The sequence below is a fragment of the Streptomyces sp. NPDC046870 genome, assembly GCF_040704595.1.
Taxonomy (GTDB): domain Bacteria; phylum Actinomycetota; class Actinomycetes; order Streptomycetales; family Streptomycetaceae; genus Streptomyces; species Streptomyces argyrophylli.
Genome location: NZ_JBEYXM010000001.1, coordinates 397,995 through 512,436 on the forward strand (window position 1 = coordinate 397,995; position 114,442 = coordinate 512,436).

A 114,442-nucleotide genomic window follows, 5' to 3' on the forward strand; every position below is an offset into this window, starting at 1 on the left:
GGACGGAGACCTGGATGTCACGGGCCTGTTCGAGCCAGGTGTACCAGGTGACGCCGACCGCGGAGAGGTGGGCGACCTCCTCGCGGCGCAGCCCGGGGGTGCGCCGGCGGACCCCGCGCGGCAGGCCCACCTGCTCCGGCGTGATGCGCTCGCGTCTGCTGCGCAGGAACGCGGCCAGCTCGTGCCGACGGATCTCCGCTCCCCGGGCGGGCGCCCGGGTTTCCTGGACCGAGGTCGTCATGCGTCCAGGGTGCCGGTCCGGCCAGCCTGTTTCCAGGTGCTTCCAGTACCAGGACAAGGGCCGCCGACCACCAGCATGACCCGGAGCCGGCGCGGAGACCGGCGCGGAGACCGGCCCGGCCCCCGGGTGGTTCCGGGTAGTCCCGGTACCAGGATGAGGAGACTCTGGTACCAGCCTGGGCGGTTGTCCAGGCTCGGGAGCATGAGTGAAACCGTCACCGCCCCCGCCGTCCGGCCGACGGCGGCGCCGCCCGCGCTGACCGGGCCCGGGCTGTTCACCGTCCTGCTGGCCGCGGCGCTGCCGCTGGTCGACTTCTTCATCGTCAACGTCGCGCTGCCGACCATCGGCGCCGATCTCGCCGCGGGCGAGGCCGTGCTGGAGCTGGTCGTCGCCGGGTACGGGGTCGCGTACGCCGTGCTGCTCGTGCTCGGCGGGCGGCTCGGGGACCTGTTCGGCCGGCGCCGGCTGTTCCTCGCCGGGATGGCCGCCTTCGGGCTCACCTCACTGGCCTGCGGGCTCGCGCCCGGCGCCTGGAGCCTGGTCGGGGCCCGGGTCGCGCAGGGCGCCTCGGCCGCCGCGATGCTGCCGCAGGTGCTCGCCACCATCCAGTCCGCCACGAGCGGCACGCGCCGGGCCAAGGCCATGAGCCTGTACGGCGCCACGGCCGGGCTGTCCATGGTCGCCGGGCAGATCCTCGGCGGGGTGCTGGTCGCCGCCGACATCGCCGGGACCGGGTGGCGGGCCATCTTCCTCGTCAACGTGCCGGTGGTCGTGCTGGGGCTCGTGCTCGCCGCCCGGTTCGTGCCGGAGACCCGGTCGCAGCACCCCGAGCCCGTGGACGGGCCGGGCACCGTGCTGCTCGCGGTCTCCCTGCTGACGCTGCTCGCGCCGCTCACCGAGGGGCGGGCGGCCGGCTGGCCGCTGTGGACCTGGCTGTCGCTGGCCGCGTTCCCCTTCGCGGCGGGCGCGTTCTGGGTGGTGGAGCGGCGGGCGGACCGGTCGGGGCGGACCCCGCTGGTGCCGCCGAGCCTGTTCCGGGTGCCGTCGATGCGGCGCGGTCTGGAGCTGATGGTGCCGTTCTCCATCGGCTTCAGCGGGTTCATGTTCATGATCGCGCTGGCGTTGCAGCAGGGTGCCGGGCTCGGTCCGGTACCGGCCGGGCTGGCGCTGGCGCCCATGGCCGTGGCGTTCCTGCTCGTCTCGCTCGCCGGGCCCCGGCTGATCGCCCGCTTCGGCACCCGCGTGGTCACGGCCGGGTCCGTGCTGCAGGGGGTGGGCGTGCTGCTGATCGTGCTGGCCGCGTGGCGGGACTGGCCGCGGCTGGACATCGTCTCCCTGCTGCCGGGCGCGGCGGTGGCCGGCGCGGGGCAGGCGCTGCAACTGCCCAACATCATGCGGCTGGTGATGTCCGAGGTGCCGCCCGCGCGGGCCGGGGTCGGCAGCGGGGTGATGGTGACCACGCAGCAGTCGGCGCTGGCGCTGGGGGTGGCGACGCTGGGCACGCTGTTCCTGACCCTGGTGCCGCATCTGGGCATGCGGGACGCGCTGGTCAGCACGTTGCTGGTGCAGCTGGCCGGGATCGTGCTGACCGGGCTGCTCAGCCTGCGGCTGCCGCGGACGGTGGGCTGAGCGGGGGCCGGCCCGGCCGGTCGGCTCAGCCCCGGCCGCCGGCATGGAAGACGGCACGGGCCGCGACGGCCGGGTCGGACAGGCGGAAGACCCCCGCCTCCACACCCGCGGCGATGATCCGGGTCAGCCGGCCGGGATCGTGCTGACCGGGCTGCTCAGTCTGCGGCTGCCGCGGACGGTGGGCTGAGCGGGGGCCGGCCCGGCCGGTCGGCTCAGCCCCGGCCGCCGGCCGTACGCAAGCCCCGCACCAGCAGGTCCACCACCGCCTCGAACTCCTCGTCGACGCCGGGGGCGGTCCACTCCCGCGCGTAACCGGGATCGTGGAACCGGCCGGTGGCATGGAAGACGGCACGGGCCGCGACGGCCGGGTCGGACAGGCGGAAGACGCCCGCCTCCACACCCGCGGCGATGATCCGGGTCAGCTGGCCGGTGAGGTCGGCTATGTGCTCCCGGACCACGCCGCCGAGTTCCCCGGCCAGCACGGTGTAGGTGGCGAACAGCTCGGGATCGTCGCCCGCCTTGTGCCGCTTGGCGGCGAAGAGGGCGGCGAGCCAGTCCCGCAGCCGCTGCTCCGGTGCCCGGTCGTCGGCGCCGGCGATGCCGGCGAGCCGCTGCGAGGTCCGGTCCAGCCAGCGCTTGGTGACCGCTTCGCGCAGCGCCGCCTTGGTGCGGAAGTGCCGGTAGACGCTGCCGTGGCTGACGCCGAGCGCGCGGGCCACGTCGACCACGGTGGCCTTGGCGGGCCCGTGGCGGCGCAGCACCTCCTCGGTGGCTTCGAGGATGCGCTCGGCGGTCAGGATCTCGCTGGTCGGTGGCATGCCTAGACGGTACCCGGCGTGCTGGTCACCGCTCGCTGTCGAGCAGGGCCATCTGTTCCGAGGCGTACCGCTCGCCGGCCGCCGCGTCCGCCGGTACGGCGCGCTCGATGGCGGCGAGGTCGTCCGCGTCCAGCGTCACGTCCAGCGCGCCCAGCGCTTCGCCGAGCCGCTCGCGGGTGCGGGCTCCGACCAGCGGCACGACGTCCTCGCCGCGCGACAGCACCCAGGCGATGGCGATCTGGGCGACCGTGACGCCCTTCTGCTCCGCGACCTTGCGCAGGGACTCGACGAGGGTGAGGTTGTGCTGGAGGTTGTCGCCCTGGAAGCGGGGCGAGTGGGCGCGGAAGTCGTTCGCGGCGAACTGCCGGCCGGCCGTGACGTGACCGGAGATCAGCCCCCGCGAGAGCACGCCGTACGCGGTGACGGCGATGCCCAGTTCCCGGAGGGTGGGCAGGATCTCCCGCTCGGGGCCGCGGGAGATGAGCGCGTACTCGATCTGGAGGTCGGAGATCGGGGCGGTGGCGGCGGCCCGGCGGATGGTGTCCGCGCCGACCTCGCTGAGGCCGATGTGCCGGACCCAGCCCTTCTCGACCAGTTCGGCGATCGCGCCGACGGTCTCCTCGATCGGCACGTCCGGGTCGAGCCGGGCCGGGCGGTAGACGTCGATGTGGTCGACGCCGAGGCGCTGGAGGGAGTACGCGGCGAAGTTCTTCACGGCGGCCGGGCGCCCGTCGAAGCCGGACCAGCCGCCGTCCGGGTCACGCAGGGCGCCGAACTTCACGCTCAGCAGCGCGTTGTCGCGCAGGCCGGCCGGGGCGGAGCGGAGCGCCTCGGCGATCAGCAGCTCGTTGTGTCCCATGCCGTAGAAGTCGCCGGTGTCGAGCAGGGTCACTCCGGCGTCGAGGGCGGCGTGGAGGGTGGCGACCGACTCGGCGCGGTCCGCCTCGCCGTACATGCCGGACATGCCCATGCAGCCGAGGCCGAGGGCGGAGACCTGGGGGCCGGTGGTGCCGAGGGTTCGGGTTCGCATCGTCATGACCCACTCTGACATGACAGCTGACAGATTTCAATATCTGTCACTCCAATGTTGTCAGTGACTCCAGCGGCGCCGCTCGGCACCACTCGCGATCGATTGGTCCAGACCTATTGACGAGAGGTCTGGACCACCCGCACTGTCATGGCTACGACACCTCACCGCACCCCCACCGGGAGGCACCGCATGATCAGACGACTGCTCGCCACCGCGCTCACCGCGGCGTTCCTCGTCCCCCTCGGCATCGCCACCGCGCCCGCCGCCTCCGCCGCCGACACCTGCGCGGTGAAGCCGAAGCCGGCGGGCAAGGTGCTCCAGGGGTACTGGGAGAACTGGGACGGCGCCGCCAACGGGGTCCACCCGCCCTTCGGCTGGACCCCGATCACCGACTCCCGCATCGCCGCGCACGGCTACAACGTGATCAACGCGGCCTTCCCCGTGATCCGCTCCGACGGCACGGCCCTGTGGGAGGACGGCATGGACGCCGGCGTGAAGGTGGCCACGCCGGCCGAGATGTGCGCGGCCAAGGCGTCCGGCCAGACGATCCTGCTGTCCATCGGCGGGGCGGCGGCCGGGATCGACCTCAGCTCCTCCGCCGTGGCCGACCGCTTCGTGGCGACGATCGTGCCCATCCTGAAGAAGTACAACTTCGACGGCATCGACATCGACATCGAGACCGGCCTGGTCGGCAGCGGCAGCATCGGCCGGCTCTCCACGTCCCAGGCCAACCTGATCCGCATCATCGACGGCATCCTCGCGCAGATGCCGTCCGGCTTCGGCCTGACGATGGCCCCGGAGACGGCGTACGTCACCGGCGGCAGCGTCACCTACGGCTCCATCTGGGGCGCGTACCTGCCGATCGTCAAGAAGTACGCGGACAACGGCCGCCTGTGGTGGCTGAACATGCAGTACTACAACGGCAGCATGTACGGCTGCTCCGGCGACTCCTACGCGGCCGGCACGGTGCAGGGCTTCACCGCCCAGACCGACTGTCTGAACAAGGGCCTGGTGGTGCAGGGCACCACGATCAGGGTGCCGTACGACAAGCAGGTGCCGGGCCTGCCCGCCCAGTCCGGCGCGGGCGGCGGCTACATGTCCCCGTCGCTGGTCTCCCAGGCGTGGAAGCACTACGGCACGTCGCTCAAGGGCCTGATGACGTGGTCGGTCAACTGGGACGGCGCGAGGAACTGGACCTTCGGCGACAACGTCAAGGCGCTCCAGGGCCGCTGAACCGGGGGCGGACACACGGATGCCGGGCGGCCCGCACTGGCGGGCCGCCCGGCATCCGGTGGTGTGACTAGGCGCCGACGAGACGCTGGGCCAGGTAGCCCTCGATCTGGTCGAGCGACACGCGCTCCTGCTTCATGGAGTCACGCTCGCGGACGGTGACCGCGTTGTCCTCGAGGGTGTCGAAGTCGACGGTCACGCAGTACGGCGTGCCGATCTCGTCCTGGCGGCGGTAGCGGCGGCCGATGGCACCGGCGTCGTCGAACTCGATGTTCCAGTTCTGCCGCAGCGCCTGGGCGAGGCCCTTGGCCTTCGGGGACAGCTCGGGGTTGCGGGACAGCGGCAGGACCGCGACCTTCACCGGGGCCAGGCGGTGGTCCAGGCGCAGCACCGTGCGCTTCTCCATCTTGCCCTTGGCGTTGGGCGCCTCGTCCTCGACGTAGGCGTCGAGCAGGAAGGCCAGCATGGTGCGGCCGACACCCGCCGCCGGCTCGATGACGTACGGCGTCCAGCGCTCGCCGGCCTCCTGGTCGAAGTAGGAGAGGTCCTGGCCGGAGGCCTTGGAGTGCGCCGAGAGGTCGTAGTCGGTGCGGTTGGCGACACCCTCCAGCTCACCCCACTCCGAGCCGCCGAACTGGAAGCGGTACTCGATGTCGGCGGTGCGCTTGGAGTAGTGGGAGAGCTTCTCCTTCGGGTGCTCGTACCAGCGCATGTTCTCCTCGCGCAGCCCCAGGCCGGTGTACCAGTTCCAGCGCTGCTCCATCCAGTACTCCTGCCACTGCTCGTCCTCGCCCGGCTTGACGAAGAACTCCATCTCCATCTGCTCGAACTCGCGGGTGCGGAAGATGAAGTTGCCCGGCGTGATCTCGTTGCGGAAGGACTTGCCCATCTGGGCGATGCCGAACGGCGGCTTGCGGCGCGAGGTGGTCTGCACCTGGGCGAAGTTGGTGAAGATGCCCTGGGCGGTCTCGGGGCGCAGGTACGCGACCGAGCCGGAGTCCTGGGTCGGGCCGAGGTGCGTGGAGAGCAGACCGGAGAACTGCTTGGGCTCGGTGAACTGGCCCTTGTTGCCGCAGTTCGGGCAGTTGATGTCCGCGAGGCCGTTCGCCGGGGCGTGGCCCTTCTTCTCCTCGTACGCCTCCTCCAGGTGGTCGGCGCGGAACCGCTTGTGGCACGCGGTGCACTCGGTCAGCGGGTCCGTGAAGGTGGCGACGTGGCCGGAGGCCACCCAGACCTCGGGGGCCAGGATGACGGACGAGTCGATACCGACGACGTCCTCGCGCGAGGTCACCATGTAGCGCCACCACTGGCGCTTGATGTTCTCCTTGAGCTCGACACCGAGCGGTCCGTAGTCCCAGGCGGCACGCTGTCCGCCGTAGATCTCACTGCAGGGGAAAACGAAGCCACGGCGCTTGCTCAGGCTGACGATGGTGTCGATCTTGTCGGCGGCCACGGTGCTCTCTTCATTACGACGACGGGCGTTGAAGCGAGATGCTTCCAGCGAATGATTCAGGTTACCGGCGCATGCTCCCCCACGGCCAAATCGGCCCCTGCCCAGACCGCCTGACGAGCGTTGTTGACAACGGTTTCCATCTTTGTTGAAAATGACTGTCATGAACGTACGACGACGCACCCGGTCCCGCGCGCAGCGCCTCATACCCGCCGCCGCGGTCGCCGCGGTCACCGCCCTCGGGATCGGCACGCTGTCCGCCTGCTCCGGCGACAAGGCGGTCGCGGCCAACACGAGCAAGTTCGACGTCGTCGCGTCCTTCTACCCGATGGCCTTCCTCGCCGAGCGGATCGGCGGGGACCACGTCCACGTCACCACCCTCACCTCGCCCGGCCAGGAGCCCCACGACCTGGAGATCAGCCCCCAGCAGATCGCCTCGCTGGAGGAGTCCGACGCGGTGCTGTACCTGAAGAACCTCCAGCCGTCCGTCGACGACGCGGTGGCCCAGTCCCCGGTCGGCACGAAGATCGACGCGGCCTCCCTGACCACGCTGGAGAACCACGGCAGCGAGGTCGGCGGCCACGCGGCCGGGCACGAGGGCCACGAGGACGGGGAATCCACCGGCAAGGACCCCCACATCTGGCTCGACCCGGTGCGCTACGCCCAGGTCGCCGAGGGCGTCGGCAAGGCCTTCGAGAAGGCCGACCCGGAGCACGCCGCCGACTACGAGAAGAACACCGCGGCCCTGGTCAGGCAGCTGAACGAGCTGAACACCCGGTTCAAGGACGGCCTGACGGACACCCGGACCAAGGTCTTCATCACCACGCACGCCGCCTTCGGCTACCTCGCCGAGCGCTACGGCCTCACCGAGGAGGCCGTGAGCGGCCTCGACCCCGAGTCCGAGCCGAGCGCCGCCCGCGTCCGGGACCTGGAGAGGATGGCCAGGGCGGACGGCGTCTCCACGGTCTTCTACGAGACGCTCGTCAGCGACAAGACCGCCCGGACCATCGCCCGGGACACGGGCCTGAAGACCGACGTCCTCGACCCGATCGAGGGCATCACCGGCAAGTCCCGCGGCAAGGACTACTTCGCGGTCCAGCGGGCCAACCTCAAGGCGCTCCAGCAGGCGCTGGGCGCCAAGTGACAGGAGACGAGATGACCAGCGAGCCTGTCATAGCCCTGCGCGGCGTGACCGCCGAACTCGGCGCGCGCCCCGTGCTGCGCGGCATCGACCTCACCGTCGGCCGCGGCGAGGTCGTCGCGCTGCTCGGCGCGAACGGTTCCGGCAAGTCCACGGCGATCCGCGCGATCATCGGCCAGGTGCCGGTGAGCGGCGGCACGATCGAGCTGTTCGGCACCCCGCGCCGGTCCTTCCGGGACTGGGCGCGCGTGGGCTACGTACCGCAGCGGACGACGGCCGCGGGCGGGGTCCCGGCGACGGTCACCGAGATCGTCTCCTCGGGCCGCCTGTCCCGCACCCGCTTCGGCGTCTTCCGCAGGAGCGACCGGGAGGCCGTGCGCCGGGCCCTGGAGCTGGTCGGCATGGCGGACCGCGCCAAGGACTCCGCGGGCGCCCTCTCCGGCGGCCAGCACCAGCGGGTGCTGATCGCCCGGGCGCTGGTCGCCGAGCCCGAGCTGCTGATCATGGACGAGCCGATGGCGGGCGTCGACCTGGCCAGCCAGGAGATCCTGGCGCGCACCCTGGAGCAGCAGGTCGAGGCCGGTACGACGGTCCTGCTCGTGCTGCACGAACTGGGCCCGCTGGAGCCCCTGATCGACCGGGCCGTCGTCCTGCGCGACGGCTGTGTGCTGCACGACGGCCCGCCCCCGCGCGCGGTCGGCCAGCACGCGCTGCCCGGCCACGACCACGTACACCCGCACGCACCGGCGGGCACCGAACCGATCCGCACGGGACTGCTGAGCTGATGGACTTCCTGAACTACGCCTTCATGCAGCGGGCGCTGCTGGCCGCCGTGCTGGTCGGCATCACCGCGCCCGCGATCGGCATCTACCTGGTCCAGCGGCGCCAGGCCCTGATGGGCGACGGCATCGGGCACGTGGCCATGACCGGCGTCGGCCTCGGCTTCCTGCTGTCCACGTCCCCCGTGTGGATGGCGACGGCCGTCTCCGTCCTGGGCGCGGTCCTGATGGAACTGATCCGCTGGTACGGCCGGACCCGCGGCGACATCGCCCTGGCCATGCTCTTCTACGGCGGTATGGCCGGCGGCGTCATGCTGATCAACCTGGCGCCGGGCGGTTCCACCGCCAACCTGACGTCGTACCTGTTCGGCTCCCTGTCGACGGTGTCCGAGTCCGACGTCACCGCGATCTGCGTGCTCGCCGGGTTCGTCCTGCTGGTCACGCTGGGCGTGCGCCGGCAGTTGTTCGCGGTCAGCCAGGACGAGGAGTTCGCGCGGGTCACGGGCCTGCCGGTGCGCGCGCTGAACCTGCTGACGGCGGTCACCGCGGCCGTCACCGTGACGGTCGCCATGCGGGTCGTCGGCCTGCTGCTGGTGTCCGCGCTGATGGTCGTCCCCGTGGCGGCGGCGCAGCAGCTCACCCGCAGCTTCACCGTCACCTTCGTGATCGCGGTGGCGATCGGGGTGGTGGTGGCCGTCAGCGGCACGGTCACGTCGTACTACCAGGACGTCCCGCCCGGCGCCACGATCGTCCTGCTGACCATCGCCGCGTTCCTCGCGCTGACCGCGCTGGCCGGACCGCTGGCCCGGCGACGCGCCCGCGCGGCCGCCGCGGCCCAGCCCGCCGGGGACCCGGCGGAGTGCGTGATTCCGGCCGCGCGGGGCGTCGGAGACGAGGTCGGCGCCTGACCGCCGACGGCCCGGACTGGCACAATGGCCCGGGCAGCAGCAGACGTGAGGAGGCAACGGTGACGACCGCTGGACCGCCCGTGAAGGGCCGCGCGACCCGCCAGCGTGCGGCCGTGGCGGCGGCCCTGGACGAGGTCGACGAGTTCCGCAGCGCGCAGGAACTGCACGACATGCTCAAGCACAAGGGCGACTCCGTCGGCCTGACCACGGTCTACCGCACCCTCCAGTCCCTGGCCGAGGCCGGCGAGGTCGACGTCCTGCGCACGTCCGACGGCGAGTCCGTCTACCGCCGCTGCTCCAGCGGCGAGCACCACCACCACCTGGTCTGCCGCGCCTGCGGCAAGGCGGTGGAGGTGGAGGGCCCGGCGGTGGAGAAGTGGGCCGAGGCGATCGCCGCCGAGCACGGTTACGTCAACGTGGCCCATACGGTGGAGATCTTCGGCACGTGTGCCGACTGCGCCGGCTGCGCCCAGGGCTGACCGCCGGGGCGCCCGCTCCGGCTCACCTCCGCCCGAAGCAGCGCTCCAGCTCGTCCAGGTCGTAGAAGGCGCTGCCCTTCGCGACCGGACGGCAACCCGCCTTGAACGCCGTCTCCTTCTCGTCGTAGAGCATCCGCACCAGCCAGCGGCTGCCCCCGCGGTAGACGTCCCACTGGATGTTGGCGCCCAGCGGGGAGACGGCGGCGCCCCGCCACGGGTTGTCCGCGTAGGTGTACGGCTCCCCCGGCGTCGCCGGCTTCGTGCTGCCCGGCAGACCCATCAGCGCGGCCAGCGGGATGATCTCCTCGGCGTGGGTGAAGCGCAGCTCGGCGCCGAGCCGGCCGGTGCCGGCGCGCTTGGCCTCGACCTGCCGGAACAGGTCGTCCAGCAGGACGTCCGCCATCCTGTAGGTGATGTCGCTGTCGGCGAAGCCGGGACCCTTCTCGTAGAAGTCCTCCGCGTCCCCGAGGTACCCGAACCAGGCCGCGTCCTCGCGGGAGACGAACCGCTCCATGCCCCAGCCCGCGCCGCCCGGGCTCTCCTCGGTCATCGCGGGGGCGATGGCGTACAGGTTGTAGACGGCCTCCGCGGCACCCACCCGGTCGGCGATCCGCTCCACGAAGGCGTCCTTGAAGATCTTCCGCAGCACGCCGCGCGCGGCCTGCCGCGTCCGGGGCTGACCGGTGATCCGGCTCAGGGTGTCCTTGAGGCGCTGGTCGCCCGCGATGTAGTCGCGGTAGGCGGCACCGCCCGCCGCCTTGTGGAAGTACAGCAGGTCCTTGTCGGTGCGGGCCGGCCCGATGAGCGGCTCCAGCGCCGGGTCGGCCCCGGCGAGGGCGTCCGTGAACGCGGTGCCGCTGTCCACGGCCCGCCCCTGCCCCGAGCTGACGACGTCGATCCGCTCCCCGGCGTCCGCGATCTCCTTGAACAGGGCGGGCAGCCGCCGGTGCATGCGGACGGCCGTGTCCGCCAGTTCCCGCTTGCCGCGCCCGCTGAGGTTGCCGTAGCCGACCTCGGCCATGGCGGCCTCCAGGGCGCGGACCGTCGGGCCGAACTCCTCGCCTCTGCGGGTGAGTTGTCCCTCCGCCTCGGCCTGGTCCCACAGCGCGAGGACCAGCTCCCCGTCCTCGCCGTCCGTGGCCGCGCGAGAGCCGTGCCGGGAGACGTTCTCGGTGAAGACCGGCTCGAACCCGGCCGGGGGCCGCTGGTAGCCGTGCGGGTCCCGCTGCGGCGCGTAGGGCGCCTTGGTGCCGTAGCTCTCGCGGTGCGCGGGCCCTTCCACCGCGTGCGCGGGCAGGGCGGCGAGCAGCAGGGCGCCGAGGGCGAGGACAGGGGTCAGACGTCTCATGAGTCCCGTATCCTCGGCGGCCCGCGTGAACCCCCGGTGGCTACGAGGTGGAGTCACCCTTCATGGCGGCTTCCATGGCGAGCAGTTCCTCGTTCGGCACGGCGCCGCCGAAGCGGCGGTCGCGGGAGGCGAACTCGACGCAGGCCCGCCACAGGTCACGGCGGTCGAAGTCGGGCCACAGCACGTCCTGGAAGACCATCTCGGCGTACGCGCTCTGCCAGAGCAGGTAGTTGGACGTGCGCTGCTCACCGCTCGGCCGCAGGAACAGGTCGACGTCCGGCATGTCCGGGTAGTACAGGTACTTCTGGAGGGTCTTCTCGTTGACCTTGGACGGGTCGAGCCGGCCCGCCTTCACGTCCTCGGCGAGCCGCTGCGCCGCGTCGGCGATCTCCGCGCGGCCGCCGTAGTTCATGCAGAAGTACAGGGTGAGCAGGTCGTTGCCCTTGGTCTGCTCCTGGGCGACCTGGAGCTCCTTCGCCACCGACTTCCACAGCTTCGGCATCCGGCCCACCCAGCGCACCCGCACGCCCAGTTCGTCGAGCTGGTCGCGGGTCTTGCGGATGAAGTCGCGGTTGAAGTTCATCAGGAAGCGGACCTCATCGGGCGACCGCTTCCAGTTCTCGGTGGAGAAGGCGTACAGGGAGATGTTGCGGACGCCGACCTCGATGGAGCCCTGGAGCACGTCCAGCACGCGCTCGGCGCCGACCTTGTGCCCCTCGGTGCGCGGCAGCCCCCGCTCCTTGGCCCACCGCCCGTTGCCGTCCATGACGATCGCCACGTGGTTCGGGACCAGCTCACCCGGGAGCTTGGGCGCGCGGGCACCGGAGGGGTGCGGCTCCGGCGCCTTGTACTCGCGCCGCTGGCGCCCCAGGATCCCGCGTACGACCATGTGCTTCTCGTCTCCTCGAACGTGCCGTGGTTACTTCTCTACGTACCGCAGGGAGCGCAGTCCCCGCTCCAGGTGCCAGTGCAGGTAGGCGGACACCAGCCCGCTGCCCTCGCGGACGTACCGTGCCTCGCACGCGTCCGCCGTCTCCCAGTCTCCCGTAAGGAGCGCCCCCAGCAGCACCAGGGTCTGCGGGGACGGTACGACACTGCCGGGCACCCGGCAGTCGGCGCAGACGGAGCCGCCGGAGGCCACGGAGAAGAACCGGTTGGGGCCGGGCATCCCGCACTTCGCGCAGTCGCCGAAGCTGGGCGCGTAGCCGTTGACGGCGAGGGAGCGCAGCAGGAAGGCGTCGAGGACGAGGTGCGGCGCGTGCTCGCCCCGGGCGAGCGTCCGCAGGGCCCCGACCAGCAGCAGGTACTGCTGGACGGCCGGCTCGCCCTCGTGGTCCGTGAACCGCTCGGCCGTCTCCAGCATGGCGGTCCCGGCGGTGTAGCGCGCGTAGTCGGTGACGATGCCGCCGCCGTAGGGCGCGATGGTCTCGCTCTGCGTGCACAGCGGCAGTCCGCGTCCGACCAGCTCGCTGCCCCGCGCGAAGAACTGCACGTCGACGTGGGAGAAGGGTTCGAGCCGGGCGCCGAACTTGGATTTCGTACGCCGCACGCCGCGGGCGACGGCCCGCACCCGGCCGTGGCCGCGGGTGAGCAGCGTGATGATCCGGTCCGCCTCACCCAGCTTCTGGGTGCGCAGCACGATGCCGTCGTCGCGGAACAGACTCATGGACCCATTCTCGCCCATGCCGGGGGCGGCGCCGTCGCGCGCGGGGGCGGGCAGGCCGGAACCGGTGCGGGGGCGGCCGGGCCGACGGGGCGCAGGATCGGCACGGCCGGGGTGAAGAGGAGCGCGTGGAGCCCGCCGGACAGCTGGGCCGGAGCCCGCCGGCCGCGCCGGAGCCGGCGACCGGCACGGGCAGGCCGGCAGCGGCGCCGGCCCGCTGCCCGCCGGCGGCCGGGCCGGACGCGAGCCGCATGCGTCGGTGCGCGGTCGCGCGGCCGGTGGCGCGGGCCGGCAGGTCGCGCAGGACCGTCCGCTCCTCGGCGGGTGCCACGGTGGGCGGGAACACGGGCGAAGATCCGGCGGGAAGGCCGCCGACACCCAGCCGCCTGCGCCGGCGGGGGCCCTCGCCCCTGGCCACCCGGGACGCGACGCCGGCGAGGCCCCCCGGACGCCCGGCGAGACGCCCTCCGGCGCCCAGCCGCCGCACGGCCCTCGCCCGGGCGGGGTCCGGTGTCGATCCCGCCTCGCCGGCCGACCATGGGTGCGGCCTCTGGCGGGTGCGCCATTCGTGTGTGCCGTCTTGACCGGTTCCGGGGGCGCTCCTATGGTCGCGCTACCGGTCGGACGTAGGACGTAGGACGTCGTATCCCCCCGCCCTCACCCTCCCCACCCACCCGCTGGAGGACCCGTGCGCGACGACGACGTGAACCCCGGCGTACCGGCACCGCTTCGCCGGCAGTTCCTGAAGTACTCGGGCGCGCTCGGCGCGACCGCCGCCCTGGCCGCCTGTTCCGCCGGTCCGGAGTCGACGAACGACACCGGAGGCGGTGGCAGCGGCAAGGACCGCACGCTGACCGCCGTGATCGGGTACGGCAACGACGGCAGCTGGGACCCCACACAGACCGCGTCGGCGTTCGCGATGGCCGCCAACAACCACATCTACGAGGGGCTGCTGGACACGGACCCGATCACCCGGGAGCCGTATCCGGCGCTGGCCACCGCGATCCCCCGCGACCCGTCCGCCACCACCTGGCGCTTCTCGCTGCGCCCCGGTGCCACCTTCCACGACGGCAAGCCCGTCACCGCCGACGACGTCGTGTTCGTCTTCGACCGGATCCTCGACCCGGACACCCAGACGCTCGCCAAGGGCTTCTTCGCCCCCTGGCTGGACACCGTGCGCAAGATCGATGCCCGGACGGTCGAGCTCGTCCTCAAGTTCCCCTTCCCGGACGGTCTGTCCCGGCTCACCCTCGCCAAGGTCATGCCCCGGCACGTCTTCTCCCGGCCCGGGGCCTGGGACGACGCGGTCAAGGGGCTGGCGGTGGGCTCGGGGCCGTACCGGCAGACCGCGCACCACCCGAAGTCGAACACCACCTTCGAGGCGTTCGCCGCCTACAACGGACCCCGCAGGCCCGCCTTCCGGAGGATGAACTGGCTGACGATCGTGGACGCGGCACCCCGCGTCGCGAAGATCTCCGGGACCGGCGCCGGCGCGCAGATCGCCGACAACATCCCCTACGCCAACATCCCCCGGCTGGAGCAGGGCGGTCTGAAGGTGGCCGGCGGCGCCGGGATGAACAACCTCTTCCTGATGTTCAACACCCGGCGCGAGCCCTTCGACGACGTCCGCGTCCGCCAGGCGCTGCACTACGCCATCGACACCGAGAAGATGGTGCGGGTCGCGCTGAAGGGCCACGGCAGGCCCGCGTCCTCGTTCCTCAACGAGGGCAATCCCGGCTACCGCCGGGCCAGGACCGTCTACGACCACGACCCCGACAAGGCCAAGGCCCTGCTGAGGGCCGCCGGGGTCACCGACCTCAGCATCGAGATCCTCGCCGTCAACGTCAGCTGGATCGTGGACTGTCTGCCGACCATCAAGTCCTCCTGGGACGCGATCGGCGTGCGGACCACCCTGGCGCCGCAGGAGACCACGGCCGTCTTCACCAAGATGGACCAGAAGCAGGACTACCAGGTGGTCGCGGCGGCCTCCAACCCCAACCAGTTCGGGCGCGACGCCGACCTGATCATGCACTACAACTACGGGCCCGGGAACCTGTGGATGCGGTACACGCGGTGGGAAGGCCACCCCGTCGCCCGGCGGCTCTTCAAGGACATGGACCGGGCGACCCGGGAGCCGGACCCCGCGAGGAAGAGGGCGATGATCCAGGACTACGTCGACGTCGTCGCCGAGCAGGCGGTGCTCTACCCGGTCGTCCACAACGAGCTGATGACCGCCTGGGACCCGCGCGAACTCAGCGGGATACGGGCCCAGCCGTACCCGGGCCTCAACCTGCTCCAGGCCAAGTGGGCCTGACGGCATGACCGCCGTCGTACGCATCCTGCTCCGCCGCATCGCCCTGCTCGTGCCCCTGCTCCTCGGCATCGTGCTCTTCGTGTTCCTGGTGATGCGGTTCTCGGACGCCGACCCGGCGTCCGCGTTCTTCCAGGGCGCCAACCCGACCCCCGGACAGCTCCACGAGTTCCGGGAGCGCAACGGGCTGCTGGACCCGCTGCCCCTGCGGTACGTCCACTTCGTCGGCGACCTGCTCCACGGCGACCTCGGCACCAGCGCCCTCACCCGGGCGCCCGTGGCCGACCAGGTCGGCACCGCGCTGCCGCTCACCCTCCAGCTGACCTTCCTCGGTCTCGCGCTCGCGGTCGTACTGGCGCTGGCGGGCGGGGTGACGGCGGCGGTGTACCGGGACCGGCTGCCGGACCAGGTCATCCGGGTCGTCTCACTGGTCGGGGTGGCCGCGCCCGGCTTCTGGCTGGCGCTGCTGATGATCCAGTACCTGGCCGTGGACCGGGGCTGGTTCCCGACCGGCGGCTATGTCAACCCCGCCGACTCCCTCACCGGCTGGCTGAGGACCATGGCCCTGCCCGCGTTCGCGCTGTCCCTGCCGGTCGCCGCCCAGCTCACCCGGATCGTCCGGACCTCCGTGGTGGAGGAGCTGGACAAGGACTACGTCCGGACGGCGATCGGGAACGGGCTGCCGCCCCGGGTCGTCGTCGGCCGCAACGTGCTGCGCAACGCGCTCGTCAATCCCCTCACCGTGCTCGGGCTGCGGGTCGGCTACCTCCTCGGCGGTGCCGTCGTCATCGAGACGATCTTCTCGCTGCCCGGCATGGGGAAGCTGATGATCGACGCCGTGCAGAACGGCGACCCGGCCGTCGTGCAGGGGGTCGTACTGACCACCGCGACCGGGTTCGTCGTCGTCAACCTCGTCATCGACATCCTGTACCTGCTGGTCAACCCACGTTTGAGGGCGGCCTGATGATCACGCCCGCGCATCTCGCCAAGCGGCTCTCCCGGCCCGGCGGCGTCCGGCTGCGCGGCCTGCGCCGGCTGCCGCCGCTGTCCAGGGCCGCCGTCTGCTTCCTGGCCGTCGTCATCGTCGTCGCGGTCCTCGCCCCCGTCCTCGCCCCGCACGACCCGCTCGACCAGCAGGACCCGGCCGGCGGGACCGGGGCGCCGTCGGCCGCGCACTGGCTGGGGCAGGACAGCCTCGGCCGGGACGTCCTGAGCCGGCTGATGTACGGCGCCCGCTGGTCCCTCGCCATCGGGCTGGGCGCCACCGCGCTCGCGCTCGCCGCCGGCGCCGTCCTCGGCGCCCTGGCCGCCACCTCCCGCAAGGCGGTGGACGAGACGCTGATGCGCTGCCTGGACGTGGTGATGGCGTTCCCGGGCATCGCGCTCGCGGCCGTGCTGGTGGCCGTGTTCGGCGGCGGCATCGGCGTGCTGATCTGTGCCATCGCGTTCCTCTTCACCCCGCCCGTGGCACGGGTCGTACGCGCCAACGTGCTGGACCAGTACGGCGAGGACTACGTCACCGCCGAGCGGGTCATCGGTGCCCGCACCCCGCACATCGTGCTGCGGCACGTGGCCGTCAACTGTGCCGCGCCGGTGCTGGTGTTCTGCACGGTCCAGGTCGCCGAGGCCATCGTGTTCGAGGCGTCGCTGTCCTTCGTCGGCGCGGGCGTGCGGCCCCCGGACCCGTCCTGGGGCAGTGTCATCGCCGACGGCAGGAACATGGTGCTGACCGGCGGCTGGTGGGCGACCGTCTTCCCCGGGCTGCTGATCCTGCTCACCGTGCTGGCGCTGAACATCCTCTCCGAGGGCGTCTCGGACGCGTGGGCGGCGCCCGCGCCCCGCGAGGTGGACGCACCCCCGGCGGACCGCCTGGAGAGCCCGGAACCCGGCACCGGCGAGGTGCTGCCGCTGCCCGGTCTCACCGAGGCCGCCCGGCGGCTGCGCTCCCGGGCCCGGCCGCTGCCGGACCGCGGCGGGCCGGCGGTGCTCGCCGTGGAGGACCTCTCCATCGGCTTCCCGGACCGGCACCGGGGCGTGGACATCGTGGCCGGGGTCGGGTTCGAGGTGTACCCCGGTGAAGTGCTGGGGCTGGTGGGCGAGTCGGGCTGCGGCAAGTCGCTGACCGCGCTGACCGTGATGGGGCTCCAGCCGAAGGGCGCCCGGGTCGGTGGCCGGGTCCTGTTCCGGCAGCGGGACCTGCTGGCCGAGCCGGCGCGGGTGCGGCGGCGGCTCCTCGGCCACGAGATGGCCATGGTGTACCAGGACGCCCTGTCCTCCCTGAACCCGGCCATGACCGTCCGGGCCCAGCTGAAGCAGCTCGTCCGGCGCGGCGGCAGGCGCGGTCCGCGCGAGCTCGTGGAGCTGGTGGGCCTGGACCCCGACCGCACCCTGCGCAGCTACCCGCACGAGCTGTCCGGCGGGCAGCGCCAGCGCGTGCTGATCGCGATGGCCCTCTCCCGCGACCCCCGGCTGATCGTCGCCGACGAGCCGACCACCGCGCTGGACGTCACCGTGCAGGCCCAGGTCATGGAGCTGCTGTTGCGGCTGCGGGCCGAGCTGGGCTTCGCGCTGATCCTGGTCTCGCACGACCTGGCGCTGGTCGCCGACGTCACCGACCGGGTGGTGGTGATGTACGGCGGGCAGATCGTGGAGACCGGGGTGACCGCCGGCCTGGTGGCGGCACCGGCCCACCACTACACGCGCGGGCTGCTCGGCAGCGTGCTCTCGCTGGAGTCGGCCGAGGAGCGGATGACCCAGATCCGGGGGGTCGTTCCGGCCCCGGCCGACTTCCCGGCGGGCTGCCGGTTCGCCGACCGCTGCCCGCTGGCCACCGAGGTCTGCCACACCACCGCCCCGGTCCTCACGGGCACCCCCGCCCACACGGCCGCCTGCCACCACCCGGCGGTCGACCTGGCATCGGCGCGGAGCGGGGAGGCGCTGCGGTGAGCGCCGTCGTGGAGGTGCGGGAGGCGCACGTCGTCCACCGGGCGCGCAGCGGCGGCCTGTTCCGCCGGGACCGGGTGTACGCCCTGACCGGCGCCGGTCTGTGCGTCGCGCCCGGTGAGACGGTCGGAGTGGTCGGCGAGTCGGGGTGCGGGAAGTCGACGCTGGCGAAGGTGCTGGTGGGCATCGAGCGGCCGGTGTCCGGGACGGTGGCGTTCCGGGGCCGGGACCTGTGGACGATGCCGGCCGCCGAGCGCAGGGCCACGGTCGGCGCGGGCACCGGCATGGTCTTCCAGGACCCGTCGGCCGCGCTGAACCGCCGGCTGACGGTCCGCCGGATCCTGCGGGACCCGCTGGACGTCCACCGGCGCGGCACGCGGGCGGAACGCGAGGAACGGGTGCGGGAGTTGATGGCCCTCGTGGGCCTGCCCCGGGCGCTCGCCGACGCCCTGCCCGGGCAGCTCTCCGGCGGACAGCGGCAGCGGGTCGCCATCGCCCGCGCGCTCGCCCTCGAACCGGACCTGGTCGTCGCCGACGAGCCGACCAGCGCCCTGGACGTCTCGGTCCGCGCGCAGATCCTCAACCTGCTGCTCGATCTGAAGGAGCGCCTCGGTCTCGCCCTGGTGTTCGTCTCGCACGACATCCAGACCGTACGGCGGATGAGCGACCGCGTGATCACCATGTACCTCGGCCGGATCGTGGAGGAGACCCCGGCGGACCGGGTCGGCGACGCGGCCCGGCATCCCTACACCCGTGCCCTGTTCTCGGCCACGCCGGGTCTGCTGGACCCCGTCGACCCGATCCCGCTGACCGGGCCCGTCCCCTCGGCGACCCGGCCGCCGAGCGGCTGCCCGTTCCGCACCCGCTGCTGGAGGGCGGACGAGGTCTGCGCCGCGTCGATGCCGGACTTCTCGGCCGCGTCACGGCCCGGACACCGCTACCGGTGCCACCATCCTGTCCAGGAGGACCAGCCGATCCGAGACCCAGCGCCCCAGGAGCCGTGAATGAGCCTTCCGACCCCGCTCACCGGTGTCGTCCCGCCCGTCTGCACGCCCCTGACGCCGGAACGCGAGGTGGACGTGCCCTCGCTGCTGCGCCTGGTGGACTTCCTGGTGGAGGCCGGGGTGCACGGGCTGTTCCTGCTGGGCTCGACGTCGGAGGCGGCCTTCCTGACGGACGCGCAGCGCGAACGGGTGGTGGCGGCCGTGACCGCGCACGTGGGCGGTCAGCTGCCCGTGCTCGCCGGGGCCATCGACATGACCACCCCGCGGGTCCTGGAGCACGTCGCGGCGGTCGCCTCGGCGGGCGCGGAGGCCGTCGTCGTCACCGCGCCGTTCTACGCCCGCACCCACCCGGCGGAGATCGTCCACCACTACCGCCGGATCGCCGCCGCCAGTCCGGTCCCGGTGATCGCCTACGACATCCCCGTGGCCGTGCACACCAAGCTCCCCGCGGACCTGCTGCTGGGGCTCGCCGGGGACGGCGTACTGGCCGGGGTCAAGGACTCCAGCGGGGACCTGGCGGCCTTCCGGGAGGTGGTCACCGGCGCCCGCGCCCACCCCGGGTTCAGCGTGCTGACCGGCTCGGAGCTGATCACCGACGCGGCGCTGGCGCTGGGCGCCGACGGGGCCGTGCCGGGTCTGGCCAACGTCGACCCGCACGGCTATGTGCGCCTGTACCGCCAGTGCCGGGCGGGCGACGCGGAGGGGGCGCGGGCCGAGCAGGAGCGGTTGTGCGCGCTGTTCGGGATCACCGGTGTCGGTGACCCCGCGCGGATGGGCGGCAGTTCGGCGGCGCTGGGCGCGTTCAAGGCGGCGCTGCATCTGCGCGGGATCATCGACTGCCCGGTGACCGCCGAGCCGCAGGTCCCGCTGACCGGCGCGGAGGCCGAACAGATCGGCAAGCTGCTGGCGGCGGCGGGCCTGCTCGGCCTCGACGGCTAGGGTCTTCCGTCTGGATCACGCCGGGCTCTCGGGCCCTGGTGCCGCGCCGCGCCGCCGGGGCCTGGAGCAGCGAGGCGGAGTCTGCGGAACCGAAGGGACTCGTACGGGCCCCGGACGCCGGTCTCGTAGAGGACGCCGATCGTGCCGGGGGCGAGCTGGACCAGGTCGGAGTAGGCGGCCGGGTGGTCGGAGAGGGTGAGCAGCCTGCGGAAGGTGCGGCCGGCGTCCGTGCTCGCCCAGAGCGCCAGGGCGCGCCGTGCGGCCGGCACGGAGGGCGCGGAGAACAGCAGGGGCGCCCCCGCTTCGCGCGGCTGGAGGACGCTGCCCTGGACCACCGGGACGGCGTCCAGGGCGGGCTGGACGGCGTAGGGGCGGTCCAGGGTCAGGCCGCCGTCGCCGGAGTAGGTGTCGAGGCGGTTGCCTGGGGCGGTGCCGTTCTGGTCGCGGGAGCTGAAGTAGACACGCCCGTCGGGGAGTTGCGCGGCACTGGTCTCGTTGGCGTTGGTCACGCCGTCGTACCCGGCGTCCACGGCCCCCAGGTGCCAGGTGCGGCCGGAGTCGTCGCTGTAGAGGGCGTGTGCGCCGTAGTACCTGGCCTCCTGGCCGGTGTCCCGGGAGCCGGCGGGCGGGGCCGCGGAGTGGTCGGCGGGGACCAGCAGGCGGCTGGGGGCGCGCCCTTCGGGGGAGTGCGGGCCGCGGGTGAGGGCGACGGCGTGGCCGGGACCGGTGGCGTACCAGCGCCAGCCGGGCCGGGTCACTTGGGCCGTGATGTCCCGGGGGGCGGTGAAACGGCGGCCGTCGTCCGAGCTGCGTTGCACGAAGACCCGGCGGCCCTGTTCCGGGGTGACCTCGCCGCGCATGATCCGCGCCTCCGTCACGGTCCCGCCGTTGGCGCAGGTGACCAGGACGACCGCGCCGGTGCGCGGGTCGACCACGGGCGCCGGGTTGCCCCGGGTGCGGCCCCGCCCGGCGGCCACCACGGTCAGCGGGCCCCAGGTGCAGCCGCCGTCGGTGGAACGGCGCAGGACGACGTCGATGTCACCGGTGTCTCCCGCGCCGTCGCGCCGGCCCTCGGCGAAGGCGAGGACGGTGCCGCGCCGGGTCTTCACCACGGCCGGGATGCGGTAGACGGCGTATCCGCCCCGCCCGGACACGTACGGCACCGAGGAGGCGCAGCCGGCGGGTGCCGCGTGGGCGGGCAGGCCGGTGGTGAGCGGGGCGAGGAGCGCCAGGCTGGCGAGGAGGGAGCGGCTGCGCGGGGTCACGCCCTGATGCTCCCCAGGATCACCGGGGCGGTCTTACTCCGTCCGGGTGATCGGGGCGGTCCGGCCGGGGCGGGTGGTCAGGACGGGGTCCGGGCCGCGGCCAGGAGGCGGGTCACGTCGTCGGAGCAGATGGTGAGGGCGGCGCCGACGGTGGCGAGGGCGTCGCGTTCGGCGGGGGTGTAGGGGCCGTCGGCGAGGGCGATGCGGGCGGCCTGGAGCAGCAGGGACTCGCGTCCGGCCGGCGCCAGGTGCGGGGCGAGCGGGTCCAGGGACTCGTGCAGCTCTATGGTCAGCCCGGCCCCGCACGGCTGCTCGAAGTACCGGCCGGTGTCGGCGGCGAGGGCGTCGACCAGGGCGGCCAGCTGGTCCTCGGTGCACTCGGCGAAGCCGGCCGCGCGGACCGTGGCGGCGGCCGTCTCCAGGGCCGTACGGGAACAGGTGCCGCCCGCGGCGAGCACGGCGAGGGCGACGGTGTGCACGGCGTCCCGGAGCATCGCGGAGAAGCGGCGGGTGGTGGGGTGGTCCAGCACCTCGGTGCCGAAGTGGTGCTCGCAGGCCGCGCACTCCACGACCGGTCCGGCCGTCCCGCGCGGCAGCACGGGCACGCCGAGCAGGGTGAGCCGGCGTCGTCCGGTGAGCCGCTGGTAGTTGCGGTCGCCGCCGCAGCCGGGACAGAAGAACTCGCCGTCCCCCACGGCCGTCCACGCGGTGCGGGTGCCCAGGATGCGCGCAGCCCTGGCGGCACGGCCGTCTCGTCCCCGTACTGGCAGCACGTCGCACCTCCGTAACCGCACGGCAACATCGCCGCGCTGGCGTGATGTTAGCCACATCACCGAGGCGGAGTCAGTACCCCGTAAGAGACCTTTCTGTGACCTGGGGGGCGCGTTGGCCGGAAACAGGCGGTCCCCGCCCACCGGTGCACGGTGGGCGGGGACCTGTGGACGCCGGGCGGGGCAGTGTCCCGAAGGGGCGCGGGGAAGGGCGTGACCAGCCACGACGGCGCCGCCCCCGTCCGCCGGCCGACGCTCCTGGTCCGCTGCCGGCGAAGCGCTAGCGTGTCGCGCGGTTCACCGCGGAGACGACCGCCTTCAGCGACGCACGCGTCGTGTTCGCGTCGATGCCGATGCCCCACAGGACCTTGTCGTCGATCGCGCACTCGATGTAGGAGGCGGCCTGCGCGGAGGCTCCCTCGCTCATCGTGTGCTCCTGGTAGTCCAGCAGGCGTACGTCGATGCCGATGGACTGCAGGGCGTCGAAGAAGGCCGAGATCGGACCGTTGCCGGAACCGGTCAGGACCCGGTCCTCGCCGTCGACGGTGGCCTCGACGGTGAGGGTGTCCACACCGTCGGTGTCGGTGGTCGACTGGCCGGTCCTGACCTGGACGCGGCCCCACGGGTTCGCCGGGTTCGGCAGGTACTCGTCCTGGAAGACCTCCCAGATCTCCTTCGGCGTGATCTCGCCGCCCTCGGCGTCGGTCTTCGCCTGGATGATCTTCGAGAACTCGATCTGCATCCGGCGCGGCAGGTCGAGCTTGTGGTCGTTCTTCAGGACGTAGGAGATACCGCCCTTGCCCGACTGGGAGTTGACGCGGATGACGGCCTCGTAGGAGCGGCCGACGTCCTTCGGGTCGATCGGCAGGTACGGCACCGCCCACTCCAGGTCGTCCACGGTGACCCCGCGGGCCGCCGCGTCGGCCTCCATGGCGTCGAAGCCCTTCTTGATGGCGTCCTGGTGGGAGCCGGAGAAGGACGTGTAGACCAGGTCGCCCACGTACGGGTGGCGCGGGTGGACCTCCATCTGGTTGCAGTACTCCCACGTACGACGGATCTCGTCGATGTCGGAGAAGTCGATCTGCGGGTCGACGCCCTGGGAGAACAGGTTCATGCCCAGGGTGACCAGGTCGACGTTGCCGGTGCGCTCGCCCTGTCCGAACAGGCAGCCCTCGACGCGGTCGGCGCCGGCCATCAGCGCCAGCTCGGCGGCGGCCACGGCCGTGCCGCGGTCGTTGTGCGGGTGGACGGACAGACAGACGTACTCGCGGCGGGTCAGGTTGCGGTGCATCCACTCGAAGCGGTCCGCGTGCGTGGACGGCGTCGAACGCTCCACGGTGGCGGGCAGGTTGAGGATGATCTCGCGGCCCGGGCCCGGCTGGTAGACGTCCATCACCGCCTCGCAGACCTCCAGCGCGAAGTCCAGCTCGGTGTCGGTGAAGATCTCCGGGGAGTACTGGTAGCCGAACTCGGTCTCCGGGCCCAGCAGCTTCTCGGCGTACTCCATCACCAGGCGGGTGCCGTCGACGGCGATCTGCTTGATGTCGTCCTTGGAGCCGCGGAAGACGACCCGGCGGAAGACCGGGGCGGTGGCGTTGTACAGGTGGACGGTGGCACGGCGCGCGCCCTTCAGGGACTCCACCGTCCGCTCGATCAGGTCCTCGCGGGCCTGGGTGAGGACGGAGATGGTCACGTCCTCGGGGATCGCGCCCTCTTCCTCGATGATCGAGCGCACGAAGTCGAAGTCGGTCTGGCCGGAGGCGGGGAAGCCGACCTCGATCTCCTTGTAGCCCATCTTGACCAGCTGGTCGAACATGCGCCGCTTGCGCTCGGGCGACATGGGGTCGATCAGGGCCTGGTTGCCGTCGCGCAGGTCGGTGGAGAGCCAGCGGGGCGCAGTGGTGATCCGCTTGTTCGGCCAGGTGCGGTCCGGGATGTCGACCTGCTCGTAGCGGCCGTACTTGTGGATCGGCATGGGGCTGGGCTGCTGGCGGTTGGCCATGATGGCGTGGGCTCCTCAGGATGTCTTGGATATCCGAGTGGACGGCCGACGACGCAACGCCAAGCTCCGCGGGGAGGGAGTCGGCCTCGACTACAGGCCCTCGCCGCGGCAGCTAAGAAGAAGCAGCCAGGAACGCATGATGCTCCGCAGCCTAGCCGAGCCGTTCCGGGTGCGCGGGCCTGTCCCAGTATGCGGGACCGCACGGCAAAAAGGGACAAAACGTGCGACGTACCACATCGCTCTACCACACGGTCACGATGCGTCGCGGTGGGTGTCCTGGTATTTCACCAATCATGGTGGCAGGTAGTGACAGTGGAGTCACTCAGTGCAATGGTGCGGAACATGACGACCACCGGGGGCTTCCAGCCCGTCTTCTGCACGATCGTGCCGCCGCACGTCCTCGACAGGCTCGCCCGCAACGAGGACCCCGCGCTGTCCGGTCCGGCCCGCCGGTCCCTGGAGCACGACGCCTACCAGCGCACCAAGCGCCGCCTGACCACGGTGATCGGTGCCGCCTCCGCCGCCCCGCCCGCGGGCGCCGCCGCCGACCAGCCGCACCGCACCGTCTACGACGCCGAGCACACCCAGGACCTGCCCGGCACCAAGGTCCGCGAGGAGGGCTCCGAGCCCGGCTCCGACGCCACGGTGAACCGCGCCTACGCGGGCCTCGGCGCCACCTTCGAGCTGTACCTCAAGGTCTACGGCCGGCACTCCATCGACGACAGCGGGATGCCGCTCGACGCCACCGTGCACTTCGGCGAGAACTACGACAACGCCTTCTGGAACGGCGAGCAGATGGTGTTCGGCGACGGCGACAACGAGATCTTCCTGGACTTCACCATCCCGGTCGACGTCATCGGGCACGAACTGACCCACGGCGTCACCCAGCACACCGCGAACCTGGAGTACTACGGCCAGTCGGGCGCCCTGAACGAGTCGGTGTCGGACGTCTTCGGATCGCTGATCAAGCAGTACACCCTCGGCCAGACCGCCGCCGAGGCCGACTGGCTGATCGGCGCCGGGCTCCTCGCACCGCGCGTCACCGGCACCGCCCTGCGCTCGATGAAGGCCCCGGGCACGGCGTACGACGACGACGTCCTCGGCAAGGACCCGCAGCCGGCGAAGATGGAGGACTACGTCCGCACGGGCCGCGACAACGGCGGCGTGCACATCAACTCCGGCATCCCCAACCACGCCTTCTACCTGGCCGCCACCGCCCTCGGCGGCTACGCCTGGGAGAAGGCCGGGCAGATCTGGTACGACGTGCTGACCGGCGGCGAACTGAAGGAGGACGCCCTCTTCGCCGACTTCGCCACGCTGACGGTGAAGGCGGCCAGGGAGCGGTACGGCGCCGGGGACGAACTCCAGGCCGTACAGAAGGCGTGGGAACAGGTCGGGGTGCGGACGCTGTAGTTCCGTACTACACAGAGACCCATGCGTATTCGAGTGCGGCGCACGGGCGGTTTCGCGGGCATCGAGCGCCGGGCCGAGGTGGACACCTCGGGCCGGCCCGACGCCATGGAGTGGCGGTCCCTGGCCGAACGCGCCCTCGCGTCCGGCCGGGACACCCCTCCGGCGGGCGTCCCGGACGGCTTCAGCTACGAGATCACGGTGGACGGCCGCACGGTGTACGCGGCGGACCCCCTGCTGACCGAGGCCCAGCGGGAACTGGTCTCGCGGGTGCTGAAGGAGGGCGCGTAACGGCCGTCCCGCGCACGGGCGTTGACTTCCGTTACCGCCGGTACGGATGATCCGGCCATGGCGACTGACACAGGCACGGCGATCCCCCGGTTCCCGCCCGGCTTCCTGTGGGGCGTGTCGACCTCCGCCCACCAGATCGAGGGCGCGGCCGAGGAGCGGGAGCCGTCCGTGTGGGACGTGTTCACGGCCGGGCCCGGGCGGGTGAAGGACGGCTCGACGGCCGCGGTGGCCTGCGACCACTACCACCGCTACCGGGAGGACGTGTCCCTCCTCGCCGGTCTCGGCGTGGACGCCTACCGCTTCTCGGTCTCCTGGCCCCGGGTGAACTCCCCCGGCGGCGCGGACTTCTACGACCGCCTGGTGGACGAGTTGTGCGCGGCCGGCGTCCGGCCGGTGCCGACCCTCTTCCACTGGGACCTGCCGGCGCACCTGGACTGGCTCGACCGGGACACGGCGGCCCGGTTCGCCGACCACGTGGCGTTCGTGGCGGACCGGCTCGGCGACCGGGTGCACCAGTGGATCACCCTCAACGAGCCCGCCGAACACACCCTCCTGGGACACGCCATCGGCGCCCACGCCCCCGGCCGGCGACTGCTCTTCGACGCCCTTCCGGTCGCCCACCACCAGCTCCTCGCCCACGGCCTCGCGGTCCGGGCGCTGCGCGCGGCCGGCGCCACGGACATCGGCATCGCCAACTCCCACGGCCCGGTCTGGCCCGCCTCACCGGAGCCGGCGGACGTGGAGGCGGCCGGCTTCTACGACCTGCTGCTCAACCGCCTGTTCGCCGAGCCGGTCGTCCTCGGGGCGTACCCGGAGGGCATGGCCGAGTTGATGCCGGGGGACGTCGAGGCCGACCTGGAGGTGATCGCCGAGCCGGTCGACTGGTACGGCGTCAACTACTACGCCCCGACGCGGGTGGGCGCCCCGCAGGGCACCGACACCACGTTCGGCGGACTGACGGTCCCGGCCGGACTGCCCTTCTCCGTGCGGGAGATCGAGGGCCGGCCGGTGACCGACTTCGGCTGGCCGGTCGTACCGGAGGGACTGACGGAACTGCTCACCGGGTTCCGTGAGCGCTACGGCGACCGGCTCCCGCCCGTCATGATCACCGAGAACGGCTGCTCCTACGAGGGCGTCGACGACCAGGACCGCATCGCCTACCTGGACGCCCACGTCCGGGCCCTGCACCGGGCGATCGAGGCCGGGGCCGACGTGCGCGGCTACTTCGTGTGGTCCCTCATGGACAACTTCGAGTGGGCCGAGGGCTACGCCCGCCGGTTCGGCCTGGTGCACGTGGACTTCGAGTCGCTGGAGCGCACGCCCAAGGCCTCCTACCACTGGTTCCGGGAGCTGCTGCGGGCCCAGCGCCCGCCCTCATAGGGCGCCGGCGTCCCGCGCGGCCCACAGGGTCGGGAAGTGGGGCCGGTACCCCAGTTCGCGGCGGGCGCGGTCGGTGGAGGCGATGCCGTACCAGGGATCGGGGTCGGGTCCGTCCGCCGGCGGTTCCGCACCGAGGAGCTGGTGGATCTCCAGCACGGTGACCGGGGCGTCGTCGGCGATGTTGTAGACGCGGCCGCCGGCGCCGGGGGCGTGCAGCAGGCGCAGCAGGCCCTGGGCGGTGTCGGCGACGTGCACCAGGTGGTGCCGCTTGGTGGCCGGCTGGGTCGCGGTCCAGCGGGTGATGCCCGGCAGGTGCGGGTCGCCCTCGCCGTAGACGAAGGCGAGGCGGCCGATCCTGACGTCCAGCCCCTCCAGCGCGAGCAGCCCGTGCTCGGCCTCCAGCTTGGACTCCGGGTACGTCATCCACATGGGGCCGCCCGGCACGGACGGGTCGTCCTCGACGTGCGGCCGGCCGCGTCCCGTGCCGTACACCAGGATGGTGCTGGCCTGCACGAACCGCCGTACCCCGGAGGCGACGGCCGCCCGGCCCAGCTCCACCGCGGCGTCCCGGTTGACGGCCCGCATCTCCTCGTCCGGCACGCCCCGGAAGGAGGCGGCGATGTTCACGACGGCGTCCGCTCCGGTGAGCGCCTTGCCGAGGACGTCGGTGTCGCGCAGGTCGCCGACGACGACCTCGGCGCCGCGCTCGGCGAAGGCGGCGGCGCGGGTCTCGTCGCGGACGATCACCCGCACCCGCTCGCCGGGCCGGGCCTGGGCGAGCAGGCGGGGGACGAACCCGCGGCCCACCTGTCCGGTGGCGCCGGTGACCAGGGTCAGCATGGTGGTGCTCCTTCTCGATCGGGTCTCGTTCGGTGCGCCCAGCCTCCGCGGTGGGCGGCGCCTTTGGGAGAGACCTCCTGATCGGGGGATCGGCAGTCCCTGGATAAGCCGGCCGGTCTGCCGCAGCCTGGAGGGGTGAACCGAGCCGAACTCGCCGACTTCCTGCGCCGTGGCCGCGCCCGTCTGGAACCGTCCGACGTGGGCCTGGCGCCCGGCGCCCGCCGCCGCACGCCCGGACTGCGCCGGGAGGAGGTGGCGGCGCTGGCCGGGATGTCGGTCGACTACTACACGCGCCTGGAACAGTCCCGGGGCCCGCGTCCGTCCCGTCAGATGCTCACGGCGCTGGCGCGGGCGCTGCGGCTGACGGACGACGAACGGGACCACCTGTTCCACCTGGTGGGCGAGGAGCCGCCGCGCCGTGACGCGGCCTCCGCCCATGTCCGGCCGGGGCTGCTGCTGGTCCTGGACCGGCTGTACGACTCACCGGCGCAGGTGGTCACGGACTTGGGGGCGGTGCTGGCACAGAACGCGCTGGCCAAGGCGCTGGTCGGCGACGCGCTCAGCCTCCCGCCGCGCGAGCGGAACCTCACCCGCCGGTTCTTCCTGGATCCCACGGCTCGCGCGCTCTTCCCGCCGGAGGACCTTCCGGCCCACGCCCGGGACCACGTGGCCAACCTCCGCGCGGTGGCCGCGGCCCGTCCCGACGACCCCGAACCGGCGGCCCTGGTGGCCGAACTCCGGGCGGGGAGCGAGGAGTTCGCCCGGCTCTGGGAGCAACACGAGGTGTCCCTGCGCCGCCCGGGCACCAAGCGCTTCCTGCACCCGGTGGTGGGCCTGCTGGAACTGGACTGCGAGGTCCTGCTGAGCCACCACAGCCGCCATCACCTGATCATCCACACGGCCCGCCCCGGCACGGAGTCGCACGAGAGGCTGGAACTGCTGCGGGTGGTGGGAACGCAGGACATGGCCCCGACGGGAGCCGTCGGCTAGAACCGGTCCGCCACAGGCGGCGCGGCGGGTCAGAAACCGAGCCTGCGCAGCTGCTTGGGGTCGCGCTGCCAGTCCTTGGCCACCTTGACGTGCAGGTCGAGGAAGACCGGCGTTCCGAGCAGTGCCTCGATGTGCTTGCGGGACTTGATGCCGACCTCCTTCAGGCGCTTGCCCTTGGGGCCGATGATGATGCCCTTCTGGCTGGGGCGCTCGATGTAGAGGTTGGCGTGGATGTCCAGCAGCGGCCGGTCGGCGGGCCGGTCCTCGCGGGGCAGCATCTCCTCGACGACGACCGCGATGGAGTGCGGCAGCTCGTCCCGGACGCCCTCCAGCGCGGCCTCCCGGATCAGCTCGGCCACCATCACCTGCTCGGGCTCGTCCGTCAGGTCGCCCTCGGGGTAGAGCGCGGGTCCCTCCGGCAGCAGCGGTACCAGGAGGTCGGCCAGGAGGTCCACCTGCTTGGAGCCGACCGCCGACACCGGCACGATCTCCGCCCACTCGATGCCCAGCTCCTTGCCCAGCTGGTCGACGGCGATGAGCTGCTCGGCGAGGGCCTTGGAGTCGACGAGGTCGGTCTTCGTCACGATGGCGACCTTCGGAGTCTTCTTGATCCCCGCCAGTTCCTTCGCGATGAACCGGTCGCCCGGGCCGATCTTCTGGTCTGCCGGCAGGCAGAAGCCGATCACGTCGACCTCGGCCCAGGTGGTGCGGACCACGTCGTTGAGGCGTTCGCCGAGCAGCGTGCGCGGCTTGTGCAGCCCCGGGGTGTCGACCAGGATCAGCTGGGCGTCGGGCCGGTGCACGATGCCCCGTACCGTGTGCCGGGTGGTCTGGGGGCGGTTGGAGGTGATCGCCACCTTCTGCCCGACCAGAGCGTTCGTGAGGGTGGACTTGCCCGCGTTGGGGCGGCCCACGAAGCAGGCGAAGCCGGCGCGGTGGGCGGTCTCGGCCGGCTGCTCGGAAGTCTGGGTGCGAACGCTCATGCCGCCCATTCTCCCTGATCCACAGAGCGGCGCCGCACCACGTCCGCCGCGCGGCCCGGGCCGTGAGCTTCCGGAAACCCGCGCGCAACGAAACGTCACGGAAACACACCCGTACGCGACCGGAAACGCACACCGGTGACCCTCTGACGCAGCCCCCACCCGTTGGAGACGCCCGTGACCCACGCCGCAGCCCACGTGAACACCGGCGACACCGCCTGGCTGCTCGCCGCGACCGCCCTCGTCCTGCTGATGACCCCCGGCCTCGCCCTGTTCTACGGCGGCATGGTCCGCACGAAGAGCGTCCTCAACATGCTGATGATGAGCTTCGTGTCGATCGCCCTGGTCACGGTGGTGTGGCTGGCGGCCGGCTACTCCCTCGCCTTCGGCGACGACGTCGGCGGCGGGCTGATCGGCGGTCTCCACGAGGCCGGGATGCGCGGGCTGGGCCCGGACAGCGTGCACGGCACGGTCCCGGCCGTCCTGTTCGCCACCTTCCAGCTGACCTTCGCGATCGTCACGGCCGCCCTGATCAGCGGCGCCGTCGCCGACCGCACGAAGTTCTCGGCGTGGCTGGTCTTCGTACCGCTGTGGACGCTCCTCGTGTACGTCCCGGTCACCCACTGGGTGTGGGGCCCGGGTGGCTGGATCCTCGGCAGGCTGGGCGCCCTGGACTTCGCGGGCGGTCTGCCCGTCGAGATCACCTCCGGCGCCTCCGGGCTGGCGCTGTGCCTCGTCCTCGGCCCCCGCCTGGGCTTCAAGAAGGACGCCATGCGCCCGCACAACCTGCCCATGGTCGTCCTCGGCGCCGGTCTGCTCTGGTTCGGCTGGTTCGGCTTCAACGCCGGCTCCGCGCTCGGCGCGAACGGCCTGGCCGCGGCCGCGTTCCTCAACACCCTCGCCGCCGGATGCACCGGCCTGCTCGGCTGGCTCTTCGTCGAGCAGCGGCGCGACGGCCACCCGACCACCCTGGGCGCCGCCTCCGGCGCGGTAGCCGGCCTGGTCGCCATCACCCCCTCGTGCGGCACGGTCTCCCTGCTCGGCGCCCTGGTCGTGGGCCTCGCCGCCGGTGTCGTCTGCTCCTACGCGGTGAGCTGGAAGTTCCGGCTGAACTACGACGACTCCCTGGACGTCGTCGGCGTCCACCTGGTCGGCGGCGTCATCGGCACCCTGCTGATCGGCCTGTTCGCCGAGAAGGCGATGACCGGCGGGACGCAGGGATTGCTCTACGGCGGCGGGCTCGCCCCGCTCGGCAAGCAGCTGCTCGCCGTGGTCGTCGTCGCGGGGTACGCCTTCTCGGTGACGTACGGGCTGGGCAAGCTGCTCGACAAGGCGCTGGGCCTGCGGGCGAGCGAGGAACAGGAGCACACCGGCCTCGACCTTACGGTGCACGCCGAGACCGCATACGATCACGGCGTCCTGGGCCACGGCGCCCCGGTCGGCTCGTCCCTCCTCTCCCCCTCCGCCCAGAAGGTCAAGTAGCAGGCATGAAGCTCATCACCGCGATCGTCAAGCCGTACCGGCTGGACGAGGTCAAGACCGCCCTGCAGGAGCTGGGGGTGCACGGGCTGACCGTGACCGAGGCGAGCGGCTACGGCCGGCAGCGCGGCCACACCGAGGTGTACCGGGGGGCCGAGTACCGCGTCGACCTGGTGCCGAAGGTGCGCATCGAGGTGGTGGTGGAGGACGCCGCGGCCGACGACGTGATCGACGCGGTCGTCAGGGCCGCGCGGACGGGGAAGATCGGGGACGGCAAGGTGTGGGCCGTCCCCGTGGAGACGGTCGTCCGGGTGCGGACCGGCGAGCGCGGACCCGACGCGCTCTGACCGGCAGCGCGCAGGCGGCGACGGCCAGGGCACCGCGGGGAGCCGGCGCTCGCCGGCTCCCGGGCCGGGTGGGCGGGCGGACCGCTCAGCCGGCGGAGACGGTGACCCGCACGCTGCCGTCGGGTGAGGCCAGCAGCACCGGCGTCCCGGGCCCGCCCAGGTCGGCGACAGCGGCCAGGTCCTCCGCCGGCAGGGACTCCGCTTCGCTCACCACGGCCGCCGCCTCCAGCGACCGGGCCCCCGAGGCCACGGCCATGGCGACCGCCGTACGCAGCGCGCTCAGCTTCAGCGAGGCCAGCTCCACCGACCCGGCGACATAGGTGCGCCCGGTCTCGTCCCGCACGGCCGCCCCCTCCGGTACGCCGTTGCGGGCCCGCGCGGAACGGGCCAGGGTGACGATCTTGCGGTCCTCGGGATCAAGCGCGGTGCTCTCGGTCATGCCCCGAGCATACGAAGCCCCGGCGGGCCCGCCCGGCACGGGTGCGCTCACGGACGGTCGAGCCGCAGCCGCTCGGCCCGCGGCAGCCCGGCCACCACCAGGTCGTACGAGTCCTCGACCAGCTCCCGGACCAGCCGGTCCGGCAGCCCCCCGTCGACCGTCACGGTGTTCCAGTGCCGCTTGTTCATGTGCCAGCCGGGGACGATCAGCCCCTCGTGCTCACCGCGCAGCCGGACGGCGTCCTCCGGGTCGCACTTGAGGTTGACCGTCAGGGGCCGCGCGTCCAGGTGGGTCAGGGCGAACATCTTGCCCAGCACCTTGAAGACCGAGATCTCGGGGCTGAACGGGAAGTCCTCCACGGCCGCGTTGAAGGACAGGCACAGGGCGCGCAGCTCCCGGGGCGTCACTCGGCCGTCTCCTCCTCGGCGACGGGCACGGGCACGGGCTCCACCAGCACCGTGACGATCTTGTTGCGGCGGCCGGCCGCGGCTTCCGCCGTCAGCTTCAGCCGGCGCTCGTCGGGCAGCTCGACCTCGGCGGAGGCCCCGGCGATGGGGACGCGGCCGAGTGCCTTGGCGAGCAGCCCGCCGACGGTCTCCACGTCCTCGTCGTCGTACTCCTCCAGGCCGTACAGCTCGCCGAGGTCGGTGATGTCGAGGCGGGCGGTGACCCGGAAGCGGTCGTCACCGAGGTCCTCCACGGGCGGGATCTCCCGGTCGTACTCGTCGGTGATCTCGCCGACGATCTCCTCCAGGATGTCCTCGATGGTGACGATCCCGGCCGTGCCGCCGTACTCGTCGATGACGACGGCGACGTGGTTGCGTTCCTTCTGCATCTCGCGCAGCAGGTCGCCGGCGTTCTTGGTGTCGGGCACGAACATCGCCGGGCGCATCGCCGTGGACACCAGGTCGCCTTCCGCCTCCCGGCTGATGTGCGTCTTGCGGACCAGGTCCTTCAGGTACACGATCCCGACGATGTCGTCCTCGCTCTCGCCGGTGACCGGGATGCGGGAGAAGCCGGAGCGCAGGGCGAGGGTGAGGGCCTGCCGGATGGTCTTGAAGCGCTCGATGGTGACCAGGTCGGTCCGCGGGACCATGACCTCGCGCACCAGCGTGTCGCCCAGTTCGAAGACCGAGTGCACCATCCGGCGCTCGTCGTCCTCGATCAGCGACTCCTTCTCGGCGAGGTCGACCAGCGCGCGCAGCTCCGCCTCGGAGGCGAAGGGCCCGCGCCTGAAGCCCTTGCCGGGCGTGAGCGCGTTGCCGATGAGGATCAGCAGGGAGGGGACGGGGCCCATGATCCGGGCCAGCGGCAGCAGCACGTAGGCCGCCGCGGTTGCGGTGTTGACCGGGTGCTGGCGGCCGATGGTGCGCGGGGACACCCCCACGGCGACGTACGACACGAGGACCATCACCCCGATGGCGACCAGCAGGGCCTGCCAGGTGGCGGCGAACTCCTGGAGGCAGGCGTACGTCACCAGGGCCGCGGCGGCCATCTCACAGGCCACGCGGACCAGCAGGGCCACGTTCAGATAGCGGGTGGGGTCGGCGGCGACCTGGGCGAGCCGGGCGCTGCCGCGCCGGCCGGACTTCACGGCCTCCTCGGCGCGGAAGCTGGAGACGCGGGCGAGGCCCGCCTCCGCGCAGGCGGCGAGCCAGGCCACGACGACCAGCGCGATCGCGCCGATCACGATCTGCGGAGACATACGGCCCCTACGAGACGGTCGGCGCCGGGGACGGCCCGGTCAGACCGTGCTCGGCCCGCCATCCGTCCACGATGGCGGCCTGGAGCCCGAACATCTCGGCCTTCTCGTCGGGCTCCTCGTGGTCGTACCCGAGCAGGTGCAGCACCCCGTGGACGGTGAGCAGCTGGAGCTCCTCGTCCATGGAGTGCCGCGTCGGGGCCTCCGCCCCCTGCTTCGCGGCGACCTCCGGGCACAGCACGATGTCGCCGAGCAGGCCCTGCGGCGGCTCGTCGTCGTCCTTGGACGGCGGGCGCAGCTCGTCCATCGGGAACGACATGACATCGGTGGGGCCCGGCAGGTCCATCCACTGGATGTGCAGCTGCTCCATGGCGTCGGCGTCCACGACGATCACCGAGAGCTCGGAGAGCGGGTGGATGCGCATCCGCGCGAGCGCGTAGCGGGCGATGTCGAGGATCGCCTGCTCGTCTACCTCGGTGCCGGACTCGTTGTTGACGTCGATCGACATGGTCGTGCTGGTCTACTTCCCCTTGGTGCCCTTGGCGGCGCCGGACGTGCCACGGACGCCCCTGGGGGCGCCGTTCTCCGTGCCGTTCTTGCTGTCGTACTTCTCGTACGCGTCGACGATACGGCCCACCAGCTTGTGCCGTACGACATCGTGGGACGACAGCCGGGAGAAGTGGACGTCCTCGACGCCCTCCAGGATCTCCTGCACCTGCCTGAGGCCCGACTTCTGCCCGTTCGGCAGGTCGACCTGGGTGACGTCACCCGTGATCACGATCTTCGAGTCGAAGCCGAGGCGGGTGAGGAACATCTTCATCTGTTCGGGGCTCGTGTTCTGGGCCTCGTCCAGGATGATGAAGGCGTCGTTGAGCGTGCGGCCGCGCATGTAGGCGAGCGGCGCGACCTCGATCGTCCCGGCGGCCATCAGCCGCGGGATCGAGTCCGGGTCGATCATGTCGTGCAGCGCGTCGTAGAGCGGGCGCAGGTACGGGTCGATCTTCTCGTAGAGCGTGCCGGGCAGGAAGCCGAGCCGCTCGCCCGCCTCCACCGCCGGACGGGTCAGGATGATCCGGTTGACCTGCTTGGACTGCAGGGCCTGCACGGCCTTGGCCATGGCCAGGTAGGTCTTGCCGGTACCGGCGGGGCCGATGCCGAAGACGATCGTGTGCTTGTCGATCGCGTCGACGTACCGCTTCTGGTTGAGGGTCTTCGGACGGATCGTACGGCCGCGCGAGGACAGGATGTTCTGCGTCAGTACCTCGGCCGGGGTCTCCAGGCCGTCGCTCGTCCCTGCCTCGCTCGCCTTCAGCATGGCGATCGAGCGTTCCACTGCGTCCTCCGTCATCGGCTGCCCGGTGCGGAGCACCAGCATCATCTCTTCGAACACGCGCGAGATGAGGGCGACGTCGACCGGGTCGCCGACCGCGCTGATCTCATTGCCCCGGACGTGGATGTCGGCTGCCGGGAAAGCCGTCTCGATCACGCGCAGGAGGGAGTCGCCGGAACCCAGGACGGTCACCATGGGGTGCTGGGCGGGGACGGTGAACTGCGCTCTCGCCTGCTCCTGCGCGGGGGTGTGAGCTGTGGGTGTCTGTGTCATGGGCCGGCTCTTAAGGCCTGCGCTTCCTCCTCGTCACGGCCGCGTAGCTGAGGGCGGCCTCGCACTGTCCAGAGTACGACGGGGGGCTGACATCGCCGTAGGGCTTTTCATACGAGTCACACGCAGCGGGCTTCCCAGCCGCGCCTCCAGCCACGCGAGCCCACCCCGCCGGCCGCCTCACCCCCGACCGGGTCACGCCCCGTGAGGCGCCTCTCAGGGGGCCGGGCCGGGTGGGCGGGTGGGAAGGAACCGCGAACCCGGCGGAGCCCCCGGTCAGCCGGAGCGGCGGAAACCGATCGTCGGGACCGCCCGCCGCAACGGCCAGGGCCGGTCCAGTTCCTCCGGCACCAGGCCCTCGAGGAACTCGTACCGCCGGAGCGCCGCCGGCGACTGTCCCGGCAGGGACTGCACGCGCCGCCACCAGGCCCCGATCTCCGACCACCCCGGGGCCGACAGGGACCCCCCGAACTCCTGCACCGACAGCGCGGCCGTGAGCCCGGCGAAGGCCAGCCGGTCGGCCAGCGGCCACCCCGCCAGGGACCCGGTCACGAACCCGGCGACGAACACGTCCCCCGCCCCGGTCGGATCCAGCGCCTCCACCTCGATGGCCGGCACCTCCGCCGTCTCCCCGGTGCGCCGGTCCACCGCGTAGGCGCCGTCCGAGCCCAGCGTGACCACGGCCACCGGCACGTACTCGGTCAGGGCGTGCGCGGCGAGCCGCGGACAGTCGGTGCCGGTGTACCGCTTGGCCTCCTCCGCGTTGGGCAGGAAGGCCTCGCAGTGCTCCAGATCGGCCAGCCCGGCCAGGTCCCACGCGCCCGTCTCGTCCCAGCCGACGTCGGCGAAGATGCGGGTCCCCGCGCGGGCGGCCTGCGCGATCCAGGGCGCGCTGCGGCCGGGCGTGAGGGAGGCGACGGCGGCCCGCGCGCGGGGCGGCCGGACGGTGGCCTCCTCCTGGAGGAGCACGGCCTCCGCCGGCGGCTCGTGCCCGTGGGAGACCATGGTCCGCTCGCCCTCGTAGGCCATGGAGACGGTGACCGGCGAGTGCCAGCCGGGCACGGTCCGCGAGGCGGACAGGTCGATGCCCTCGCCCTGTTCCAGCGCGTCCCAGCAGTACTCGCCGTAGTGGTCGTCGCCGAAGGCCGCGGCGAGCGCGGTCCGCAGGCCGAGCCGGGCCAGGGCGGCGGCCATGTTGGCGACCCCGCCGGGGCTGGAGCCCATGCCCCGGGCCCAGGACTCGGTGCCGCGCACCGGCGCCGAGTCCAGGCCGGTGAAGATGATGTCGAGGAAGACCGTGCCGGTGAGGTAGACGTCCCAGGGCGGGTCACCGGGGGCGCGCAGCGCGGCGAGCGGGTCGACCTGGATCTGGCAGCGCGCTGCCTGGGTGAGGTGTTCCGGTTCCTCTCCGGTGAGGGTGTGCGACGGCGTCACGGTGCGCTCCCTGGCGTGGTGCGGTTCTGGCCAGTGTGCACCAGGTCACGCACCGGGAAGCCGTGCGGTGCCGGGTCACCAGCGCGGCATCGCCGGTGTCCGCCAGTCCGGTTCGGCGGTGCGCATCGCCGCCGCGTCGTCGCGGTCGCGCAGCGAGCCGTCGTCCTCGGCCCACCGCCGGTGCAGCCGGGCCAGTTCGTCCCGGTCCAGTTCGACGCCGAGGCCCGGCGCGTCGGACACCGCGACGCGGCCGGCGTCGAAGGCGATCCGTTCGGTGAGGACGTCCTCGGACTGCCAGGGGTAGTGGGAGTCGCAGGCGTGGTGGAGGTTGGGGACCGTGGCCGCCACCTGGGTCATCGCGGCGAGGCTGATGCCGAGGTGGGTGTTGGAGTGCATGGACACCCCGACCCCGAAGGCGGCGCAGATCGCCGCGAGGTGCTGGGTGTTGCGCAGTCCGCCCCAGTAGTGGTGGTCGGAGAGGACGACCTGGACGGCGTCCTTCGTGAACGCCTCCTTGATCTCGCCGAAGGTGGTGACGCACATGTTGGTGGCCAGCGGGACCTCCGTGCCGGCGGCCACCCGCGCCATGGCGGGTGTGCCGAGCGTCGGGTCCTCCAGGTACTCCAGTACGTCGCCGAGTTCCTTCGCGACCTTCAGCGAAGTCTCCACCGACCAGGCGCCGTTGGGGTCGAGCCGCAGCGGGTGTCCGGGGAAGGCGGCGGCGAGCGCGCGGACGGCGGCGATCTCCTCGTCGGGCGGGAACACCCCGCCCTTGAGCTTGAACGAGCCGAATCCGTACCGCTCCTGGAACCGGCGCGCCTGTTCCACCACACCGGCCGGGTCGAGTGCGGCGCCCCACTCGTCCGGCTCGGCGGGGACGCCCGCCGGGTGCCGGTCCCACTTGTAGAAGAGGTAGGCGCTGTACTCGACGGCGTCCCGCACCTTCCCGCCGAGCAGCGCGTGCACCGGCAGGCCGAGCGCCTTGCCCTGGGCGTCGAGGCAGGCGACCTCGAAGGCGGACAGCACGGACAGCCGGAGCTTGTCGGCGGTCTGCACCCCGCGCAGCCCGCCGGCGTCCGCCTGCCCCTCGACCCGGGAGGCGTCCACAGCGAGGTCGATCCCGAAGAGGCCGTTCACGTCCGTGACCGACCGTCCGGTGAGCCGGTCGGCCAGCGGCCGGGCCAGTTCGAGGTACTTGGTGTCGCCGTAGGTCTCGCCGAGCCCGGTGGTCCCGTCGGCGGTGACGATCTCCACGATCAGCCGGGGGGTGTACGGCTGGTGCACGCCCTGGGTGTTGAGCAACGGCGGGTCGGCGACCAGGATCGGTGTCAGCCGCACCTCGGCGATGGTCAGGTCACGGGTCACGGGGCGCTCCTACGAGGTCGGGTCCGGCGGCGAGGAGGGCCTTCGGGCCGGCGAGGCCGACGGGCGAGGGGTCGGCGAGCCTCCCTCCAGCCATCTCCCCTTATGAATCGCATCCACATATGAGAACGGAGGCTAAAGCCTCCTACCCGCGCGCACCACCCCCAAACGCCGTCGTGATCCGGATCACACCCACCGGCCTTCTTCGGGAACCACGTGCTTGATACAACTTGCTCGCGCGTTCCTGTCCGTCGACGGCCGCAGCCCCCCTTTTCCGAGCCGCACCTCGCGCCTGCCCTGGGAACGCCCGTGTCCGCCCCCCGCACCCTGCCCTGGCCCCTCGTCGCCCTGTTCGCGACCGGGTACCTCGCCCCCTACCTGCTGCCCACGACCGTCGGCAGACTCGACAGCGGACTCCCGCTCAGCGCGACCCAGGCGGGGGCCGTCGGCAGCGCCCTGCTGCTGAGTTCGGCGACCGCCGGCTTCCTGCTGGCCTCCCGGGTCGGCCGGACCGGCCCCCGCGTCCTCGCCCGCGCCGGCCTCGCGCTCGCCGCCCTCGGCTACGGCGGCGCCGCGCTCACCGGCGCCGTACCGGCCGTCGTCGCGGGCGCGGTCGTCGGCGGCCTGGGGTCCGGCACGGTGACGGCGGTGGCCGCGAGCGGCATCGCCGGCCAGCGTGACCCGCACCGGGTCACCACCCTCGGTCTGCTCGGCGTCTCCGCCCTCGCGGGCGCCCTGTACCTGACGATCCCTCAACTGGGCCCCGGCCACGGCCTTCCGCTCGCCGCCCTCGCGCTGACCGCGCTCGCCGCCTGGCCGTTCACCGGCCGCCTGCCCGGCCGTGGCGCCCCGGCCCGCCCGGCCGCCGGGTACGACCGGCTCCCCCACCCGCGCTCGGGAATGCTGCTGGCCGCCGCGATGCCCTGCTGGTCCCTCGCCCAGAACGCCCTGTGGGGCGTCAGCGGCCGGATCGGCCTCGAACAGGCACACCTCACCGAGGTCACCGTCGGCGCGGTCTTCGCGGTCGCGCTCGGCGCCGGACTCCTCGGCGTGGTGGGCGCGGGCGCGCTCGGCCCGCGACTGGGCCGGGCCCTGCCCATCGGCGCCGGGACCGCCGTCATCGCGGGGTGCGTCGCGCTCGGCGCGGCGGCCACGGACCTGCCCGCCTTCGCGGCGGGCGAGATCGCCTGGAACCTGCTCTACCCGGTCGTGCTGTCCTACGTCATCGCCCTGGCCGCGTCCCTGGACCCGCGCGGCCGCTGGACGGTCCTGGTCGGCTCGGCGTCCTCGCTGGGGACGGCGGCGGGGCCGCTGGCGGGCAGTGCGCTGGCGGCCGGGGCGGGCTTCCCGGCGATGGGACGGGTGCTCGGCGCCGGGCTGCTGCTGGTCGCCGTACCGATGACGGCGGTGGCACTGCGGACCGGCAGGCGCCCCCTGCCGGTCGCGGAAGTACCGGCCGTGGAAGTACCGGCCGTGGACATCGCGGTCGTCGAGGTCCCGGTGGAGACGGCCGCCGTACCCGCCCGGCGTGCCTACGAGACGGCGTCCCCGAACTCGTACGCGTCGACCTCGGCGAGATAGCGGGCCCTGCGCTCCTCGTCGTCCTCCAGGAAGGAGGCGAGGAAGGAGTTGCGGGCCAGGTCGCGCAGCCGGTCCCGCGACAGTCCCAGGGCCTCGTGCACGGCCGCGAAGTTGTCGCCCGCGTACCCGCCGAAGTACGCGGGGTCGTCGGAGTTGACCGTGCAGAGCAGGCCGGCGTCGAGCAGGGCGGGCAGGGGATGGTCGGCGAGGGCGTCGACCGTCCGCAGCCGGACGTTGGACAGCGGGCACAGGGTGAGCGGGATCCGCTCCCGCACCAGCCGCTCGACCAGCGCCGGGTCCTCCACGCAGCGCAGGCCGTGGTCGACGCGCTCCACCCCGAGCACGTCCAGCGCCTCGGTGATGTACTCGGGCGGCCCCTCCTCACCGGCGTGCGCGACCCGGCGCAGCCCGAGCGCGGCGGCGGCCTCGTAGACCTCCCGGAACTTCACCGGCGGGTGCCCGACCTCGGCGGAGTCCAGGCCGACCCCGGTGATCCGGTCCAGGTACGGCTTCGCGGCCTCCAGGGTGGCCAGCGCCGACTCGGCGGACTCGTCCCGCAGGAAGCACATGATCAGCCTGGTGGAGACGCCGTGGGCGGTCTCGCTGCTGCCCAGCGCCCGCCACAGCCCCTCCACGACCGTGCCCATGGCCACGCCCCGGGCCAGGTGGGCCTGCGGGTCGAAGAAGATCTCCGCGTGCCGCACGCCCTGCGCGGCGGCCCGCGCGAGGTAGGCGTTCGCCAGGTCGGCGAAGTCCTGCTCGGTGCGCAGGACGGCCATCAGCTCGTAGTAGAGGTCGAGGAAGGACTGGAGGTCCTCGAACCGGTAGGCCTCGCGGAGGGCGTCGGTGTCCGCGTACGGGAGGTTCACACCGTTGCGGGCGGCGAGCTCGAAGGCAAGCTCCGGCTCCAGGGTGCCTTCGATGTGGAGGTGCAGTTCTGCTTTCGGGAGGGGCATCAAAGCATCGTACGGGTGTTTTACCGGCGTTTCGGAACCGGCACCCGCAGCAGGTCGTAGGCCACGGTCAGCTCCCCCGCGAACCCGGCCGCCCGCGCCTGCCGCTCGAACTCCCCGGGGTCGGTGTAGCGCTGGCTGAAGTGGGTGAGCACGAGGTGGCGCACCCCGGCGTCCCGGGCCACGGCGGCGGCCTGTCCGGCCGTCAGGTGACCGTGCTCGATGGCGAGTTGGACGTCCTCGTCGAGGAAGGTGGACTCGATGACGAGCAGGTCGCAGCCCTCCGCGAGCGCGTGCACGCCGTCGCACAGCCGGGTGTCCATGACGAACGCGAACCGCTGCCCGCGCCGCACCTCGCTGACGTCCTCCAGCGTCACGTCCCCGAGCCGGCCCTCGCGCTGGAGGCGGCCCACGTCCGGTCCCCCGACGCCGTGCGCGGCGAGCCGGTCGGGCAGCATGCGGCGGCCGTCGGGTTCGATCAGCCGGTAGCCGTAGGACTCGACCGGGTGCGAGAGCCGGCGGGCCTCCAGGGTGTACGACCGGGTCACCGCGAGGATGCCGTCGGCGGCGACCGGGGCCTCGGTCACACCGACGGTCTCGCGGTAGGCGGTCGCGTAGCGCAGCCGGTCGAAGAAGCGCTGGCCCGAGCGCGGGTAGTGCGCGGTGACCTCGTGCGGCACCTGGTCGAGGTTGATCCGCTGGATGACCCCGGCGAGACCGAGGGAGTGGTCACCGTGGAAGTGCGTGACACAGATCCGGTTCAGGTCGTGGGCGGCGACCCCGGCGCGCAGCATCTGCCGCTGCGTGCCCTCGCCGGGGTCGAACAGGAGGCCCTCGCCGTCCCACCGCAACAGGTAGCCGTTGTGGTTGCGGTGCCGGGTCGGCACCTGGCTTGCGGTGCCGAGGACCACGAGTTCACGGACGGACACGGCTGCCTATCCGGGCGGCCACTGCAGGCCACGGCCGCCGAGGACGTGGGCATGGGCGTGCCAGACGGTCTGGCCGGCGCCGCTGCCGGTGTTGAAGACGAGACGGTAGCTGTCGAGCTTCTCGTCGTCGGCGACGGCCTTGGTCTCGGCGAGCACGTCGGCCGCGATCCGCGGGGCGCCTGCGGCGAGTTCGGCCGCGTTCTCGTAATGGGCCTTGGGGATCACCAGGACGTGCGTCGGGGCCTGGGGGTTTATGTCCCGGAAGGCGACGGTCGTCTCCGTCTCGCGGACGATCGTCGCCGGGATCTCGCCCGCCACGATCTTGCAGAACAGGCAGTCGCTCTGCGGCTCTCCGGCCATGGGTGTGCCTCCTGTGATCAATACCGTGGGCATCGTAGTCGGTCAGACGGGCATGTCCGGCGGTGTTTTCGCGGGCCTGCTCTCCAGCGCCTCCAGCGCCAGCCTGATCGCCTCGTCCAGTTGGGCGTCCCGGCCGGCCACCCAGTCCTGCGGGCGCTGGACGACCTCCACGTCGGGGTCCACCCCGTGGTTCTCCACGTCCCAGCCCACGCCCTCCAGCCACATCGCGTACTTCGGCTGGGTGACCAGGGTGCCGTCGAGCAGGTGGTAGCGGCTGTCGATGCCGATGACGCCGCCCCAGGTCCGGGTGCCGACGACCGGGCCGATGCCCAGGGCCTTGATCGCCGCGTTGACGATGTCGCCGTCGGAGCCGGAGAACTCGTTGGCGACGGCGACGACCGGGCCGCGCGGTGCGTCCAGCGGATAGCTGGTGGGACGCATGCCGCGCGGGAGGTCCCAGCCGATGATCCGGCGGGCCAGCTTCTCGACCACGAGCTGGGAGGTGTGGCCGCCCCGGTTCTCCCGGACGTCGACCACGAGGCCCTCGCGGGCGACCTCGACGCGCAGGTCACGGTGGATCTGCGCCCAGCCGGGGGCCTGCATGTCCGGGACGTGGAGGTAGCCCAGGCGGCCCGCGGAGGCCGCGTGGACGTGGGCGCGGCGATCGGCGACCCAGGCGTGGTAGCGCAGGGCCTCCTCGTCGGCGACGGGGACGACGACCGTGTGCCGGGGTTCGCCGCCGCCGGCCGGGGAGACGGTCAGCTCCACCGGCTGGCCTGCCGTGCCGACGAGCAGCGGGCCCGGGCCCGTCACCGGGTCGACCTGGTGGCCGGCGACCGCGATGATCGCGTCTCCGGGCCGGACCGCGACGCCGGGCGCGGCGAGCGGGGAGCGGGCCTCCGGGTCCGAGGTCTCCGACGGCAGGATGCGGTCGATGCGCCAGCTGCCGTCCTCGTACCGGGAGATGTCGGCGCCGAGCAGACCCTGCCGGGCGCGGCGGCCGGAACCGCCGCGCGGGATGACGTAGGCGTGCGAGGTGCCCAGTTCGCCGTGCACCTCCCAGAGCAGGTCGACCAGGTCGCTGTGGGTGGCGAGGCGGGCCAGGAGCGGGCGGTAGCGGGCGAGGACGCCGTCCCAGTCGGTGCCGCCGAGGTCGGGGCGCCAGAAGTGGTCGCGCATGAGGCGGCCGGTCTCGTCGTACATCTGCCGCCACTCGGCGGCCGGGTCGACGGTCTGCCGGACCCGGGCGAGGTCGACGGTGACGCTGGTGTCGCCGTCGTCGTCGGTGCCGGTACGGCGGTCGCTCGGGACGACCCGGAGCCGGCCGTCGGCCCACAGCAGGACGCGTCTGCCGTCGCCGCTGACCTCGAAGTGGTCGGCGTCGGAGGCGAGGTGCTCCAGACGGCGCTGGGCGAGGTCGTAGCGCTCCAGCTCGGTGTGCGGGTCGGGGTCCTCGGGGTGGGCGCGGGAGGCGCCGAGGACACCCTGCACGGGGTGGCGCAGCCACAGGACCCCGTCCTTGGCGGCCCGGAGCGTGGAGTAGCGGCCGGCCTCGACCGGGAAGGGGACGATGCGGTCGGCCAGGCCCTCCAGGTCGATGCGGGTGGCCGGCGTGCCCTCTCCGTCGGGGGTCTCGTCCTTGTCGGAGGTCTCGAAGGGGCGGCCGTGGCGCTGCGGGCCGAACGGCGAGGGGGTGGTGGCGGCCAGCGTGATCAGGTGCGGGCGGGCGCCGACCACGAACGCGAGGTCGAAGACGTGCTCGTCGTAGACCGGGTCGAAGGCGCGGTTGGAGAGGAACGCGAGGTGTTTGCCGTCCAGGGTGAAGGCCGGCGCGTAGTCCTGGAAGCGCAGCGGGGTCGCCTCGGTCACCGACAGGTCGGTGGTGTGGGCGACGCGCAGCTGGGACAGCGGGCGGGGGCCGGGGTGGGACCAGGCGAGCCAGGCGGAGTCCGGGGAGAAGGCGAGGCCGGACACCTCGCCGTCGGCGCTGCGGTCGACCTCGCGGACCTCGCCGGTCTCCCGTTCGACCATCAGCAGTCTGCCGTCGTGCGCGGCCACGGCGGCCCGGCTGCCGTCGGGTGCCATGGCCAGTTCCAGGACCCGGCCGAGCTGCCCGGCGGCGAGCCGGCGCGGCGGGGCGCCGGGCACGGTGCCGGTCGCGGGCGCGAACTCCAGCGCGTCGTCGCCCTCGGCGTCCGTCACCCACACCACCCACTCCTCGCCGTCGGCGCGGAAGACGCGCGGCGTCCGGGCGCGCACGCCGGGGGTGGCGGCCAGGGCGCGGGCGGGGCCGTTGCGGTGGGTGACCCAGTGGATGCCGCCGCGCACGCAGACGGCGCTGCCGCGCGCGGTGTGGTCGGGGGCCGCCTCGCCGAGCCAGCGGGAGGCGTTGACGGGGTACGGCCGCAGGTCGACGCGGGGTCCGCCGAGCCGTACGTCCAGCCGGCGCGGCTCGGCGCCCTCCAGGTCGTCCAGCAGCCAGAGTTCGCCGGCCGAGCTGTAGACGACACGGGTGCCGTCACCGGCCGCGTGCCGGGCGTAGAAGCTGTCGAGCGGTGTGTGCCGGCGCAGGTCGGAGCCGTCGGCGAGGGAGGAGTAGAGCGCTCCGGTGCCCTCGTGGTCGGAGAGGAAGGCGATGCGGTCCCCGGCCCACACCGGGCACTCGATGTTCCCGTCGAGGTCCTCGTGCAGCCGGACGAACTCGCCGGCATCCTCCCCGCCTCCGGCGGCACGGTCGATCCACAACTTGCCCGCCGTGCCGCCCCGGTAGCGCTTCCAGTGCGCGGCCTCACGGCCCATCGGCGCGGACAGCAGCACGGTGGCCGGACCGAGGGCCACGTCGCCGACCGGGCCGTACGGCAGGGCCTCGGCGGGTCCGCCGTCCAGCGGGACGGCGTGCGCCCAGGTCTGCCGGAGGCTGTGCCGGCCCTGCGCGCCGAGCGCGAGCACCCGCCCGTCCGGGGTCCAGCCGCGCACCTCGGTACGGCTGTTGCCCCAGTACGTCAGCCGCTCGGCGGGACCGCCGTCGACCGGGGCGACATGCACCTCGGGGGCGCCGTCCCGGGTGGAGGTCCAGGCCAGGTGCCGGCCGTCCGGCGATATCCGGGGCCGGGTCACCGGCACGTTGTCGGCGCTGACCCGCCAGGCCCGGCCGCCGTCGACCGGCGCGAGCCAGACGTCGTCCTCGGCGACGAAGGTCACCAAGTCCCCGTGGACATGGGGGAATCGGAGATAGGCGGTCTCTGCCGTGGTTCCCGTCGAAGCAGCCTGAGTCACCCCGTCACTCTACGCAGCGACCGGGTGCCTCCGCTCCCGGTTTCGGATCACTTGCCCGGCACGGGCCAGACGGTGCGGGTGACGGTGACGGTCACGGTCGGCCGTCCCCCGGTGGGCGGCCGGTACGTCGGCCCGGCCGGGGCGGAGCAGTTGCCGAGCCCGTCGACGCGGAACACCCGTCTGCCGCCGACCTCGGCGGTCAGGTCGCCGCGCACGCAGGCACCGTCGACGGCCTTGGTCACCAGCCCTGTGACGACGATCTTCCGCCTGTCGTCCGTCTCGCCCTGGCAGTCGACGGAGACGACGGTGGTCTCGCTCGGCGCGGGCGAGCCCCGGCGCGCGCCGTCGTCATCGCGGTAACCGCCGGTGCACGTGAGCCAGGCGACGTTCACGTGCCGGTGTTCCAGCGCGGCGGTCGCGGTCTGGTCGGTGGTGAAGGCGACGCTCGCGGACCCGAGCCCCCCACCGGGCTGACAGGCCACGACAGCCAGGCCGCCCACCACGACGAGTCCCGCCACGGCCACCGCTCGCGCCCGACCCCGTGTCCGCCTCGAAGCCCCCATACACGGCAGCGTGCCACCGGCCCCCGCCGCGCGGAAGCCCGGATACGGCCACTCACCCGTTCGGGGGCCCGGCCGTCCACGCCGGCCGTGCGCGCAGTCATCACAGGCTCGGACGGCTCGTGGCGGCGGACGTCAGCCGCGCAGCAGCAGCCACTCCTGGAGTTCGACGAGGTTGCCCTCCGGGTCCTTGACGTGGGCCACGCGCATGCGGTCGGTCATGGGGGCCGGTCCGTGCAGCAGGGTCGCCCCCCGGGCGGTGATCTGCGCGCAGTAGGCGTCGAGGTCGTCGACGCGCAGGACGACCAGGGAGCGGTGACCGGTGGCGGTGTCGCCCAGCTCGGCCGGCAGCCCGGCCGTCATCGCGCGGTCCTGGAGCGCGATCCCGGCCGAGCCGGCGTGCGGGCTGAACTTCTCGTACGGCCCCTCCACCGCGCCGGACTGCGGCTTGAGGCCGAGGACGTCGGCGTAGAAGCGGTAGCAGGCGGTGAAGTCGGTCACCAGGAGCCGGACCTGGACGAGTTCCACGGTGTCTCCCGGGGTCAGGACCAGCGGCCGGTGCGGCCCAGCAGCAGGGCCACGGCGGCGGTGCCGGCGGTGGAGGTGCGCAGGACGCTGGGGCCGAGGACACAGGCCCTCGCGCCCGCCTCCTCGAAAAGCGCCAGCTCGTCGCGGGACACACCGCCTTCGGGACCCACGACCAGCACGATCTCGCCCTCGGTGGGGAGTTCGGCGGTGGCCAGGGGCTCGCTGACGTGGTCGAAGTCGGAGTGGAGCACGGCGGCGAAGTCCGCCTCGGCGAGCAGCGCGGCGACCTGCCTGGTGGCCGCCAGGTCCGCGACCTCCGGGAAGCGCAGCCGGCGGGACTGCTTGCCGGCCTCCCGCGCGGTGGCACGCCACTTGGCGAGCGCCTTCAGCCCCCGGTCACCCTTCCACTGGGTGATGCACCGTGCGGCCTGCCAGGGCACGATCGCGTCGACGCCGGTCTCCGTCATCGTCTCCACGGCCAGCTCGCCCCGGTCGCCCTTGGGCAGGGCCTGGACGACGGTGATACGGGGGCGGGGTTCGGGCTCCACCGGGAACTCGAACGGCTCGACCACCAGGTGGTCCTTCCCCGACACGCCGACGACGACCCCGGCCGCGCCCCGGCCCCTGCCGTCGGTGAGCACCACGTTCTCGCCCGGCTGCAACCGTCGTACGGAGACCGCGTGCCGTCCCTCGGGGCCCTGGACGTCGACGACCGAGCCGGGGCCCACGCCCTCCAGGGAGTCGACGACGAACACGGGCGCGGTCATCGGGGACCACCCCCGGCCGACAACGCTGTCCGGGCCTCGGCCAGTTCGGCCGCCAGCACCTCCACCAGCCGGCCCGCGGGCAGTTCCCGGGCCATCCGGTGACCCTGCCCGGCCCACATCGCCATGCCCTGCGCGTCCTCGGCCTTGGCGGCGGCCTTGCGCAGCGGCGCGGTCAGGTGGTTGACCTCGGGGTAGGCGGCGGGGGCGTATCTGCCGTGCTCGCGCAGGAAGCGGTTGACCAGCGCGCGGGCCGGGCGGCCGGTGAAGGCGCGGGTCAGCTCCGTGCGCGGGAACAGCGGGTCGGTCAGCGCCCGCTTGTGCAGGGGGTGCGCGCCGGACTCGTGGGCGGCGACGAACGCGGTGCCCAGCTGGGCCGCGCTCGCGCCCGCCGCGAGGACGGCGGCTATCTGGCTGCCGCGCATGACGCCGCCGGCGGCGACGACCGGGATGCGCACGGCCTCGCGGACCTGCGCGAGCAGCGACAGCAGGCCGACGCCGGCGCCGTCGTTCTCGGGGAGGTCACGGTGGGTGCCCTGGTGTCCGCCGGCCTCCACGCCCTGCGCGATCACCGCGTCGGCCCCGGCCCGCTCGACCGCGCGGGCCTCCTCGGCGGTGGTGGCGGTGACCAGGGTGAAGGTGCCGACGCGGTGGAGCTTGTCGAACACCTCGCGGGGCGGCACCCCGAAGTGGAAGGAGACCACCGGCACCGGGTCGTCGAGCAGGACGGCGAGCTTGGCGTCGTAGCCGTCGTCCCGGCCGCTGTCCGGGTCGCCGAGCTCTGTCTCGTACCAGGCGGCCTCGCCGGCCAGCTGGTGCGCGTAGAGGTCGACGGCCCCGGACTCCGCGTGCTCGGGCTGCGGCATGAAGAGGTTCACGCCGAAGGGGCGGCCGGTGAGCCCGCGCAGCTGCTTGATCTCCTGGTACATGCCGTCGGCGGTCTTGTACCCGGCGGCGAGGAACCCGAGGCCGCCGGCCTCGGAGACGGCGGCGGCGAGCTGCGGGACGGAGACACCGCCCGCCATGGGGGCCTGCACGATCGGGTGGGGGAAGAGATCGGTCAGCGCGGAGGACATGACCGCATGTTGTCACGTCCTTCGGACAAGTCCGAACCCGGGCATCCACCGGCACATGCCCACGGCATACGGGGTGCCGGAGCACCCCGTCCGTCACCGCTCAGCGCCCGTTGAAGGCGTCCTTCAGCCGCGAGAACAGCCCCTGCCGACCCGGCTGACCGTGCCTGCCCGGGGGACGACCCCCGGACCCCCGGCCACTCCCGCGGCCCACGTCAGCGCCCGTTGAAGGCGTCCTTCAGCCGCGAGAACAGCCCCTGCTGACCCGGCTGGAACTGGCCCTGGGGCCGTTCCTCGCCGCGCAGCTTGGCCAGCTCGCGCAGCAGCCGCTCCTGCTCCGGGTCCAGCTTGGTCGGCGTCGTCACCTCGACGTGCACGATCAGGTCGCCCCGGCCGCCGCCGCGCAGATGCGTGACACCCCGGCCGTGCAGCGGGATCGACTGGCCGGACTGGGTGCCGGGCCGGATGTCGACCTCCTCCAGGCCGTCCAGCGTCTCCAGCGGCACCTTCGTGCCGAGGGCCGCCGCCGTCATCGGGATCGTGACCGTGCAGTGCAGGTCGTCGCCGCGCCGCTGGAACGTCGGGTGCGGCAGCTCGTGGATCTCGACGTACAGGTCGCCGGCCGGGCCGCCGCCGGGGCCGACCTCGCCCTCACCGGCGAGCTGGATGCGCGTGCCGTTGTCGACGCCGGCCGGGATCTTCACGGTCAGCGTCCGCCGCGAGCGCACCCGGCCGTCGCCGGCGCACTCCGGGCACGGCGTCGGGACGACCGTGCCGAAGCCCTGGCACTGCGGGCACGGCCGCGAGGTCATGACCTGGCCCAGGAAGGACCGGGTGACCTGGGAGACCTCACCCCGGCCGCGGCACATGTCACACGTCTGGGCGGACGTGCCGGGCGCCGCGCCCTCGCCGTTGCAGGTGTTGCAGACGACGGCCGTGTCGACCTGGATGTCCTTGGTGGTCCCGAAGGCCGCCTCGTCCAGCTCGACCTCGATCCGGATCATCGCGTCCTGGCCGCGCCGGGTGCGCGAGCGCGGCCCGCGCTGCGACGCCGTGCCGAAGAACGCGTCCATGATGTCGGAGAAGTTGCCGAAGCCGCCGGCCCCGAAGCCGCCCGCGCCCGCGCCGCCCGACTGGGAGAGCGGGTCGCCGCCGAGGTCGTAGACCTGCTTCTTCTGCGGGTCCGACAGCACCTCGTAAGCGGCGTTGATCTCCTTGAACCGCTCCTGGGTCTTCGGGTCCGGGTTGACGTCCGGGTGCAGCTCGCGCGCGAGCCGACGGAACGCCTTCTTGATCTCATCCTGCGACGCGTCGCGGCGCACGCCGAGAACGGCGTAGTAGTCCGTGGCCACTTACGACTCCGCCAGGATCTGTCCGACGTACCGTGCCACTGCGCGTACCGCTCCCATCGTTCCCGGGTAGTCCATGCGGGTCGGTCCGACCACGCCGAGCTTGGCAACCGCCTCGCCGCCCGAACCGTAGCCGACCGACACGACGGAGGTGGAGTTGAGTCCCTCATGGGCGTTCTCGTGCCCGATACGCACGGTCACGCCCGGATCCTTCGCCTCGCCGAGGAGCTTGAGGAGCACGACCTGCTCCTCCAGGGCCTCCAGGACGGGCCGGATCGTGAGGGGGAAGTCATGACCGAAGCGGGTCAGATTGGCGGTGCCGCCGATCATCAACCGCTCCTCGTTCTCCTCCACGAGTGTCTCCAGAAGAGTGGAGAGCACCGTGGAGACCGTACCGCGGTCCTCCGGCTCGAAGGCGTCCGGGAGGTCCTCGACCAGCTTCGGCACGTCCGTGAACCGGCGGCCGGCGACCCGGCTGTTGAGCCGCGCCCGCAGGTCGGCCAGCGAGGCCTCGCCGAACGGCGCCGGGCAGTCGACCATCCGCTGCTCGACCCGGCCGGTGTCCGTGATCAGCACGAGCATCACGCGCGCGGGAGCCAGCGAGAGCAGCTCCACGTGCCGGACGGTGGACCGGGTCAGGGACGGGTACTGCACGACGGCGACCTGCCGGGTGAGCTGCGCGAGCAGCCGCACGGTCCGCGCCACGACGTCGTCGAGGTCGACGGCGCCCTCCAGGAAGTTCTGGATCGCCCGCCGCTCGGGCGCGGTCATCGGCTTGACGCCCGCGAGCTTGTCCACGAACAGCCGGTAGCCCTTGTCGGTGGGGATCCGCCCCGCGCTGGTGTGCGGCTGGGCGATGTACCCCTCGTCCTCCAGGGCCGCCATGTCGTTGCGGACGGTCGCCGGGGACACGCCGAGGTTGTGCCGCTCGGTGAGCGCCTTGGAACCGACCGGCTCCTCGGTGCCCACGTAGTCCTGGACGATGGCGCGCAGTACCTGAAGCCTGCGTTCACTCAGCATTCGCGCGCACCTCCAGCACGTCGTCCCCTCGTCCGCCCGGGTCGTCCGCCTGGCACTCCACCCATGCGAGTGCCAGCGTTCCCCGGCCAGTGTACGGCTGCCGGGTACACCCTGGGCAAGGTCGGGCCGCCGTACCGGCTCGTACCGCTAGCGTCGCGGGTATGACCGTGACTTGGGAAGAGCTGGGGTGGGAGCGGCTGGCCGCGGGGGTGGGCCGGTGCCGGCTGCCGGGCTGGGACTGCACGGCGGGGCTGGTCCTGGGGGAGGGTACGACCCTGCTCGTGGACGCCGGTTCGAGCCTCGCGGAGGGGGTCCGGCTGCGCGGGCAGGCCGAGGCGCTGGCGGGCGGCCGTGTGACCCATCTCGCGCTCACCCATCCCCACTTCGACCACGTCTTCGGCGCCGCCGCCCTCGCCGGGGCGGAGGTGTACGGAGCGGTGGGGCTGGACGCGGTGTTCGCGTACGAGCGCGCGGACCTGCGGCTGGACGCGATCCGCAACGGGCTGCCGGTGGCCGACGCCGACGAGGCGGTGGACGCGCTGGTGCCGCCCCGCCACGCGGTCTCCGGCGAGTGGACGCTGGACCTCGGCGGCGGTCGCCAGGCGCTGCTGGCCAACCTGGGCCCCGGCCACACGGCGCACGACCTGGCCGTGCTGGTCCCGGGCGATCCGGAGGTGGTGTTCTGCGGCGACCTGGTGGAGGAGTCCGGCGAACCGCAGGCGGGCCCCGACGCGGTCCCGTCCCGCTGGCCGGACGCGCTGGACCGGCTGCTGGCGCTCGGCGGCGAGGACGCGCTGTACGTGCCCGGTCACGGAGCGGTGGTGGACGCGGGGTTCGTCCGCCGTCAACGCGACGCCCTGGCAACGCGGTTCGGCGTGATCTGAGCGGCTCTTCCCGGCCGGCCCCGGCGTGTCGTACGCCTCACCGCACGGCTTCTCCTATCGTCATCCGAATGCGCCCACCCGTCTCCCGCCACCGCCCTTCCCACGAGGGCCCTTCGGGCCCGCGCCCTCGTGTGTACTCTTCCGACCTGACCCCACCCTGGAAGAAGCAGAAGCCCGCCCCCGAGGTCCCGGCGGAGCCGGGTCTGGTGGTGGAGGAGCCCGGCACCGGGTTCTGCGGCGCGGTGATCCGCTGCGAGGCGGGCACGGTGACCCTGGAGGACCGCTTCGGCAAGCACCGGGTGTTCCCGCTGGAGCCGCGCGGCTTCCTGCTGGAGGGCCGCGTGGTGACGCTCGTCCGCCCCGCCTCCTCGGCGCCGGTGCGTCCCGCCCGTACGGCGTCCGGCTCGGTCGCCGTCCCCCAGGCACGCGCGCGCGTGGCCCGCGCCGGGCGCATCTACGTGGAGGGCCGGCACGACGCCGAGCTGGTCGAGAAGGTGTGGGGGGACGACCTGCGGATCGAGGGCGTGGTCGTGGAGTACCTGGAGGGCGTGGACGACCTCCCGGCGATCGTGGAGTCCTTCGCCCCGGGCCCCGACGCCCGCCTGGGCGTCCTGGTGGACCACCTGCTGCCGGGCACGAAGGAGTGGCGGATCGCCCAGTCGGTGACCAGCGAACACGCGCTGGTCGTCGGCCACCCGTTCATCGACATCTGGCAGGCGGTGAAGCCGGCGTCGCTGGGCATCCCGGCATGGCCGGCGGTGCCGAAGGGGCAGGACTGGAAGACGGGCGTGTGCCGGGCGCTGGGCTGGCCGGCGGAGAACACCGGGGCGGTGTGGCAGGCGATCCTGAAGCGGGTGGGCTCCTACAAGGACCTGGAGCCGGAGCTGCTGGGGCGCGTGGAGGAGCTGATCGACTTCGTCACGGGTAGCGGTGGGGCCTGACGTCGGGGAACGTTCCGAACTCGGTCGTGTCCAGTTCGACCCCGAGAACCTCCAGGGACACCGGATCGCCGAACTTGACGATCTCCTGGCTGAGGTAGTCGGCGTCCTCCCCCTGGCCCGCCGGCTTCGTCAGCAGAACGCAGTGGGCCATGATCGGATCGACGACGAGGTAGGCAGGGATCTTCCCCGCCGCGTAGATCGAGCGCTTGACCACGCCAGCGGCCGTGGCCTCCACATCCGCCGCGTCCCATCGGCGGCAGCCTACGAACCAGGTTAGGGACCGAACCGGCGTTCCGGGGGGATTCACCCCGCCGGGGTGATCAGTCCACCAGGTCCCGCACCACCGCGTCCGCCAGCAGCCGCCCGCGCAGGGTCAGCGCGGCCCGCCCCTCCTCGTACGGACCCTCCTGGAGAAGCCCGTCCGCCAGCGCGCGCCGGGAGGCCGCAAGGCCCTCCTCCTTCAGCAGGGACAGCGGGACCCCTTCCCGCAGCCGCAGCTCCAGCAGGACGCGCTCCACGCGCCGGTCCTCGTCGGACAGCAGCTCCCGGCCCGCGCCCGGCGACCTCCCCGACGCCAGCGCCGCCGCGTACGCGCCCGGGTGCTTGACGTTCCACCAGCGGACCCCGCCCACGTGCGAGTGGGCACCGGGCCCCGCGCCCCACCAGTCGGCGCCGCGCCAGTACAGCTCGTTGTGCAGGCAGCGGCCCGCCTCGGAGGTGGCCCAGTTGGAGACCTCGTACCAGTCGAAGCCCGCCGCGCTCAGCATCTCCTCGGCGATCAGGTACCGGTCGGCGTGGACGTCGTCGTCGGTCATCGGGATCTCGCCCCGGCGGATGCGGCGGGCGAGCTGGGTGCCCTCCTCCACGATGAGCGCGTAGGCGCTGATGTGGTCGGGTCCGGCGCCCAGGGCAGCCTTGAGGGACGCCCGCCAGTCGTCGTCGCTCTCCCCCGGCGTGCCGTAGATCAGGTCGAGGTTGACGTGCTCGAAGCCCGCCGCCCGCGCCTCCGCGACGCAGCGCTCGGGGCGTCCGGGGGTGTGGGTGCGGTCCAGGATCCTCAGCACGTGCTGCTTGGCGCTCTGCATGCCGAAGGAGATCCGGTTGAAGCCGCCCTCGCGGAGGGTGGCGAGGTACGCGGGGTCGACGGACTCCGGGTTCGCCTCCGTGGTGATCTCCGCGTCCGGTGCCAGCCCGAACTCGTCCCGGATCGCCCCCAGCATCCGTACGAGGTCGTCGGCGGCCAGCAGTGTCGGCGTGCCGCCGCCGACGAACACCGTGCGGACCTCGCGCGGGTCGTCGCCCAGCACCTTCCGGGCCAGCCGGACCTCCTCGGTCAGCGTGTCCGCGTAGTTGTCGCGGGAGGCCAGCACCCCGCCCGTGCCGCGCAGCTCGGTCGCGGTGTAGGTGTTGAAGTCGCAGTAGCCGCAGCGGGTCGCGCAGTACGGGACGTGCAGGTAGAAACCGAGCGGGCGGGTGGCGGCCCCGGCGAGCGCGTGCGCGGGCAGCGCGCCGTCGGTGGGGACGGGCTCGCCGTCGGGGAGTGCGGAAGGCATGCCTTCCATTGTCCAGCACCGTGGGCCTTACTCCGCCTGGAGCACCAGCAGGGCCAGGTCGTCCTCGGGCAGGCCGCCGCCAAAGTCGTGGACCAGGCGGCGGATCCTTTCAGCGATCAGCTCGGCGCCGAGCCCGGCGCAGCCGGACAGGGCGCGGGCGAGGCCGTCGCCGTCGTCGAACTGGCGGGTGCCGGAGCGCCGCTCGGTCACGCCGTCGGTGACGCAGAGCAGGCTGTCGCCGGGGCGCAGGTCGAGGGTCTCGCTGGTGTAGGTCTCGTCCTCGACCACGCCGAGCAGGGTCTGCGGGCGGGCGGCGGTGCGCACGGTGCCGTCGGGGCTGAGGACGAGCGGCAGCGGGTGGCCGGCGGAGGCGAGGGTGCAGCGGACCCCGCCGTCGTACGGCGTCAGCTCGCCGTAGAGGAGGGAGAGGAAGCGGGTCTGCGGGCCCTCCCCGGTGGCCAGCGGCCGGCCGCCGACGGCGACCAGGGCGCGGGCGGCGGCGTCGGCGGCCTCGGTGGCGTCGTCCAGGAGGAGCTGGTTGAGGCGGTCCAGGACGTCGGCGACCCGGTAGCCCTCGCGGGCCAGCAGGCGCAGCCAGGGGCGGGCGAGACCGATCACCACGGCGGCCTCCGGGCCCTTGCCCTGGACGTCGCCGACGGCGAAGCACCAGCGGCCGTCGCCCGCCGGGAACAGGTCGTAGAAGTCGCCGCTGGGGCCGCCCTTGTCGCAGGGCTCGTAGACGAGCGCGCTGCGCACGCCGGGGATCTCGGCGACGGCGCCGGGCAGCAGGCCGCGCTGGAGGACGGCGCTGATGGTGGCCTGGCGGGCGTACTGGCGGGCCGCGCCGATGGCCAGGGCCACCCTGCGGCCGAGGTCCTCCACCAGCCCGGTGATCTCGTCCGGGAAGCCCGTCAGCCCGCACCGGCCGATGACCAGCGTGCCGAGCGGCCGGCCGCCCGCGACGAGCCGGTACGACAGCGCCGTCCCGTCGGCGCCCTGCGGGCCGAGCGCGTGGCCGGGCCAGGGGTAGGGCTCGGGGCCGGAGCGCAGCCCGCCCGGCGGGCACGGCGGCTCCTTCTCCAGGGCGCACCGCAGCTCCTCGATCCGGGCCTCGCTGGCGTGCCAGACCCGGGCGGGTCCGCCGCCGGCGCCGCCCCGGACGGTCGCCTCGTCCTCCAGCCAGACCGCGCACCAGTCGGCGAGCCGGGGCACGATCAGCTGTCCGGTGAGCGCGGTGACCAGATTCTCGTCCAGCTGTCCGGCGAGCAGGTCGGAGGCCTCGGCGAGGAAGGACAGGGCGCCCCGGCCGAGCCAGTCCCGGTCGCCCTCGGCGCGGTGCGGCTGCGGGGCGAGGTCCTCGGCGACCTCCAGGGCGGGCTCGGGGCCGGGTCCGTCCAGGGCCTCGCTGCCACCCGGGGGCAGCCGCGCCCAGACGGTCTTGGCGCCGGTGCGGTAGGTGACGCCCCACGACTCGGCGAGCGTGGCGACGAGCCGCAGGCCACGCCCGTACTCGGGGGTGTCGTACGGCCCCTCGCCGCTCGTGGCGTCCCGTGGGGCGCGGGACGGGTGCTGGTCGCGCACCTCGACCACGAGCGCGCCGGTGTCCTCCAGCCGCCACTCGACCTGCACCTCGGTGCCGGCGTGCACGACGGCGTTGGTGACCAGCTCGCTGACGACGGCCATGGCGTCGTCGGCGAGCCGCGCGCAGACCCCGGGCATCTGGTCCAGCGCGGCCCGCACGAGCGCGCGGGCCGAGCCCGGGGCGAGGGGACTGCCGGGCAGCGTGGCCCGGCCCCGCGTCTCACCGGGCTGCGTGCCGCTCTCCCGCTGCGTGGGTATGGCCGCCATATCCATGCGGCCAGGGTGACAGACGGGGGGCGGCTATAAGCGGTGAGTTACCGAAGTGACCAGAAGAGGGAACGTTTCGGGCGCGGGTGAGCAGGAACAGGGGCGCAGGACCCGTCGGCAGGGACCGCGCTACGCCTCCTTCGTCCCCGCGTACATCTCCTCGATGAGGTGCTTGTACTCCCGCTCCACCACCGGCCGCTTCAGCTTCAGGCTCGGCGTGATCTCCCCGTGCTCCACGTCGAGGTCCCGCGGCAGCAGCCGGAACTTCTTGATGGTCTGCCAGCGCTGGAGGCCGGCGTTGAGCTCCCGGACGTACCCGTCGACCATCTCCACCGTCTGCGGCGCGGCGACGATCTCGGCGTACGGCCTGCCCTCCAGCCCGTTCTCCTTCGCCCACTCCTGGATCGCGATCTCGTCCAGGGCGATGAGGGCGGTGCAGTAGTTCCGGTCGGCTCCGTGCACGAGGATGTTGGAGACGTACGGGCACACCGCCTTGAACTGCCCCTCGACCTCCGCCGGGGCCACGTACTTGCCGCCGGACGTCTTGATGAGGTCCTTCTTGCGGTCGGTGATGCGCAGGTAGCCGTCGGGCGACAGCTCACCGATGTCCCCGGTGTGGAACCAGCCGTCGGACTCCAGCACCTCGGCGGTCTTCTCGGGCAGCTTGTGGTAGCCCTCCATGACGCCGGGGCCGCGCAGCAGGATCTCGCCGTCGTCGGCGATACGGACCTCGGTGCCGGGCAGCGGCTTGCCGACCGTGCCGGTGCGGTAGGCCTCGCCGGGGTTGACGAAGGAGGCCGCGGAGGTCTCGGTGAGGCCGTAGCCCTCCAGGATGTGGATGCCGGCGCCGGCGAAGAAGTAGCCGATCTCCGGGGAGAGCGCGGAGGCCCCGGAGACGCAGGCCCGCAGCCGGCCGCCGAAGGCCTCGCGGAGCTTGCCGTAGACGAGGGTGTCGGCGACCTTGTGCTTGGCGGCGAGCCCGAACGGCACGGAGGCGGTGCCGGTGCGCCGGAAGTTGTCCTGGCTGGCCTTGGCGTACTCGCGGGCGACCTCGGCGGCCCACTGGAAGATCCGGTACTTGGCCGCGCCGCCCTCGCGGGCCTTGGCCGCGACACCGTTGTAGACCTTCTCGAAGATCCGCGGCACCGCCGCCATGTACGTCGGCCGCACCACCGGAAGGTTCTCGATGATCTTGTCGACCCGCCCGTCCACGGCGGTGACGTGCCCGACCTCGATCTGTCCGGAGGTGAGCACCTTGCCGAAGACGTGCGCGAGCGGCAGCCACAGGTACTGCACGTCGTCCATGGTCACCAGGCCGGTCGCGGCGATGGCCTTCGCCATGTAGGCCCAGTTGTCGTGCGGCAGCCGCACGCCCTTGGGGCGGCCGGTGGTGCCGGAGGTGTAGATGAGGGTCGCGAGCTGGTCCTTGGTGATCGCGCCGACCCGCTCCTTGATCAGCTGCGGGTGCTGTTCCAGGTAGGCGGCACCGCGCCGCTCCAGCTCGGCGAGGGTGATCACCCACTCGTCCGTCTCCACGCCGGCCGGGTCGATGACGACGACCTTCGTCAGGTCCGGCAGCTCGGCGCGCTTCTCGACGGCCTTGGCGAGCTGGGCGGCGTCCTCGGCGATCAGCACCCGGCTCTGCGAGTCGGAGAGGATGAACGCGGACTCGTCGGCGTTGGTCTGCGGGTAGACGGTGGTGGTGGCACCGCCGGCGCACATGATGCCGAGGTCGGCGAGGATCCACTCGACGCGGGTGGAGGAGGCGAGCGCCACCCGCTGCTCGGGCTCCACGCCCAGGTCGATGAGCCCGGCCGCGATCGCGTACACCCGGTCGGCCGCCTGCGCCCAGCTGAGCGACTTCCAGTCGTCGGGGCCCTGCCCGGCGGACGGCGGGACGGGGTAGCGGTAGGCCTCGGCGTCGGGTGTCGCCGCCACGCGCTCCAGGAAGAGGGCCGCCACGGACGGCGGACGGTTCTCGATCAGGGTCTGTGTGTCGCTCACGACATCCTCCGGGGCCCGCGACGGTGCGGCTGACTCGGTGCGGCTGGGTTAACTCACTGTGGGGGTTCGGTCTGTTGTTTAACTCACGAGTAACTATCGAGCAGGGATCAGGGTAAGGGGCGACCGCCCGCTGCGTAAGGGGCCTCGGCCTGTCACTTTCCACTCAGAGCGACGTTACGCACGCGTAGGGCCCGCCGCACTTTCGCACGACGGGCCCTCACATGCCCGGTTTACGGGCGTCGCCAGTAGTTACCCCTGGTTACTTCTTGCCCTTGGCCGACCCCGCGCTGTCATCGCTGGACAGCACGGCGATGAAGGCTTCCTGCGGAACCTCCACGGAACCCACCATCTTCATCCGCTTCTTGCCTTCCTTCTGCTTCTCCAGCAGCTTCCGCTTACGGGAGATGTCACCGCCGTAGCACTTGGCGAGGACGTCCTTGCGGATGGCGCGGATGGTCTCGCGGGCGATCACCCGGGAGCCGATGGCGGCCTGCACCGGCACCTCGAAGGCCTGCCGCGGGATCAGCTCCTTGAGCTTGGCGACGAGCCGCACGCCGTACGCGTACGCCTGGTCCTTGTGAGTGATCGCGGAGAACGCGTCCACCTTGTCGCCGTGCAGCAGGATGTCGACCTTGACCAGGCTCGACGTCTGCTCGCCGGTGGGCTCGTAGTCCAGCGAGGCGTAACCACGGGTCTTGGACTTCAGCTGGTCGAAGAAGTCGAAGACGATCTCCGCGAGCGGCAGCGTGTAGCGGATCTCGACCCGGTCCTCGGAGAGGTAGTCCATGCCGAGCAGGGTGCCGCGCCGGGTCTGGCACAGCTCCATGATCGAGCCGATGAACTCGGTGGGCGCGAGGATGGTGGCTCGTACGACCGGCTCGAAGACCTCGTTGATCTTGCCCTCGGGGAACTCGCTCGGGTTGGTGACCGTGTGCTCGCTGCCGTCCTCCATGACCACGCGGTAGACCACGTTGGGGGCGGTGGCGATCAGGTCGAGGCCGAACTCGCGCTCCAGCCGCTCCCGGATCACGTCCAGGTGCAGCAGGCCGAGGAAGCCGACACGGAAGCCAAAGCCGAGGGCCGCGGAGGTCTCCGGCTCGTAGACCAGCGCGGCGTCGTTGAGCTGGAGCTTGTCCAGCGCCTCGCGCAGCTCCGGGTAGTCGGAGCCGTCCAGCGGATACAGGCCCGAGAAGACCATCGGCTTCGGGTCCTTGTAACCGCCGAGCGCCTCGGTCGCGCCCTTCTGCTGGCTGGTGACTGTGTCACCGACCTTCGACTGCCGGACGTCCTTCACACCGGTGATGAGGTATCCCACCTCACCCACGCCGAGGCCGTCCGCCGGCAGCATCTCGGGCGAGCTGACGCCGATCTCCAGCAGCTCGTGCGTGGCGCCGGTCGACATCATCTTGATGCGCTCGCGCTTGTTGAGCTGGCCGTCGATGACACGGACGTACGTCACGACACCGCGGTAGGAGTCGTACACCGAGTCGAAGATCATCGCGCGGGCGGGCGCGTCGGCGACCCCGACCGGTGCCGGGATCTCCTTGACGACCTTGTTCAGCAGCGCGTCCACGCCGAGCCCGGTCTTCGCGGAGACCTTGAGCACGTCCTCCGGATCACAGCCGACCAGGTTCGCCAGCTCCTCGGCGAACTTCTCCGGCTGGGCGGCCGGCAGGTCGATCTTGTTCAGCACCGGGATGATCGTGAGGTCGTTCTCCATCGCCAGGTAGAGGTTGGCGAGGGTCTGCGCCTCGATGCCCTGGGCGGCGTCGACGAGGAGGATGGTCCCCTCGCAGGCGGCGAGCGACCGCGAGACCTCGTAGGTGAAGTCGACGTGCCCCGGGGTGTCGATCATGTTGAGGATGTGGGTCGTGCCCTGGTCGGGGCCCTCGGTCGGGGCCCAGGGCAGCCGCACCGCCTGGGACTTGATCGTGATGCCGCGCTCGCGCTCGATGTCCATCCGGTCGAGGTACTGAGCACGCATCTGCCGCTGCTCGACCACACCGGTCAGCTGGAGCATCCGGTCGGCGAGGGTGGACTTGCCGTGGTCGATGTGCGCGATGATGCAGAAATTGCGGATCAGAGCCGGGGCGGTACGGCTCGGCTCGGGCACATGGTTAGGGGTCGCGGGCACGCAGGGTCCTGTCTCTTGAGGCGCCTTATGCCTCGGGTCGGATCGTTACGTAGTCTCCATGGTCCCACGCGCAGGGACCGGGGGCCGTTTTGGGCCGTCCGGAGGGCCACTGGTACTGTAGATGGCTGTGCCTCATGCCCTCTCAGCGCGAGGCACGGCAGATAATTTTGGATCACCGGCACGGGACCCACGCGGCCCCGCGCCTGAACCTGAAAAGGCTCCTTCGTGGCGAACATCAAGTCCCAGATCAAGCGGATCAAGACCAACGAGAAGGCCCGGCTGCGCAACAAGGCCGTCAAGTCCTCCCTGAAGACCGCGATCCGCAAGGCCCGCGAGGCCGCTGCCGCGGGTGACGTCGAGAAGGCCACCGAGCTGCAGCGCGCTGCCGCGCGTGCGCTCGACAAGGCCGTCTCGAAGGGCGTCATCCACAAGAACCAGGCCGCCAACAAGAAGTCGGCGCTTGCTTCCAAGGTCGCGTCCCTCAAGGGCTGAATCCCTTTCTGATCTGACCGCCGGAAGGACCCAGAGCGGGCCCTCTCTCATCCGCTCCCGCCCGGCACCCCGAGCCTGTTCGCGGCCTGCGTTCGCCACGCGGGAACGGGCTCACCAGCTTGAACCGAGGACCCCGGTTCCCCCGCCCTTCCCCAGGGCGGGGGGCCGGGGTTCTCGTGTGTCTGCTGCTGGAAAACGGCCTCGGGACAGGGCCCGGGTGTCCCGGGACCGGCCCGGGGGCCCGCGACCGGCCCGCGTGCCCGGAAGGCGGGCGGGGTGTGCGGGACGCGGACCGAGGGCTGGTCGCCCTTTTCCGCACCCCATTCGTGCGGGGTTCGGTCCCGGCGCCGCTTACCCGCGTCCGCGGGAGCGGGCGGCCCGGGCGATCGTCACGACCGCCTTCTCCAACGCGTACTCGGGGTCGTCGCCGCCCCCCTTCACGCCGGCGTCCGCCTCGGCGACCGCCCTGAGCGCCACCGCCACCCCGTCCGGCGTCCAGCCCCGCATCTGCTGCCGGACCCGGTCGATCTTCCACGGCGGCATGCCCAGCTCACGCGCCAGGTCGGCCGGCCGGCCGCCCCGCGCCGAGGACAGCTTCCCGATCGCCCGCACGCCCTGCGCCAGCGCGCTGGTGATCATCACCGGCGCCACGCCCGTCGCCAGCGACCATCTGAGCGCCTCCAGCGCCTCCGCCGTCCGGCCCTCCACGGCCCGGTCGGCGACCGTGAAGCTGGACGCCTCGGCACGCCCGGTGTAGTACCGCCTGACGACGGCCTCGTCGATCGTCCCTTCCACGTCCGCGACCAACTGCGAGACCGCCGAGGCCAGCTCCCGCAGATCGCTCCCGATGGCGTCGCACAGCGTCTGGCACGCCTCGGGCGTGGCCGACCGCCCGGACGAACGGAACTCCCCCCGCACGAAGGCCAGCCGGTCCGCCGGCTTGGTCATCTTCGGGCAGGCCACCTCCCGCGCCCCCGCCTTGCGCGCGGCGTCCAGCAGCCCTTTGCCCTTGGCGCCGCCGGCGTGCAGCAGCACCAGGGTGATCTCCTCGGCGGGCGAACCGAGGTACCCCTTCACGTCCTTGACCGTGTCGGCGGACAGGTCCTGCGCGTTGCGTACGACCACGACCTTGCGCTCGGCGAAGAGCGACGGGCTGGTCAGCTCGGCGAGTGTGCCGGGCTGCAGCTGGTCCGGGGTCAGGTCACGTACGTCCGTGTCGGCGTCGGCGGCCCTGGCGGCGGCCACCACCTCCCGCACGGCACGGTCGAGCAGGAGGTCCTCCTGGCCCACGGCGAGGGTCACCGGGGCGAGAGGGTCGTCATTCGCAGTCTTCCTGGCCATCACTGACAGCATCCCACGCGGCACTGACAACGAAGCGCTCACGGCACCCTGACCGGGCCCGGAGCGGCCCCTGAGCGCGGCTCGGGGGCCGGCCCCGACGCCGGCGGCGCGCCGGGCCCGGGGTCACGGCTCCTCGCGCCAGCCGTCCCACTCCCCCGCGAACGCGTCCAGCTCGGCGGGATCGAGCCGCTCGTCCTCGTCCCGCAGCACCACCAGCCACTGGGCGTCCTCGGCGTCGTCCTCGCCGGCCAGCGCGTCCCGGACCAGCCGGGGTTCCTCGTGGATGCCGAACCGCTCCCCGAGCGCCTCGGCCGCCTCCTCGGCGGCGTCGCGATCCGGCAGCACCAGCACATGTCTCACATCACTCACGGGGCCATTCTCCGGCACCGCGGGAGAGGCGAAGGGGCAGGTCACTGCGGGGGAAGCGGGACGTGCGCCGAGGCTCTGCCCGGGCAGGGCGCTCCACACGGCGGCCCGCCGGCGTGCTCACGCTCCACGGCGTGGGGAACCGCCGCACGTCCCGGACACGGACCTATGTCACCGGGAATCCGGCACATGCGCCGGAACCGGCAGAGTCAGTGGTTCGGGTCGGGGTCGCGCACCGCCGGCACACGGCTCAGCTCGATGCCGAAGCGCTCCCGGTAGACCGTCAGCACCTCCTCGTCCGTCTCCAGCTCCCGCGTCTCCTGCGTGCCGCCCCCGGTCGTCGTCCTCAGCCTGCGCCCGCTGAGCGTGATCCTCTCCCCGTCCTCCGTGAGCCGCGAACAGACCAGCGACCGGGTGAAGTGCGACCGCGGCGACGTGCTGTGCCACCAGGCGCCGGCCGCGAAGTCCCCGAGCGCCCGGGGGCGGGTCTCCAGCCGGTACTGCGGCGTCCCGTCCCGCACGACGTCCAGATCCCCGGTGCCCGGCGCGGCACCACCACGCGCCCCGGCCGGATCCGGCCCGGCGTCCACCACCCGGAAGCTCCCACCGGGGTCGTCCTGCTCCCCGCGTTCCGCATAGGCGAGCGGCCAGTGGCTGTGCGTCCCGAACCCGACGTCGGCGAGCCAGGTGTCCCCGTCCGCCGTCCGCACCCGCAGCGCCAGATGGTCGTAAGGGATTCCGAGTCGCCCCTCGTCGCCGTACACACGTCCGGCGAGCAGCTCGACCTCGTAGCCGAGGGCGGCGAGCAACGTCCCGAACGCGCCGTTCAGTTCGTAGCAGAAGCCGCCCCTCCGGGCCTCGGTCACCTTGTCCAGCAGCCGCTTCTCCTCCAGGGTGATCTCCTCTCCGAGGTGGACCGACAGGTTCTCGAAGGGAACGGTCCGCAGATGGCGCAGGTGCAACTCTCGCAGTGTCTCGCTGGTGGGCCGCGGCGGGTGTGTGAGGCCGAGTCGGCGGAGGTAGGCGTCGATCTGTACCGAGGTCATGGGCTCAGTCTGCTGCAGCTCCGTTCGCCCTCACCGGGCAGGGACGTCCCCCTTCCGTCCGGGTCAGCCCTTCCCCCTTCCCCCCTTTCCCCGTGGCCTGTTGCCCCGGTGTCCGTCTTCCTCGTCAGTCGTCCCTCGACACCCCTATCCGCCCGTTCCTCCCGCCGGTCCCGGTGACCGCGAGCGCCCCGTCCCGGTCGGTGCGCAGGACCACCGTGCCGCCGGCCCGCAGCGCGGCCATGGTCACCGGAGCCGGGTGACCGTAGGGGTTGCCGACGCCGGCGGACACCAGCGCCACCCGGGGAGCCGCGAGGCGCAACAACTCAGGCTCCTGGTAGGCCGAGCCGTGGTGAGCCACCTTCAGGACGTCCACTCCGGCCAGGTCGGCCGCCGCCGGGGACCGCACCAGCGCCTGCTGGGCGGGGGGTTCGAGATCTCCGAGCAACAGCAGCCGCAGCCCGCCCGTGCGTACGAGCAGTGCGACACTGGCGTCGTTCGGGCCCTCCGGCTCCCACCCGGCACCCGCGCCCTGCCCCGGCGGGGGTACGCGCGGCCTCTGCGACGGCGAGAGCGGTGGTGATGGCGGTGACGTGGGCTGTGCCGGCGGCGATGGCGGTGGCCACAGCACCCGCCAGGTGAGCGGTCCGGTGCGCCGTTCCTCTCCCGCGACGGCGGTCGTGACCGGGATGTGCCGCTCGGCCGCCTCTCTTCGGACGAACTCCGCCTGCTCCGCGGGTTCCGCGAACGCCGTGGTCTCGATCGCGGCCACCGCGCGGCCCCGCAGCACGCCGGGCAGTCCGGCCACGTGGTCGGCGTGGAAGTGGGTGAGGACGAGGAGAGGGACACGAGTGATGCCCAGCCGCCGCAGGCAGTCGTCGACCAGTGCCGGATCGGGTCCGGCGTCCACGACCACGCCGGCGCCCTCGCCCGCCGCCAGCACGGTGGCGTCACCCTGGCCGACGTCGCACATCGCGAACCGCCAGCCCGGTGGTGGCCAGCCCGTGATCACCCGGGTCAGCGGAGCCGGACGCGTGACCAGCAGCACGAGCAGCACGCCGAGCAGCCCGCACCACCCCGGGTGCCGCAGCAGTCTCCGGCCGGCCAGGACGACGGCCACGGTGAGCACCGCCAGCGCCAGCGCTCCCGGCCAGCTCCCGGGCCAGTCCACTCCCGCGCCGGGCAGTGCCGCCCCGGTCCGGGCGACGCCGGCGATCCACCGCGCCGGCCAACTCGCGCACCAGGCCAGCATCTTGGCCACCGGCATCGCCACCGGCGCCGCCGCGAGCGCCGCGAACCCCAGGACCGTCGCCGGCGCCACCGCCACCTCGGCCAGCAGGTTGCACGGCACCGCCACCAGGCTCACCCTGGCCGACAGCACCGCCACGACCGGAGCGCACACGACCTGCGCGGCGGCGGCCGTCGCCAGCGCCTCGGTGAGCCGCGGGCGCACCCCGCGCCGCCGCAACGCCTCGCTCCAGCCCGGCGCCAGCACCAGGAGCGCACCGGTGGCCAGCACGGACAGCAGGAAGCCGTAACCGCGGGCCAGCCACGGGTCGTAGAGCACCAGCAGCAGGACGGCCGTGGCCAGTGCCGGCACCAGTGATCTACGGCGCCCGGTGGCCAGGGCGAGCAGCGCGACCGCGCCGCAGGCGGCGGCTCGCAGCACGCTGGGGTCGGGCCGGCAGACGACCACGAAGCCCAGTGTCAGCGCCCCCGCCAGCAGGGCCGTGGCCCGCAGGGAGAGGCCCAGGCGTGGCGCCAGGCCTCGGCGCTCGGCGCGTTGGGCCAGGCCGGGTGGTCCGATGAGCAGTGCGAGCAGGACGGTGAGGTTGCTGCCGGAGACGGCGAGCGTGTGCGCCAGGTCCGTCTCCTGGAAGGCGTGGTCCAGCTCGGGCGTGATCCGCGAGGTGTCCCCGACGACCAGCCCTGGCAGCAGCGCCCGCGCGTCCCCCGGCAGGTCTTCGGTCGCTTCCCGCAGACCGGCTCGGAGCCGACCCGCCAGACGTTGCGGCCCGCTCGGCCCGGCCACGATCCGCGGCTCCGGACGGCCGCGCACCCGCAGCACGGCCGCGATCCGGTCACCGCCGGTCAGCGCGGGCGCCAGCCGCCCTGCCACCCGCAGCCGCGTGGACGGCAGCAGACGGAGCAAGGCGGCTCGCCCAGCCGGCACACTCTGTCCGGCGCGCTCCGGTGGCGGGCCGTTACTCCGGCTTTCCGCGCGGCCCTCCGCCGGTGCCGGGACATCCGGGTCGACGATCAACAGCACAGGTGTCCGCGTCCGCACACGTCTTCCGTCGGCCTCCTCGACGCTCCGCACCTCGGCCCGGGCCAGCACCGCCACGGGTGCCGCGTGATCACCGCGCACGTGCGGCCTGCTCAGCCGGGGATCGCCGCTCAGCTCGACCTCGGCGGTCACGGTCGCGAACCGCCGGGCCAGTTCGGGCACCGGTCCGCGCCGCACATCGGCCCCGTGCAGCCCGGCGGAGGCGGCTGCCGCGGCGGCACAGAGCAACACCGCGGCGACGGCGGCACGCGCCCATCCGAACCGGGCGCGTACCCACCGGGCGCGCTCTACCCACCGGGCCCGGTGGGTACGCTCCGCCCCGGGGGTCCACTCGGCCCGGCGGCCCTGCCCCGTCACCGCCGTTCCCATCCCTGCCGTACCCCTTACCGCGGTCCCCCTCACGGCCGGCCACGTCGCCGCCGGCCATGCCACCGGCGTGCCTGTCGACGCCGCGCGAGGAGGAGCACCGACCGCGTCCAACGGCGGGTCCGTCTCTGCCCGTCCGGCCCCGCCCGCCCTTCCCGGCCGCCGCACCGACAGCAGGAGCACCCCTCCGACCAGGCAGACGACGGCGGTCACCGCGGTCCAGGCCCCCGGTGCGTCAACCGTCAGGGCCGCCGTGGCCCAGGCCGCGCATGCGGGCGGTACCAGGCGCAGGTCCATGGGGCCGCTCCGGTCGGTGCGCGCGCTGCCGTCCTCCTGGGGATCGGAACGCGGCCCGGTTCCGTCGAGTGCGCGGCTCATGGCCGTACCAGGTCGCGCAGATCGGAGAACCGGCGGTCGCCGATGCCGTTGACCTCGCGCAGTTCGTTCACCGAGCGGAAACCGCCGTGCTGGGTGCGGTAGTCGATGATGTGCTGGGCCAGTACCGGGCCTACTCCGGGCAGGGTGTCGAGCTGATCCACCGTGGCCGTGTTCAGGGAGACCGGTGCCGGCGGGCCCGTGCCGGTGGATCCGGTGAGCGACCCTCCTGCCGGGGCGGGCGGAGCGGCTGCCCCGGCGGGGGCGCCCACGACGACCTGTTCGCCGTCGACGAGGAAGCGGGCGCGGTTCAGTCCTTCCGTGTTCACGCCCGGCCGGACCCCGCCCGCCGCCCGCAGCGCGTCGGCCACCCGGGCGCCGGCCGGCAGCCGCCGGATCCCCGGCTCGCGGACCTTGCCGCTGATGTCCACGACGATCTCCGCGCCCGGTGTCGCCGGCGTGCTCACGGCCGGTCCGGCGGTCGCTCCCTCACCCTTCTTGGCGAAGGGCGCCTGGGCGCGCACCACCTGAGGAGCGCTCACCTGCTGGGGCCGGCCCGCCCAGAAGTGCTGCACGGCGAAGACAGCGGCGGCCACGAGCACCACGGCGAGCGCCACGGCTCCCCGTCGCTCCATCCCGTACCGGGTCTGGAGCCACACCGGCATCCGCTCGCGCAGCGCCAGCCCAGCCCGCTCCCACCGGCCAGGGGCCCTGGGCCCCGTCGGCACCGGCTCCGATTCCGGCTGGGACTCAGGCTCGGGCTGCGGTGACCGCAGCGCACCGCCCGGTTCAGGCGCGGCGACGGTCGCTGACCGTTCCCGGGTCCCGCCGGACACCGACGTGACCGCTGTCACCGTCCGCCCGGAGCCCGAACGCGCACTCAGGCCGGGCGCGAGGCCCGTCACCGTTGCCGTCGGTGTGTCCCCGGTGCCGCCCGGGACCGGTGGCGCGTTCCCCGACTCCCGCCACTGCACGGCCCGTTCACCGAAGAGGAGTTCCGCTCGGCGGCGCAGTTCCTCCGCCGGTGCGGACGGGCGACGGTGGGCAGGGCGGCGGCCGGGGGAGCGGCGCTGCCGGACCCGGCCGTCGGAGGCGGGGTCGCGGCCGGGGCCGCTGGTCGCGGTCGCTGTGCGTGAGCGCGATCGAAGTGTCATGCCACGAGGATGGGGCTTTCCGCCCGATCGCGATGATCTTGGTGAATTCCCGTGGACGACCGCCCGGTTGTGGAAAACTCCGTCACTCACCCGGGTGAAGCCGGCCGGCCCTCACATCGGCGGAACGGGCCGTACCCGGGGTGGCCGCCCCGGTCAGCGGGGCGAGACGACCGCGCCCAGCAGCCCGGGTCCGGTGTGCGCCCCGATGACCGCTCCGACCTCGCTGACGTGCAGGTCGGCCAGGCCCGGGATGCGCGCCCGCAGCCGGTCGGCGAGCGCGGCGGCACGGTCGGGAGCGGCGAGGTGGTGGACGGCGATGTCGACCTCGGCGCCGCCCGCCCGCTCGGCGGCCAGCTCCTCCAGGCGCGCGATCGCCCTGGACGCCGTACGGACCTTCTCGAGCAGGTCGATGCGGCCGCCGTCCAGCTGGAGCAGGGGTTTGACGGCGAGCGCGGAGCCCAGCAGTGCCTGCGCGGCACCGATACGGCCACCGCGGCGCAGATAGTCGAGGGTGTCGACGTAGAAGAAGGCGGACGTACCGTCGGCGCGCTTCTCGGCTGCGGTGACGGCTTCGTCCACCGTGCCGCCCGCTTCCGCGGCCTGGGCGGCGGCGAGCGCGCAGAAGCCGAGCGCCATCGCGACCATCCCGGTGTCCACCACCCGCACGGGCACCGGTGCCTCGCGCGCGGCGAGGACCGCCGCGTCGTAGGTTCCGGACAGCTCGGCGGACAGGTGCAGGGAGACGATGCCGCACGCGCCGGACTCGGCGACCTTGCGGTACGTCTCCGCGAACACCTGGGGGCTGGGGCGGGAGGTGGTGACGGGACGTCGCTTCTGCAGTGACTGGGCCAGGGAGCGGGTCGAGATCTCGGTGCCCTCTTCCAGGGCCTGGTCGCCGAGGACCACGGTCAGCGGGACCGCGGTGATGCCGTGACGCTCCATCGCCCGGGGCGGCAGGTAGGCCGTTGAATCGGTAACGATCGCGACATGGCGGGACATGAGCTGGAGGTTACCTGGCGTAGTGCTCACTCGGCAGCCCGGCCCCTGTCCCGCGGTCCGGGTCGCTCATGTGGTGCTTTCGGGGCGGGGCTTCTTCTGCCAGCGGGCGGTGGGGCGCCAGGACGGCGGGGCGATCGCCTCGGGAGGCTGCCCCTCGGCCGTGGGAGTCCCGGGCGCCTGGGGCCAGGTCTGTTCGGTGGTCCGGCCGTCGGCCGTGGCGGGCGCATCGGGCCACGGCGGGGGCGCCTGGCCGGGCTCGACCCGCGTCCAGTGGCGCAGGGCGTCCGCTTCGACGTGGATCTGCGCGCTGAGGGTGCCCAGATCGTCGTCGGCGAAGCGGCGGGCTCGGTCGCGGACCGCCCAGCGCAGGGAGTCCGCGGACTTGGTGATCCGCTCGGTGCGGCTGCGCAGTTCGGGCAGGCGCGCGGTGAGCGTGGCCCGGTCCGGCTCGGACTCCAGACGCTTGAGGTCGGCGTCCAGCTCGTGTCCGTGCGCGCTGAGCCGTTCGAAGAGGCCGAGGGACTCCTTCAGCGACTCGTCCTCGGCCGCGCCCGCGTGCAGCGCGTCCTGTGTGGCGCGCATGGACGTGCGCAGCGCGAGCCTCAGCTGGGCGATCTCGCCGGCGGGTCCGGTCTGCGCGAAGGACTTGGCACGCAGGGTGTGGTCCTCGACGGTGCGGCGGGCCTGCGCGATGGTCCGGTCCACGCCCCGCTTGGCGGCGCCGACCGCCTTCACCGTGGCGTACGCGCCCAGGGCGACGAACAGCAGGAAGAGCAGGGCGAACACGGTCAGCACGACTTCCATGGCGCTCCTCCTCCGGCCGGTGCGGCACGAGCCGCTGTGCTCTCCACGGTAAACGCAGCGGGCAGGTCCGGAGTTCCGGGAGAACCCCGAACCTGCCCGTAGGGGACTACCCCGAGCCGGTGAGAAGACCCCGGTCGTTACGCCGGGACGATGTTGACCAGCTTCGGCGCCCTCACGATCACCTTGCGGATGCCCGCGCCGTCCAGCGCCGCGACGACCTTCTCGTCGGCCAGCGCCACCTTCTCCAGCTCCTCCTCGGAGATGGTGGGCGGCACCTCCAGCCGGGCCTTGACCTTGCCCTTGATCTGCACGACGCAGGTCACGGTCTCGTCCACGACGTAGGCCGGGTCGGCCACCGGGAAGTCCTGGTGGACGACCGAGCCGGTGTGGCCCAGCTTGCGCCACAGCTCCTCGGCGATGTGCGGGGCCAGCGGGGCGACCATCAGCACCAGCGGCTCGGCCACGGACCGCGGCACGGCGGCGCCGGCCTTGGTCAGGTGGTTGTTCAGCTCGGTGACCTTGGCGATGGCGGTGTTGAAGCGCAGGCCCTCCAGGTCCTGGCGCACGCCGTCGATCGCCTTGTGCAGGGCGCGCAGGGTCTCCTCGTCGGGCTCGGCGTCGGTGACGGTGACCTCGCCGGTGTTCTCGTCGACGACGTTGCGCCACAGCCGCTGCAGCAGCCGGAACTGGCCGACCACCGCGCGCGTGTCCCACGGGCGGGAGACGTCCAGCGGGCCCATGGCCATCTCGTACAGGCGCAGCGTGTCGGCGCCGTACTCGGCGGCGATCTCGTCCGGAGTCACCGCGTTCTTCAGGGACTTGCCCATCTTGCCCAGCAGCCGGCTGACCTGCTCGCCCTGGTAGTAGTAGGCGCCGTCGCGCTCCTCCACCTCGGCGGCCGGCACCGCGATGCCACGGCTGTCACGGTAGACGTAGGCCTGGATCATGCCCTGGTTGAACAGCTTGTGGAACGGCTCCGCGGAGGAGACGTGCCCCAGGTCGTACAGCACCTTGGACCAGAAACGCGCGTACAGCAGGTGCAGTACGGCGTGCTCGGCGCCGCCGACGTACAGGTCGACGCCGCCGTGCGGCCGGCCCTCGCGCGGGCCCATCCAGTACCGCTCGATCTCCGGGTCGACCAGCTTCCGGTCGTTGTGCGGGTCCAGGTAGCGGAACTCGTACCAGCAGGAACCGGCCCAGTTGGGCATGGTGTTGGTCTCGCGGCGGTACTTCCTGGGGCCGTCGCCCAGGTCCAGGGTGACGTTGACCCATTCCTCGTTGCGCGACAGCGGCGTCTCGGGCTTGGTGTCGGCGTCGTCCGGGTCGAAGGTGCGCGGGCTGTAGTCCTCGATCTCGGGCAGCTCCAGCGGCAGCATCGACTCGGGCAGCGCGTGGGCGACGCCGTCCTCGTCGTAGACGATCGGGAAGGGCTCGCCCCAGTAGCGCTGGCGGCTGAACAGCCAGTCACGCAGCCGGAAGTTGACCGTGCCCTCGCCGATGCCCTCGCGCTCCAGCCATTCGGTGATGCGCGCCTTGGCCTCGACCACGCCCAGGCCGTTCAGCCGCACGTCGTCGCTGTCGGAGTTGACGATCTTCGCGTCGTAGGAGACGAAGGCGTCGTCCCAGGTGGACGCGTCGGTGCCGCGGCCGTCGGTCGGCTCGACCACGCAGCGGACCGGCAGCTCGAAGGCGCGCGCGAAGGCGAAGTCGCGGCTGTCGTGCGCGGGCACGGCCATGATCGCGCCGGTGCCGTAGCCCATCAGGACGTAGTCGGCGATGAAGACCGGGACCTGCTCGCCGTTGACCGGGTTGGTCGCGTACGCGCCGGTGAAGACGCCCGTCTTGTCCTTGGCCTCGGCCTGCCGCTCGACGTCGGACTTCGAGGCGGCCTGCGCGCGGTAGGCGGCGACGGCCTCGGCCGGGGTGGCGTGGCCGCCGGTCCACACCTCGTGCGTGCCCTCGGGCCACGCCTCGGGGGTGAACTTCTCGACCAGCGGGTGCTCGGGCGCCAGCACCATGTAGGTCGCGCCGAACAGGGTGTCCGGGCGGGTGGTGAAGACGGTGATGCGCTCGCCGTCGATCGGGAAGTCGACGCGGGCGCCCTCGCTGCGGCCGATCCAGTTGCGCTGCTGCAGCTTGATGGCCTCGGGCCAGTCCAGCTCCTCCAGGTCCTCCAGCAGCCGGTCGGCGTAGGCGGTGATGCGCATGTTCCACTGGCGCAGCTTGGCCTTGAAGACCGGGAAGTTGCCGCGCTCGGAGCGGCCGTCGGCGGTGACCTCCTCGTTGGCCAGCACGGTGCCCAGGCCCGGGCACCAGTTGACCGGCGCGTCGGAGGCGTAGGCCAGCCGGTACTCGCCCAGGACGTCGGCGCGCTCGGTGGCGGTCAGCTCGCTCCACGCGCGCGTGGTGCCCGGAATCGCGCGCTCACCGGACTCGAACTGTGCGATCAGCTCGGAGATCGGGCGGGCCCTGCGCGCCTCGGCGTCGTACCAGGAGTTGAAGATCTGCAGGAAGATCCACTGGGTCCACTTGTAGTAGTCCGGGTCGATCGTGGCGAACGACCGGCGCTTGTCATGGCCCAGGCCCAGCCGGCGCAGCTGGGACTTCATGTTGTTGATGGCGGCCTCGGTGGTGATCCGCGGGTGCTCGCCGGTCGTGACGGCGTGCTGCTCGGCGGGCAGGCCGAAGGCGTCGAAGCCCAGGGTGTGCAGGACGTTGTGGCCGGTCATGCGCTGGAACCGGGCGTAGACGTCGGTGGCGATGTAGCCCAGCGGGTGGCCGACGTGCAGGCCCGCACCGGAGGGGTACGGGAACATGTCCATGATGAACTTCTTGGGCTTGGCGACCAGCTCCGGATCCCCCGCCAGGTCGCCCGTGGGGTTCGCCGCCGCGTAGGTGCCGTCCGCGTCCCAGAAGTCCTGCCAGCGTGCCTCGATCTCGGCTGCCATGGCGGCCGTGTAGCGGTGCGGCGCGGCCTCCGCCGACGCGGCGGTGGCAGCGGGGTTCGTCTCGCTCATGATCCTCAAAGCTCCATCGATCGTCTCTGCCTGCGGCTGTGACATCCAAAGAAACGAAAAAACCCCTCGCACAGGAGGGGACGCCGCGCCGATGCCGACCTCACGGGTGGACCGGGGTCGGTACTGATCAGCGCGGCCCGCTAAGCAGAAGGCGTACGGCACGCATGGCGTTAGGGTACCGCAGCCCTTGAGCAAGCGGCGAGGCGCTTCCGTATCCCTGGTGGACATGTCACGAAGCCCGCCGGAACTGAACGAAGGTCAACGATTACTTCGCGTAACGTCCCCTACAGGACACCTCCCCCAGTCGCATGGTCCGTTGATAACAACGCAATAACTCAAACCCCGTACTGATCGGTATGGCGCCACCTAGAGTGCGGCAGCGGGACCGCTTTCCCGAAACTGCTCGGAGTTGCCCCCATGAACCCTCGTCGTAGTACCAGCTCGCTCCCCAAACCGGGCCGCTCGGCCTATGGGGTGGCGTCCGCTGTCGTCCTGCTGCTCATACCCGTGGTCGTGCTGGTCGGAGGCAGCCAGTTCCGCGAGTTCCTGAACTTCGGAGCGGGCGTGCTGTCCCTCGTCTCGCTGAGCTGCTCGGTGATCTGGGGCCTGTTCGCCCAGGACCGGATCTTCCTCAACACGCGGCAGCGGATCATCGGCCAGGCGGTGCACCGGACGACCGCGGTCGCCTCGATCGCGTTCCTGTTGCTGCACATCACCACGAAGATCGCGCTCGGCCACACGAAGCTGATCGCCGCGATCATTCCGTTCTCGCTCGGCCTCACCGGAATCGCCGGCCTGATCGGACTGGGCTCGCTCGCGGGCCTGCTGATGATCTTCGTGGGCGTCACCGGCGCCCTGCGCAGCAATTTCGCCACCCCGGCCCCGGTCGCCGCCCGCTGGCGGGCCATGCACATGCTGGCCTACCCGGCCTGGTGCGCCGCGCTCGTCCACGGCCTCTACGCGGGTCGCTCGGCCAAGCCGGTCTTCGTGATCCTCTACAGCCTGTCCCTGCTCGGCGTGATGGGCGCCCTCGCGCTGCGCGCCGCGCCGCGCCCGGTCAAGCGGAAGGTCGCCGACCGGCTGGTGGCCCTGTTCGGCAGCTCGGAGCGACCGGGGCTCGACGAGCTGGACGCGAGCCGCTCGCGGGTGGCCGAGTCGGCGCTGCCCGGCTTCGCGAGCCGGCGTGACCCGCGCATGGCCTCCGCGGACACGATGACGTCCCCGCTCTACCAGACCCCGGCCGCCCCCGCCGGCGAGCCCGGCCCCGGCTTCGCGGCGGCCTACCGCGCGGTCTCCACCCCCGGCCGCCCCCAGCAGCCGTACACGGCCGACCAGACCGCCCGCATGGACGTGCCGGTGGATCTGCGGCCCACGGAGGCCGTCCCGCGCGTGGACGGCCCCTCCAGCACCTCGGGCAGCTGGCCGATCCCGTCCCCGCCGCCGGTCGGCGAGGCCCCGCCGTCCGCGTACGACCCGCTCCAGGACACCGGATACACCATCCCGGTCTACGGCAATCCGGGCACACCCGGATACGGCGGAAGTGACGTGTACGACACCGGTGAGACAAACGGCCTCTATGGCGCGTACAACCCGGGTGACACGTTCGACAGCGGTCCCGCCACCGAAACGCTGCCCGGCTCGTCCTACGAGACGCCGGGCTCGGGCGAACCCTGGAACACGCCTTCCGGAGGCTTTAAGTGAACGAGGCCCTGCCCGACGTCCCCGAAGTCCGCGTGGTCGGGCTTCCCCAGCTCACGTCGGGCTTCGACCTTGTGGAGCGGCTCGATCTGGCCATGCACCTGAAGGTGCACGGGCCGCTCGACCCGCTGGGCGGCGAACAGCTCGCCCAGCTCGCCGAACGCATCAACCTCAGGGGCCGCGGCGGCGCCGGCTTCCCCTTCCACAAGAAGCTGCGCTCGGTCGCCGAGTCGGCGATCAAGCGCGGGGTGCGGCCGGTCGTCGTGGTGAACGGCAGCGAGGACGAACCGGCCTGCCGCAAGGACACGGTGCTGATCAACCGCGCACCGCACCTCATCCTCGACGGCGCGCTGCTGTGCGCCGAGGCGCTCGGCGCGCGCACGCTCGTCATCGGCGTCACCCGGGAGTCCACACAGCGCTCCATGGAGGCCGCACTCGCCGAGCGCGGCCTGAGCAACAGCCGTAGATCGGCGCTGCGCGCGTGGGTGCAGCGCAATCCGGTGCGCATGGTCACCGGCGCCGCCGCCTCGCTGATCCGCTCCGTCGACGGCGGGCCGGCGATCCCGCCCGGCCGCAAGATCAGCGCCTCGCAGAGCGGCGTCGGCGGCGCGCCCACGCTGCTGTCGAACGCGGAGACGTTCGCGCAGCTGGCCATCGCGGCCCGCATCGGCCCGGAGCGCTACGGCAACACCGGTCTGTACGACGAGCCGGGCACCGTGATGCTCACGGTGTCCGGCGCGGTGGCCCGTCCGATGGTCATCGAGGTCCCCACGGGCGTGCCGCTGCGCTACGTGCTGCAACTGGCCGGCGCCCCGCCGGTGCCGCAGGGCGTGCTGACCGGCGGCTACCACGGCAAGTGGATCGACGCGGCGACCGTCAACGAGGCGATCGTCTCCCGCAACTCGCTGGACGCGGTGGGCGGTTCGCTGGGCGCGGGCGCGATCCTGCCGATCAGCCAGGAGACGTGCCCGCTGGGCGAGTCGCTGCGGGTCGCGCAGTGGCTGGCCGAGGAGAGCGCGGGCCAGTGCGGGCCCTGCTACCTGGGACTGCCCGCCGCCGCGCGCGGGATGGAGGACATCCTGAACGGCGGCGGACCGGCCGCCCTGGAGGCGCTGAAGCAGGTCGCCAAGAACGTGAAGCGGCGCGGGGCCTGTTCACACCCGGACGGCTCGGCGATGTTCCTGGAGTCGACCATCAAGGCGTTCACCGACGACCTGGCCGCGCACGTCCTCGGAAACGGCTGCGGACGGCCCGTGGAGGGCGTGCTGCCGCTCTTCGAGGGGGGCAGGGCCCCCACGGGCGTGCCGGGCGGCGCAGAGCCCGCGGAGACCGGCGCCAGCCGCCAGAAGATCTACGTCGACTGGACGCTCTGCCGGGGCCACGGGCTGTGCGCGGACATCCTGCCCGAGGTCTTCGAGCTCGGCGCCGACGGCTTCCCCACGGTGGCACAGGCACAGGTGCCGCGCTACGCGGAGGCCAAGGCGCTGCGCGCGGTGCGCCGCTGCCCGGCGCTGGCCCTGCGCATCGAGGAGGACACCCGCGGGCAGGCGCCGTCGCGCAACCTGCCGGTCCTCTCCCAGGGCCGCGGCCGGCGCGCGCTCGGCCGCTGAGCACACGCGAAGGGGCGGGTCACCGTAACGGGTGGCCCGCCCCCTTCGCCCGGCCGCGCCGTGTCGCGACACGCCGAAGGCGGACCATCCGTCAGGATGATCCGCCTTCGACTTCTGTGGAGCTAAGGAGAATTGAACTCCTGACCTCCTGCATGCCATGCAGGCGCTCTACCAACTGAGCTATAGCCCCTTGTTCTGTTGTTTCGCCCGGTTCCCCCGGCGACGACGTAAACATTACAGGGAGGAGGGCGCAGCACAAAATCGGTTTCGACCCTGCACCGATTCGCCCGCTAATGTCGGTTTTCATGGCCATGGTCGCGTCGCCCTCAGTCCCTCGCAGGGCCCCGGTCGCGCTGGGCGTGTGCGTGGTGTCCTTCGCGGCCTTCTGGGCCGCTCAGCGGGCCGCGCACGTGTCCATGATCGATCTGATGGTCTACCGCGCGGAGGGCGCCACCGTGCGCGCCGGCGGCGACCTGTACGCGCTGCGCGCGACGGCCGCGCGCCTGCCCACCACCTACCCGCCGTTCGCGGCCCTGCTGTTCACGCCGCTGCCCCTGCTGGACACCGCGCTGCTGCGGGAGGTGGCGACGACCGGGAACCTCGCGCTGCTGGTCGTCCTCGTCCGGCTGTCGCTGAAACTCGTCGGCCACGCGCGCGTGGAGACCGTGTGGTGGGTCGCGGCCTGCGCCGTGTGGTGCGAGCCGGTGTGGACGACCGTGCGCTACGGCCAGATCAACCTGCTGCTGGCCGTCCTGGTGCTGTGGGACCTGACCCGCCGCCCCTCCGGCGGGTCCGACCGCTGGACGGGAGTGGGCCTCGGGCTGGCCGCGGCGGTCAAGCTGACACCCGCGCTGTTCCCGGCGTTGCTGCTGGCCACGGGGGTGACGGCCCGCCTGAGGGGCGGTCAGGGGGAGCCGTGGCTGCGCCACGCGCGCGGGGCGGCCGTCGCGTTCGCGGGGGCGACGCTGCTGGCCGCGGCCGTCCTGCCGCACGACTCCTGGCGGTTCTGGACGGGGGCGCTGTTCCGCGCGAGCCGGGTCGGGCGTGCCGAGGACACCGCCAACCAGGCCCTGCGCGGCGTTCTGGCGCGCCTTCTGCACACGCCCGCGCCGGGAGCGCTCTGGACGGCCTGTGCGGCCGTGGTGGCCGTCCTGGGCCTCGCCCTGGCCGTCCGGGCGGAGTTGCGGGGGGAGCGGGCCTGGGCGGTGTGCGTCTGCGCCGTCACCGCCCTGCTGATCAGCCCGGTGTCCTGGACCCACCACTGGGTGTGGTGCGTGCCGCTGGTGCTGCTGCTGTGGACGCGGGGGCAGCGGGCGGCGGCCGTGGGCACCGCGCTGGTGTTCTGCTCGTACGCCCCGTGGTGGGTGCCACACGGGGCCGGACGGCCGGAACTACACCAGTCGCCCGCGGAGTTGGCGCTGTCGGCCGGCTACGCGGGCGCGGGCGCGGTGCTCCTCGCGCTGGCCCGGACATCGTTGCCGAAGGCCGGGCCGGGCGGGGTCCGCGTCAAGCCGTGACGAACTGGTAGAACCTCTTGAGCGTGCAGTGCTCCTCCAGGAGGCGGCCGTAGATCGGCTCGCCCTCCAGCTCCCGGTACGTCTCGATCGGGTCGCCTTTTATGATCAGCGCCCGCGCGCATTCCTCGCACCAGTACTGGTAGTCGGGATTGATCGGCTCCATGTCCCGCACGATCGGGGTACCGCTCCCGCACCAGTCGCACTTTCGCCTGTGTGCACCCATCGATCAGCTCCAGCTGTGGCCGCAGGCCGTGCACACGTAGGAGATTCCGCCGTTGTCGCCGAGGACCTGCGCCACATGCGCGGAACCGCAGGAAGGGCAGCTCAGCCGGGTGGTCGTGTCCCGTATCAACGCCGCACCGAGGAGGTGGCCGACCTCCTCAAGGATGCTCGCAGGCATCGCTACTCCCTCCCGTCGGGCCGCGCCCCCTTCCGGCCGTTTGATTCTGCCACGACCGGACCGATACGGTCAGCGACGCCTCAGTACCAGTCCGGACACGGCTCCCGCCGCGGCCGTCGCGGCCAGCGCCCAGGCGCAGACCGAGAACGCCTCCGCCGAGGGATACGGGCCCACCGCCCCGAACGACTCAAGCCGGTTCAGGAACAGTGTGCCGAAGGCCGCGACGCCGATCAGCTGACCGAGTTGCGTGACCGTCGCCAGCAGGCCGCTGGCGTCCGCCGCGTCCTCGGTCCGCACGGTGGCCAGGGCCCCGGTGAGCGTCGGGCTGAAGGCGAGCGCCAGCCCGGCACCCGTGCCCACGTACCCCGCGTACAGGACCGCTCCCCCGTCACCGCCGCCGTGGAAGGCGAGCCCGACGGCGGCGACGGACACCGCGGTGAGCGTGAACCCCGCCGGCACGAGGGCCCGCTGCCAGGCGGCCGGCCACTTCCGCCAGGTGAGGCTGACGGCACCGAAGACGGCCGCGGTCGGCGCGAAGCCCAGTCCGGCCCGCAGGGCGCTGTGGCCGAGGCCGCCCTGGACGTGCAGGGTCAGGGCGAACAGGAAGCCGGCGTTGACCGACATCACGGCGAGGATGCGCACGACGGCGAGGCCGATGCCGGGATGACGCAGCAGCCGGGGCGTGAGGAGCGGGGCGCCGCCGCGCCGGGCCAGCCGGGACTCGTGGCCGCAGAACAGGGTGAACAGCACGGCGGCCGTGGCCAGCGACAGCCAGGACCACAGCGGCCAGTCCTCCTCCTGCCCGAGCACCAGCGGCACCGTCAGCAGCGACACGGCGGCGCCGAGCAGCACCAGTCCCGGCAGGTCGAGCGCCCGGGCCCGCTCGCGTCCGCCCGCCCGGCCCAGCGGCAGGACCCGCCGGCCCAGCACCAGCAGCAGCGCGCCCACCGGCACGTTGACCAGGAACACCGGTCGCCAGCCCATGCCGAACAGGTCGGCGCTGACCAGCAGCCCGCCGGCGACCTGCCCGGCCGCCGCGCCGACGGCCAGGACCGCCGAGTAGGCGCCGAGCGCCCGGGCCCGGGCCTCTCCGGTGAAGGTGCGCTGGACGAGGCTGAGCACCTGCGGGATCATCAGCGCCGAGCCGGCGCCCTGCACCAGCCGGAACACGATCAGCCCGGTCGATCCCCGCGCCAGTCCGCAGGCGAGCGACGCCGCGGTGAACAGGGCCAGTCCGGCGAAGTGGACCCGGCCGTGGCCGAGCCGGTCGCCGAGCCGGGCCCCGGTGACCAGGAGCACGGAGTAGGTGATGGTGTAGCCGGCGATGACCAGTTGCAGGTCGGCCCCCGAGGCGTCCAGTCCGGAACCGATCGTGGGGGCGGCGACGTTGACGATGAAGACGTCGAGGGCCGCCATGAACAGGGCGGCCAGCAGCACGCCGAGCAGCAGCCGGGGCCGATTGTCAGTGGCGGGTGCTTCACTGTCCGTGATGGGTGAGTCGGCCCGGCGGACGCCGGTGACGTCACTGTCGGTGGCGGGTGGTTCACTGATCGCAGCGTTCGGTACGGGCCCGGTGCCCGGACCGGTACGGGATGTCGTCGTCATGGCGTCGAGCGTGACGACGGGCCGGTACGGGTGCCGAGTGCCTGCCGATGCTGGTACTGCCAGCACCTGGCAGGAGCGGTGCCGGGTGCCGACGATGAGCGGGGACGACGGGGTACGACGGGGGATGTCGATGGGGACGAGGACACAGCGGCGCAGGCCCGAACTGGCGGCCTTCCTGCGCAGCAGGCGGGCCCGGGTCACACCGGCCGACGTGGGGATGCCGCCGGGCCTGCGGCGGCGCACTCCCGGGCTGCGCCGGGAGGAGGTCGCCCAGCTCTCGGGCGTGGGCGTGACCTGGTACACATGGCTGGAGCAGGGCCGGCCGATCAACGCCTCACCGCAGGTGCTGGACGCGGTCGCGCGGACGCTGCGGCTGGACCCGCCGGAGCGGGAGCACCTGTACCGGCTCGCGGAGGTGCCGTTCGAGCCGGACCCCGAAGGGCTGACCCGGCGGATCAGCCCGCAGGTGCAGGGCGTCATCGACGCCCTCGACCCGATGCCGGCGACGGTCTACAACGCGCGGTACGACGTCCTGGCCACCAACGCGGCCTACCGGGACCTCTTCCTGGTCCCCGAGACCCTCGCGACCGGTGTGCCGAACGTGCTGTGGACGCTGTGCACCCTGCCGGATCCGCTCAGTCCCCTGGTGCACCGGGAGAAGGAGCTGCCGCTGATGGTGGCGACCCTGCGGTCGGCCTACGGCAGACACGTGGGCGAGCAGGTCTGGGAGGAGTACATACGCGGGCTGTCGGCGGCGAGCCCCTGGTTCGCCGAGCTGTGGGCGAGCGGTGAGGTGGTGACTCCCGGCCCCCGGGTGAAGGTGTTCCGCCACGCGGCGGTGGGCGAGATGCGGATGACCTCGCAGTCGCTGTCCATCGACGGGATGCCCGAGTGCCGGATCGTGGTCTACACGCCGGAGGACGAGGAGACGCGGGAGAAGATCGCGGTGCTGCGGGAGCGGAGAGAGCGGCTGTGGCCGCCGGCCCGGAACAACTGATGGCAGCCGAAAGCAGAGAATCCCGCCCCCTGCGGGGACGGGATCCTCATCAACCGATCTTTGACAACTCAACAGAGTGTCGATCAGTGGAGCTAAGGAGAATTGAACTCCTGACCTCCTGCATGCCATGCAGGCGCTCTACCAACTGAGCTATAGCCCCTTGCGTTCTTCCCGCTCGGCGGGGCGAACAAGAAGAACTTTAGCCTGTGACCTGCCGGAAAGTGAAATCCGGGGCCGGGGGGCTCGGCACGGTCAGTCGTCGTCGCCGAGGACGGGCTCCGGGAGGGTGCCCGCGTTGTGCTCCAGCAGGCGCCAGCCGCGGGCGCCCTCGCCGAGCACGGACCAGCAGCAGTTGGAGAGTCCGCCGAAGCTCTCCCAGTGCCGGGCCTCCAAGCCGAGCAGCCGGCCGATCGTGGTGCGGATGGTGCCGCCGTGGCTGACGACGACGAGCGTGCCGTCCTCGGGCAGCTTCTCGGCGTGCCGCAGCACCACGGGGGCGGCTCGGTCGGCGACCTCGGTCTCCAGTTCGCCGCCGCCGCGGCGGACCGCCTCGCCGCGCTTCCAGGCGGCGTACTCCTCGCCGTGGCGGGCGATGATCTCGTCGTGCGTCAGCCCCTGCCAGACGCCCGCATAGGTCTCGCGCAGCCCCTCGTCGCGGGTGACGTCCAGGCCGGTGAGGGCGGCCAGCTCGGCGGCCGTGTGCGCGGCCCGCCGCAGGTCCGAGGAGACGATCGCGTCGGGCCGCAGGGAGGCGAGCAGCCGGGCGGCGCGACGGGCCTGGCCGATGCCCGTCTCGGTCAGCTCGACGTCCGTGGTGCCCTGGAAGCGGCGCTCCACGTTCCAGGAGGTCTGGCCGTGCCGCCACAGGATGATGCGGCGGCCCCGGCCCTTGCGGTCGGTCACCTCGCCGGTGGCGCTCATCACCAGGCCCCGTCCGGTTCCTGGTCGGCCTCGGCGGCCTGCGCCCTGGCGTGCTCCTCCGCCTTGCCGCGGGTGGCCTTCGCGTCGGCGGGCAGCTCCAGCTCGGGGCAGTCCTTCCACAGCCGCTCCAGGGCGTAGAAGACACGCTCCTCGCTGTGCTGGACGTGGACGACGATGTCGACGTAGTCGAGCAGGATCCAGCGGGACTCCCGGTCGCCCTCGCGGCGGACCGGCTTGGCCCCGAGGTCCTTCAGGAGGCGCTCCTCGATCTCGTCGACGATGGCCTTGACCTGGCGGTCGTTCGGCGCGGACGCCAGCAGGAAGGCGTCCGTGATCGACAGTACGTCGCTCACGTCGTAGGCGATGACGTCGTGGGCGAGCTTGTCGGCCGCCGCCTGGGCGGCGGTGTGGATGAGCTCAAGGGAACGGTCGGTGGCGGTCACTACATGGCTTTCCGTCGGCGGTCTTTTGTCATCAAGGGTCTCACGGACCGCCGGGCGCACCCCACGTGATGACGGCATCACGTGGGGTGCACCCGGCCGCGCTCCCGTCCGGAGGCGGCCCGGGGTCAGGAGGAGGACGGCTTGTAGTCGCCGCCGAGGATCACCGAGACGTCGGCGCCGGAGGAGACGCTGCCCTTGGCCACGGAGCCGGCGGGCAGCCCCAGGGTCTTCGCGACCTCGGCGGCGTTCTCCTTGTCGGCGGCGTCCGCGTAGAGCACCTTCGAGGCGGCCTGGGTTCCGGAGGCGGTGCCGCCCTCCAGGAAGGTGAAGCCGCCGTTGAGGAGGACCACGCGGGCCTTCTCCGTGTCGTCCTTCACACCGGTGGCGTTCTGGACGGAGACCCGGACCGAGGAGCCGGCGTCGGGGCTCTTGGCGGTGCCGCCGAGGATGTCCTTCACCACGCTGTCGCTGGTCTGCGCGGTGAGGGTGCCGTCGGACTGCACGGGCAGCAGGGCGGTCCTGTAGTCGCCGCTCTTGGCGAGGTCGGCGAGCTTGGCGAGGAAGCCGCCGAGGTCCTTGTCGGTGAGCGGCGGGTCGAGGATCTGCGCGAGGGTCTGCACGGTGGTGGTGGCGGACGACGGATCGGAGGACATCTTGCGCAGCACGCCCTGCATGACCTGGCCGAACCGCTCGAGCTGGGCGTTCTGGGACTCGCCGGCGGCCCGGTAGGTGGCGTAGGCGACGGCCATCTTGCCGCTGAGGGTCTGGCCCTTGCCCTTGTGGACGAGCGGGCCGGTGCCCTTCTTCTTGGTGCTCGGGTCGGGCACGTCGGTGTCGGTGTCGATCTCGATGTTGCCGACGAGTTCGACGAGGTTCTGCAGGTAGGGGGTGTCGAGGCGCCAGGTGCCCTGGATGCTGGTGCCGAGGACGGTGTCGAGCTGGTCGCGGGTGCCGGAGGCGCCGTCGTCGTCCACGGACTTGGCGAGGGTCGTGGTGGAGCCGTCGTCGTCGGTCAGCGCGAGGGAGTTGGGCAGCAGGACCGTGGTGCCCTGCTTGGTGGTGGTGTTGTCGACCAGCAGCGCGGTGGAGGTGCCGCTCTTGCCGGTGTTGTGCAGGTGGACGACGATCACGTCGCGTTTCTGGGCGGTGACCGGTGTGGCGGTGCCGCTCTTGCCGCCGGACGAGGACAGGCCGGGCAGTTTCCCGGCGAACCAGAGGTAGCCGACACCGCCGACCACGACGAGGGCGAGGACGACGAGAAGGGCGATGATCCGGCTGCGGGCGCGGCGGCGGGCCTCCTCGCGGCGCTCGGTGCGGTTCTCGGTGAACTTCAGCCAGTCGATGACGTCCTCGGAGTCGCCGTCGGGCTCCTCGACGAAGGCGAACTGCTCGGTGTGGTAGTCCGCTTCGCCCGTGGCCCGCTCGTCGTCCCCCGGCGTCCGGATGTCCTGCGGGATCCGGGTGTCCTCCGGGACGTGGGTGTTCTCCGGGACGTGGGTGTTCTCCGGGACGTGGGTGTTCTCCGCGGGGCCGGCCTGCTGCGGGATGTAGGCGCTCTGCCCGGTGACCCGGGGCTGCTGTCCGCTGCTCGCCGACTGCCCGTAGGGGTCGTAGCCCGTGGTCTCCTGGGTCCCGGTGGCGTACGGGTCGTAGGGGGCCTGGGTGCCGTACGGATCGTAGGCCTGCGGTTGCTGGAACGAGCCGTAGGAGGGCGCCTGCGGCTGCCCGCCGGTGGCGTAGGGGTCGTAGTCGTAGCCCTGCTGCTGGGCGTACGGGTCGTAGGTCGCCTGCGGGGACTGCGGAGCCTGCTGTGCCGGGACCTGCCCGTACACGGGCCGGCCGTACTCGTCGTAGCCGACGACTTCGTACGGGCCGCCGCCGTAGCCTGCGTCACCCGCGTCGTATCGGTCGTTCACCGGTGCCCCTCTCGGCTCACTCGCCGCGGTACAGCTCGCGCTTGTCGATGTAGCGCACGACTCCGTCCGGCACCATGTACCAGATGGGGTCTCCCTTGGCGACTCTCGCACGGCAGTCTGTGGACGAGATGGCGAGGGCGGGCACCTCGACGAGCGAGACCCCGCCTTCCGGCAGGCCCGGGTCGGTGAGGTTGTGGCCGGGGCGGGTGACGCCGATGAAGTGCGCGAGGGAGAACAGTTCCTCCGAGTCGCGCCAGGTCAGCAGTTGGGCGAGGGCGTCGGCGCCGGTGATGAAGAAGAGGTCGGTGTCGGGGTTGAGGGCGCGCAGGTCGCGCAGGGTGTCGACGGTGTAGGTGGGACCGCCGCGGTCGATGTCGATGCGGCTGACGGAGAACTGGGGGTTCTCGGCGGTCGCGATGACCGTCATCAGGTAGCGGTCCTCGGCCGGGGAGACCTTGCGGTGGGACTTCTGCCACGGCTGGCCGGTGGGGACGAACACCACCTCGTCCAGGTGGAACTGCGCGGCGACCTCACTGGCCGCCACGAGGTGCCCGTGGTGGATCGGGTCGAACGTTCCGCCCATGACGCCGAGACGCCGTTTGCCCGTGTGGGCGGGGCCGTTGCCCGGTCCGTGCTGCGGGTGCTTCACCGTGTCGTCGGCGGTCTCGTGCGCCGGACCGGTAGGCATGTCCTGCTCTCCCATGCGTGCAGACCCTACCGGCCCGGTCTCGGACGTCCGTCCGGGGACGGGTTCCCCGGCTCAGCGGTCGCGGTTGAAGCGCGTGGTGATCCACAGCAGCAGGAGCAGGATGAACAGGGCGCCGCCGCCGGTGAGGGCCGGGTTCAGGCTTTCATGGTTTCCGCCGTGCTGCTCGCCCTCGGCGGCAAGGGTGACCAACTGGGCTGCTGCGCTGTGGAAGCTCATCTTCGGCAGGACCTATCGCGTGTGGGCGGAATAAAGATGTCGGCCCATCGTAAGCGGGCGGCCGTGCGGCGATCACGCCGACTCCGCCGTTGGCACCGGAGGGCGCCGGCGGCTCGCGCGGAGGAACGGGGCGATGCCCGGCGGCGGGGAACCTTCGCCGCTCGTCAGTCGTCCTTCCGCTTGTAGCCGCGCAACAGGAACCATGCGGTCAGTACACAGCCGAGGACCATCACGATCAGTATGACGCGGAGCAGGTTTCCTGACCCGTGCTGCTGGACGGCGCTCGAGGCGGCCTCGGTCAGCCAGGCGGCTGCGGGGTGGTGCTCCATGACGTGGACTCCTTCGGGTGTACTGCCCGTCCAAGGTATCTCCGCCTAGGCTGGGCCCCGCCTCGGGGGCACGGTGGGCACTCACACGCATGGGGGAAGACATGTCCGACGACGGCCACCAGCACGCGGGGCACGAGCGGGTGCCGAGCAGGCAGCGCAGGCGCTTCCCTGAGATCTCCACGCGCGCGTACGAGCACCCGGCCGACCGCTCGGCCCTGGTCGCGCTGCGTAAGCTCAGCGGGTTCGACACCGTCTTCAAGGCGCTCAGCGGGCTGCTGCCGGAGCGGAGCCTGCGGCTGCTGTTCCTGTCCGACTCGGTGCGGGTCTCCGAGCGGCAGTTCTCGCACCTGCACGACATGCTGCTGGACGCCTGTTACATCCTGGACCTGCGGAAGGTCCCGCCGATGTACGTCACGCAGGACCCGCAGCCGACCGCGATGTGCATCGGTCTGGACGAGCCGATCATCGTGGTCAGCACGGGGCTGGTGGAGCTGCTCGACGAGGAGGAGATGCGGGCGGTCGTCGGGCACGAGGTGGGGCACGCGCTGTCCGGGCACTCGGTGTACCGCACCGTCCTGCTGTTCCTGACGAGCCTCGCGCTGAAGGTCGCCTGGATCCCGCTGGGCAACCTGGCGATCACGGCGATCGTCACGGCCCTGCGGGAGTGGTTCCGCAAGTCGGAGCTGTCCGCCGACCGGGCGGGCCTGCTGGTGGGCCAGGACGTCCGGGCCTCGATGCGGGGGCTGATGAAGATCGCGGGCGGCAACCATCTGCACGAGATGAACGTGGACGCGTTCCTGGAGCAGGCCGAGGAGTACGACTCCGGGGGCGATCTGCGCGACTCGGTGCTGAAGATCCTGAACGTGCTGCCCCGCTCGCACCCGTTCACCACCGTGCGGGCCGCCGAGCTGAAGAAGTGGGCCGAGTCCCGGGACTACCAGCGGATCATGGACGGGCACTACGCACGGCGCGGCGAGGACGGGGACGCCTCCGTCAGCGACTCCTTCCGCGAGTCGGCGGCCAGCTACGCGAGCGATGTGAAGACCTCCAAGGACCCGCTGATGAAGCTGGTCACGGACCTCGCGGGCGGCGCGGGCGACCTGGGCGGCCGGGTCCGGCGGGGCTTCGACGGCTTCCGGAGCCCGCCGCCGGCCAAGGGGGACGCTCCCGAGGGCGGCGAGGAGTAGGCGCCGGGCCCGGCGGGGGAACCACGGCCTGAGGAGCCGGCAGAGGGAACCCCGGCCTGGGCCCTGGCAGGGGAACCCCGGCCCGGGGGCCCGTTCCCCTTTCCGCCCCTCAGACCTTCGGCTGGGCCCCGGGAGCCAGCGTCCCGCACAGGGCCGTGGCGCTGTCCGTCTCGTAGGGGTTGGTGCCCGCGGGGCCGCCCGACCGGGCCGTCTGGCCGGCCAGCAGGGGGCGGAGGTAGGCCGAGGCGTCCTCCGCGCAGGCGAGGGGGCCCGCCTGGACGTAGGACACGATCAGCTGGACCTGGTGGGTGCGCAGGTCGTCACGGTCGAAGTGGAAGGTCACCTCGCGGCGGACCGTGAAGAGGGAGGCGGGGGCGCCGGCGGCGGCACCGGTGGGGCGCAGGGCGTAGACGAAGGTGTGGTCGGCGGTGACCTCCAGGGTCGCCGGATCGGCTTCGGCGGCGTGCAGGCTGCCGAAGACGCGGATCCTGTCGTCGGCCAGCCGGGCCCGGGCGGGGTCGATGCGGACCACCCAGCCCGTGGCCGCGTGCCGGCCGTCCGCCGCCGGGTGGTCGACGCTCTGGTCGAACTGTTCGAGCTGGTCGGAGTCGATCAGGGCGCGGGCGGGGCGGACCTCGCGGCCGCTGAGCACCTCGGGGTAGAGCGAGGAGCGGACGATGTAGTCCTTGGCGGTGGTCAGGGCGGCCACCACCTGGCTGTCGGAGAAGTGGGCGGTGCCGCGCGAGGCCGGCAGGGGGATGCCCTCGGCGCCGGCCTCGTACGGGGCGGCGGGGCTGCGCGCGTAGAGCCTCTCGGGGTCCGTGGCACCGGGCACCTTGCCCTGGGGGGCGAGCGGGATGACGGTCATCCGGAGGGATTCCACGGGCCGCCGGGTCTGCGGGGAGCCGTAGGGGTGGCGGACGCCCATGTAGATCGCGGTGGCGAAGGCGACGACGATCAGCAGGACGAGGACGAGGGCCTGCCGGGTGAGGCCCCGGTGCAGGGGCGGGCGGCGACGGACGGCGGGGGCGTGGTCGGCCATCCGTTCCTCGGCGGAGAACTCCTGGAGGCGGGCAGCGCGGACGAACGACTCGTCGAAGACGACGGATCGGTATTCGTCCTCCGCACCGCCGGGGCCGCCCTCGGGTGTCCCCTCCGGTGGGTCTCCAGGCCCGCCCATACCTTCAGGGTAGGTCTCGTGAGCCCCGGGTAAACGCCTCGCTGCGCGACAACTTCTGACAGGTTCTCACCAAGAACGGGCGGGGCGCTCAGGGGGAGGGCGGGATGGCCGAGACGGCCGGCCGGGAGTGCTCGGTGGCGGAGCCGGGGGCGGGCGCGCCGCCCTGTTCCAGGCCGGTGGAGGCGGGCGCGGGAACGCGGTCGCGGGTGCCCGAGGAGCCTCCCCGGTAGACGGCGGCGAAGGCCAGGGCGACCATGCCGATGCCCATCACGACGGCGAGGAGCCAGGCGACGGGCCGGTGCCAGCGGACCTGCTTGCCGTAGGCACCGAAGAGGCCGTGGCGATCGCCGAGGACGTAGGTGTCGTCCAGCTCGTCATCGTCGTGGTCCCGGCCGAAGGCGGTGCCCTCGGGGCCGTAGCCGTCGTCGAAGCGCTCGCCCCGGGCGCGGGCGCGGCGGGCCTCGGCCTCCGAGGCCTCGGCTCTGGCCTGGGCCGCGGCCAGGAGGCGCTCCACGGCGGTCGGCTCGTGGAAGGTGGCCGCCCGCACGAAGGCCTCGTCGAAGACCACGGAGGCGAACTCTTCGTCCGACACCCCGCGGTCGTGGTCGTCGTCGGGCTCCCAGCCGTCAGGGAACGGCGTGCCCCCCACGTCCTCCGGCACGGGTCCAGAGTAGACCTGGGGGGTCAATTTGGGCAGACGGTATGGAAATTCGTCTGCCTGGTGAGACGCCTCGGGGGCCTGGGCCGCGGGACGGTTCCCGGGACCGGGTCCGGGCGGCGGGCCGGCGGCCGGACGGGTGAACCTCAGCGGCGGACGTGCCCGTCGCCGGTGACGATGTACTTGGTGCTGGTCAGCTCGGGCAGGCCCATCGGGCCGCGGGCGTGCAGCTTCTGGGTGGAGATGCCGATCTCGGCGCCGAAGCCGAACTGGCCGCCGTCGGTGAAGCGGGTGGAGGCGTTCACGGCGACGGTGGTGGAGTCGACCAGCTGGGTGAAGCGGCGGGCGGCCTGCTGGGAGGTGGTCACGATGGCCTCGGTGTGGCCGGAGGTCCACAGCCGGATGTGCTCGACGGCCCTGTCCAGCGAGTCCACCACCGCGGCGGCGATGTCGTACGACAGGTACTCCGTCTCCCAGTCCTCGGTGGTCGCCTCGACGACGGTGGCCTTGGAGTCCTTGGCGTAGGCCATGACCCGCTCGTCGGCGTGGACGGTGACGCCGGCCTCGGCGAGGGCGTCCAGGGCGCGCGGCAGGAACTCGGCGGCGATGTCCTGGTGGACCAGGAGGGTCTCGGCGGCGTTGCAGACGCTGACCCGCTGGGCCTTGGAGTTGATCAGGATCTCGACGGCCGTGTCGATGTCGGCCTGGGCGTCGACGTAGACGTGGCAGTTGCCGGTGCCGGTCTCGATCACGGGGACCGTGGACTCGTTGACCACGGTCTGGATCAGTGAGGCGCCGCCGCGCGGGATGAGGACGTCGACCAGACCGCGGGCGCGCATCAGCTCGCGGACGGAGTCGCGGCTCTCCCCGGGCACGAGCTGGACGGCGTCGGCGGGCAGCCCGGCGCCGCCGACGGCGTCGCGGAGCACCCGGACGAGGGCGGAGTTCGACTCGTAGGCGGAGGCCGAGCCGCGCAGCAGGACGGCGTTGCCGGACTTCAGGCAGAGGGCGGCGGCGTCCACGGTGACGTTCGGGCGGGCCTCGTAGATGATGCCGACGACGCCGAGCGGGACGCGGACCTGGCGCAGGTCGATGCCGTTGGGCAGGGTGGAGCCGCGGACGACCTCGCCGACCGGGTCGGGCAGCTTCGCGACGTCGCGGACGTCGGAGGCGATGGCGCGGACCCGCTCCGGGGTGAGGGTGAGCCGGTCGACGATGGCCTCGCTGGTGCCGTTCTCCCTCGCCTTGGCCACGTCCTTGGCGTTGGCCTCGACGATCTCGGCGGTCCGGACCTCCAGGGCGTCGGCGATGGCGAGCAGCGCGTCGTCCTTCACGGCGCGCGGGAGCGGCGCGAGGTCGGCGGCGGCGGCCTTGGCCCGGTAGGCGGCCTGGGTGACCGGGGACATCGAGTCGTACGGCGAGAGCGTGGTCATGAGGGAAGGGTAGTGCGCGGGGCGCGGCGGTTCAGCGGTCGTCCCACACCCCGAGACACCCCAAATGGGGTGAACCTTCCCCGGCCGGGGGTGGCCCGGGAGCTCGCCCCGGCACAGCGCACCCTCCCGGCACCCGCCCCCTCCGGCACCCGCTCACCCGGGCCCGGATCGCCGCGCCCCGGGCCCGGCCCGGCTCAGAACGGGTGCACTCCCACCGGGGTCGCCGGGGCGGGGCCGTAGCCCTCGGCGATGCGGTGGTGGTAGGTCTCGCGGTCGATGACCTCCAGGCCGACGATCTCCCAGGGCGGCAGGCCGGCGCTCTGCCGGTGCTCGCCCCACAGGCGCAGCGCCACGGCGGCGGCGTCGTGCAGGTCGCGGGCCTCTTCCCAGTACCGGATCTCGGCGTGGTCGGTCGCGTATCTGCTGGTCAGCAGGAAGGGGTGGTCGTGGGCGAGCTGTTCCAGGGCCCGCCGCAGCTCGGGCAGGGGGACCTTCTCCCCGGAGACGCTGAGGGTGACGTGCCACAGCCTGGGCAGGTCCTTGGGCTCCTCGTAGGTGTCCCCGGCCGCGACGCTCGTCAGAGCACCGCGGGACGCCGCCCCCGGGCGCACTCGTCTCACGACGGCCTCCTTCACGCACGGCACGCGCGGCTCGCATGCTCGTATGGCTCGCTCGGCCCCTTGACGGAACCCGTCCCTTCAACATGTCCCCCAGACAAAGTTGAGCAGGCCGCCGGGCTCCGCGTGGTGGTTTTACGGAACGTCCCCCACCGGGGTCGTTCCGTACACCCCGTTTCGCGAGCGGTTCCGCGGGCCTTCAGGTGTGCAGGAGGACCAGGTCGTCCCGGTGTACGACCTCGCGTTCGTACTCCGGGCCCAGCTCGCGTGCCAGCTCCCGGGTCGAACGCCCGATCAGCAGGGGGATCTCCTTGGCGTCGAAGTTGACGAGTCCCCGGGCCACCGCGCGGCCCGTGGTGTCCCGCAGCTCGACGGGATCGCCCGCGCTGAACTCGCCCTCGACGGCGGCGATCCCGGCGGGCAGCAACGACGTGCGCCGCCTGACGACCGCGTCGACCGCGCCGTCGTCCAGGATCAGGGCGCCCTGCGGGGTGGAGGCGTGCTGGAGCCAGAGCAGCCGCTCGGCGGAGCGCTTGCCGGTGGCGTGGAAGTAGGTGCCGGTGTCGCCGCCGGCCAGGGCCTCGGCCGCGTGGACGGTGCTGGTCAGCACCACCGGGATGCCGGCGGCGGCGGCGATCCGGGCGGCCTCCACCTTGGTGACCATCCCGCCGGTGCCGACGCCCGCCTTGCCCGCGCTGCCGATCTCGACGCCGGCGAGGTCCTCCGGGCCCCTCACCTCCGCGATCCGGGAGGTGCCGGGCCTGCTGGGGTCGCCGTCGTAGACGCCGTCGACATCGGAGAGGAGGACCAGCAGGTCGGCGTGGACGAGGTGGGCGACGAGGGCGGCGAGGCGGTCGTTGTCGCCGAAGCGGATCTCGTCGGTGGCGACGGTGTCGTTCTCGTTGACGACCGGGAAGGCACCCATCGCGAGCAGCTGGTCGAGGGTGCGGGAGGCGTTGCGGTGGTGGGCGCGGCGGCTCATGTCGTCGCTGGTGAGCAGGACTTGGCCGACGCGGACCCCGTAGCGGGCGAAGGAGGCGGTGTAGCGGGCGACGAGCAGGCCCTGGCCGACGCTGGCGGCGGCCTGCTGGCGCGCGAGGTCCTTGGGGCGGCGGCGCAGGCCGAGCGGGGCGAGGCCGGCGGCGATGGCGCCGGAGGAGACCAGCACGATCTCCTTCTCCCCACCGCTGCGGATCTTGGCGAGGACGTCGACCAGCGCGTCGACGCGGTCGGCGTCCAGGCCGCCCGCGGCGGTGGTCAGCGAGGAGGAGCCCACCTTGACGACGATCCTGCGGGCCTCGCCCACGGCCTGCCTTGCCCTTGCCACCTGCGGTCCGTCTCCTTCACGTGCGCGTTCCGGCACCGTGCTTCCCGGCGTCCTCAATCTACGGGAAGCCGGGTGCGGCGTGCCCGCGCTGCCCAACCGCCGGACAGTCCCGGGCCGGCCCCCGCCGGGGTCACCGCGGTGCGAGGACCGCCCGGGACGGCCGCCGAGCCGGGTTCGCCCTCGTCCTCACCGCGTGGACGTCACGTCCGGCCGGTCCGGCGCCGTCGCCGCGGCCCTCGACGGTGTCGTCGGGACCGGCACCCGGACCCCCTCACCGCCGTCGCGCAGCCTGCCGGCCCCGCCCGGTCCACCACCCCCAACCAGGGTGTCCGCGCGGTGGTTTGGCCGATGCCGGACAGGGCGGTACGGCCGCGTTCGCGGCGGTCTGCGACCATGGACCCCATGCGGAGAAGAGGTTCGGCACGGGCAGGGTTGAGCGCGGTCATCGGTGGGCTGCTGGTGATGTCGGCGGCGGCGTGCGGCGGTTCGGACCACGGCAGTGCCGCGCCGCGGGACAAGTCCGACGACACCCAGCCGCGGAAGACGGCCCTCAAGCGCGTCCCCGGCATCGGCGACCGGCTGTGGCGGCAGGTGCCGGCCGGCTCCCGCCAGGTGGTCGCGGTGTACGGCGCGGGGAAGAACTCCCCCGACTCCACCGTCGCCCTCTTCACCAAGCACGGCGCCGTCTGGAAGCAGGAACGCTCCTGGGCGGCGCACAACGGGCGGAAGGGCTGGACGACGGACCATCACGAGGGCGATCTGCGCAGCCCGGTGGGAGTGTTCACGCTCAGCGACGCGGGCGGCGTCCTCGCCGCCCCGGGGACCAGGCTGCCGTACACCCGGTCCGCGGCCTTCCAGGCGCCCCGCTACTGGAAGAAGGCGTACTGGCACGACTTCGACTACGTCATAGCCATCGACTACAACCGGGTCAGAGGGACCGCGCCCAACGACCCGACCCGGCCGCAGGGCCAGTCGAAGGGCGGCAGCATCTGGCTGCACATGGACCACGGCAGCGGCACGTCGGCGTGTGTGAGCCAGTCCGAGTCGGCGATGCGCTACCTGCTGCGCACCCTCGATCCCCGGCTGCACCCCGTCGTGGTGATGGGCGACAAGGCCGACCTGAAGGCCTGACAGGGGCTCAGGGACGCGAGCTCTGGGCGAGCGGGGGAGCCGGGCCGCGGGTCTGCGCCCGGCCTCACCCCCGGCCGCTCGGACTCAGGCTCAGGCGTGCCGGTGACGCCACCCCAGCCACGCGGACTCGATCATGTCGTCCAGGCCGAGACGGGCCGTCCAGCCCAGTTCCGCCCGGATGCGGTCCGCCGACGCGACCACCCTCGCCGGGTCCCCGGGCCGGCGATCGGTGACCTCGGGCGCCAGCCGCTCGTTGCCGGTCACCTTCAGGATGCGGTCCACCATCTCCCGGACCGAGCTGCCCTCGCCCCGGCCGATGTTGAGGACGAGCGAGGTTCCCTCCGGGGCGTCGCGCAGACGCGCCGCGGCCGCCTGGTGGGCGGAGGCGATGTCCTGGACGTGGATGTAGTCACGTACGCAGGTGCCGTCCGGCGTGGCGTAGTCGTCGCCGAAGATCCGCGGCGCCTCGCCGGCCTCCAGCCGCTCGAACACCATGGGGATGAGGTTGAAGACGCCCGCGTCGGACAGCTCCGGGGCGGCGGCACCGGCCACGTTGAAGTAGCGCAGGGACACGGCGCGGATCCCGTGGGCCCTGGCCGCGGCGGCGATCAGCCACTCGCCGACCAGCTTGGTCTCGCCGTAGGGGCTCATGGGGACGCAGGGGGTGTCCTCGGTGACGAGGTCGACGTCCGGCATGCCGTAGACGGCGGCGGAGGAGGAGAAGACGACCCGGCCGACGCCGGTGGCCGTCATCGCCTCCAGCAGGGTCTGCAGTCCGGTGACGTTCTCGCGGTAGTAGTGGAGGGGCCGCTCCACCGACTCCCCCACCTGCTTCTTGGCCGCGATGTGCACCACACCGGTCACGGCGTGGTCACGGATCGTCCGTTCCAGGAGCTCCTGGTCCAGCACGCTGCCCACGACCAGCGGGACATCGCCGGGCACCCGGTCGGCACTGCCGGTCGACAGGTCGTCGTAGACGACCACGTGCTCGCCGTTCTCCGTCATGGCGCGCACCACATGCGCACCGATGTACCCGGCGCCGCCCGTGACCAGCCAGCTCATTCCCGTGCCTCCTCGGTCTGTGTCGGTAGGAGAGCAGACTCGTCCATGGGCTACGGAAAATCGAATCGGGTGAATTCGGGCAACTGCGGCGAAAACCCTGTGCGGTGAGGCGGGGTGGAATCGCCCGCGCATCAGGGTGGGACAATGTTCCGAGCAAGTAAAGGTCCGGCCTCCGCGGCTGTTCCGCGCCCCGACCGCCCCGCTACCTTGCTCACGGAAACATCAAGTGAATCCTTTACTCTGATGCGACGGCGCGCTGCGCCGCCGGCGGGCGGAGCGTGCTCTGGCCTCGGCCCACGCTCTCGTGATCAGTCTCGGAACAGGTTGTAAGGATGCCCAGACTCTCTCTCGTCATCCCTGTCTACAAGGTGCAGGGCTACCTCACCGAGTGCCTGGACTCGGTGCTCGGGCAGGACTACACGGACTTCGAGGTCATCGCGGTCGACGACTGCTCACCGGACGGTTCGGGCGCCATTCTCGATGAATACGCGGAGCGGGACGCGCGCATTCACGTGATTCACCTCACGGAGAACGTGGGGCTGGGGCGCGCGCGCAATGCGGGCATGGAGAAGGTTCAGGGTGATTACGTACTTTTCCTGGACAGTGACGACACTCTGACCGACGGCGCGCTGCGGGCGATAGCCGACCGGCTGGAAGCGGCCGGGGACCCCGAGATCCTCGTCTACGACTACGCCCGCAGCTACTGGGACGGCCGGGTCCGCCCCAACCAGCGCGCCGAGCTGCTCCAGCCCGACGGGCCGGAGGCCTTCCCCCTCGCCGAGCGGCCGAAGCTGCTCGACCTGCTGCAGATCGTCTGGAACAAGGCCTACCGCCGGGACTTCGTCCTGCGTCACGAGCTGACCTTCCCGCCGGGCTACTACGAGGACGCCCCCTGGACGTTCTGCTCCATGATCAGTGCCGAGCGCATCGCGGTGCTGAACCGGGTCTGCGTGATGTACCGCCAGCGCCGCGAGGGCGGCAACATCCTGAAGACGGTCAGCCGCAAGCACTTCGACGTCTTCGACCAGTACCGCCGCGTCTTCGACTACCTGGACGCCCACCCCGAGTTCGCGCAGTGGCGCGCACCGCTGTTCCGCAAGATGGCCGACCACTTCCTGACCATCCTGGACCGGCCCGACCGGCTGCCGGCCGACGCGCGGGCGGAGTTCTTCCACCGCGCCTCCGCCGACTACCGCGCCCGGCTCCCCGAGGGCTTCCAGCGTCCGGGCGGCGGCCGCGGCCACAAGTACGCGATGCTGGAGAAGGACGCGTACGCCGCGATGGCCGGTGCCACCGCCGCCGTGAAGCTCCGCAAGGCGGTCAGGACCCGCACCCGTACGGCCGTCAACCGGTCCAAGCGCAGCGCGATGGGCGTCTACTACCAGTCCCAGCTCCGGCTGCCGCTGGACGAGAACCTGGCGCTGTTCTCCGCCTACTGGAGCCGCAGCGTCTCCTGCAACCCCGCCGCCATCGACGCCGAGCTGGCCCGGCTCGCCCCGCACGTCCGCCGGGTCTGGGCGGTCCGGCCGGACGCGGTGGACCGGGTGCCCGAGGGCGTGCGGTACGTCCGGGTCGGTTCCAAGGAGTACTGGGCCGCGCTCGCACGGGCCAAGTACCTGGTCAACAACGTGAACTTCGCCGACAGCGTGGTCAAGCGCGAGGGCCAGATCCACCTCCAGACCCACCACGGCACCCCGCTGAAGACCATGGGCCTGGACCAGCGCAAGTACCCCGCCTCGACGGACATGGACTTCGACAAGCTCCTCGAGCGCTGCGACCGCTGGGACTTCAGCGTCAGCTCCAACCGCTTCTCCACCGCCGTCTGGGAGCGGGTCTACCCGTGCTCCTACGTCTCGCTGGAGACCGGCTACCCCCGCAACGACGTCCTCGTCAACGGCACCTCGGAGGACGTCCGCCGGGCCCGCGCGGCCCTCGGGCTCGCCGACGGCACCCGGGCGTTCCTGTACATGCCCACGCACCGCGAGTACCAGCCCGGCTTCGTGCCGAGCCTCGACCTCGCCCGCCTCGCCGACGAGCTGGGGCCGGACGTGACCCTGCTGGTGCGCGGCCACTACTTCTACGGCGGGTCGGCCCACGTGGCCGAACTGCGCCGCAGCGGGCGGATCGTCGACGTGTCGGCGCACCCCCGGGTGGAGGAGCTGTACCTCGCGGCCGACGCGCTCATCACGGACTACTCCTCCGCGATGTTCGACTACGCCGTCCTGGACCGGCCGATCATCATCTACGCGCCCGACTGGGACATCTACTCCGCCGTGCGCGGCACCTACTTCAACCTGCTCCAGGAGTCGCCGGGCGCGGTGGCCACCTCGCAGGCCGAGCTGATCGACCTGCTCGGATCGGACGAGTACCGCGGGCAGGACGCGGCCGCGCGCCGCGACGCCTTCCGCCGTCGGTTCTGCGAGTTCGACGACGGACGTGCCGCCGAGCGCGTGGTGCGCCGCGTCTTCCTCGGCGAGACGGAGCCGCTGCCCTTCGTGCCGTTCGCAGAGCGTTCCCACGCACCGACCCCCGCCCAGGCGCTCGCAGCCGTCGAGCGGGCCTGACCCCCGAGAAGGAGATCGACAAGCATGGCCCCTCGGCTCAGTGTCATCGTCCCCATGTACGACGTCGAGCACTATCTGCCGGCCTGTCTCGACTCGCTGGCGGCGCAGACGTTCGAGGACTTCGAGGTCCTCATGGTGGACGACGGCTCCCCAGACAACTCGGCGGAGATAGCCGCGTCCTACGCGGAGCGTGACCCGCGGTTCCGGCTGATACGCAAGGAGAACGGAGGGCTGGGGGCCGCCCGCAACACCGGTATCGGCCACATGTCCCCCGAGGCGGAGTTCCTGACGTTCGTCGACAGCGACGACCTCATCCCGCCGGACGCCTACCGCCTGATGGTCGGCAGCCTCGACGAGACCGGTTCCGCCTTCGCCACCGGCAACGTCTTCCACCTCAGGGGCGAGAAGACCTGGCAGGTCCCGCTGATGCGGATGCTCGCGGGCGAGGCACGCCAGCGCACCCACATCTCCGAATACGCCAAGCTGGTCGCCGACCGGATCGCCTGCAACAAGGTGTTCCGCCGGACGTTCTGGGAGAAGCACGGCTTCGCCTTCCCCGAGGCCCGCCTGTACGAGGACATCCCCGTCACCATGCGGGCGCACTACCTCGCCGAGGCCGTCGACGTCATCTCCGAGCCCTGCTACTACTGGCGGCTGCGCGAGGGTGAGTCCGGCCCCTCCATCACGCAGCGCCGCACCGACCCGGGCGCGGTGAGCGATCGCACCACCTCGGTCCTGGAGATCAGCGACTTCCTGGGCAGGCAGTCCGGCGAGACCTTCGCGCGCCTCAAGCGGGAGTACGACGCCCGCGTCCTCACGGACGACCTCCGGCTGTTCCTCAACGTGGTGCCCGACGGTGACGAGGAGTACCGCGAAGAGTTCCTGCGCTCGGCCAACCGCTTCCTTGACCACATCGACCCCAAGGTCGTCATGACGCTGCCGACGCACCTGCGGGTGCAGTGGCTGCTGGTCCGCAAGCACCAGCTCGACGAGCTGATCGCCCTGCTGGCCTCGCAGCGGCGCAAGGAGCCCATCGAGGTCACCGGCCTGGTCCGCAAGTACGCCTCCTTCCCGGCTCTGGCCGACGCCGAGCTGGACGTCCCGCGCAAGGCCCTGCGCATCGATCCGGACCTGCGCATGCGCGCCCCGCTGAAGGACGTCAGCTGGTCCGAGGGCAAACTCGTGCTGGTCGGGCACGCCTGGATCGACAAGATCGATCTTCCGTCGAAACGCTCGTCCGTCAAGGTTCTGCAACTGCGCAAGGACAAGTCCCGCCGGCGCATGGTGCTGCCTGCCCGGAACGTGGAGCGGCCCGAGGCGACCACCGACTCCGGCCAGGAGCGCTACAACTACGACTGGGCCGGCTGGCAAGTAACCATCGACCCGGCGAAGCTGCGCAAGGGCGGTGAGTGGCAGGAGGGCCTGTGGCACGTGGGCCTCGGCCTGTACGCCTCCGGCCTGGTGCGCCGTAGCGCCGTGCAGTCCAGCGGCGGCGCCGCCTGCAACTTCCCGCCGTACCGCTGGCTGGACTCCGACTTCCGGATGCTGCCGTCGGTCGAGCGCGGTGCGCTCAAGCTGCGCATCGAGAAGGTCCGCGCCCTGATCACCGGCTGGACCCTGGAGGGCGACCGGCTGCGCGTGACCGGTGACATCCGCGTCCCGCTGCACGCCGGCGAGCAGGTGGCGCTGCGGGTGAAGAACCAGAAGGGCGCCGAGGTCCACGAGTACCCGGTCGACGTGACCGAGGAGGGCGGCACGCACCGCTTCTCGGTCGAGGTCCCGGTGGCCGACGTGGCGCTGGTCTTCAACGAGGGCGTCGACGCCCTGACCCGGCCCGAGAAGCGCGTCTGGTCCACCGTGCTGGTGGCCACGGACCCCAAGGGCAGCGAACGCCAGTTCAGCACGGTCCTCCAGGAGGGCCTGGCGGACGGGCGGTACGACCTGCCCGCCTCCCTGGGCGAACACGCCGAGCACGGCGAACTGGCCGTGATCGGCGGACACAACGGGTACCTCAAGCTGGCCGGCCGCACCCGGCGGGCCGTGATCGACCGGGTCGCCCTGGAGGACGGCCGGATCGTCATCACCGCGCGCACCGACGCCCGGCTCACCGGTGCCCGGCTGCTGCTCAAGCCCCGCGCCCGGTTCGAGGAGCGCTTCGTGGAGCCGCGCTGGCTCGAGGACGGCCGTTTCGAGGTCGCCTTCGACCCCTCCACCCTCGGCGGCGACGGCAACGTGCCGCTGCGCGCGGGCCGCTGGAACCTCTTCCTGCGCCCGGCCGACGGTGAGGGTCCCGACGTGCCGTTCGTCACCGACCGCCTCGCGGCGGCGCAGTTCCCGCTCCGCGCCGAACTGGGCGGCCGCCGCTACTGGCTGGAGAACCGCTGGGCCGACTTCCCCCAGCTGAACTGCCGTTCGGAGCTGGACGACCTGGAGCGCGGCCCGTACCGCCAGCGGCAGCTGCGCGAGCAGGTGTACGCGCCGCTGCGGCAGCAGCCCCTGAAGGACCAGGTCTTCTACCTCAGCTACAACGGCAAGCAGTTCTCCGACAGCCCGAAGGCGATGTACGAGGAGCTGGTCGCCCGTGGCTCGGGGCTGAAGCACCTGTGGGCCGTGCGCGACGGTCAGGTCCTCCTGCCGGAGGGCGTGGAGCCTGTCCGCATGTGGGGCCGCGAGTGGTTCGAGGCGCTGGCCTCCAGCCGCTACATCGTCACCAACGGCCACCTGCCGTTCTGGATCGAGCGGCGCCCCGGCCAGGTCATCGTGCAGACCTGGCACGGCACGATGCTGAAGAAGATCGGCCACGACATCGACACGCTGCACTTCGACCGCCGGTACCAGGAGAAGCTGGCGCTGGAGGCGAAGCAGTGGAGCCTGGTGGTGTCCTCCAACCGGTTCAGCACGCCGATCCTGAAGCGCGCCTTCTCCTACGACGGGGAGATCCTGGAGGCGGGCTACCCGCGCAACGACTACCTGTACTCGCCGGAGAAGGACGCCATCGCGGAGCGGGTGAAGAAGCGGCTCGGCCTGCCGAAGGGCAAGAAGGTCGTGCTGTACGCGCCGACCTGGCGGGACGACCAGGCGCACAGCCAGGGCCAGTTCCGGTTCGACCTGCGAATCGACATCGAGGACGCGCAGCGGCGGCTGGGTGACGACCACGTCCTGCTGATCCGCCGCCACTCCAACGTGGTGGACCTGGTGCCGGGCGCGGGCAACGGCTTCGTGTGGGACGTGTCCGAGTACCCGGACATCGCCGAGCTGTACCTGGCGGCCGACATCATGATCACGGACTACTCGTCGGTCATGTTCGACTACGCCCACCTGAAGCGGCCGATGCTCTTCTTCACCTACGACCTGGAGCACTACCGGGACACCCTGCGCGGCTTCTACTTCGACTTCGAGCAGGACTCGCCCGGTCCGCTGGTGTTCACCTCGAAGGAGCTGGTCGACGCGCTCCTGGACATCGACGAGGTGTCCGCCGAGTACCAGGACCGCTTCGACCGCTTCCACCACCTGTTCTGCGACCTGGACGACGGCCACGCCTCGAAGCGGGTCGTGGACCGGATGCTGGAGCAGGCCAAGGAGCTCTGAGCGAGCACGGGACAAGGGGCGGGGCCCGGAGGTTCGACCTCCGGGCCCCGCCCTGTGCCGTCCGGGAGGGCGGCGACCGGTCAGCGCCCCCGGCGCAGACGCCGTCCGAGTGCCTTCAGCACACGGGCGGGGGTGTACCGGGCGAGCCGCCGGCTCCGTGCGGACGCCGGCCCGGCGGGAGGCGCGGGCGGCTGCTGCGGCTTCGGCTCCGGCCTGGGGACCAGCGTGGTGAGGGCGGTGAGTTCCTCGACGAGCCCCTGGGAGATCAGCAGGCAGCGCAGCCGGGAGAGCGGCGGCAGCTGGTCCACGAGCGTCTGCGGCATGAAAGCGCGCAGCAGCTCCCCCGCCAGCTTCACGTGCAGGGCGCGGACCTCCTCGGGCAGATCGGCGAAGCGCCCGTCGAAGCGGCCGAGGATCTCCAGGGTGAGCCACCGGTACAGCAGCTTGTCGCGCCGGGCACCGGGCGGGACGTGCGACGTCACGACGGTCAGCACGTCCCGCACGTTCGCGTAGAAGGGGGCCGGGTCCGGGACCTCGTGGGTCAGGTGCGGGAAGTCGTCGCGGCGGACCAGGTAGTAGCAGTCGTAGTCGGACACGACGGAGATCGACCGCGCGTGCAGGTAGGCGGGCACGACGAAGATCTGTTCCTCGGCCAGCCGCAGGCCCTCGGCGAACCGCAGTCCGTGCTCCTCGACCAGCGAGCGGCGGAACAGCTTGTGCGCGGTGAGGGACCAGACGCCCTTGGAGGTGAAGATGTCACCCCCCTCGACGTTCTCCCGGAACGGGGTGACCGGGGCCTTGCGCCCCACGCCCTTGATCTTCCCGAGGACCACGTCGGAGTCGTTGCGCTCGGCGGCGGCGACCAGGCGTTCCAGCGCCTCGGTGCCCAGGTAGTCGTCGGGGTCGGCGAAGAACAGGTACTCGCCCCGGGCCATCCCGACGGCCCGGTTGCGCGGGCCGCCCGGTGCGCCGGAGTTCTCCTGGTGCACCACCCGGACCCGGCCGGGGTGGCGTTCGGCCCAGGTGTCGAGCAGCTCGCCGCCGCCGTCGGTGGAACCGTCGTCCACCGCGATGATCTCGATCTGCTCGAACCCGATCGACTGACCGGCGATGGACTGCAGACACTGCGGCAGATGGTCGACGGCGTTGTAGACGGGAACGATCACGGACACGACAGGACGCTCGGCGGGCGCGGAGCCCATATGTCTTCCCCCCACGGGACACGACGTGCACGCGGCGGGGAGCGCCGGTCAAACGCTCCCCGTCCGCAACGGTCATGTCACCGTAGCGCCCGCCACACTTCGGCTCGGTGTCACCCGTACGACGATCGGCGCGAAGTTGTGTAAAGGTGCTGTAACGAGCCCGCGGCGCCAGGCCCCCGCGCCCGAAGCGGCTCGCCTAGAAGGGCTCGAAGTCGTCGAACTCGCGCTGGGAGTCGTCCCGTTCGGCCTGCCGGTCCCTGCGGCGCTGGGCTGCGGGCCGGGGGGCGTCGAAGCGGTGGTCCTCGCCACGGCGGCCGAGCATCTCCGCGCCGGCCATGGCCGTCGGCTCCCAGTCGAAGATGACCGCGTTCTCCTCCGGACCGATGGCGACGCCGTCACCCGCGCGGGCACCCGCCTTCATCAACTTCTCCTCGACGCCGAGGCGGTTGAGCCGGTCGGCGAGATAGCCGACGGCCTCGTCGTTGTTGAAGTCGGTCTGCCGGACCCAGCGCTCGGGCTTCTCGCCGCGCACCCGGAACAGCGGCTCACCGTCGATCTCCTCACGGGTGACGGTGAAGCCCGCGTCGTCCACGGCCTTGGGCCGGATGACGATCCGGGTCGCCTCCTCCTTCGGCTTGGCGGCACGCGCGCCCGCCACCAGCTCGCCGAGGGCGAAGGTCAGCTCCCGCAGCCCGATGTGCGCCACCGCCGACACCTCGAAGACGCGGTAGCCGCGGGCCTCCAGGTCGGGGCGGACCATCTCGGCGAGGTCCTTGCCGTCCGGCACGTCCACCTTGTTCAGGACGACGATGCGGGGCCGGTCGCCCAGGCCGCCGTACTGCCGCAGCTCCTCCTCGATGACGTCGAGGTCGGAGGCGGGGTCGCGGTCGGACTCCAGGGTCGCGGTGTCCAGCACGTGCACCAGCACGCTGCATCGCTCCACGTGCCGCAGGAACTCCAGGCCGAGGCCCCGGCCCTGGCTCGCGCCGGGGATGAGACCGGGCACGTCGGCGATGGTGTACACGGTGGAACCGGCGGTCACCACGCCCAGGTTCGGGACCAGCGTGGTGAACGGGTAGTCGGCGATCTTCGGCTTGGCCGCGCTCAGCACGGAGATGAGCGAGGACTTGCCGGCGCTCGGATAGCCGACGAGGGCCACGTCCGCGACGGTCTTCAGCTCCAGGACGACGTCCTGGACGTCACCGGGCTCGCCGAGCAGCGCGAAGCCGGGCGCCTTGCGGCGGGCGGAGGCCAGCGCCGCGTTGCCGAGGCCGCCCCGGCCGCCCTGCGCGGCGATGTACGAGGTGCCGTGGCCGACCAGGTCGGCGAGCACGTTGCCCGCCTTGTCCAGGACGACCGTGCCGTCCGGCACGGGCAGGACCAGGTCCTGGCCGTCCTTGCCGGAGCGGTTGCCGCCCTCGCCGGGCTTGCCGTTGGTGGCCTTGCGGTGCGGGGAGTGGTGGTAGTCGAGCAGCGTCGTGACCGACTGGTCGACCGTCAGGATGACGTCACCGCCCCGGCCGCCGTTGCCCCCGTCGGGGCCGCCGAGCGGCTTGAACTTCTCACGGTGGACGGAGGCACAGCCGTGGCCTCCGTTACCCGCGGCGACGTGCAGTTCGACGCGGTCCACGAAGGTGGTCATGGTTCAGTGCCTCCAGAAGGAACGTCCGGGTATGTCTTGTGGGTAACACGCGAAAGGCGGACCCGCCTTCCCGACCGGGAAGTGAGGTCCGCCTCGCGAAAGCTTCCGATCAGCCGACTCAGGCGACCGGAACGATGTTCACGACCTTGCGGCCACGGTGGGTGCCGAACTGCACCGAACCGGCCTGCAGGGCGAACAGCGTGTCGTCGCCGCCGCGACCGACACCGGCGCCCGGGTGGAAGTGGGTGCCGCGCTGGCGGACCAGGATCTCACCCGCGCTCACGACCTGACCGCCGAAGCGCTTCACGCCGAGCCGCTGGGCGTTGGAGTCGCGACCGTTCCGGGTGGACGATGCGCCCTTCTTGTGTGCCATTTCTCCTCAGTCCCTTACTTCGCAGCCGCGGGGATCGACGTGACCTTGATCGCCGTGTACTGCTGGCGGTGGCCCTGCCGACGACGGTAGCCGGTCTTGTTCTTGTAGCGCAGAATGTCGATCTTCTGGCCCTTGTGGTGGTCCACGACCTCGGCCTGGACCTTGATGCCGGCCAGCACCCACGGGTCGCTGGTCACGGAGTCGCCGTCGACAACGAGCAGGGTCGAGAGCTCGACCGTGTCGCCAACCTTGGCAGTGGAAATCTTGTCAACCTCAACGATGTCGCCGACAGCAACCTTGTGCTGGCGACCACCGCTGCGCACGATGGCGTACACGCGGATCTCACTTTCGCTCGAAGAAACGGCACCCCCGCAGGCCAGTCGCCCGGGAAGACCACGGACGACCTCTCCCGGCCCAACCATGTGTCCGGGAGGAAGAGGTTTACGGGGATGTGGCGTGTTCAGTGGACACGCCGACGGTCAAGGTTACGGGCCCGGACCGTAGGGGTCAAACCGGGCCCCGGCTCAGCCGGCGACCTCGGCCACGTAGCCGGCGTACGCCTTCCTGATGCCCTCAGCGGACAGCTCCAGGTGCTCCAGGACCGTGTAACGGCCGGGACGGGTCTGCGGCGCGTACTCCACCGCGCGGACGAACTCGTCGTCGTCGAACCCGATCTCCTCCGCCACCACGGGCAGCCCGTGCCGGCGCAGCGTGCCGGCCATCAGCAGGGCGCGCTCGGTGTCGCCCCGCAGGTGCATGGCGAAGGCGGCACCCAGCCCCACCTGCTCGCCGTGGCTCGCCGCCCGCTTGGGGTAGAGCAGGTCGAGCGCGTGGCTGATCTCGTGGCAGGCGCCGGAGGACGGGCGGGTGTGCCCGGCGATCGACATGGCGATGCCCGACAGCACCAGCCCCTCGGACAGCACGGTCAGGAACTCGTCCTCGCCGCATCCGCCCGGGTGCCGCAGCACGGCCTCGCCCGCCTGGCGTGCCATGGCGGCGGCCAGGCCGTCGATCTTCTCCCCGTTGACGCGGTTGGCCAGCTCCCAGTCCGCGACCGCGGAGATGTTGGACAGGGCGTCACCGATGCCGGACCGCACGAACCGCATCGGCGCCTCGCGGATCACGTCCAGATCGATGAGGAGGGCGATGGGCGTCGGAACCCCGTAGGAGCCACGGCCGGCGTCGTTGTCCAGGATGGAGACGGGCGAGCAGATCCCGTCGTGGGAGAGGTTGGTGGCGACGGCGACCATGGGCAGGCCGACGCGCGCCGCGGAGTACTTCGCGCAGTCGATGACCTTGCCGCCGCCGAGACCGACCACCGCGTCGTAGTGACCCGACTTCATCTCGTCGGCGAGCCGGACCGCGTCGTCCAGGGTGCCGCCGCCCACCTCGTACCAGACCGCGCCGGGCAGCGAGGGGGCGAGGCGCTCGCGCAGCCGGGCCCCGGAGCCGCCGCTGACGGCGACGGCGAGCCGCCCGGAGTGCGAGATCCGCTGGTCGGCGAGGACACTCGCCAGGTCGTCCAGGGCACCCGCGCGGATGTCGACGACGACCGGCGAGGGAATCAGCCGGGTCAGTACTGGCACGCGATCACCCGTCCGCGCGCGAGGTCGTCGTGGTTGTCGATCTCGACCCAGCTCACGTCGCCGATCGGCGCCACGTCGACCTTGAAGCCGCGGTCGACCAGCTCCTGGTAACCGTCCTCGTAGTACAGCTGGGGGTCACGCTCGAAGGTCGTCTTCAGCGCGTCGGCCAGCTCCTGCGCCGCCTCGCCCTCGATCAGGGTGACGCCGATGTACTCACCGGTCGCCTCCGCCGGGTCCATCAGCTTGGTGATCCTGCGGACACCCTTCTCGGGGTCCACGACGACCTTCATCTCCTCGTCGGCCAGGCTCTTCACCGTGTCCAGGGCGAGGATGATCCGCTTGCCGTCACCGCGCGCGGCGAGGAGGGTCTTCTCGACGGACACCGGGTGCACGGTGTCGCCGTTGGCGAGGATCACGCCGTCCTTCAGCGCGTCACGGCCGCACCACAGGGAGTAGGCGTTGTTCCACTCCTCGGCCTTGTCGTTGTCGATGAGCGTGAGCTTCAGGCCGTACTTCTGCTCCAGGGCCGCCTTGCGCTCGTACACGGCCTCCTTGCGGTAGCCGACGATGACCGCGACCTCGGTCAGCCCGACCTCGGCGAAGTTCCCCAGGGTCAGGTCCAGGACCGTCAGCGACTCCTCCGCGCCCTCGGGACCCACCGGCACCAGAGCCTTGGGCAGGGTGTCGGTGTAGGGGCGCAGACGGCGCCCGGCGCCGGCCGCCAGAACGAGGCCTATCATCGCGGTTTCTCTCCTTTGTTTCAGCTGTGCCGAGGCACTGTACGTCTTGACTCGGCTCCGGCGCCCTGAGGAGAACTCGCTCCAAGGCCCCGACAAGGGGTGTGGTCCTGCCCGCAGGGGCAGGACCACACCCGGTGGGACGGGACTCAGTCCTCGTCCGCGGCGGTGGAGACCGTGGCGGTCTTCTTCGCCGTCGACTTCGCGGCGGCCGTCTTGGCGGTCTTCGCCGCCTTCTTGGCCGTCGTCTTCTTGGCGGCCGTCTTCTTGGCCGCGGTCTTCTTGGCGGCCGTCTTCTTCGCCGTGGCCTTCTTGGCCGCCGTCTTACGGGCGGTCTTCTTGGCCGGTGCGGCCTCCTCGGCGGCCGTCTCCCCGGTGACCGGAGCCTCGGCCGCCGGGGCCTCGGCCGCGGTGGCCTCCTCCGCCGTGGCCGACGGGACGACCACGACGGCCGCCTCCTCGGGCGCGGTCGGCGCGGTGGCCTTGCGCACCGCGCGACGGCGCGGGCGGGCCGGTGCGGCGGCGCTCACGGCCTCCGCCGGCTGCCCCTCGGGGGCCTCGGCCGGGGTCACGGCGTCCGCGGCGGGCCGCTCCGCCGGTTCCTCGGCCACGGGCGCCGTCTCCGGCACCGTCACGACGGCCGCCTCGGCGCCCTCGGGCGAGCCGGCCGGGGCCGACACCTTCCGGGTCGCCCGACGGCGCGTACGGCCCTTGGGTGCGGCCTCCTCGGCGGCCGGGACCTCGGCCTGCGGCGCCGGGACCACCTGGTCCTCGACGGCCGTCGGCTCGGCCAGCGCCTCGGCGGCCGGCTCCGGCCGCACCGGGCGCGCCGCCGCCTCCTCGGCGGTGACGTCCTGGGCGGTCGGCGCCTCGGCCTCAGCGGGCTCCGCGGCGGCCTTGCCCGCCCTCGGCGCGCGCTCGGCCCGGGGCGCCTTCTCCGCCTTCGGCGCACCCGCCGGAGCCGACACCCGGCGGCTCGCCCGGCGCCGCGTACGGCCACGGGTGGCCGCCGCCTCCGCCTCGGCGACGCTGCTGTACAGCTCCTCGTCCGGCGCGAACTCGGGCGCGGGCAGGGCCACCGGCTCGGCGGCCTCGGCGGCCACCTCCACGGCGGTCTCCACCTCGGGCTCGACGGCCTCGCCGGTCTCCACGGCCACGGCGGCGGTCTCGTGCACGTGCTCGTGCGCGGGCTCCGGCGCCTCGGCGCCCCGGCCGCGCTTCTTGCGCTTGCCGCCGCCACCGTTCGCGGTCGCCTGGTCCAGGTGGACGATGACACCGCGCCCGTTGCAGTGGACACAGGTCTCGGAGAACGACTCCAGCAGCCCCTGGCCCACCCGCTTGCGGGTCATCTGGACGAGACCCAGCGAGGTCACCTCCGCGACCTGGTGCTTCGTACGGTCGCGGCCCAGGCACTCCAGCAGGCGGCGCAGCACCAGGTCCCGGTTGGACTCCAGCACCATGTCGATGAAGTCGATCACGATGATGCCGCCGAGGTCGCGCAGCCGCAGCTGGCGCACGATCTCCTCGGCCGCCTCCAGGTTGTTCCTGGTGACCGTCTCCTCCAGGTTGCCGCCCTGGCCGGTGAACTTGCCGGTGTTGACGTCGATGACGACCATCGCCTCGGTCCGGTCGATCACCAGCGAACCGCCGCTGGGCAGCCAGACCTTGCGGTCCAGCGCCTTGGCGAGCTGCTCGTCGATCCGGTAGGTGGCGAAGACGTCGACCTCGGAGGTCCACTTCGACAGCCGGCCGGCCAGGTCCGGGGCGACGTGCGAGACGTACCCGTGGATCGTCTGCCAGGCCTCGTCACCGCTGACGATGACCTTGGAGAAGTCCTCGTTGAAGATGTCGCGCACGACCCGGACGGTCATGTCCGGCTCGCCGTACAGCAGCGTCGGAGCGCTGCCGCCGTTCTTGGCCTTCTTCTGGATCTCCTCCCACTGCGCCTGGAGCCGCTCGACGTCGCGGCGCAGCTCGTCCTCGCTCGCGCCCTCGGCGGCGGTGCGCACGATGACGCCCGCGTCCTCGGGGACGATCTTCTTGAGGATGGTCTTCAGCCGGGCCCGCTCGGTGTCGGGCAGCTTGCGGCTGATGCCGGTCATCGAGCCCTCGGGCACGTACACGAGGTAGCGCCCGGGGAGGGAGACCTGGCTGGTGAGCCGCGCGCCCTTGTGCCCGATCGGGTCCTTCGTGACCTGCACGAGGACGGACTGGCCGGACTTGAGCGCCGCCTCGATCCGGCGCGGCCCGCCCGCCATGCCGAGCGCCTCGAAGTTCACCTCACCGGCGTACAGGACCGCGTTGCGCCCCTTGCCGATGTCGATGAAGGCGGCCTCCATCGACGGCAGCACGTTCTGGACCTTGCCCAGGTAGACGTTGCCGACGTACGAGGTCGACTGCTCCTTGTTGACGTAGTGCTCGACGAGCACGCCGTCCTCCAGGACGCCGATCTGCGTGCGCTCGCCGTGCTGACGGACGACCATCACGCGCTCGACGGCCTCGCGGCGGGCCAGGAACTCGGCCTCGGTGATGATCGGGACGCGTCGGCGCCCCTGCTCACGGCCTTCCCGGCGGCGCTGCTTCTTGGCCTCCAGACGGGTCGAGCCCTTGATGGACTGCACCTCGTCGGACGGCTCGCTGGGCTTGCGCGGCTCGCGGACCTTGACGACGGTGCGCTCCGGGTCGTCGTCGGACGGCTCGGCGTCCACGGAGGTGTCACCGGCCCGGCGGCGCCGGCGACGGCGACGGCGGGTGCTGGAGCTGGAGCCGCCCGACTCCTCGCCGCGCGCCTCGTCGGCGTCCTCTTCCTCCTGCTCGGCGGTGTCCTCGGCGTCCTGCGCGGCCTGCTCGGCGGCCAGTTCCTCCGCGTCGGCGTCCACGCCCTCGCCGGAGTCGCCGTCGCCCGCGTCACCGCGCCGGCGACGGCGTCCGCCGCGGCGGCGGCGACGGCGCGAGCCGGACTCCTCGAAGCCCTCGGCGCCCTCGGTATCGTCGCCGTCCTCGCCCTCGGCGAAGTCGTCGGCGGCCTCCGGGGCCTCGTCGGCCTCCTCGGGCTCCTCCTCGGCGGCGGCCTCGGCCGGCCCGCTCTCCTCGGCGGCGGCGCCACGGCGGCGCCGGCGACGGCGGCCACCGCTCTCGACGCGCTCCTCCGTGTACTCCTCGGTCTCGGCGGCCTCGACGGCCTCGTCGACCTCGACGGTCTCGGCGGCCGCCTCGGCGGCGGCCCGCTCCGGCGTCTGGAACTGGGGCTCGGTGAACACGGGCGCCTGGAAGACGGCGACGGCCGGGCGGGCGGGCCGGCGCGGGGCACCGTCCTCCTCCTGCTCGGCGGTCCGCGGGACGGCGGGCCGCGCGGGCTCGGCGAACCCGGACGCGGCACGGACGACCCGGCGCCGGGTCCGGCGCGGGGCCCCGGTCTCGGCCTCGGCGGCCGGTTCGGGGGCCTGCGGCGCCTGGACGGGCTGGGTGGCCGCGGCCGGCTCGGTGGTGTGCGTGGTCGCGGGGACCTCGGGGGTGTGGGTGGCCACGGCGGGCTCCGCCTCGGCGGCTTCGCCGGTGGCGGGGGCGGCGTCGGGCGCGGACACCCGGCGCGTGGCACGACGACGCGTACGGCGCGGAGCGGCTTCCTCCGCGGCAGCGGCCTCCGGCGCCTCCTCGGCGGCCTCCGGCTCGGCGGCGGGGGTCTCCTCGGCCTTCACGGCCTCCGCGGCTTCCTCGGCGCCGGGCGTGGTGTCGGGCGCGGACACCCGGCGCGTGGCACGACGACGCGTACGGCGCGGAGCGGCCTCCTCGACGGCGGCGGCCTCCGGCTCGGCGGCCGGGGTCTCCGCCGGCGTCTCCGGCTGCGACACGGCCTCCGGCTGCGTCACCGGGGCGGTGGCCGGGGCCTCCTCGGCGCCCTTCGGGGCACCGGCGGGCGCGGACGCCCTGCGGGTGGCCCGGCGACGCGGACGCGCGGGAGCGGGCTCGGCGGGGGCGGCGGCCTCGGCAGCGGGCTGCTGCGGGGTCTCTGCCTCGGCGGCCGGGACCACGGTCTCGGCGGCCTCGGCGGACGACGGCGAACCGGCGGGCGCGGACGCCCTGCGGGCCACCCGCCGGCGCGGACGCGCCGGAGCGGCCTCCTCGGCCGGCGCGGTCTCGGCGGCAGCGGCCTCCGTCACGGGGGCCTCGGCGGTCGCGGCGGGCTCGGCGGCATCGGCGGTCGGCGTCGACGCGCTGCGCGTGGCCCGGCGCCGGGTGCGGCGCGGGGCGGCCTCCTCACCGACGACGACCTCGCCGGCCTCGGGAACGGCGGCGGTCTTCTCCGGCTCGGCCGGTACGACCGTCTCGGCGGCCTCGGCGGACGCCGGCGAGCCCGTGGGCGCGGACGCCCTGCGGGTGGCCCGGCGACGCGGACGCGCCGGAGCGGCCTCCTCGACGGCGGCGGCCGCTTCGGTCTCCTCCGCCTCGGCGGCCTCACCGGTCCCGGTGGCCCCGCTGACGTCCTCGGTCACCTCGGTGACCTCGTCGGCCTCCGCGGGCGGTGTGGCCGGAACGGTGACCTCCACGGGCGCCTCCGCGGTCGCGGCGGGCGGACCCGCCGGCCGGGAGGCGGCACGGCGACGCCTGCGCGGCGGCAGGGTGTCGCTCGGAGTGTTCAGTTCGGAACCCTCGGTGGGTTCGGTCGGTTCGAGCATGCGGGCGTTTCTCCCGTCAGGCTCCCGGGCGCCGCACCTGGTCCGGCGCCGGTCCCTGGGGACCGTCCGCCGTTGACGTCCGCGGCCCGCGCGATGCGCGATGGCCGCCGTCCGGGGCGCGGGCGCCGCACGGGAGCACTCTGTGTCCTGTCTCGCCGGTTCCGTACGCCTTGTCGGTACGGCCTGGCGAAAGTCTTCTGGTCGGTGCGCTGCCCGACCCAGGTGGCTCCCGAGTACGAGGGCGGCGCTACGACGTCCGTCCCTACGCGGGACCTTCCGGCGCCGTCGCGGCGGCGGCCGGCTGGGCCGTCAGGGCCCCGGCAGCCTCGCGGTCGGGCGCGAGCGGGTCGGTCACCGTGCCGGTCTCTTCATCGAACAGCCCCTGCGCCAGCCTGGTCACCGCTGCGGGGACCGGCGGCGCCAGATCGGCCACGGCGCGGAGACCGGACAGGACGTCGTCGGGTCGTACGGCAGGCGTCACGTGCCGAACAACCAGCCGCAGTATCGCACAGGGCTGGTCGGTCGGCCTATCACCCGTCGCACCGTGCGCCTCCAGGCTCACCACGGCCGGGCGGGCGTCGAAGGTGCGGACGCCGTTCTTGGTCAGCCGCTGCACCTCGACGGCGTCGGCCTTGGTGAAGGCCTCCACCGCCCGTCCGGCGTCGGCCGGGTCGACTCCGTCCAGCCGCAGCTCCCACACGGAGGCCGTCAGCCGGTCGGCGAGGCCCGGGGTCCGCGCCTCGACCGCGTCGACGACGTCGAGCCCGGCGGGCAGCGACTCGTCGAGGAGGACGCGCAGGGTCTCGGGATCGCGCGCTTCGGTGAGCGCGATCTCCAGGTACTCCGCCTCGCTGCCCGTGCCGGTGGGTGCGGCATTGGCGTACGACACCTTCGGGTGCGGCGTGAACCCGGCCGAGTACGCCATGGGCACCTCGGCGCGGCGCAGCGCACGCTCGAAGGCGCGCTGGAAGTCTCGGTGGCTGGTGAACCTCAGGCGGCCGCGCTTGGTGTAGCGCAGTCGGATGCGCTGCACCGCGGGTGCGGGCGGCGGGCCTTCGGGCTGTCGCTTGCCCAGTGTCCTAGTCCTTCGTGAGAGCGGTCGTACTCCTACCAAGAGTACGTGTGTCGCGGGCGGTGGGTTCCCGCCGGTCGACCGCGGCCGGCTGCCGCGGCTCGCCGAACAGCATCCGGCGGAAGTCCGCGCGGGCCTGCCGCACGGTGTCCCGGGCCGTGGCCAGCGCCTCCCGCGACACCCGTCCCACCGCGCGCAGGCCCTCGGCCAGGGGCCGCAGGACGGCGTCCCGCAGGACGTGCCCGACGGGGGTGAGGACGGTCCGGTACGCCCAGCGCACCGGCTCCACGAAGATCCACCGGAAGAGGGTCCCCAGCGCGCGCCCGACGGCCAGGGAGATCCGCCCGGCGACCCGCCACGCGTGCCCGAGCGCCTCCCCCACCTCGCGCGCGACGACCGCGAGGAACCGGCCGGCCGGGGCGAGGACCCACCGCCACAGCGCGAACGCGGGCAGCACGAACAGGACGCGGCAGGTCCAGTACAGGGCCAGGCCCGCACCGGTGGCGACCAGTCCCAGCAGCCACCCGGCTCCCCGCGCGCACCAGGCGACGGCCCGGCCGACGGGGGCCAGGACCCAGGTGTACAGCCACCGCGCGGGGACGACGAGCAGGTACCGCAGCAGCCCGGCGACGGCCGTGTACGCCCCGGCGCCGAGGGCGGCCAGTACCGCGCCGGTCCCCTTCAGCAGCCGGGCCAGCGCGTGCCCGGCCGGGGTGAGCACGCGCGCGTACAGCCACGCGAGCCCGGCTCCGGCCCCGCCCGCAACCCAGGCGAGGGCGTGGCCGAGAGGCGTGAGGAGGCACCGGTAGGACCACACGGCCGGCACCACCAGCAGGACGGTGCCGAGCCAGGCGAGGGCCCTGCCGACGGGCGTCAGGACGTACCGCCACAGGCCCACGAACGGCCACACGAACACGGCCCGGCCGGCCCACGCCAGGATCCGCCCGAGCGGCCTGAGCACGCTGTCCCGCAGCAGCCGCCCGATGACGACGAGCGCGTCCCACACCATCCGCACCGGCACGACCAGCACCAGGACGACGATCCGCACCGGAAGGCGGACGGCGACGACGAGGCACCCTTCGGGCTGGTGGCGCGGGGGCGGTGGCTTCTGCAGGTCCATACAGGGGTAGACGCGCGGACCGCGCGTTCGGATCCGGTCACGTCACGCGTGCCGCGCAGGACTTTGGACAGCGTTGCGTGAACTGCACGGCCCGGCCCCGGCCAACAGGGCGATGGGGACCACCCAGTTGAACCAGTCGTCCTGGGCCCCTCGTCGCCGTCTGCTGAGCCCTGGGAGACCTCCCGCCGGTTCGTGCGGCCACCCCTCGTTCATCCCATCGTGCCGCCGCCTCACCGGCGACGCAGCAGGGGCCGTAGGGTGTTCCTGGCGCCCCGCGCGAACTTCGCGCGGGTGAATCAGTCGGCACAGGCCAGCGTACGGCAGAAGCAGGCCCGGCACGGCCGGCCGCCCTTCGCGGAGCGTGCCGGGCCGGCTTCTGCACGGGAAGGTTCTGGGCCGATTCAGCCGTCGTCGTGGGGTTTTCGTCGGTGCCGGCGAGGCGGATGGCGGTGACCGGCCGCCAGGAGCCGTAGGGGAACCTGGCGTCCCACGCGGCAACGAACACGTCGGCCGCCGACGAGTTCACTTCCGCGAACAGATTGGGCTGTCTCACGATGCCGAGCCGGTACCCGGGCGGCGAGGTCCCGTACGGCCGTCCGGACCTGTCCGACCAGGTTGCCGCTGAAGAGGAGGGCGGTCTCGGTCCGCCGCGCACTCCTGCCCGAGCCGGTCTTCACGCCCATGACCTTCAGCTCCCGGACGTCCTCGGCGTGAGCGGCCGACGAGAGGGCGGGTGGCTCGCTGGGCCGGAACCGCCGCGGGGAGACGGGCAGGAGGGGGCGAAGCCAGGGCTGGAACGCGGGCGGGGTGGGCGGGCCGCCGGACCCGCGGCGCCGGGGATGCGGTGAACGGAACGTCCGCCCCGCTTCCGGGAGTTCGACGACGCGGGCCGCGGCGTGCTCATGGGCCGCGGTGACGGCGGCCGCCGCGGAGTCGGGGGCGCGGCCCGGGGTGGGAGCATCGCGCGGCCGAACGCCGGCGTGCGTCCGCTCATGGACCGTCCGGCCTCCTTGCCGTACCTGCGATGGTGCGGGCCGAGGAAGGCAACCAGTCCCGCACAGAGGTCGGTTGGGGGTGTGCTGTGGACCGCTGTCCGCCCACGCCGCCGTGGCCCCCTAAAGCGCGTCCCGATCCGGCCCGGGGGTGGCTCACCCGCTCGGATGCGCTCGGCGCGCACCTGGTCGCGGGGGTGTGCATGGTGAGTCCATGAACACAACACCTCACTCCAAGAAGGCCGTTTCCCGTATGCCGCGAGTATTCGCGGTGAGCGCCGCCGTGGGCATCATCTGTGCGGCGGGGGTGGCGACCGCCACGTCCGCCGTGGCCGCGACGCCCGCTGCGCACGTCGCCACGAAGGCCGCTCCAGCCCTCGGCCATGGCGGCGGCGGTGGCGGCGGCGACGAGTTCCAGTGCGGCAACGGCCTCCTGCCCATCCTCAACTTCTGCAACTGACGAACGGGCGGCAGTAGTTCCTGCTCGTCGACCACACAACTGCATAACTGCGCATGTCAACTCCACCCGGTGCAGGGCGGACAGGAACAGGGACGAAACCCTCTTCCCGTCCGCCCTGCCCTCACGTCAGTGCGAGTGACCACTCGCGGCCGGCGTCGGGCCCGCGTTCTTGACCGTCAGAGGCAGCAGCTTCTTGCCGGTCGGGCCGATTTGAATGGCCGTGTCCATCTGCGGGCAGACACCGCAGTCGAAGCACGGGGTCCAGCGGCAGTCGTCGACCTCCGTCTCGTCGAGGGCGTCCTGCCAGTCCTCCCAGAGCCAGTCCTTGTCCAGGCCGGAGTCGAGGTGGTCCCAGGGCAGGACCTCCTCGTAGGTGCGCTCGCGGGTGGTGTACCAGTCGACGTCCACGCCGTAGGGGGCGAGGGCCTTCTCGGCGCACCGCATCCAGCGGTCGTAGGAGAAGTGCTCGCGCCAGCCGTCGAAGCGGCCTCCGTCGTCGTACACCGCGCGGATGACCGCGCCGATGCGGCGGTCGCCGCGGGAGAGCAGGCCCTCCACGATGCCGGGCTTGCCGTCGTGGTAGCGGAAGCCGATGGAGCGGCCGTACTTCTTGTCGCCGCGGATCTTGTCGCGGAGCTTCGCGAGGCGCTCGTCCGTCTCCTCGGCGGACAGCTGCGGGGCCCACTGGAAGGGGGTGTGGGGCTTCGGGACGAATCCGCCGATCGACACCGTGCACCGGATGTCGTTCGAGCCGGAGACCTCGCGGCCCTTCTGGATGACGCGGGTCGCCATGTCGGCGATCTGGAGGACGTCGTCGTCGGTCTCCGTCGGCAGGCCGCACATGAAGTACAGCTTCACCTGGCGCCAGCCGTTGCCGTAGGCCGTGGCGACCGTGCGGATCAGGTCCTCTTCCGAGACCATCTTGTTGATGACCTTGCGGATGCGCTCGGAGCCGCCCTCCGGGGCGAAGGTCAGACCCGAGCGGCGGCCGTTGCGGGTCAGCTCGTTCGCCAGGTCGATGTTGAAGGCGTCGACGCGGGTGGAGGGGAGGGACAGGCCGATCTTGTCGTCCTCGTAGCGGTCGGCGAGGCCCTTGGCGATGTCGCCGATCTCCGAGTGGTCCGCGCTCGACAGCGACAGCAGGCCGACCTCCTCGAAGCCGGTCGCCTTCAGGCCCTTGTCGACCATCTCGCCGATGCCCGTGATGGAGCGCTCTCGCACCGGGCGGGTGATCATGCCCGCCTGGCAGAAGCGGCAGCCGCGGGTGCA

Annotated in this window: 97 protein-coding genes, 2 tRNA genes and 1 pseudogene (2 of these 100 only partly in view); 30 read left to right on the forward strand and 70 right to left on the reverse strand. The window is 72.6% G+C overall.

Translation table 11 applies throughout. The features are described 5' to 3' along the window. A protein-coding gene (locus AB0946_RS01790; RefSeq protein WP_366758670.1) for a helix-turn-helix transcriptional regulator crosses the window boundary here: on the reverse strand, positions 1-241 show its beginning. The gene continues 629 nt to the left of window position 1, outside the view; the window shows 241 of its 870 coding nt (coding positions 1-241); its start codon is at positions 239-241; its stop codon lies off the left edge, out of view. 201 nt (positions 242-442) lie between these two features. On the opposite strand from AB0946_RS01790, the gene AB0946_RS01795 reads away from it, so the two are divergent. Beyond that, positions 443-1,870: an MFS transporter gene (locus AB0946_RS01795; protein ID WP_366758671.1), complete on the forward strand. Its 1,428-nt coding sequence runs from the start codon at positions 443-445 to the stop codon at positions 1,868-1,870. 25 nt (positions 1,871-1,895) lie between these two features. Here AB0946_RS01795 and AB0946_RS01800 read toward each other — a convergent pair whose 3' ends face one another. The 3 genes from AB0946_RS01800 to AB0946_RS01810 are packed head-to-tail and all read right to left on the reverse strand — an operon-like array spanning position 1,896 to position 3,724. Beyond that, positions 1,896-2,189 carry a hypothetical protein gene (locus AB0946_RS01800; protein WP_366759122.1) on the reverse strand — a complete coding sequence of 98 codons (294 nt, stop codon included), beginning with the start codon at positions 2,187-2,189 and terminating at the stop codon, positions 1,896-1,898. Beyond that, the gene (locus tag AB0946_RS01805) at positions 2,083-2,688 is read right to left on the reverse strand and encodes a TetR family transcriptional regulator (RefSeq protein WP_366758672.1); all 606 of its coding nucleotides are present in this window, start codon (positions 2,686-2,688) and stop codon (positions 2,083-2,085) included. The genes AB0946_RS01800 and AB0946_RS01805 overlap by 107 nt, the downstream gene beginning before the upstream one ends. Positions 2,689-2,713: 25 nt before the next feature. After that, positions 2,714-3,724: an aldo/keto reductase gene (locus AB0946_RS01810; protein WP_366758673.1), complete on the reverse strand. Its 1,011-nt coding sequence runs from the start codon at positions 3,722-3,724 to the stop codon at positions 2,714-2,716. 183 nt (positions 3,725-3,907) lie between these two features. On the opposite strand from AB0946_RS01810, the gene AB0946_RS01815 reads away from it, so the two are divergent. Beyond that, a complete protein-coding gene (locus AB0946_RS01815) occupies positions 3,908-4,951 on the forward strand; it encodes a chitinase (RefSeq protein WP_366758674.1) in 1,044 nt (347 codons plus the stop codon). 67 nt (positions 4,952-5,018) lie between these two features. Here AB0946_RS01815 and AB0946_RS01820 read toward each other — a convergent pair whose 3' ends face one another. Beyond that, on the reverse strand, positions 5,019-6,401 hold the full coding sequence (locus AB0946_RS01820; RefSeq protein WP_014672583.1) for a glycine--tRNA ligase: 1,383 nt from the start codon (positions 6,399-6,401) through the stop codon (positions 5,019-5,021). Between the two features lie 160 nt (positions 6,402-6,561). Here AB0946_RS01820 and AB0946_RS01825 point away from each other — a divergent pair, with 160 nt between their 5' ends. From AB0946_RS01825 to AB0946_RS01840, 4 genes are read left to right on the forward strand one after another with little or no spacing between them, the layout of a single operon-like run. After that, positions 6,562-7,542, forward strand: coding sequence for a metal ABC transporter substrate-binding protein (locus AB0946_RS01825; protein WP_366758676.1), 981 nt, complete (start codon positions 6,562-6,564; stop codon positions 7,540-7,542). A gap of 11 nt (positions 7,543-7,553) precedes the next feature. Beyond that, positions 7,554-8,324: a metal ABC transporter ATP-binding protein gene (locus AB0946_RS01830; protein WP_366758677.1), complete on the forward strand. Its 771-nt coding sequence runs from the start codon at positions 7,554-7,556 to the stop codon at positions 8,322-8,324. Then, positions 8,324-9,226, forward strand: a complete 903-nt coding sequence (locus tag AB0946_RS01835; RefSeq protein WP_366758678.1) for a metal ABC transporter permease — start codon at positions 8,324-8,326, stop codon at positions 9,224-9,226. Before AB0946_RS01830 ends, AB0946_RS01835 begins: the two co-directional genes overlap by 1 nt. Positions 9,227-9,285: 59 nt before the next feature. Next, positions 9,286-9,705 (forward strand): Fur family transcriptional regulator, encoded by a 420-nt coding sequence (locus tag AB0946_RS01840; RefSeq protein ID WP_366749516.1) that lies wholly within the window; start codon positions 9,286-9,288, stop codon positions 9,703-9,705. A 22-nt stretch (positions 9,706-9,727) separates the two neighbouring features. On the opposite strand, the gene AB0946_RS01845 is transcribed toward AB0946_RS01840, so the two are convergent. Genes AB0946_RS01845 through recO form a run of 3 tightly spaced genes read right to left on the reverse strand, consistent with a single transcriptional unit; the run spans position 9,728 to position 12,719 of the window. Beyond that, a complete protein-coding gene (locus tag AB0946_RS01845; protein ID WP_366758679.1) occupies positions 9,728-11,053 on the reverse strand; it encodes a histidine-type phosphatase in 1,326 nt (441 codons plus the stop codon). Between the two features lie 40 nt (positions 11,054-11,093). Then, a complete protein-coding gene (locus AB0946_RS01850; protein ID WP_366758680.1) occupies positions 11,094-11,942 on the reverse strand; it encodes an isoprenyl transferase in 849 nt (282 codons plus the stop codon). A 30-nt stretch (positions 11,943-11,972) separates the two neighbouring features. Beyond that, positions 11,973-12,719 carry a DNA repair protein RecO gene (recO, locus tag AB0946_RS01855; protein WP_132783564.1) on the reverse strand — a complete coding sequence of 249 codons (747 nt, stop codon included), beginning with the start codon at positions 12,717-12,719 and terminating at the stop codon, positions 11,973-11,975. A gap of 685 nt (positions 12,720-13,404) precedes the next feature. On the opposite strand from recO, the gene AB0946_RS01860 reads away from it, so the two are divergent. Genes AB0946_RS01860 through AB0946_RS01880 form a run of 5 tightly spaced genes read left to right on the forward strand, consistent with a single transcriptional unit; the run spans position 13,405 to position 19,913 of the window. Next, positions 13,405-15,030: an ABC transporter substrate-binding protein gene (locus AB0946_RS01860; protein WP_366758681.1), complete on the forward strand. Its 1,626-nt coding sequence runs from the start codon at positions 13,405-13,407 to the stop codon at positions 15,028-15,030. A 4-nt stretch (positions 15,031-15,034) separates the two neighbouring features. Next, a complete protein-coding gene (locus tag AB0946_RS01865; protein ID WP_366758682.1) occupies positions 15,035-15,991 on the forward strand; it encodes an ABC transporter permease in 957 nt (318 codons plus the stop codon). After that, complete coding sequence (locus tag AB0946_RS01870) at positions 15,991-17,973, forward strand: dipeptide/oligopeptide/nickel ABC transporter permease/ATP-binding protein (RefSeq protein WP_366758683.1); 1,983 nt, start codon at positions 15,991-15,993, stop codon at positions 17,971-17,973. The genes AB0946_RS01865 and AB0946_RS01870 overlap by 1 nt, the downstream gene beginning before the upstream one ends. Continuing rightward, positions 17,970-18,974 (forward strand): ABC transporter ATP-binding protein, encoded by a 1,005-nt coding sequence (locus tag AB0946_RS01875; RefSeq protein WP_366758684.1) that lies wholly within the window; start codon positions 17,970-17,972, stop codon positions 18,972-18,974. Before AB0946_RS01870 ends, AB0946_RS01875 begins: the two co-directional genes overlap by 4 nt. Continuing rightward, positions 18,975-19,913 (forward strand): dihydrodipicolinate synthase family protein, encoded by a 939-nt coding sequence (locus tag AB0946_RS01880; protein ID WP_366758685.1) that lies wholly within the window; start codon positions 18,975-18,977, stop codon positions 19,911-19,913. Here the strand turns inward: AB0946_RS01880 and AB0946_RS01885 are convergent. The 3 genes from AB0946_RS01885 to leuA form a co-directional block, all read right to left on the reverse strand. Then, a complete protein-coding gene (locus AB0946_RS01885) occupies positions 19,910-21,178 on the reverse strand; it encodes a sialidase family protein (RefSeq protein ID WP_366758686.1) in 1,269 nt (422 codons plus the stop codon). The two genes, AB0946_RS01880 and AB0946_RS01885, sit on opposite strands and share 4 nt — an antisense overlap. A 77-nt stretch (positions 21,179-21,255) precedes the next feature. Beyond that, entirely contained in the window at positions 21,256-21,951 is a 696-nt protein-coding gene (locus tag AB0946_RS01890; protein ID WP_366758687.1) for a TerB family tellurite resistance protein, read from the reverse strand. Between the two features lie 277 nt (positions 21,952-22,228). After that, positions 22,229-23,950, reverse strand: a complete 1,722-nt coding sequence (gene leuA, locus AB0946_RS01895; protein ID WP_366758688.1) for a 2-isopropylmalate synthase — start codon at positions 23,948-23,950, stop codon at positions 22,229-22,231. 342 nt (positions 23,951-24,292) lie between these two features. Here leuA and AB0946_RS01900 point away from each other — a divergent pair, with 342 nt between their 5' ends. From AB0946_RS01900 to AB0946_RS01910, 3 genes are read left to right on the forward strand one after another with little or no spacing between them, the layout of a single operon-like run. Beyond that, a complete protein-coding gene (locus AB0946_RS01900; protein ID WP_366758689.1) occupies positions 24,293-25,363 on the forward strand; it encodes a M4 family metallopeptidase in 1,071 nt (356 codons plus the stop codon). A 21-nt stretch (positions 25,364-25,384) separates the two neighbouring features. Further along, positions 25,385-25,651: a protealysin inhibitor emfourin gene (locus AB0946_RS01905; RefSeq protein WP_366758690.1), complete on the forward strand. Its 267-nt coding sequence runs from the start codon at positions 25,385-25,387 to the stop codon at positions 25,649-25,651. A gap of 57 nt (positions 25,652-25,708) precedes the next feature. Then, positions 25,709-27,031, forward strand: a complete 1,323-nt coding sequence (locus tag AB0946_RS01910; protein WP_366758691.1) for a GH1 family beta-glucosidase — start codon at positions 25,709-25,711, stop codon at positions 27,029-27,031. Here AB0946_RS01910 and AB0946_RS01915 read toward each other — a convergent pair. Beyond that, entirely contained in the window at positions 27,026-27,871 is an 846-nt protein-coding gene (locus tag AB0946_RS01915) for an NAD(P)-dependent oxidoreductase (RefSeq protein WP_366758692.1), read from the reverse strand. The two genes, AB0946_RS01910 and AB0946_RS01915, sit on opposite strands and share 6 nt — an antisense overlap. A 135-nt stretch (positions 27,872-28,006) precedes the next feature. Between AB0946_RS01915 and AB0946_RS01920 the strand changes: the two genes are divergently transcribed. After that, entirely contained in the window at positions 28,007-28,861 is an 855-nt protein-coding gene (locus tag AB0946_RS01920; protein ID WP_366758693.1) for a helix-turn-helix transcriptional regulator, read from the forward strand. A 29-nt stretch (positions 28,862-28,890) separates the two neighbouring features. Here the strand turns inward: AB0946_RS01920 and era are convergent, their stop codons facing one another. Then, entirely contained in the window at positions 28,891-29,844 is a 954-nt protein-coding gene (era, locus tag AB0946_RS01925; protein ID WP_366758694.1) for a GTPase Era, read from the reverse strand. Between the two features lie 174 nt (positions 29,845-30,018). On the opposite strand from era, the gene AB0946_RS01930 reads away from it, so the two are divergent. Together AB0946_RS01930 and AB0946_RS01935 are read left to right on the forward strand one after the other, a co-directional pair. Continuing rightward, the gene (locus tag AB0946_RS01930) at positions 30,019-31,323 is read left to right on the forward strand and encodes an ammonium transporter (protein ID WP_366758696.1); all 1,305 of its coding nucleotides are present in this window, start codon (positions 30,019-30,021) and stop codon (positions 31,321-31,323) included. A 5-nt stretch (positions 31,324-31,328) separates the two neighbouring features. Continuing rightward, positions 31,329-31,667 (forward strand): P-II family nitrogen regulator, encoded by a 339-nt coding sequence (locus tag AB0946_RS01935; protein ID WP_171156495.1) that lies wholly within the window; start codon positions 31,329-31,331, stop codon positions 31,665-31,667. A gap of 85 nt (positions 31,668-31,752) precedes the next feature. Here AB0946_RS01935 and AB0946_RS01940 read toward each other — a convergent pair whose 3' ends face one another. The 7 genes from AB0946_RS01940 to AB0946_RS01970 form a co-directional block, all read right to left on the reverse strand. Then, entirely contained in the window at positions 31,753-32,106 is a 354-nt protein-coding gene (locus tag AB0946_RS01940) for a cytidine deaminase (protein WP_366758697.1), read from the reverse strand. Between the two features lie 47 nt (positions 32,107-32,153). Continuing rightward, on the reverse strand, positions 32,154-32,513 hold the full coding sequence (locus tag AB0946_RS01945; protein ID WP_366749535.1) for an MmcQ/YjbR family DNA-binding protein: 360 nt from the start codon (positions 32,511-32,513) through the stop codon (positions 32,154-32,156). Next, complete coding sequence (locus AB0946_RS01950) at positions 32,510-33,811, reverse strand: hemolysin family protein (protein ID WP_366758698.1); 1,302 nt, start codon at positions 33,809-33,811, stop codon at positions 32,510-32,512. The genes AB0946_RS01945 and AB0946_RS01950 overlap by 4 nt, the downstream gene beginning before the upstream one ends. A 7-nt stretch (positions 33,812-33,818) precedes the next feature. After that, a complete protein-coding gene (gene ybeY, locus AB0946_RS01955; RefSeq protein ID WP_189882633.1) occupies positions 33,819-34,316 on the reverse strand; it encodes an rRNA maturation RNase YbeY in 498 nt (165 codons plus the stop codon). 12 nt (positions 34,317-34,328) lie between these two features. Beyond that, positions 34,329-35,411, reverse strand: coding sequence for a PhoH family protein (locus AB0946_RS01960; RefSeq protein WP_366758699.1), 1,083 nt, complete (start codon positions 35,409-35,411; stop codon positions 34,329-34,331). A gap of 273 nt (positions 35,412-35,684) precedes the next feature. Beyond that, positions 35,685-36,842 carry a PfkB family carbohydrate kinase gene (locus AB0946_RS01965; protein ID WP_366758700.1) on the reverse strand — a complete coding sequence of 386 codons (1,158 nt, stop codon included), beginning with the start codon at positions 36,840-36,842 and terminating at the stop codon, positions 35,685-35,687. A gap of 75 nt (positions 36,843-36,917) precedes the next feature. Next, complete coding sequence (locus AB0946_RS01970) at positions 36,918-38,207, reverse strand: glucarate dehydratase family protein (RefSeq protein ID WP_366758701.1); 1,290 nt, start codon at positions 38,205-38,207, stop codon at positions 36,918-36,920. A gap of 306 nt (positions 38,208-38,513) precedes the next feature. Here AB0946_RS01970 and AB0946_RS01975 point away from each other — a divergent pair, with 306 nt between their 5' ends. Continuing rightward, positions 38,514-39,785, forward strand: a complete 1,272-nt coding sequence (locus AB0946_RS01975) for an MFS transporter (RefSeq protein WP_366758702.1) — start codon at positions 38,514-38,516, stop codon at positions 39,783-39,785. On the opposite strand, the gene AB0946_RS01980 is transcribed toward AB0946_RS01975, so the two are convergent. The 10 genes from AB0946_RS01980 to hrcA all read right to left on the reverse strand — a co-directional run bounded on the left by AB0946_RS01980 (position 39,737) and on the right by hrcA (position 50,597). Beyond that, positions 39,737-40,741, reverse strand: a complete 1,005-nt coding sequence (locus AB0946_RS01980; protein ID WP_366758703.1) for an adenosine deaminase — start codon at positions 40,739-40,741, stop codon at positions 39,737-39,739. The two genes, AB0946_RS01975 and AB0946_RS01980, sit on opposite strands and share 49 nt — an antisense overlap. Positions 40,742-40,761: 20 nt before the next feature. Beyond that, positions 40,762-41,667: a ribonuclease Z gene (locus AB0946_RS01985; RefSeq protein WP_366758704.1), complete on the reverse strand. Its 906-nt coding sequence runs from the start codon at positions 41,665-41,667 to the stop codon at positions 40,762-40,764. 6 nt (positions 41,668-41,673) lie between these two features. Further along, positions 41,674-42,027, reverse strand: a complete 354-nt coding sequence (locus AB0946_RS01990) for a histidine triad nucleotide-binding protein (protein ID WP_366758705.1) — start codon at positions 42,025-42,027, stop codon at positions 41,674-41,676. 42 nt (positions 42,028-42,069) lie between these two features. After that, on the reverse strand, positions 42,070-45,303 hold the full coding sequence (locus AB0946_RS01995; protein WP_366758706.1) for a PDZ domain-containing protein: 3,234 nt from the start codon (positions 45,301-45,303) through the stop codon (positions 42,070-42,072). A 47-nt stretch (positions 45,304-45,350) separates the two neighbouring features. Continuing rightward, positions 45,351-45,866 (reverse strand): hypothetical protein, encoded by a 516-nt coding sequence (locus AB0946_RS02000; protein WP_366758707.1) that lies wholly within the window; start codon positions 45,864-45,866, stop codon positions 45,351-45,353. Positions 45,867-45,998: 132 nt separating this feature from the next. Further along, positions 45,999-46,391, reverse strand: coding sequence for a VOC family protein (locus tag AB0946_RS02005; RefSeq protein WP_366758708.1), 393 nt, complete (start codon positions 46,389-46,391; stop codon positions 45,999-46,001). Between the two features lie 14 nt (positions 46,392-46,405). Continuing rightward, entirely contained in the window at positions 46,406-47,158 is a 753-nt protein-coding gene (locus tag AB0946_RS02010; protein ID WP_366758709.1) for a 16S rRNA (uracil(1498)-N(3))-methyltransferase, read from the reverse strand. Further along, complete coding sequence (locus tag AB0946_RS02015; protein ID WP_366758710.1) at positions 47,155-48,231, reverse strand: nitronate monooxygenase; 1,077 nt, start codon at positions 48,229-48,231, stop codon at positions 47,155-47,157. The genes AB0946_RS02010 and AB0946_RS02015 overlap by 4 nt, the downstream gene beginning before the upstream one ends. A 212-nt stretch (positions 48,232-48,443) precedes the next feature. After that, the gene (dnaJ, locus tag AB0946_RS02020) at positions 48,444-49,580 is read right to left on the reverse strand and encodes a molecular chaperone DnaJ (protein WP_030653759.1); all 1,137 of its coding nucleotides are present in this window, start codon (positions 49,578-49,580) and stop codon (positions 48,444-48,446) included. Next, on the reverse strand, positions 49,581-50,597 hold the full coding sequence (hrcA, locus tag AB0946_RS02025) for a heat-inducible transcriptional repressor HrcA (protein ID WP_171156466.1): 1,017 nt from the start codon (positions 50,595-50,597) through the stop codon (positions 49,581-49,583). It abuts the gene before it with no gap. Between the two features lie 161 nt (positions 50,598-50,758). On the opposite strand from hrcA, the gene AB0946_RS02030 reads away from it, so the two are divergent. Together AB0946_RS02030 and AB0946_RS02035 are read left to right on the forward strand one after the other, a co-directional pair. Further along, on the forward strand, positions 50,759-51,481 hold the full coding sequence (locus AB0946_RS02030) for an MBL fold metallo-hydrolase (RefSeq protein ID WP_366758711.1): 723 nt from the start codon (positions 50,759-50,761) through the stop codon (positions 51,479-51,481). 131 nt (positions 51,482-51,612) lie between these two features. Continuing rightward, positions 51,613-52,422, forward strand: coding sequence for a DUF3097 domain-containing protein (locus AB0946_RS02035; protein ID WP_366758712.1), 810 nt, complete (start codon positions 51,613-51,615; stop codon positions 52,420-52,422). On the opposite strand, the pseudogene AB0946_RS02040 reads toward AB0946_RS02035, so the two are convergent. The 5 genes and pseudogenes from AB0946_RS02040 to lepA all read right to left on the reverse strand — a co-directional run. Beyond that, positions 52,400-52,636 (reverse strand): annotated as a pseudogene (locus tag AB0946_RS02040) (Uma2 family endonuclease); the annotation flags it as partial. The gene AB0946_RS02035 and the pseudogene AB0946_RS02040 overlap by 23 nt on opposite strands. Before the next feature lie 106 nt (positions 52,637-52,742). Next, positions 52,743-53,975, reverse strand: coding sequence for a radical SAM family heme chaperone HemW (gene hemW, locus AB0946_RS02045; protein WP_366758713.1), 1,233 nt, complete (start codon positions 53,973-53,975; stop codon positions 52,743-52,745). A 27-nt stretch (positions 53,976-54,002) separates the two neighbouring features. Next, a complete protein-coding gene (locus AB0946_RS02050; protein ID WP_366759123.1) occupies positions 54,003-55,823 on the reverse strand; it encodes an ATP-binding SpoIIE family protein phosphatase in 1,821 nt (606 codons plus the stop codon). Between the two features lie 129 nt (positions 55,824-55,952). Continuing rightward, the gene (locus tag AB0946_RS02055; protein ID WP_366758714.1) at positions 55,953-57,827 is read right to left on the reverse strand and encodes an AMP-dependent synthetase/ligase; all 1,875 of its coding nucleotides are present in this window, start codon (positions 57,825-57,827) and stop codon (positions 55,953-55,955) included. Positions 57,828-58,086: 259 nt separating this feature from the next. After that, positions 58,087-59,961: a translation elongation factor 4 gene (gene lepA, locus AB0946_RS02060; RefSeq protein ID WP_366758715.1), complete on the reverse strand. Its 1,875-nt coding sequence runs from the start codon at positions 59,959-59,961 to the stop codon at positions 58,087-58,089. Between the two features lie 225 nt (positions 59,962-60,186). Here lepA and rpsT point away from each other — a divergent pair, with 225 nt between their 5' ends. Continuing rightward, entirely contained in the window at positions 60,187-60,453 is a 267-nt protein-coding gene (gene rpsT, locus AB0946_RS02065) for a 30S ribosomal protein S20 (RefSeq protein ID WP_004001350.1), read from the forward strand. A 351-nt stretch (positions 60,454-60,804) separates the two neighbouring features. On the opposite strand, the gene holA is transcribed toward rpsT, so the two are convergent. The 8 genes from holA to leuS all read right to left on the reverse strand — a co-directional run bounded on the left by holA (position 60,805) and on the right by leuS (position 72,205). Beyond that, positions 60,805-61,794: a DNA polymerase III subunit delta gene (gene holA / locus AB0946_RS02070; RefSeq protein WP_366758716.1), complete on the reverse strand. Its 990-nt coding sequence runs from the start codon at positions 61,792-61,794 to the stop codon at positions 60,805-60,807. Positions 61,795-61,917: 123 nt separating this feature from the next. Next, on the reverse strand, positions 61,918-62,163 hold the full coding sequence (locus AB0946_RS02075; protein WP_366758717.1) for a hypothetical protein: 246 nt from the start codon (positions 62,161-62,163) through the stop codon (positions 61,918-61,920). A gap of 206 nt (positions 62,164-62,369) precedes the next feature. Beyond that, positions 62,370-63,206 (reverse strand): arylamine N-acetyltransferase, encoded by an 837-nt coding sequence (locus AB0946_RS02080; RefSeq protein WP_366758718.1) that lies wholly within the window; start codon positions 63,204-63,206, stop codon positions 62,370-62,372. Between the two features lie 124 nt (positions 63,207-63,330). Then, entirely contained in the window at positions 63,331-66,153 is a 2,823-nt protein-coding gene (locus AB0946_RS02085) for a ComEC/Rec2 family competence protein (protein ID WP_366759124.1), read from the reverse strand. 77 nt (positions 66,154-66,230) lie between these two features. Next, on the reverse strand, positions 66,231-67,385 hold the full coding sequence (locus tag AB0946_RS02090) for a helix-hairpin-helix domain-containing protein (RefSeq protein WP_366758719.1): 1,155 nt from the start codon (positions 67,383-67,385) through the stop codon (positions 66,231-66,233). Positions 67,386-67,538: 153 nt separating this feature from the next. Beyond that, the gene (locus AB0946_RS02095) at positions 67,539-68,384 is read right to left on the reverse strand and encodes a DegV family protein (protein ID WP_366758720.1); all 846 of its coding nucleotides are present in this window, start codon (positions 68,382-68,384) and stop codon (positions 67,539-67,541) included. 66 nt (positions 68,385-68,450) lie between these two features. Then, the gene (locus AB0946_RS02100) at positions 68,451-69,188 is read right to left on the reverse strand and encodes a hypothetical protein (RefSeq protein ID WP_366758721.1); all 738 of its coding nucleotides are present in this window, start codon (positions 69,186-69,188) and stop codon (positions 68,451-68,453) included. Positions 69,189-69,325: 137 nt separating this feature from the next. Beyond that, positions 69,326-72,205: a leucine--tRNA ligase gene (gene leuS, locus AB0946_RS02105; RefSeq protein WP_366758722.1), complete on the reverse strand. Its 2,880-nt coding sequence runs from the start codon at positions 72,203-72,205 to the stop codon at positions 69,326-69,328. Between the two features lie 417 nt (positions 72,206-72,622). Between leuS and AB0946_RS02110 the strand changes: the two genes are divergently transcribed. Then, entirely contained in the window at positions 72,623-73,906 is a 1,284-nt protein-coding gene (locus AB0946_RS02110; RefSeq protein WP_366758723.1) for a cytochrome b/b6 domain-containing protein, read from the forward strand. Further along, positions 73,903-75,513 (forward strand): NADH-quinone oxidoreductase subunit NuoF family protein, encoded by a 1,611-nt coding sequence (locus AB0946_RS02115; RefSeq protein WP_171156434.1) that lies wholly within the window; start codon positions 73,903-73,905, stop codon positions 75,511-75,513. Before AB0946_RS02110 ends, AB0946_RS02115 begins: the two co-directional genes overlap by 4 nt. Before the next feature lie 117 nt (positions 75,514-75,630). Here the strand turns inward: AB0946_RS02115 and AB0946_RS02120 are convergent. Continuing rightward, positions 75,631-75,703: transfer RNA gene (locus AB0946_RS02120), tRNA-Ala, on the reverse strand. A 115-nt stretch (positions 75,704-75,818) separates the two neighbouring features. Here AB0946_RS02120 and AB0946_RS02125 point away from each other — a divergent pair. Further along, on the forward strand, positions 75,819-77,030 hold the full coding sequence (locus AB0946_RS02125; RefSeq protein WP_366758724.1) for a glycosyltransferase 87 family protein: 1,212 nt from the start codon (positions 75,819-75,821) through the stop codon (positions 77,028-77,030). Here the strand turns inward: AB0946_RS02125 and AB0946_RS02130 are convergent. The 3 genes from AB0946_RS02130 to AB0946_RS02140 form a co-directional block, all read right to left on the reverse strand. Then, complete coding sequence (locus AB0946_RS02130; protein WP_030653820.1) at positions 77,020-77,253, reverse strand: hypothetical protein; 234 nt, start codon at positions 77,251-77,253, stop codon at positions 77,020-77,022. The genes AB0946_RS02125 and AB0946_RS02130 overlap by 11 nt on opposite strands. 3 nt (positions 77,254-77,256) lie before the next feature. Next, the gene (locus tag AB0946_RS02135; protein ID WP_014672673.1) at positions 77,257-77,430 is read right to left on the reverse strand and encodes a hypothetical protein; all 174 of its coding nucleotides are present in this window, start codon (positions 77,428-77,430) and stop codon (positions 77,257-77,259) included. A 69-nt stretch (positions 77,431-77,499) separates the two neighbouring features. Next, positions 77,500-78,864, reverse strand: coding sequence for an MFS transporter (locus AB0946_RS02140; protein WP_366759125.1), 1,365 nt, complete (start codon positions 78,862-78,864; stop codon positions 77,500-77,502). Between the two features lie 301 nt (positions 78,865-79,165). Here AB0946_RS02140 and AB0946_RS02145 point away from each other — a divergent pair, with 301 nt between their 5' ends. After that, positions 79,166-80,032 (forward strand): helix-turn-helix transcriptional regulator, encoded by an 867-nt coding sequence (locus AB0946_RS02145; protein WP_366758725.1) that lies wholly within the window; start codon positions 79,166-79,168, stop codon positions 80,030-80,032. A gap of 87 nt (positions 80,033-80,119) precedes the next feature. Here the strand turns inward: AB0946_RS02145 and AB0946_RS02150 are convergent. The 7 genes from AB0946_RS02150 to AB0946_RS02180 form a co-directional block, all read right to left on the reverse strand. Continuing rightward, positions 80,120-80,192 (reverse strand) — tRNA-Ala (locus AB0946_RS02150). 92 nt (positions 80,193-80,284) lie between these two features. Continuing rightward, positions 80,285-80,953 carry a histidine phosphatase family protein gene (locus AB0946_RS02155; protein WP_366758726.1) on the reverse strand — a complete coding sequence of 223 codons (669 nt, stop codon included), beginning with the start codon at positions 80,951-80,953 and terminating at the stop codon, positions 80,285-80,287. Continuing rightward, a complete protein-coding gene (gene rsfS / locus AB0946_RS02160) occupies positions 80,953-81,396 on the reverse strand; it encodes a ribosome silencing factor (RefSeq protein WP_366758727.1) in 444 nt (147 codons plus the stop codon). The genes AB0946_RS02155 and rsfS overlap by 1 nt, the downstream gene beginning before the upstream one ends. A 125-nt stretch (positions 81,397-81,521) precedes the next feature. Further along, positions 81,522-83,312, reverse strand: coding sequence for a LytR C-terminal domain-containing protein (locus AB0946_RS02165; protein WP_366758728.1), 1,791 nt, complete (start codon positions 83,310-83,312; stop codon positions 81,522-81,524). A gap of 16 nt (positions 83,313-83,328) precedes the next feature. Further along, positions 83,329-84,015: a nicotinate-nucleotide adenylyltransferase gene (nadD, locus tag AB0946_RS02170; protein WP_030990853.1), complete on the reverse strand. Its 687-nt coding sequence runs from the start codon at positions 84,013-84,015 to the stop codon at positions 83,329-83,331. A 57-nt stretch (positions 84,016-84,072) separates the two neighbouring features. Further along, positions 84,073-84,237 carry a hypothetical protein gene (locus AB0946_RS02175; RefSeq protein WP_366758729.1) on the reverse strand — a complete coding sequence of 55 codons (165 nt, stop codon included), beginning with the start codon at positions 84,235-84,237 and terminating at the stop codon, positions 84,073-84,075. 164 nt (positions 84,238-84,401) lie between these two features. After that, positions 84,402-84,566 carry a hypothetical protein gene (locus tag AB0946_RS02180; RefSeq protein ID WP_366758730.1) on the reverse strand — a complete coding sequence of 55 codons (165 nt, stop codon included), beginning with the start codon at positions 84,564-84,566 and terminating at the stop codon, positions 84,402-84,404. A 101-nt stretch (positions 84,567-84,667) separates the two neighbouring features. Here AB0946_RS02180 and AB0946_RS02185 point away from each other — a divergent pair, with 101 nt between their 5' ends. Beyond that, on the forward strand, positions 84,668-85,753 hold the full coding sequence (locus AB0946_RS02185) for a M48 family metallopeptidase (RefSeq protein WP_366759126.1): 1,086 nt from the start codon (positions 84,668-84,670) through the stop codon (positions 85,751-85,753). Positions 85,754-85,862: 109 nt separating this feature from the next. Here the strand turns inward: AB0946_RS02185 and AB0946_RS02190 are convergent, their stop codons facing one another. From AB0946_RS02190 to proB, 5 genes are all read right to left on the reverse strand, one after another. Beyond that, positions 85,863-86,933, reverse strand: a complete 1,071-nt coding sequence (locus AB0946_RS02190) for a hypothetical protein (RefSeq protein ID WP_366758731.1) — start codon at positions 86,931-86,933, stop codon at positions 85,863-85,865. A gap of 88 nt (positions 86,934-87,021) precedes the next feature. After that, positions 87,022-87,621, reverse strand: coding sequence for a hypothetical protein (locus AB0946_RS02195; RefSeq protein ID WP_366758732.1), 600 nt, complete (start codon positions 87,619-87,621; stop codon positions 87,022-87,024). 116 nt (positions 87,622-87,737) lie between these two features. Continuing rightward, the gene (locus AB0946_RS02200) at positions 87,738-89,024 is read right to left on the reverse strand and encodes a glutamate-5-semialdehyde dehydrogenase (RefSeq protein WP_171156412.1); all 1,287 of its coding nucleotides are present in this window, start codon (positions 89,022-89,024) and stop codon (positions 87,738-87,740) included. Positions 89,025-89,218: 194 nt separating this feature from the next. Then, complete coding sequence (locus AB0946_RS02205; RefSeq protein WP_103810746.1) at positions 89,219-89,644, reverse strand: hypothetical protein; 426 nt, start codon at positions 89,642-89,644, stop codon at positions 89,219-89,221. A 196-nt stretch (positions 89,645-89,840) separates the two neighbouring features. Then, positions 89,841-90,947, reverse strand: coding sequence for a glutamate 5-kinase (gene proB, locus AB0946_RS02210; protein WP_366759127.1), 1,107 nt, complete (start codon positions 90,945-90,947; stop codon positions 89,841-89,843). 423 nt (positions 90,948-91,370) lie between these two features. Between proB and AB0946_RS02215 the strand changes: the two genes are divergently transcribed. Beyond that, positions 91,371-92,099: a hypothetical protein gene (locus AB0946_RS02215; RefSeq protein ID WP_366758733.1), complete on the forward strand. Its 729-nt coding sequence runs from the start codon at positions 91,371-91,373 to the stop codon at positions 92,097-92,099. A 90-nt stretch (positions 92,100-92,189) separates the two neighbouring features. Here the strand turns inward: AB0946_RS02215 and galE are convergent, their stop codons facing one another. Continuing rightward, a complete protein-coding gene (galE, locus tag AB0946_RS02220) occupies positions 92,190-93,161 on the reverse strand; it encodes a UDP-glucose 4-epimerase GalE (protein WP_366758734.1) in 972 nt (323 codons plus the stop codon). A 332-nt stretch (positions 93,162-93,493) separates the two neighbouring features. On the opposite strand from galE, the gene AB0946_RS02225 reads away from it, so the two are divergent. Together AB0946_RS02225 and AB0946_RS02230 are read left to right on the forward strand one after the other, a co-directional pair. Continuing rightward, the gene (locus AB0946_RS02225; RefSeq protein ID WP_366758735.1) at positions 93,494-95,725 is read left to right on the forward strand and encodes a bifunctional glycosyltransferase family 2 protein/CDP-glycerol:glycerophosphate glycerophosphotransferase; all 2,232 of its coding nucleotides are present in this window, start codon (positions 93,494-93,496) and stop codon (positions 95,723-95,725) included. A 24-nt stretch (positions 95,726-95,749) separates the two neighbouring features. After that, the gene (locus tag AB0946_RS02230) at positions 95,750-99,313 is read left to right on the forward strand and encodes a CDP-glycerol glycerophosphotransferase family protein (protein ID WP_366758736.1); all 3,564 of its coding nucleotides are present in this window, start codon (positions 95,750-95,752) and stop codon (positions 99,311-99,313) included. 80 nt (positions 99,314-99,393) lie between these two features. Here the strand turns inward: AB0946_RS02230 and AB0946_RS02235 are convergent, their stop codons facing one another. From AB0946_RS02235 to AB0946_RS02275, 9 genes are all read right to left on the reverse strand, one after another. After that, complete coding sequence (locus AB0946_RS02235; RefSeq protein WP_366758737.1) at positions 99,394-100,485, reverse strand: glycosyltransferase; 1,092 nt, start codon at positions 100,483-100,485, stop codon at positions 99,394-99,396. A gap of 226 nt (positions 100,486-100,711) precedes the next feature. After that, entirely contained in the window at positions 100,712-102,157 is a 1,446-nt protein-coding gene (gene obgE, locus AB0946_RS02240) for a GTPase ObgE (RefSeq protein WP_366758738.1), read from the reverse strand. Between the two features lie 118 nt (positions 102,158-102,275). Then, entirely contained in the window at positions 102,276-102,530 is a 255-nt protein-coding gene (gene rpmA, locus AB0946_RS02245) for a 50S ribosomal protein L27 (RefSeq protein WP_014672692.1), read from the reverse strand. Between the two features lie 14 nt (positions 102,531-102,544). Next, positions 102,545-102,865, reverse strand: a complete 321-nt coding sequence (gene rplU, locus AB0946_RS02250; protein ID WP_030653874.1) for a 50S ribosomal protein L21 — start codon at positions 102,863-102,865, stop codon at positions 102,545-102,547. Between the two features lie 189 nt (positions 102,866-103,054). Continuing rightward, on the reverse strand, positions 103,055-104,116 hold the full coding sequence (locus AB0946_RS02255; RefSeq protein ID WP_171156398.1) for an iron-containing alcohol dehydrogenase family protein: 1,062 nt from the start codon (positions 104,114-104,116) through the stop codon (positions 103,055-103,057). Then, positions 104,104-104,856: a phosphocholine cytidylyltransferase family protein gene (locus tag AB0946_RS02260; RefSeq protein ID WP_366758739.1), complete on the reverse strand. Its 753-nt coding sequence runs from the start codon at positions 104,854-104,856 to the stop codon at positions 104,104-104,106. Before AB0946_RS02260 ends, AB0946_RS02255 begins: the two co-directional genes overlap by 13 nt. Positions 104,857-105,002: 146 nt before the next feature. Beyond that, positions 105,003-109,529, reverse strand: coding sequence for an Rne/Rng family ribonuclease (locus AB0946_RS02265; RefSeq protein WP_366758740.1), 4,527 nt, complete (start codon positions 109,527-109,529; stop codon positions 105,003-105,005). 262 nt (positions 109,530-109,791) lie between these two features. Next, positions 109,792-110,562 (reverse strand): TIGR03936 family radical SAM-associated protein, encoded by a 771-nt coding sequence (locus AB0946_RS02270; protein WP_366758741.1) that lies wholly within the window; start codon positions 110,560-110,562, stop codon positions 109,792-109,794. A gap of 46 nt (positions 110,563-110,608) precedes the next feature. Beyond that, the gene (locus AB0946_RS02275; RefSeq protein ID WP_366758742.1) at positions 110,609-111,721 is read right to left on the reverse strand and encodes a hypothetical protein; all 1,113 of its coding nucleotides are present in this window, start codon (positions 111,719-111,721) and stop codon (positions 110,609-110,611) included. Positions 111,722-112,927: 1,206 nt separating this feature from the next. On the opposite strand from AB0946_RS02275, the gene AB0946_RS02280 reads away from it, so the two are divergent. Then, positions 112,928-113,173 carry a hypothetical protein gene (locus AB0946_RS02280; protein ID WP_366758744.1) on the forward strand — a complete coding sequence of 82 codons (246 nt, stop codon included), beginning with the start codon at positions 112,928-112,930 and terminating at the stop codon, positions 113,171-113,173. Positions 113,174-113,299: 126 nt separating this feature from the next. Here AB0946_RS02280 and AB0946_RS02285 read toward each other — a convergent pair whose 3' ends face one another. Further along, on the reverse strand, positions 113,300-114,442 hold the 3' portion of the coding sequence (locus tag AB0946_RS02285; protein WP_366758745.1) for a TIGR03960 family B12-binding radical SAM protein. The gene runs 819 nt beyond the window's last position; 1,143 of the gene's 1,962 nt are visible here — the last part of the coding sequence; the start codon falls outside the window, past its right edge — the gene reads right to left on this strand; its stop codon occupies positions 113,300-113,302.

Coding starts and splice junctions, on each gene's coding strand:
- AB0946_RS01795 (WP_366758671.1), top strand. CDS start 443: ATGAGTGAAACCGTCACCGCCCCCGCCGTCCGGCCGACGGCGGCGCCG.
- AB0946_RS01805 (WP_366758672.1), bottom strand. CDS start 2,688: ATGCCACCGACCAGCGAGATCCTGACCGCCGAGCGCATCCTCGAAGCC.
- AB0946_RS01810 (WP_366758673.1), bottom strand. CDS start 3,724: ATGACGATGCGAACCCGAACCCTCGGCACCACCGGCCCCCAGGTCTCC.
- AB0946_RS01815 (WP_366758674.1), top strand. CDS start 3,908: ATGATCAGACGACTGCTCGCCACCGCGCTCACCGCGGCGTTCCTCGTC.
- AB0946_RS01825 (WP_366758676.1), top strand. CDS start 6,562: ATGAACGTACGACGACGCACCCGGTCCCGCGCGCAGCGCCTCATACCC.
- AB0946_RS01830 (WP_366758677.1), top strand. CDS start 7,554: ATGACCAGCGAGCCTGTCATAGCCCTGCGCGGCGTGACCGCCGAACTC.
- AB0946_RS01835 (WP_366758678.1), top strand. CDS start 8,324: ATGGACTTCCTGAACTACGCCTTCATGCAGCGGGCGCTGCTGGCCGCC.
- AB0946_RS01845 (WP_366758679.1), bottom strand. CDS start 11,053: ATGAGACGTCTGACCCCTGTCCTCGCCCTCGGCGCCCTGCTGCTCGCC.
- AB0946_RS01850 (WP_366758680.1), bottom strand. CDS start 11,942: ATGGTCGTACGCGGGATCCTGGGGCGCCAGCGGCGCGAGTACAAGGCG.
- recO (WP_132783564.1), bottom strand. CDS start 12,719: ATGAGTCTGTTCCGCGACGACGGCATCGTGCTGCGCACCCAGAAGCTG.
- AB0946_RS01865 (WP_366758682.1), top strand. CDS start 15,035: ATGACCGCCGTCGTACGCATCCTGCTCCGCCGCATCGCCCTGCTCGTG.
- AB0946_RS01870 (WP_366758683.1), top strand. CDS start 15,991: ATGATCACGCCCGCGCATCTCGCCAAGCGGCTCTCCCGGCCCGGCGGC.
- AB0946_RS01880 (WP_366758685.1), top strand. CDS start 18,975: ATGAGCCTTCCGACCCCGCTCACCGGTGTCGTCCCGCCCGTCTGCACG.
- leuA (WP_366758688.1), bottom strand. CDS start 23,950: ATGGCCAACCGCCAGCAGCCCAGCCCCATGCCGATCCACAAGTACGGC.
- AB0946_RS01900 (WP_366758689.1), top strand. CDS start 24,293: ATGACGACCACCGGGGGCTTCCAGCCCGTCTTCTGCACGATCGTGCCG.
- AB0946_RS01905 (WP_366758690.1), top strand. CDS start 25,385: ATGCGTATTCGAGTGCGGCGCACGGGCGGTTTCGCGGGCATCGAGCGC.
- AB0946_RS01910 (WP_366758691.1), top strand. CDS start 25,709: ATGGCGACTGACACAGGCACGGCGATCCCCCGGTTCCCGCCCGGCTTC.
- AB0946_RS01915 (WP_366758692.1), bottom strand. CDS start 27,871: ATGCTGACCCTGGTCACCGGCGCCACCGGACAGGTGGGCCGCGGGTTC.
- era (WP_366758694.1), bottom strand. CDS start 29,844: ATGAGCGTTCGCACCCAGACTTCCGAGCAGCCGGCCGAGACCGCCCAC.
- AB0946_RS01935 (WP_171156495.1), top strand. CDS start 31,329: ATGAAGCTCATCACCGCGATCGTCAAGCCGTACCGGCTGGACGAGGTC.
- AB0946_RS01940 (WP_366758697.1), bottom strand. CDS start 32,106: ATGACCGAGAGCACCGCGCTTGATCCCGAGGACCGCAAGATCGTCACC.
- AB0946_RS01950 (WP_366758698.1), bottom strand. CDS start 33,811: ATGTCTCCGCAGATCGTGATCGGCGCGATCGCGCTGGTCGTCGTGGCC.
- ybeY (WP_189882633.1), bottom strand. CDS start 34,316: ATGTCGATCGACGTCAACAACGAGTCCGGCACCGAGGTAGACGAGCAG.
- AB0946_RS01960 (WP_366758699.1), bottom strand. CDS start 35,411: ATGACACAGACACCCACAGCTCACACCCCCGCGCAGGAGCAGGCGAGA.
- AB0946_RS01980 (WP_366758703.1), bottom strand. CDS start 40,741: ATGCCCCTCCCGAAAGCAGAACTGCACCTCCACATCGAAGGCACCCTG.
- AB0946_RS01990 (WP_366758705.1), bottom strand. CDS start 42,027: ATGGCCGGAGAGCCGCAGAGCGACTGCCTGTTCTGCAAGATCGTGGCG.
- AB0946_RS02000 (WP_366758707.1), bottom strand. CDS start 45,866: ATGGGGGCTTCGAGGCGGACACGGGGTCGGGCGCGAGCGGTGGCCGTG.
- AB0946_RS02010 (WP_366758709.1), bottom strand. CDS start 47,158: ATGACCGCGCCCGTGTTCGTCGTCGACTCCCTGGAGGGCGTGGGCCCC.
- AB0946_RS02015 (WP_366758710.1), bottom strand. CDS start 48,231: ATGTCCTCCGCGCTGACCGATCTCTTCCCCCACCCGATCGTGCAGGCC.
- hrcA (WP_171156466.1), bottom strand. CDS start 50,597: ATGCTGAGTGAACGCAGGCTTCAGGTACTGCGCGCCATCGTCCAGGAC.
- AB0946_RS02030 (WP_366758711.1), top strand. CDS start 50,759: ATGACCGTGACTTGGGAAGAGCTGGGGTGGGAGCGGCTGGCCGCGGGG.
- hemW (WP_366758713.1), bottom strand. CDS start 53,975: ATGCCTTCCGCACTCCCCGACGGCGAGCCCGTCCCCACCGACGGCGCG.
- AB0946_RS02050 (WP_366759123.1), bottom strand. CDS start 55,823: ATGGCGGCCATACCCACGCAGCGGGAGAGCGGCACGCAGCCCGGTGAG.
- holA (WP_366758716.1), bottom strand. CDS start 61,794: ATGGCCAGGAAGACTGCGAATGACGACCCTCTCGCCCCGGTGACCCTC.
- AB0946_RS02080 (WP_366758718.1), bottom strand. CDS start 63,206: ATGACCTCGGTACAGATCGACGCCTACCTCCGCCGACTCGGCCTCACA.
- AB0946_RS02085 (WP_366759124.1), bottom strand. CDS start 66,153: ATGGACCTGCGCCTGGTACCGCCCGCATGCGCGGCCTGGGCCACGGCG.
- AB0946_RS02090 (WP_366758719.1), bottom strand. CDS start 67,385: ATGACACTTCGATCGCGCTCACGCACAGCGACCGCGACCAGCGGCCCC.
- AB0946_RS02095 (WP_366758720.1), bottom strand. CDS start 68,384: ATGTCCCGCCATGTCGCGATCGTTACCGATTCAACGGCCTACCTGCCG.
- AB0946_RS02100 (WP_366758721.1), bottom strand. CDS start 69,188: ATGGAAGTCGTGCTGACCGTGTTCGCCCTGCTCTTCCTGCTGTTCGTC.
- leuS (WP_366758722.1), bottom strand. CDS start 72,205: ATGAGCGAGACGAACCCCGCTGCCACCGCCGCGTCGGCGGAGGCCGCG.
- AB0946_RS02110 (WP_366758723.1), top strand. CDS start 72,623: ATGAACCCTCGTCGTAGTACCAGCTCGCTCCCCAAACCGGGCCGCTCG.
- AB0946_RS02125 (WP_366758724.1), top strand. CDS start 75,819: ATGGCCATGGTCGCGTCGCCCTCAGTCCCTCGCAGGGCCCCGGTCGCG.
- AB0946_RS02130 (WP_030653820.1), bottom strand. CDS start 77,253: ATGGGTGCACACAGGCGAAAGTGCGACTGGTGCGGGAGCGGTACCCCG.
- AB0946_RS02135 (WP_014672673.1), bottom strand. CDS start 77,430: ATGCCTGCGAGCATCCTTGAGGAGGTCGGCCACCTCCTCGGTGCGGCG.
- AB0946_RS02145 (WP_366758725.1), top strand. CDS start 79,166: ATGGGGACGAGGACACAGCGGCGCAGGCCCGAACTGGCGGCCTTCCTG.
- AB0946_RS02155 (WP_366758726.1), bottom strand. CDS start 80,953: ATGAGCGCCACCGGCGAGGTGACCGACCGCAAGGGCCGGGGCCGCCGC.
- nadD (WP_030990853.1), bottom strand. CDS start 84,015: ATGGGAGAGCAGGACATGCCTACCGGTCCGGCGCACGAGACCGCCGAC.
- AB0946_RS02175 (WP_366758729.1), bottom strand. CDS start 84,237: ATGAGCTTCCACAGCGCAGCAGCCCAGTTGGTCACCCTTGCCGCCGAG.
- AB0946_RS02180 (WP_366758730.1), bottom strand. CDS start 84,566: ATGGAGCACCACCCCGCAGCCGCCTGGCTGACCGAGGCCGCCTCGAGC.
- AB0946_RS02185 (WP_366759126.1), top strand. CDS start 84,668: ATGTCCGACGACGGCCACCAGCACGCGGGGCACGAGCGGGTGCCGAGC.
- AB0946_RS02190 (WP_366758731.1), bottom strand. CDS start 86,933: ATGGGCGGGCCTGGAGACCCACCGGAGGGGACACCCGAGGGCGGCCCC.
- AB0946_RS02200 (WP_171156412.1), bottom strand. CDS start 89,024: ATGACCACGCTCTCGCCGTACGACTCGATGTCCCCGGTCACCCAGGCC.
- AB0946_RS02215 (WP_366758733.1), top strand. CDS start 91,371: ATGCGGAGAAGAGGTTCGGCACGGGCAGGGTTGAGCGCGGTCATCGGT.
- galE (WP_366758734.1), bottom strand. CDS start 93,161: ATGAGCTGGCTGGTCACGGGCGGCGCCGGGTACATCGGTGCGCATGTG.
- AB0946_RS02225 (WP_366758735.1), top strand. CDS start 93,494: ATGCCCAGACTCTCTCTCGTCATCCCTGTCTACAAGGTGCAGGGCTAC.
- AB0946_RS02230 (WP_366758736.1), top strand. CDS start 95,750: ATGGCCCCTCGGCTCAGTGTCATCGTCCCCATGTACGACGTCGAGCAC.
- obgE (WP_366758738.1), bottom strand. CDS start 102,157: ATGACCACCTTCGTGGACCGCGTCGAACTGCACGTCGCCGCGGGTAAC.
- rpmA (WP_014672692.1), bottom strand. CDS start 102,530: ATGGCACACAAGAAGGGCGCATCGTCCACCCGGAACGGTCGCGACTCC.
- AB0946_RS02260 (WP_366758739.1), bottom strand. CDS start 104,856: ATGATAGGCCTCGTTCTGGCGGCCGGCGCCGGGCGCCGTCTGCGCCCC.
- AB0946_RS02265 (WP_366758740.1), bottom strand. CDS start 109,529: ATGCTCGAACCGACCGAACCCACCGAGGGTTCCGAACTGAACACTCCG.
- AB0946_RS02275 (WP_366758742.1), bottom strand. CDS start 111,721: ATGGACCTGCAGAAGCCACCGCCCCCGCGCCACCAGCCCGAAGGGTGC.
- AB0946_RS02280 (WP_366758744.1), top strand. CDS start 112,928: ATGAACACAACACCTCACTCCAAGAAGGCCGTTTCCCGTATGCCGCGA.